The sequence below is a fragment of the Streptomyces sp. T39 genome (assembly GCF_008042045.1).
Lineage (GTDB): Bacteria > Actinomycetota > Actinomycetes > Streptomycetales > Streptomycetaceae > Streptomyces.
Map to the genome: position 1 here is coordinate 895907 of NZ_RDBP01000012.1, position 82420 is coordinate 978326.

Annotated in this window: 66 protein-coding genes, 3 tRNA genes and 4 pseudogenes; 37 read left to right on the forward strand and 36 right to left on the reverse strand. The window is 72.7% G+C overall.

The annotated features are described in order from the left end of the window. A partial coding sequence (locus tag EAO77_RS04845) for an alpha/beta fold hydrolase (protein ID WP_147988949.1) occupies positions 1-478 on the reverse strand: 478 nt, incomplete at its 3' end. Further along, positions 475-2037, reverse strand: a complete 1563-nt coding sequence (locus EAO77_RS04850; protein ID WP_147986867.1) for a flavin-containing monooxygenase — start codon at positions 2035-2037, stop codon at positions 475-477. The genes EAO77_RS04850 and EAO77_RS04845, both read right to left, overlap by 4 nt. A 184-nt stretch (positions 2038-2221) precedes the next feature. Between EAO77_RS04850 and EAO77_RS04855 the strand changes: the two genes are divergently transcribed. Then, complete coding sequence (locus tag EAO77_RS04855; RefSeq protein ID WP_147988950.1) at positions 2222-2851, forward strand: MerR family transcriptional regulator; 630 nt, start codon at positions 2222-2224, stop codon at positions 2849-2851. A 27-nt stretch (positions 2852-2878) separates the two neighbouring features. Here the strand turns inward: EAO77_RS04855 and EAO77_RS04860 are convergent, their stop codons facing one another. Beyond that, a complete protein-coding gene (locus EAO77_RS04860; protein ID WP_147986868.1) occupies positions 2879-3676 on the reverse strand; it encodes an exodeoxyribonuclease III in 798 nt (265 codons plus the stop codon). 88 nt (positions 3677-3764) lie between these two features. Here EAO77_RS04860 and EAO77_RS04865 point away from each other — a divergent pair, with 88 nt between their 5' ends. Continuing rightward, positions 3765-4250, forward strand: a complete 486-nt coding sequence (locus EAO77_RS04865; protein ID WP_147986869.1) for a GNAT family N-acetyltransferase — start codon at positions 3765-3767, stop codon at positions 4248-4250. Between the two features lie 196 nt (positions 4251-4446). Here EAO77_RS04865 and EAO77_RS04870 read toward each other — a convergent pair. From EAO77_RS04870 to galU, 7 genes are all read right to left on the reverse strand, one after another. Then, positions 4447-4520: transfer RNA gene (locus tag EAO77_RS04870), tRNA-Ala, on the reverse strand. Positions 4521-4626: 106 nt separating this feature from the next. Beyond that, positions 4627-5742, reverse strand: coding sequence for a gephyrin-like molybdotransferase receptor GlpR (glpR, locus tag EAO77_RS04875; RefSeq protein WP_147986870.1), 1116 nt, complete (start codon positions 5740-5742; stop codon positions 4627-4629). A 136-nt stretch (positions 5743-5878) separates the two neighbouring features. Continuing rightward, complete coding sequence (locus EAO77_RS04880; RefSeq protein WP_147986871.1) at positions 5879-6532, reverse strand: GNAT family N-acetyltransferase; 654 nt, start codon at positions 6530-6532, stop codon at positions 5879-5881. Further along, positions 6529-7092 (reverse strand): molybdenum cofactor biosynthesis protein B, encoded by a 564-nt coding sequence (locus EAO77_RS04885; RefSeq protein ID WP_147986872.1) that lies wholly within the window; start codon positions 7090-7092, stop codon positions 6529-6531. The genes EAO77_RS04880 and EAO77_RS04885 overlap by 4 nt, the downstream gene beginning before the upstream one ends. Then, entirely contained in the window at positions 7089-7580 is a 492-nt protein-coding gene (gene moaC, locus EAO77_RS04890; RefSeq protein WP_147986873.1) for a cyclic pyranopterin monophosphate synthase MoaC, read from the reverse strand. The genes EAO77_RS04885 and moaC overlap by 4 nt, the downstream gene beginning before the upstream one ends. 73 nt (positions 7581-7653) lie before the next feature. Next, the gene (gene glp / locus EAO77_RS04895) at positions 7654-8955 is read right to left on the reverse strand and encodes a gephyrin-like molybdotransferase Glp (protein WP_147986874.1); all 1302 of its coding nucleotides are present in this window, start codon (positions 8953-8955) and stop codon (positions 7654-7656) included. Positions 8956-8959: 4 nt separating this feature from the next. After that, complete coding sequence (gene galU / locus EAO77_RS04900; RefSeq protein ID WP_147986875.1) at positions 8960-9892, reverse strand: UTP--glucose-1-phosphate uridylyltransferase GalU; 933 nt, start codon at positions 9890-9892, stop codon at positions 8960-8962. A 94-nt stretch (positions 9893-9986) separates the two neighbouring features. On the opposite strand from galU, the gene EAO77_RS04905 reads away from it, so the two are divergent. Beyond that, the gene (locus EAO77_RS04905; protein ID WP_147988951.1) at positions 9987-10604 is read left to right on the forward strand and encodes a 5-formyltetrahydrofolate cyclo-ligase; all 618 of its coding nucleotides are present in this window, start codon (positions 9987-9989) and stop codon (positions 10602-10604) included. Here the strand turns inward: EAO77_RS04905 and EAO77_RS04910 are convergent. Then, the gene (locus tag EAO77_RS04910; RefSeq protein WP_147986876.1) at positions 10570-13404 is read right to left on the reverse strand and encodes a penicillin acylase family protein; all 2835 of its coding nucleotides are present in this window, start codon (positions 13402-13404) and stop codon (positions 10570-10572) included. The two genes, EAO77_RS04905 and EAO77_RS04910, sit on opposite strands and share 35 nt — an antisense overlap. A gap of 220 nt (positions 13405-13624) precedes the next feature. On the opposite strand from EAO77_RS04910, the gene EAO77_RS04915 reads away from it, so the two are divergent. The 6 genes from EAO77_RS04915 to EAO77_RS04945 all read left to right on the forward strand — a co-directional run bounded on the left by EAO77_RS04915 (position 13625) and on the right by EAO77_RS04945 (position 19699). After that, positions 13625-15136 (forward strand): potassium/proton antiporter, encoded by a 1512-nt coding sequence (locus EAO77_RS04915; protein ID WP_187283242.1) that lies wholly within the window; start codon positions 13625-13627, stop codon positions 15134-15136. Positions 15137-15432: 296 nt separating this feature from the next. Beyond that, positions 15433-16704, forward strand: coding sequence for an MFS transporter (locus EAO77_RS04925; RefSeq protein WP_147986878.1), 1272 nt, complete (start codon positions 15433-15435; stop codon positions 16702-16704). A gap of 68 nt (positions 16705-16772) precedes the next feature. Further along, positions 16773-17090, forward strand: coding sequence for an FmdB family zinc ribbon protein (locus tag EAO77_RS04930; RefSeq protein WP_147986879.1), 318 nt, complete (start codon positions 16773-16775; stop codon positions 17088-17090). 178 nt (positions 17091-17268) lie between these two features. Beyond that, positions 17269-18144, forward strand: a complete 876-nt coding sequence (locus EAO77_RS04935; RefSeq protein WP_147986880.1) for an S-methyl-5'-thioadenosine phosphorylase — start codon at positions 17269-17271, stop codon at positions 18142-18144. A 634-nt stretch (positions 18145-18778) separates the two neighbouring features. Further along, positions 18779-19054, forward strand: coding sequence for an RcpC/CpaB family pilus assembly protein (locus EAO77_RS39750; protein ID WP_261993801.1), 276 nt, complete (start codon positions 18779-18781; stop codon positions 19052-19054). 138 nt (positions 19055-19192) lie between these two features. Next, positions 19193-19699 (forward strand): MscL family protein, encoded by a 507-nt coding sequence (locus EAO77_RS04945; protein ID WP_147986881.1) that lies wholly within the window; start codon positions 19193-19195, stop codon positions 19697-19699. A 65-nt stretch (positions 19700-19764) separates the two neighbouring features. Here the strand turns inward: EAO77_RS04945 and EAO77_RS04950 are convergent, their stop codons facing one another. From EAO77_RS04950 to EAO77_RS04975, 6 genes are read right to left on the reverse strand one after another with little or no spacing between them, the layout of a single operon-like run. Further along, complete coding sequence (locus EAO77_RS04950; RefSeq protein WP_147986882.1) at positions 19765-19968, reverse strand: hypothetical protein; 204 nt, start codon at positions 19966-19968, stop codon at positions 19765-19767. A gap of 33 nt (positions 19969-20001) precedes the next feature. After that, on the reverse strand, positions 20002-20436 hold the full coding sequence (locus EAO77_RS04955; protein WP_261993802.1) for a hypothetical protein: 435 nt from the start codon (positions 20434-20436) through the stop codon (positions 20002-20004). Then, a complete protein-coding gene (locus tag EAO77_RS04960; protein WP_147986883.1) occupies positions 20433-21200 on the reverse strand; it encodes a ubiquinol-cytochrome c reductase iron-sulfur subunit in 768 nt (255 codons plus the stop codon). Before EAO77_RS04960 ends, EAO77_RS04955 begins: the two co-directional genes overlap by 4 nt. Continuing rightward, on the reverse strand, positions 21197-21796 hold the full coding sequence (locus EAO77_RS04965) for a 4Fe-4S dicluster domain-containing protein (protein ID WP_147986884.1): 600 nt from the start codon (positions 21794-21796) through the stop codon (positions 21197-21199). The genes EAO77_RS04960 and EAO77_RS04965 overlap by 4 nt, the downstream gene beginning before the upstream one ends. An 8-nt stretch (positions 21797-21804) precedes the next feature. After that, positions 21805-24117, reverse strand: coding sequence for a molybdopterin oxidoreductase family protein (locus tag EAO77_RS04970; RefSeq protein WP_147986885.1), 2313 nt, complete (start codon positions 24115-24117; stop codon positions 21805-21807). Further along, complete coding sequence (locus tag EAO77_RS04975; RefSeq protein ID WP_147986886.1) at positions 24114-25235, reverse strand: MFS transporter; 1122 nt, start codon at positions 25233-25235, stop codon at positions 24114-24116. Before EAO77_RS04975 ends, EAO77_RS04970 begins: the two co-directional genes overlap by 4 nt. Positions 25236-25444: 209 nt before the next feature. Between EAO77_RS04975 and EAO77_RS04980 the strand changes: the two genes are divergently transcribed. After that, on the forward strand, positions 25445-26515 hold the full coding sequence (locus EAO77_RS04980; RefSeq protein ID WP_147986887.1) for a P1 family peptidase: 1071 nt from the start codon (positions 25445-25447) through the stop codon (positions 26513-26515). Between the two features lie 144 nt (positions 26516-26659). Next, positions 26660-27418 carry a DUF6227 family protein gene (locus tag EAO77_RS04985; protein WP_147986888.1) on the forward strand — a complete coding sequence of 253 codons (759 nt, stop codon included), beginning with the start codon at positions 26660-26662 and terminating at the stop codon, positions 27416-27418. A 118-nt stretch (positions 27419-27536) separates the two neighbouring features. Here the strand turns inward: EAO77_RS04985 and EAO77_RS04990 are convergent, their stop codons facing one another. Beyond that, entirely contained in the window at positions 27537-29084 is a 1548-nt protein-coding gene (locus EAO77_RS04990) for an MFS transporter (RefSeq protein ID WP_147986889.1), read from the reverse strand. Between the two features lie 62 nt (positions 29085-29146). Here EAO77_RS04990 and EAO77_RS04995 point away from each other — a divergent pair, with 62 nt between their 5' ends. After that, complete coding sequence (locus tag EAO77_RS04995; protein ID WP_147986890.1) at positions 29147-30106, forward strand: helix-turn-helix transcriptional regulator; 960 nt, start codon at positions 29147-29149, stop codon at positions 30104-30106. A 158-nt stretch (positions 30107-30264) separates the two neighbouring features. Here EAO77_RS04995 and EAO77_RS05000 read toward each other — a convergent pair whose 3' ends face one another. Further along, positions 30265-31263, reverse strand: coding sequence for an RNA polymerase sigma factor RpoD/SigA (locus tag EAO77_RS05000; protein WP_147986891.1), 999 nt, complete (start codon positions 31261-31263; stop codon positions 30265-30267). 148 nt (positions 31264-31411) lie between these two features. On the opposite strand from EAO77_RS05000, the gene EAO77_RS05005 reads away from it, so the two are divergent. Continuing rightward, complete coding sequence (locus EAO77_RS05005) at positions 31412-31981, forward strand: GNAT family N-acetyltransferase (RefSeq protein WP_147986892.1); 570 nt, start codon at positions 31412-31414, stop codon at positions 31979-31981. Between the two features lie 36 nt (positions 31982-32017). Here EAO77_RS05005 and EAO77_RS05010 read toward each other — a convergent pair whose 3' ends face one another. Next, a complete protein-coding gene (locus tag EAO77_RS05010; RefSeq protein WP_147986893.1) occupies positions 32018-32800 on the reverse strand; it encodes a dioxygenase in 783 nt (260 codons plus the stop codon). Positions 32801-32898: 98 nt separating this feature from the next. Between EAO77_RS05010 and EAO77_RS05015 the strand changes: the two genes are divergently transcribed. Next, positions 32899-33414, forward strand: a complete 516-nt coding sequence (locus EAO77_RS05015) for a MarR family winged helix-turn-helix transcriptional regulator (RefSeq protein ID WP_147986894.1) — start codon at positions 32899-32901, stop codon at positions 33412-33414. A gap of 132 nt (positions 33415-33546) precedes the next feature. On the opposite strand, the gene EAO77_RS05020 is transcribed toward EAO77_RS05015, so the two are convergent. Then, positions 33547-35073, reverse strand: a complete 1527-nt coding sequence (locus tag EAO77_RS05020; RefSeq protein ID WP_147986895.1) for an MFS transporter — start codon at positions 35071-35073, stop codon at positions 33547-33549. 181 nt (positions 35074-35254) lie between these two features. Continuing rightward, positions 35255-35923 (reverse strand): TetR/AcrR family transcriptional regulator, encoded by a 669-nt coding sequence (locus EAO77_RS05025; protein WP_147986896.1) that lies wholly within the window; start codon positions 35921-35923, stop codon positions 35255-35257. Positions 35924-36220: 297 nt separating this feature from the next. Here EAO77_RS05025 and EAO77_RS05030 point away from each other — a divergent pair, with 297 nt between their 5' ends. Then, the gene (locus EAO77_RS05030; RefSeq protein WP_147986897.1) at positions 36221-37510 is read left to right on the forward strand and encodes a M6 family metalloprotease domain-containing protein; all 1290 of its coding nucleotides are present in this window, start codon (positions 36221-36223) and stop codon (positions 37508-37510) included. Between the two features lie 184 nt (positions 37511-37694). On the opposite strand, the gene EAO77_RS05035 is transcribed toward EAO77_RS05030, so the two are convergent. Further along, positions 37695-39434, reverse strand: coding sequence for a class I adenylate-forming enzyme family protein (locus tag EAO77_RS05035; protein ID WP_187283117.1), 1740 nt, complete (start codon positions 39432-39434; stop codon positions 37695-37697). Positions 39435-40035: 601 nt separating this feature from the next. Between EAO77_RS05035 and EAO77_RS05040 the strand changes: the two genes are divergently transcribed. The 7 genes and pseudogenes from EAO77_RS05040 (at position 40036) to EAO77_RS05070 (ending at position 44007) form a co-directional block, all read left to right on the forward strand. Further along, positions 40036-40419 (forward strand): hypothetical protein, encoded by a 384-nt coding sequence (locus EAO77_RS05040; protein ID WP_147986898.1) that lies wholly within the window; start codon positions 40036-40038, stop codon positions 40417-40419. A gap of 179 nt (positions 40420-40598) precedes the next feature. Then, positions 40599-41195 (forward strand): carbonic anhydrase, encoded by a 597-nt coding sequence (locus tag EAO77_RS05045; protein WP_147986899.1) that lies wholly within the window; start codon positions 40599-40601, stop codon positions 41193-41195. Between the two features lie 8 nt (positions 41196-41203). Then, positions 41204-42670, forward strand: a pseudogene (locus EAO77_RS05050) (SulP family inorganic anion transporter); the annotation flags it as partial. 254 nt (positions 42671-42924) lie between these two features. Next, a tRNA-Arg gene (locus EAO77_RS05055) sits at positions 42925-42997 on the forward strand. Between the two features lie 58 nt (positions 42998-43055). After that, positions 43056-43298: pseudogene (locus EAO77_RS05060) on the forward strand (UTRA domain-containing protein); the annotation flags it as partial. A 50-nt stretch (positions 43299-43348) separates the two neighbouring features. Next, a complete protein-coding gene (locus EAO77_RS05065; protein WP_136242212.1) occupies positions 43349-43861 on the forward strand; it encodes a hypothetical protein in 513 nt (170 codons plus the stop codon). Positions 43862-43907: 46 nt separating this feature from the next. Beyond that, a tRNA-OTHER gene (locus tag EAO77_RS05070) sits at positions 43908-44007 on the forward strand. Between the two features lie 391 nt (positions 44008-44398). Here EAO77_RS05070 and EAO77_RS05080 read toward each other — a convergent pair. The 5 genes from EAO77_RS05080 to EAO77_RS05100 all read right to left on the reverse strand — a co-directional run bounded on the left by EAO77_RS05080 (position 44399) and on the right by EAO77_RS05100 (position 53420). Then, the gene (locus EAO77_RS05080) at positions 44399-44635 is read right to left on the reverse strand and encodes a hypothetical protein (protein WP_147986900.1); all 237 of its coding nucleotides are present in this window, start codon (positions 44633-44635) and stop codon (positions 44399-44401) included. Between the two features lie 331 nt (positions 44636-44966). Further along, entirely contained in the window at positions 44967-47093 is a 2127-nt protein-coding gene (locus EAO77_RS05085) for a hypothetical protein (protein WP_147986901.1), read from the reverse strand. A gap of 520 nt (positions 47094-47613) precedes the next feature. Next, on the reverse strand, positions 47614-48462 hold the full coding sequence (locus tag EAO77_RS05090; protein WP_187283118.1) for an adhesin: 849 nt from the start codon (positions 48460-48462) through the stop codon (positions 47614-47616). Between the two features lie 129 nt (positions 48463-48591). Then, positions 48592-50448, reverse strand: a complete 1857-nt coding sequence (locus EAO77_RS05095) for an MFS transporter (RefSeq protein ID WP_147986902.1) — start codon at positions 50446-50448, stop codon at positions 48592-48594. 311 nt (positions 50449-50759) lie between these two features. Continuing rightward, positions 50760-53420 (reverse strand): serine hydrolase, encoded by a 2661-nt coding sequence (locus tag EAO77_RS05100; RefSeq protein WP_261993803.1) that lies wholly within the window; start codon positions 53418-53420, stop codon positions 50760-50762. A 246-nt stretch (positions 53421-53666) separates the two neighbouring features. Here EAO77_RS05100 and EAO77_RS05105 point away from each other — a divergent pair, with 246 nt between their 5' ends. The 4 genes from EAO77_RS05105 to EAO77_RS05120 all read left to right on the forward strand — a co-directional run bounded on the left by EAO77_RS05105 (position 53667) and on the right by EAO77_RS05120 (position 57799). Beyond that, positions 53667-54395 carry a GOLPH3/VPS74 family protein gene (locus tag EAO77_RS05105; protein WP_147986903.1) on the forward strand — a complete coding sequence of 243 codons (729 nt, stop codon included), beginning with the start codon at positions 53667-53669 and terminating at the stop codon, positions 54393-54395. 224 nt (positions 54396-54619) lie between these two features. Continuing rightward, positions 54620-55510, forward strand: a complete 891-nt coding sequence (locus EAO77_RS05110; protein WP_147986904.1) for a helix-turn-helix domain-containing protein — start codon at positions 54620-54622, stop codon at positions 55508-55510. A 165-nt stretch (positions 55511-55675) separates the two neighbouring features. Continuing rightward, a complete protein-coding gene (locus EAO77_RS05115) occupies positions 55676-55885 on the forward strand; it encodes a DUF397 domain-containing protein (protein WP_147986905.1) in 210 nt (69 codons plus the stop codon). Positions 55886-56236: 351 nt separating this feature from the next. Next, positions 56237-57799, forward strand: coding sequence for a sodium:solute symporter family protein (locus EAO77_RS05120; RefSeq protein WP_147986906.1), 1563 nt, complete (start codon positions 56237-56239; stop codon positions 57797-57799). Between the two features lie 223 nt (positions 57800-58022). Here EAO77_RS05120 and EAO77_RS05125 read toward each other — a convergent pair whose 3' ends face one another. The 4 genes from EAO77_RS05125 to EAO77_RS05140 form a co-directional block, all read right to left on the reverse strand. Beyond that, a complete protein-coding gene (locus tag EAO77_RS05125; RefSeq protein WP_147986907.1) occupies positions 58023-59153 on the reverse strand; it encodes an ADP-ribosylglycohydrolase family protein in 1131 nt (376 codons plus the stop codon). Positions 59154-59317: 164 nt separating this feature from the next. Next, on the reverse strand, positions 59318-62041 hold the full coding sequence (locus tag EAO77_RS05130) for a tetratricopeptide repeat protein (protein WP_147986908.1): 2724 nt from the start codon (positions 62039-62041) through the stop codon (positions 59318-59320). Between the two features lie 28 nt (positions 62042-62069). Further along, entirely contained in the window at positions 62070-64673 is a 2604-nt protein-coding gene (locus EAO77_RS05135; protein WP_147986909.1) for a bifunctional FO biosynthesis protein CofGH, read from the reverse strand. 174 nt (positions 64674-64847) lie between these two features. Beyond that, positions 64848-65675, reverse strand: coding sequence for an LLM class F420-dependent oxidoreductase (locus EAO77_RS05140; protein ID WP_147986910.1), 828 nt, complete (start codon positions 65673-65675; stop codon positions 64848-64850). A gap of 148 nt (positions 65676-65823) precedes the next feature. Here EAO77_RS05140 and EAO77_RS05145 point away from each other — a divergent pair, with 148 nt between their 5' ends. After that, positions 65824-67332, forward strand: coding sequence for a CehA/McbA family metallohydrolase (locus EAO77_RS05145; protein WP_147986911.1), 1509 nt, complete (start codon positions 65824-65826; stop codon positions 67330-67332). A 57-nt stretch (positions 67333-67389) separates the two neighbouring features. Here EAO77_RS05145 and EAO77_RS05150 read toward each other — a convergent pair whose 3' ends face one another. Then, positions 67390-68958 carry an APC family permease gene (locus EAO77_RS05150; RefSeq protein WP_147986912.1) on the reverse strand — a complete coding sequence of 523 codons (1569 nt, stop codon included), beginning with the start codon at positions 68956-68958 and terminating at the stop codon, positions 67390-67392. A 456-nt stretch (positions 68959-69414) separates the two neighbouring features. On the opposite strand from EAO77_RS05150, the gene EAO77_RS05155 reads away from it, so the two are divergent. The 9 genes from EAO77_RS05155 to EAO77_RS05195 all read left to right on the forward strand — a co-directional run bounded on the left by EAO77_RS05155 (position 69415) and on the right by EAO77_RS05195 (position 79408). Then, entirely contained in the window at positions 69415-70257 is an 843-nt protein-coding gene (locus tag EAO77_RS05155) for a polysaccharide deacetylase family protein (protein WP_147986913.1), read from the forward strand. A 122-nt stretch (positions 70258-70379) separates the two neighbouring features. Next, positions 70380-73346, forward strand: coding sequence for an AfsR/SARP family transcriptional regulator (locus tag EAO77_RS05160; RefSeq protein ID WP_147986914.1), 2967 nt, complete (start codon positions 70380-70382; stop codon positions 73344-73346). A 273-nt stretch (positions 73347-73619) separates the two neighbouring features. Further along, positions 73620-73856: a hypothetical protein gene (locus tag EAO77_RS05165; RefSeq protein WP_147986915.1), complete on the forward strand. Its 237-nt coding sequence runs from the start codon at positions 73620-73622 to the stop codon at positions 73854-73856. Positions 73857-74128: 272 nt separating this feature from the next. Continuing rightward, entirely contained in the window at positions 74129-75538 is a 1410-nt protein-coding gene (locus EAO77_RS05170) for an ATP-binding protein (RefSeq protein WP_147986916.1), read from the forward strand. Continuing rightward, positions 75535-75957 carry a roadblock/LC7 domain-containing protein gene (locus tag EAO77_RS05175; protein WP_147986917.1) on the forward strand — a complete coding sequence of 141 codons (423 nt, stop codon included), beginning with the start codon at positions 75535-75537 and terminating at the stop codon, positions 75955-75957. Before EAO77_RS05170 ends, EAO77_RS05175 begins: the two co-directional genes overlap by 4 nt. Then, the gene (locus EAO77_RS05180) at positions 75954-76313 is read left to right on the forward strand and encodes a DUF742 domain-containing protein (RefSeq protein WP_147986918.1); all 360 of its coding nucleotides are present in this window, start codon (positions 75954-75956) and stop codon (positions 76311-76313) included. The genes EAO77_RS05175 and EAO77_RS05180 overlap by 4 nt, the downstream gene beginning before the upstream one ends. After that, the gene (locus tag EAO77_RS05185) at positions 76288-76920 is read left to right on the forward strand and encodes a GTP-binding protein (RefSeq protein WP_147986919.1); all 633 of its coding nucleotides are present in this window, start codon (positions 76288-76290) and stop codon (positions 76918-76920) included. Before EAO77_RS05180 ends, EAO77_RS05185 begins: the two co-directional genes overlap by 26 nt. Then, positions 76917-78179: a cytochrome P450 gene (locus EAO77_RS05190; protein ID WP_147986920.1), complete on the forward strand. Its 1263-nt coding sequence runs from the start codon at positions 76917-76919 to the stop codon at positions 78177-78179. The genes EAO77_RS05185 and EAO77_RS05190 overlap by 4 nt, the downstream gene beginning before the upstream one ends. Beyond that, complete coding sequence (locus tag EAO77_RS05195) at positions 78176-79408, forward strand: cytochrome P450 family protein (protein WP_147986921.1); 1233 nt, start codon at positions 78176-78178, stop codon at positions 79406-79408. The genes EAO77_RS05190 and EAO77_RS05195 overlap by 4 nt, the downstream gene beginning before the upstream one ends. 77 nt (positions 79409-79485) lie before the next feature. Here the strand turns inward: EAO77_RS05195 and EAO77_RS05200 are convergent, their stop codons facing one another. The 3 genes and pseudogenes from EAO77_RS05200 to EAO77_RS05210 all read right to left on the reverse strand — a co-directional run. Next, a complete protein-coding gene (locus EAO77_RS05200; RefSeq protein ID WP_147986922.1) occupies positions 79486-79983 on the reverse strand; it encodes a hypothetical protein in 498 nt (165 codons plus the stop codon). Between the two features lie 73 nt (positions 79984-80056). Next, positions 80057-80710: a DUF4199 domain-containing protein gene (locus tag EAO77_RS05205; RefSeq protein ID WP_147986923.1), complete on the reverse strand. Its 654-nt coding sequence runs from the start codon at positions 80708-80710 to the stop codon at positions 80057-80059. A gap of 131 nt (positions 80711-80841) precedes the next feature. Next, a pseudogene (locus tag EAO77_RS05210) lies at positions 80842-82194 on the reverse strand (PQQ-binding-like beta-propeller repeat protein); the annotation flags it as partial. A 40-nt stretch (positions 82195-82234) separates the two neighbouring features. Here EAO77_RS05210 and EAO77_RS05215 point away from each other — a divergent pair. After that, positions 82235-82420: pseudogene (locus EAO77_RS05215) on the forward strand (protein kinase domain-containing protein); the annotation flags it as partial.

Consider the following 82420-nt stretch of genomic DNA (forward strand, 5'->3'; position numbering starts at 1 on the left):
TCCGCGCCCGGCCCGCCCGCATCGGCAGCACCAGCGACTCGTCGACGAGCCGGGCGCTGCCCGTGCTGCACAGCAGTGCGGCGGCCGTGTGCTCGCGGAAGGCCGGCCGGGAGGCGGCGGCCATCATGGTCATGCCGCCCATGGAGTGGCCCGCGACGACGGCCTTCTCACCGGGGGCGAGGACGGCCGTGAGCACGGCCTCCAGGTCGTCGGCGAGCCGCTCGGTGCCGACGTCCGCGAGCGGGGTGCGGCCGTGGCCGCGCTGGTCGTAGGCGATGACGCGGTGGTCCCTCGCCAGGTCGCGTATCTGCGCCGCCCAGAAGTGGGTCGAGCAGGTCCAGCCGTGGGCCAGCACCACCGTGGGCGCGCCCTCGGGGCCGTGGACCTCGACGTGGATGCGGGAACCGTCGGCCGAGACGGCGGCCAGTTCCCGGGCCGCGACCGGGGGCGCGCCGGCGCGCCGGAGGAGACGGCTCATGCGACGGCCTCCGTGTCCTTCGCGCCGCCCTCGGCGCCGGGTTCGGCGGCCGTCGCGCCCACGGGGGCGAGCTGCCGGTGGCGTGCCGCCCTGGCCACCTCGTACTCGGCCAGGTCCACCGAGCGGGTGGCGCTGCGGAACTCGGTGGTGGTGCCCGGCCAGATGGTGGTGTTGCGGCCGCTCGCGTCGAGGTACCAGCTGTTGCACCCGCCGGTGTTCCAGACGGTGCGCTCCATGCGCTGCTGCACACGGCGGTTCCACGCGTGGACGGCGGACGGGCGGGGGGAGAGCACGCTGCCCTCGCCGAGCACGTCCAGCTGGCGCATGTAGTCGGCCAGGTAGTTCAGCTGGGACTCGATCATGAGGATCATGGACGAGTTCCCGAGGCCGGTGTTGGGCCCGATGATCGTCATCCAGTTGGGGAAGCCCGCCGCGGTGGCGCCGCGCAGCGACTCCATGCCGTCCTTCCACGCCTCGGCGAGCGTGATCCCGTCGGCGCCGACGACCCGCTCGGCGATCGGCATGTCGGTGACATGGAAGCCGGTGCCGAAGATGATCACGTCGGCCTCGGTCTCCGTGCCGTCCGCGGCGACCACCGTCGAGCCGCGCACCTCGGTCAGCCCGGACGCGACGACGTCCACGTTGGGCTGCGCGAGCGCCGGGTAGTACGTGCTGGACAGCAGGATGCGCTTGCAGCCGATGCGGTACGAGGGCGTCAGCTTGGCCCGCAGCTCCGGGTCCTTGATCGACTTGTTCATGTTCGCCTTGGCGAGCCGCTCGACCAGCCCGAGCTCGCCGGGCCGCTTGGTGAACGCCTGCACCTGGAGCTCCCGGATGCCCCACAGCAGGCCGCGCCGGGCGGTGCCGGTGAACGGCAGCTGCCGGTGCAGCCAGCGCTCGGCGCCCGAGATCCTGCGGTCCACCCGCGGCATCACCCACGGGGGTGTGCGCTGGAAGAGCGTCAGGGCGGCGACCTTCGGCTGGATCGCGGGCACGATCTGGATGGCCGACGCGCCGGTGCCGATCATGGCGACGCGCTTGCCGGTCAGGTCGTAGTCGTGGTCCCAGCGGGCGGAGTGGAACACCTTCCCGGGGAAGTCGGCCAGGCCCGGGATGTCCGGTGTCTTCGGGTCGGACAGGGGGCCGGTGGCGGAGACGACGACGTCCGCGGTCAGCGTGCCCCGGGAGGTCTCGATCTCCCAGTGGGCCGCGTCGTCGTCCCAGCGCATCATCAGGACCTCGTGGTTCAGGCGCACATGGGGGCGCAGCCCGAAGGTGTCCGTGACGTGCTCCAGGTAGGCGCGGATGTGCTCCTGGCCGGAGAACGTGCGCGGCCAGTCGGGGTTCGGCGCGAAGGAGAAGGAGTACAGGTGCGACGGGACGTCGCAGGCGCAGCCCGGATAGCTGTTGTCCCGCCAGGTACCGCCCACCGAGTCCGCGCGCTCCAGCACGACGAAGTCCGTGATCCCTTCGCGGCGCAGCCGGACCGCGGCCCCGAGGCCGCCGAATCCGGATCCGATCACCGCCACTCGTACATGCTCGTGCTGCTGCTCGGTCATACCGCCGCCTCCTGCTGAAACCGCCGAACGTCCCGTGTAGCCGTTCCTTCATGAACGCTGCCAGCAATCACTGGCATGGTTGGGAGGGTAGAGCAGGGACCTACCGAGCGGTAGGGGTACGACCCCACAAGTTACCGGCGGTACAACATAGGCTTCGGGTGTGACTGGACCGCGTGAGTACCGCATGGAGGAGCTGGCCGAGGAAGCCGGCATCACGGTGCGCACCCTGCGCTTCTACCGGGAACGAGGGCTGATCCAGCCACCGCGCCGCGAGGGCCGCATCGCCTGGTACGACGAACACCACCTGGCCAGGCTGCGGACGATCGGCGCCCTGCTGGAGCGCGGCCACACGCTCAACGGCATCGCCGACCTGGCCACGACGCTGGAGAGCGGCCGCGACATGGGCGAGGCCCTCGGGCTCGTGGAGCCCACCGAGGAGACGCCCGTCCGGCTCACCCCCGAGGCGCTCGCCGACTACTTCGAGGGCGAGGTCACACCCGAGAACCTGTCCAGGGCGCTGGAGCTCGGCTACCTGGCCATCGACGGCGACGAGATCGTCCACATCAGCCGCCGTCTGCTGGAGGTGTCCGCCGCGCTGGTCCGCGAGGGCATACCCCTGGCCGTCGTCCTGGAGTCGGGACGGCGCATCCGCGAGCACGCCGAGGCCCTCGCGGACCTGTTCTTCGACGCCCTGGCCGCCCACGCGAAGGAGCCGGACGCGGAGCGCCTGCGGCCCCTCGCCAAGAGCGTGGTGGACGCGGAGCTGTCGATGGCGATGGACCGCCGCCTGGCGGGCTCCCCCGACGACCGCTGACCGCATCCGGCGCCCGGGTGCGGCCCTCTACAGCCCGTAGACCGCGCTCACGGGCGCGTGGTCGCTCCACCGCTCCCCGTGCGTCGCGGCGCGCTCGACCCATGCCTTCACGGCGCGGCCCGCGAGCCCGGGGGTCGCCACCTGGAGGTCGATGCGCCAGCCGGTGTCGTTGTCGAACGCCCGCCCGCGGTACGACCACCACGAGTAGGGGCCCTCCTGGCCGGGGTGCAGGGCCCGCACGACGTCGACGTAGCCGGCCTCCTCGTACACGCGGGTGAGCCACTCCCGCTCCTCGGGCAGGAAGCCGGAGTTCTTCCGGTTGCCCTTGTGGTTCTTCAGGTCGGCCTCCTGGTGGGCGATGTTCCAGTCGCCGCAGACCACGACCTCCCGGCCGTCCGCCGCCGAGCGTTCCCTCAGCTCCCCGAGGTAGACCAGGAACTCGTCCATGAAGCGCGTCTTCTCGTCCTGGCGCTCCGTGCCGACCTCGCCGGACGGCAGATACAGGCTCGCGACCGTCACGCCGGGCAGATCGGCCTCCACATAGCGGCCGCTGCCGTCGAACTCGGCCGACCCGAAGCCGACGCGCACCCGGTCCGGCTCGCGCCGGGTGTAGAGGGCGACGCCCGCGCGGCCCTTGGCCGCCGCGGGGGCGTGCACGGTGAACCAGCCCTCGGGGCTGCGCACCTCCTGCGGCAGCTGAGCCGCCTCGGCGCGCACCTCCTGGAGGCAGACCACGTCTGCGGAGGTCCCGGCCAGCCACTCCACGAAGCCCTTCTTCGCGGCGGCGCGCAGCCCGTTCACATTCACGGAGGTCACGGTGAGCATTGCTGCACCCTACCCATCCGCGGAGCCCGTCCCGGAACGGGAGACCACCCGCCCGGGTGCCCCTTCGCATGGCCGTACGCTTTTCAACATGCAGCTCAGAGTCACGGCTTTCGACCACCCCGACGCCGTCACCCTCAACGACCAGGTGCAGCTGGAGTACATCCGGCGCTACGGCGACGGCGAGGGCGACGCGACACCGCTGGACGCCACGATGTTCCTGCCGCCGCGTGGCCTGTATCTCATCGCCTACGACGGCGACCGCCCCTGCGCGACCGGCGGCTGGCGCACCCAGGACGAGAACCCCATGGGCTACGCGAACGGCGACGCCGAGCTCAAGCGGATGTACGTGGTCCCCGAGGCGCGCGGCCTGGGTCTCGCCCGCCGCATCCTCGCGGCCCTGGAGGAGGACGCCCGCACGGCGGGCCGCACCCGGATGGTCCTGGAGACGGGCGACATGCAGCCGGAGGCGATCGCCCTCTACCGCTCCAGCGGCTACGAGCCCTGCGCGAAGTTCGGCCACTACCGGTTCGAGGACAGCAGCCGCTGCATGGCCAAACCGCTGTCCCGGCCCTGACCCGGCCACCGCTTCGCGGGCCCCGGCGGATTCCGCCCGGGGCCCGTCTCACGCCCGCCCGAGGCGGCGGGCGCGGGTGTGAGTTACGCCACCGCGCGGCCCGGGCCCAGGGGCACGACGGACGCAGACACCCTGCCCTTGCACGGAAACGACGAAGTCCCCGCCGGATCTCTCCGACGGGGACTTCCATCTGTTGTGGACCTGTGGGGATTTGAACCCCAGACCCCCTCGATGCGAACGAGGTGCGCTACCAGACTGCGCCACAGGCCCTTGCAACGAGTGAAACTCTAGCACCCCGATCGCGGTGCTCAAAAACCCGTATCCCGGCGGCGGCCTCGCAGGTCACGAACGCCGCCGGGATCGGCTTCACCCGGTCTCACTCATTGGCCGCACGCGGCCGGTCGTCATCCGCGTACTGATCGAACAGCGGCGTGCGGCCCCGGTCGCGGGACCGGCGCTGCTGCGGTGGCCGGCGGCCGGCCGGCGGCTCGACGTGCGGCTGGTCCTGCTGCCGGTCCGCGGGCCCGGCCGCCGACGAGCGGGCCGCGCTCCAGGTCTCCGGATCGGTGACGTCCACACCGCTCGACGCCCGCGGGGCGACGGGGGCGGTGACATAGGTGGGCAGCGGGACGGGCACGGGCTCCCAGCTGTCGCCCGCGGCCGGACCGCGCTGGCGCTGCTGGTCCACCCATTCCGCGTGGTCCGTCTGCTCCACCAGGGCGCGGCGGCCCGCCTCCTGGGGCGACACCACCGGTTCCGGTTCCGGGTCGGCCTGCGCGACGGGCTCCTCGTCGGGCTCCGCCGGCTCGGCGTCGGACTGATGCCGGCGCGGGCGGTTCTCCCGCAGGCGCTGCGCCGCCGCCTCGGCCTGCCGCCGGTCCATGACGAACGCGAACCGGCGCCGCTCCTGGGCCCGCAGATGCACGATGTAGACGCTCAGGAGCACGGCGGGCAGCGCGGGCGCCCACAGGAGGCCGAGACCGCCCACCGCGGCGACGACCGCGCCGGCGGTGAAGGCGACGAAGAGGAGCGTGGTCGTCCGTCTGCGGCGGGCCAGGACCTGGCTGCGCCGCGCGCGTTCCGCCGCCGCGCGGTCCGGCCGGGCGTCCTTGCGGGGCCGGCCGCCCTGCCGGGGGCGGGGGGCGGCGTCCGCGGACTCCGGCCGGGGTGCGCCCGGGGCGGCCCCGGCAGGGGCCTGAGGGCGCAATTCGGTTCGGGGCGCGGCGAAGGCCCGGACGTCCACGGAACTCAAACGGTCCGTGGGCGCATCCGGGTCGACGTCGTACTCGGGCTGCTCGGCGGTGCGTCCCCGCAGTTCCCTGGCGTACCGCCGCTCCATTCCCGCCCGGCCCGACAACAGCCGGATGGCGGTGGAGAAGCGTTCCGTCGGACGGGCTTCGTTCAGCTCGTCCTGCCTGCGGAGCCACATCGGCACCAAGTAGGCGGCCCAGGCCCCGACGATGACTGCGTAGATGAGGCCGCTGCTGCTCACGCAACACACCGTAGAGGGATTTGCGCAACGGCATCCGCCAATTGGCCCGGTGTGTCGCACGATCTGGCTCATATCACGGACTTTTTTTGTGATTTCCGGGATCGAACCGCGCGCCTCGCCGACCCATTTCGAACATTTATTTTATTTCTTGGGCCGCTCCGGGTGACGATCCCGGCCGGCTCCCACGTCGCGCCTGGTGCCAGCGTCTGACCAGCCCTTCGGGGACCTCGTCGGCGGTCAGCGCGAAGACGAGATGGTCGCGCCAGGCGCCGTCGATGTGGAGATAGCGGGGCCGCAGCCCTTCCTCGCGGAATCCGAGTTTCTCCACCACCCGCCGGCTGGGGCCGTTCTCCGGGCGAATGCAGACCTCGATGCGGTGCAGCCCGACGCCCCGGAAGCAGTGGTCCACGGCGAGGGCCACCGCCGTCGGCATGACGCCCCGGCCCGCCACCTCACGGTCGACCCAGTAGCCCACATGACCCGAGCACATCGAGCCCCAGGTGATCCCGGCGACGGTCAACTGGCCCACCAGACGCCCCTGGTACTCGATGACGAAGGGCATCATGCGCCCCGCGTTCGCCTCGGACCGCAGGTGGCGCACCATCTGACGGTACGTCGGACGCTGGGCCACCGGACCGCCCGGGGCCGGCGGCGGGATGGTGGCCTCCCACGGGCGAAGCCACTCGCGGTTGCGGCGGTTGACCTCGCGCCAGATCCGCTGGTCGCGCATTCTTATGGGGCGGAGGACGACGTCGCCGTCCGCCAGGATCACGGGCCAGGTGACGTTCATGACGGCTGCGGCGCCTCGTCCTGTCCGGGCGGCTCCAGCGGTCCGGCGGAGCCGGGCGCACCGCCGGGCGCGGGATGGTCGCCGCCGCGGAGCTGGTCGACCGCGTGGGCCAGCAGCGGCTCCAGGACGGCGAGGCCGTCGCGCACGCCGCCGCTGGAACCGGGGAGATTGACGATCAGCGTACGGCCGGCGACACCGGCGACACCGCGCGAGAGCGCTGCCGTCGGCACCTTCTGACGCCCGAACGCCCGGATCGCCTCCGGGATGCCGGGGACCTCGTGGTCGAGCAGGGCCCGGGTGACGTCGGGCGTGCGGTCGGTGGGCGAGATGCCGGTGCCACCGGTGGTCAGGACCACGTCGTACCCGCCGGCGACGCCCTCGCGGATCGCCTCCCCGACGGGATCGCCGTCCGGGACCACGCGAGGGCCCTCGACGGTGAAGCCCATCCGCCGCAGCCCCTCGGCGATCAGCGGGCCGCCCCTGTCCTCGTACACGCCGGCCGCGGCCCGGTTGGACGCGGTGACGACCAGGGCGCGGTACGGAGCGCCGTCGGTGCTCACGACTCCGTCCTCTCGCGGGACCAGTCACCGGACTTGCCGCCGGTCTTCTCCTCGACCCGGATGCCGGTGATGACGGCGGCCTTGTCCACGGCCTTCACCATGTCGACGACGGTGAGTGCCGCTACGGAGACCGCCGTCAGCGCCTCCATCTCGACGCCGGTGCGGTCCGTCGTCCTCACCGTCGCCGCGATCTCCACCGCGTCGTCGGCGACCGACAGGTCCAGCTTCACCCCGGAGACCGCGAGCGGGTGGCACAGCGGAATCAGGTCGGGGGTCCGCTTGGCGCCCATGATCCCGGCGATCCTGGCCGTGGCGAGGGCGTCGCCCTTGGGCACGCCCTCGCCGCGCAGCAGTTCCACGACCTGGGGCGACACCAGGACGCGACCGGTAGCCCGCGCGGTGCGGGCGGTCACGTCCTTCTGGGAGACGTCGACCATGCGGGCCGCCCCCGCCTCGTCGATGTGCGTCAGCCTGCCTTGCGTACTCATGTGCGCCTGTGCTCCCGATCCGGCCCCGAGAGGGCCTTGTGTGGGCAGACACGGTACCGCCACAGCGGGGCCGTCACCCCAGGAGGACCACGTCGACACCGGCGCCGGGCTCCACGGACGTGGTGGCCTCCGGGACGACGATCAGGCAGTCGGCGTGCGCGAGGGCGGCCACGAGATGCGAACCGGCCCCGCCGACAGGGGTGACGCGGCCCGCCTCCTGGTCGTACGTGCCCCGCAGGAACTGGCGCTTGCCCTCCGGCGACGTCAGCGCCTTGTCGGCGGCGAGCACCGCGCGGGCGGTCGGCCGGTGGACGTCGGGGAGGCCCATCAGGGCGCGGATCGCGGGGCGCACGAACAACTCGAAGGAGACATAGCTGGAGACCGGATTGCCCGGCAGGGCGAGCAGCGGGGTGTGCTCGGGGCCGATGGAGCCGAAGCCCTGGGGCTTGCCCGGCTGCATGGCGAGCCTGCGGAAGTCGATGCCGCTGCCGGGCACGTCCTCGTCGCCGACCGAGGCGAGCGCCTCCTTGACGACGTCGTACGCGCCCACGCTCACGCCGCCGGTGGTGACCAGCAGATCGGCGCGGATCAGCTGGTCCTCGATGGTGGACCGCAGCGTCTCGGCGTCGTCGGTGACCGCGCCGACCCGGTAGGAGATCGCTCCGGCGTCACGGGCGGCGGCCGCGAGGGCGAAGCTGTTGGAGTCGTAGATCTGGCCCTCTGCCAGCTTCTCGCCCGGCTGGACCAGTTCGCTGCCGGTGGACAGGACGACCACACGGGGGCGGGGCCGGACCCGGACGGTGCCCCGGCCGATGGCGGCGAGCAGACCGATCTGCGGCGGGCCGAGCACGGTGCCCGCGGCGAGGGCGAGGTCGCCGGCCTGGACGTCGCTGCCCCGGGCGCGCACATGGGCGCGCTCCTGCGCCGGGCGGTGCACCCGCACCTCACCGCTCGCGCCCTCAGGCGCCTGGCCGGCCGGGCGCATGGTGCTGGCGGCGCCCCCGCCAGCGCCGCCGTCCGTCCACTCCACGGGGACGACCGCCTGGGCTCCCGGGGGCAGCGGAGCGCCGGTCATGATGCGCGCCGCCTGCCCCGGGCCCACCGTGGGCAGACCGTCGCTGCCGGCCGCGACGTCGCCGATGACCGTGAGCACGGCGGGGAACTCCTCGCTCGCGCCCGCGACATCGGCGACCCGGACGGCATACCCGTCCATGGAGCTGTTGTCGAAGGGGGGCAGCGCGACCGGGACGGTGACGTCCTCGACCAGGACACAGCCCTGCGCGTCCGGCAGTTGCAGCTCGATCGGGTCGAGCGGCCGGATCGCGGAGAGGATGTCCTCCAGATGGTCGTCCACCGACCAGATCGTGCTGCTCACGGTGTTACATCTCCTCGGTCACGAAACTGCGAAGCCAGGACCGGAACTCCGGCCCCAGGTCCTCACGTTCGCACGCGAGCCTGACAATGGCACGCAGATAGTCGCCCCGGTCCCCGGTGTCATAGCGGCGGCCCTTGAAGACGACGCCGTGCACGGGGCCGCCGCCCGGTGTGCCGCCGGGGGCCGCGGAGCCGTGCTCGTGGGCGTCGGCGAGCTTCTGGATGGCGTCGGTCAGCTGGATCTCGCCCCCGCGGCCGGGGGCGGTCTCCCGCAGTATGGCGAAGATCGCGGGGTCGAGCACATAGCGGCCGATGATCGCCAGATTGCTGGGCGCCTCCGCCGGGTCGGGCTTCTCGACCACGTCGGTGACCTGGACGACATCGCTCTCGCCGGTCGGCTTCACGGCGGCGCAGCCGTACATGTGGATCTGGGCGGGGTCGACCTCCATGAGGGCGATCACGCTGCCGCCCTCCCGTTCCTGCACCTCGACCATGCGGGAGAGCAGCGGGTCGCGGGGGTCGATCAGGTCGTCGCCGAGCAGGACGGCGAAGGGCTGGTCGCCGACGTGCGGCTCCGCGCAGAGCACCGCGTGGCCGAGCCCGCGCGGGTCGCCCTGGCGCACGTAGTGCATGGTGGCGAGGTCGCTGGACTCCTGCACCCGGGCGAGCCGGCCGGCGTCGCCCTTGCGGGAGAGCGCCTCCTCCAGCTCGTAGTTGCGGTCGAAATGGTCCTCGAGTGGGCGCTTGTTGCGGCCCGTGATCATCAGGACGTCGGAGAGACCGGCCGCGACGGCCTCCTCCACGACGTACTGGATCGCGGGCTTGTCGACCACGGGCAGCATCTCTTTGGGCGTGGCCTTCGTGGCCGGCAGGAACCGGGTGCCGAGGCCGGCGGCGGGGATGACAGCCTTGGTGATCCCGGGGTGCGACTGAGTCATGCGGAGCACCTTAGCGACTGAGTATGGGGGGAAGATGATGCTCCGGTTAACTTCATCCCCATAGAGACGTATACGCGAGGTTTACGTGCAGGCAATCAGTGACGAGAAGTCCGAAAAGAACGGTCTGCGCGGTGAACTGCTCGCCACGCGCAGGCTGCTGTCCCCCACGGACGTCCTCGGGGCGGCGGCTTCCCTGGCCCATCAGGCGATGCTGCTGCCGGAGCTGGCGGGAGCGTCCACGGTCGCCGCCTACGTGTCGGTGGGCCGCGAGCCGGGCACCCGGGCCCTGCTGGACGCCCTGCGCGCCCAGGACACCCGGGTGCTGCTGCCCGTGCTGCTCCCGGACAACGACCTGGACTGGGCCGTCTACAACGGGCCCGGGCGGCTGCTGCCGGCGGGCCGCGGCCTGCTGGAGCCGGACGGCGAGCGGCTGGGACCCGAAGCCGTCCTCTCGGCGGAGGCCGTCCTGCTGCCCGGGCTCGCCGTGGACGGCCGGGGCATGCGGCTGGGCCGCGGCGGCGGCTCGTACGACCGGGTCCTGGCCCGGATCGCCGCCGCCGGCACGGACCCCGCGCTGATCGTCCTCCTCTACGCGGACGAGGTGGTCGAGCGGGTCCCGGCGGAACCGCACGACCACCCCGTCCACGCGGTGGTCACCCCTCAGGGGGTGCGCCGCTTCACGGAGCGGACTGGCCCCGGGGGACCAGGGTGAGCGTGTCGACCGTCGCGGACTCGACCGCCTCGGGGCCGTAGGCCCAGTCCAGCAGCTCGCCGTCGGCCCACTTGTCGGTCTGGTCGGTGTAGTGGGCGCTGTACGCGTGGCCGGAGGCCCCGGTCAGGTTGATCCAGCGCGACTTGTCCCACTCGCCGACGTTGAGGACCATCCGCATGGACGGCACCCAGACGACGTCGTACCCGCTCGCCGCGTTCCAGCCGGTGGCGTTGACCGCCGCCTCTCCGCCGCCCAGGTTCCACGGGCCGCGGTTGAGTATGTACTGGAGGAAGCCCGGGCCCTCGGTACCCAGCGTCTGGTTCTTCAGCGTCAGCTGGTGCAGCCTGCCCCAGCTCCAGCTGGAGGCGTCCTTGCCCATCTCGGCCGTCAGCTCCCAGCGGGCGTCCTCCATCGCGCGGCCGAGCAGCTCGTCACGGGTGTCGGTCGCCTCGTCCGTCCGGGTGGCCGGGCTGCGCCACCACTCGTTGTCCGCGTCCTTCAGCAGTCCGCGCACCACCTCGTACCAGCGGTCCCCGCCGTCGGGCTGCGCGGAGTCCGCGTCCCGCTGGCCGCATTCGCGCACCCGCTCGGTGAGGTCGTCGTCGGGTGCCGTGCTGTCCGCGGGCAGCACGTTCAGGCACTCGCCCTCGACCCTGAGCTCCTTGGGGAGCTTGTTGCCGATGGCCAGCTTGAGGACGTTGCGCCAGACCGCATTGAAGTAGGCGGCGGCGCCGGAGTCCGGCTCCTGGGTGTAGTCCCAGCCCTCGAGCAGTTTCTGCGCCTCGCGCACATAGGAGTCGGAGATGTCGATCTTCAGCAGGTAGGGCGTGAGCAGCTTGGCGATCTCGCTGCTGTTGTCCATCTGCATGGTGCGCATGTCCTCGGTGGAGATCTTGCCGCCACCCCGGATCTTGGACTCGATGAGGTCGTTGATCCGCTGGCTGCGCGCGCCGTACCCGTAGTCCTCGGTGATCAGGTACGGGTAGCGGTCGGCGTCGACGACCGCCTGGTTGGCGGTGACGATGTAGCCGCGCCCGGGGTCGAACTCGTAGGGGAGTTCCTCGTAGTCGATGTAGCCGTCCCACTTGTACGTCGGGTCCCAGCCCGGCGCGGGCACGCTGCCGTCGCCCTCGGCGCGCAGCGGGATCCTGCCGGGGGCCTGGTAGCCGATGTGGCCCTTGGTGTCGGCGTAGATCAGGTTCTGCGAGGGGACCTCGAAGTCCTTGGCGGCGGCGCGGAAGGAGGTGAAGTCCTTGGCGCGGTTCAGCCGGAAGACCGCGTCCATGGTCTTCCCGGGCTGCAGCGCGGTCCACTGGAGGGCGACTCCGTAGCCGGAGCCGCGGTCGGGCGCCGCGTTGGAGACGGGTGCCCGGTCGCCGACCTTGGCCAGCTCGTCGCTGCGGTCCGAGACGAGGGGGCCGTGCCCGGTGGAGCGGACGGTGATCGTCTTGTCGGTGCCGCCGGCGACCTTGATGACCTCCTTGCGGGTGGTCAGCTTCTTCTCCTGGCCGCCGACGAGGTAGCTGTCGCCGTTGAGCTTCTCCAGGTAGAGGTCGGTCACGTCGGCGCCGAGGTTGGTGAAGCCCCAGGCGATGTCCTGGTTGTGGCCGATTATCACGCCGGGCATGCCGGAGAAGGTGTAGCCGGCGACGTCGAAGGAGCAGGCGTCCGAGACCTCACGGCAGTGCAGACCCATCTGGTACCAGAGGGACGGCAGCTGCGGGGAGAGGTGCGGGTCGTTGGCCAGCAGGGGCTTGCCGGTCGTCGTGTACTTGCCGGAGACGACCCAGGAGTTGGAGCCGATGCCGCTGCCGCTGGGGCCCAGGAGGGCCGGGATGGCGTCGAGGGTGTCGGACAGGGCACCGAGCTGGGAGTTCAGCCCGGCGGCGGCGCCGGCGGGGCTGCCGGACGTGCCGTCACCGGACCCGGTGGATCCCCCGGTGCCGTCGCCGGTCCCCTGGGTGCCGTCGCCCGTGCCCGAGGTGCCGTCACCGGTTCCCTCGGCGTCGCCCGGGCCGGACGGTTCCGCCTTGGGGTCGAACTCGCCCGTCACCGGGTCGATCCCGCCGTCCTCGACGATCGGCTTGTTCCGGTCGTACGGGTAGGACGGGTACAGATCGCGGATCTGCTGCTCGCTGAGCCTGCTGGTGAGCAGGGACCGGTCGATCTCGTCCTGCATGTTGCCGCGCAGGTCCCATGCCATGGCCTTGAGCCAGGCGACGGAGTCCACCGGCGTCCACGGCTCGGGCTTGTAGTCGTTGGTGAAGGCCAGCGCCGCGTACTCGACCGAGAGCTCCTCGGCCGAGCGGCCGTCGAGGTAGGCGTTGACGCCGTCCGCGTAGGCCTGGAGGTACTTCTTGGTCTCCGGCGACAGCTTGGTGTCGTACTCCTGCTGCGCGACCCGGCGCCAGCCGAGCGTGCGCAGGAAGGCGTCGGTCTCCACCTGTCCCGCGCCGAACATCTCGGACAGCCGGCCGGACGTCATGTGGCGGCGGACGTCCATCTCCCAGAACCGGTCCTGCGCCTGGACGAAGCCCTGGGCACGGAAGAGGTCCTCGTCGCTGTCGGCGTAGATCTGGGGAATGCCGTGGTCGTCGCGCTTGACCTCGACCCGGCCGCCGAGGCCTTCGAGTTCGATCGATCCGGTGGTCTGGGGGAACGAGGCGCGAACCGTGCTGATGCTCCAGTAGGCGCCGTATCCGACACCCGCGACAAGCGCCAGCACCAGGACGAGCACGAGCAGTCGGGCACGTCGCCCCTTCTTCTTCTTGGGGGAAGAGGCTGTTGTGTTGGCGGGCATCGCTGTCCTTCGAGGGGCAGGGTGGTCCTGGGAATGCTGAGGCAACTCTAGGCGCAGCGCCCGACCGGCCAGGACGCGGTATCCACAAGGGGCCTCGACCGGCAGATGATCCGATGAAAAGACCGTCAAGGAAGCGTTAAAGATTAGGTAAGGTAACGAAGTGTCGCCGCCGGTGCGAAGATCTCTCCGGCACTCACGGCGCGAGGGGAAGGATCGGCCACTGACTGTCCACCAGCTCAATGAACTCCTGCTCGTCTGCTCACTCGTCCTGCTCATCGCCGTGGCGGCGGTGCGCATCTCGTCCCGCAGCGGGCTGCCCAGCCTGCTGCTGTATCTCGGTATCGGGATCGCCATGGGCCAGGACGGACTGCTCGACGTCAAGTTCGACGACGCCGAGCTCACGCAGGTGATCGGCTATGCCGCACTGGTGGTGATCCTGGCCGAGGGCGGCCTGGGCACCAAGTGGAAGGAGATCAAACCCGCGTTGCCCGCGGCGGCCGTGCTGTCGACCGTCGGCGTCGCGGTGAGCGTGGGCGTCACGGCCTCGGCAGCGCACTATCTCGTCGGCCTCGAATGGCAGCAGGCACTGATCATCGGCGCCGTCGTGTCCTCCACCGACGCCGCGGCCGTCTTCTCCGTGCTGCGCAAGGTGCCGCTGCCCTCCCGGGTGACCGGTGTGCTGGAGGCCGAGTCGGGCTTCAACGACGCCCCGGTCGTCATCCTGGTCGTGGCCTTCTCCGCCTCGGGCCCGGTCGACGACTGGTACGTACTCGTCGGCAAGATCGCCCTGGAACTCGCGATCGGCGCCGCCATCGGCCTGGCCACCGGCTTCCTGGGCGCGTACGGGCTGCGGCACGTCGCCCTGCCCGCCTCCGGCCTCTATCCGATCGCCGTCATGGCCATCGCGGTCGTCGCCTACGCCGCCGGCGCCATGGCCCACGGCAGCGGGTTCCTCGCCGTCTACCTGGCCTCGATGGTCCTCGGCAACAGCAGGCTGCCCCACGCCCCGGCCAACCGCGGCTTCGCGGAGGGACTCGGCTGGATCGCCCAGATCGGCATGTTCGTCCTGCTCGGCCTGCTGGTCACGCCGCACGAGCTGGTCGACGACTTCTGGCCGGCCGTGATCGTGGGTCTGGTGCTGACGGCGGTCGCGAGGCCGCTGGAGGTCTTCGTCAGCCTGCTGCCGTTCCGGATCCCCTGGCAGGAGCAGGCCCTGATGTCCTGGGCCGGTCTGCGCGGAGCCGTGCCCATCATCCTGGCGACCATTCCGATGGTGTCCGGTGTGCCGGGCAGCGACCGGATCTTCAACATCGTCTTCGTGCTGGTCGTCGTCTACACCCTGGTCCAGGGGCCGACGCTGCCGTGGCTCGCCAGGGCGCTGCGCCTCGGCGCCTCCTCGGACGCCGCCGACCTCGGGGTCGAGTCCGCGCCGCTGGAGCGGCTGCGGGGCCACCTGCTCTCGGTGGCCGTCCCCGAGACCTCCCGGATGCACGGCGTGGAGGTGGGCGAGCTCCGGCTGCCCGCGGGGTCCGCGGTCACCCTCGTCGTGCGCGAGGAGAAGAGCTTCGTCCCCCTGCCCACCACCGTCCTGCGCCACGGCGACGAACTGCTGGTGGTCGCCACCGATCCGGTTCGGGACGCGGCGGAGCGCCGTCTGCGGGCGGTGGCCCAGGGCGGCAAGCTGGCCGACTGGCTCGGGACCGGCGGCACGGCGGCACGCCGTCACCGCTGATCGCGCGGGTCACGGCACGGCCCCGTGCCGTGACCCGAGGGAGGCTCCGGTGCCCGATCACAGGGGCCTCCCCGTGATGTCCGTCATTTCCCAGGTCACGGCGCGAGAAGTCCCTGTACCATGAAGGCACACTGATCGACCAACTCTGCCTGACGCAGAGCTGGCGCGACCGTATGGCGGCCGCGGAGTCCCCCGTTGTGGACCCCGGTATCTACCGCAGTTCCGCGCAAGAGGACAGCTCTCGGCTGCTCCCGGCATCCCGGCGAGCGCTACCAGGTGGCAGAAAGGCAAGGGCCGTGGCGTCCACGGTCGCTTCTGACACGCGTCCCGGCTACGGACAGCTCCTGCGGACCCCGGGGGCATGGACGTTCCTCCTGCCCGGATTCGCGGCCAGGCAGCCGTTCGCGATGCTGACGATCGGCATCGTGCTCCTGGTCCAGCACACCACCGGCTCCTACGGCAGCGCAGGCGCCGTGGCAGCGGTCACCGGCGTCTCGATGGCGCTCTTCGCGCCGCAGAGCGGCAAGCTCGCCGACCGCTTCGGTCAGCGCGCGGTGCTGATTCCCGGGGTCGTGCTCCACACCGTCTCCGTCTCCGTCCTGACCGCGCTCGCGCTGACGGGCGCCCCGCTGTGGGCCCTGTTCGCCGCCGCGGTGCCGACGGGCGCGTCGGTGCCCCAGATCGGGCCGATGGTGCGCGCCCGCTGGGCCGGGCGCCTCCAGGGGTCCCCGCTGCTCCCGACGGCCGCGGCGTTCGAGTCGGTGACGGACGAGTTCACCTTCGTCGTCGGGCCGGTCCTGGCCACCGCCCTGTGCACCGGCGTGCACCCCGCCGCGGGCCTGATCGCCGAAGCCGCGCTGACCCTGATCGGCGGCCTGCTGTTCGCCGCCCAGCGCCGTACCCAGCCCGCCCACGGCCAGGCCCTCGCGGCGGACCGCACGGAGCGCAGGTCCGCCCTGTCGATTCCGGGTGTCCGCGTGCTCGCGGTGGCTTTCCTGGGCATCGGCGCAGTCTTCGGCGGCATGCAGGTGTCGCTGACGGCCTTCAGCGAGGAGATCGGCAACCCCGGCATGAACGGCCTGCTCTACGGCCTGTTCGCCGCGGGCAACATGCTCGCCGGCGTGGCCGTCGGCGCCATCGCCTGGAAGAACGGCCCCCGGCGGCGCCTCGTCATCGGGTACACGGCACTCACCCTCACCGCGTCGCTGCTGTGGACGGCGCATTCGGTCGCCCTGCTGGGCGCGCTGGGCCTCGTGGTGGGCCTGTGCATCGCCCCGGCCCTGATCAGCGGCTACACGCTGGTCGAGGCGCTGGTCCCCGCGTCCGCCCGCACCGAGGCCTTCACCTGGCTGACCGGCGCGGTGGCCCTCGGACAGGCCGCGGCCGTGACGGTGGCCGGACGTCTGGCCGACGGGCACGGCGCGAGCGCCGGATTCCTCGTGCCGCTCGTGGGCACCGCCCTGGCCCTCGTGACCCTGCTGCTGCTGCGTTCCCGGCTCTCGCCCCTGCCCGTCGGACGGGTCGCGGCGCGTGGTATCGGTCACCGAGTGCCTGTGACGGTGGACTGATCCAGCGGAATACGTCACTATGGACCGTCGTTAGCACTCATCGAGTGAGAGTGCCAGGAGGAAGACAAGTGCCGACCTACCAGTACCAGTGCACCGAATGCGGCGAGGGCCTCGAGGCGGTGCAGAAGTTCACGGACGACGCCCTGACCGAGTGCCCGAACTGCACCGGACGCCTCAAGAAGGTGTTCTCCGCGGTCGGCATCGTCTTCAAGGGCTCCGGCTTCTACCGCAATGACAGCCGTGGCGCCTCGTCGAGCAGCTCGCCCGCTTCGTCGGCGAAGTCCGCGGACTCCAAGTCGTCCGACGCGAAGCCCGCCTCGGCGCCGGCCGCCTCGTCGAGCACGTCCTCCTCGAGCACGCCCAGCTCCTCGGGTTCCGCCGCCTGACCCGGAGCGGCTCCCCCGGACACCTGGTCCGCAGACCCCGTTGTGCTCATGCCACAGCGGGGTTCTCGGCGTCCGCGGCGCTCCCGCGCACGGCGGCGCCTCTCCCGGGCCGGCACTGCCCCGCGCGCAGGCTTCCAGCACCGTCCGCCGCATGACCGCCCCGGCTACTGTGACCGCCATGGCGACCAACGCGAACGCAGACTCCGGCGCAGACCCCCGTCCCGGCTCCGCGGAGATCGGGGTGATCGGAGGCTCGGGCCTCTACTCCTTCCTGGAGAACGTCACCGAGATCCAGGTCGAGACGCCCTACGGCCCTCCCAGCGACTCCCTCTTCCTCGGCGAGGTCGCCGGCCGCACGGTGGCCTTCCTGCCCCGCCACGGGCGCGGCCACCACGTGCCTCCGCACCGGATCAACTACCGCGCCAATCTCTGGGCACTGCGCTCGGTCGGCGTCCGCCAGGTCCTCGGGCCCTGCGCGGTCGGCGGCCTGCGGCCCGAGTACGGGCCCGGCACCCTGCTCGTGCCCGACCAGTTCGTCGACCGGACCAAAGCGCGCGCACAGACCTACTTCGACGGTCTGCCGCTGCCCTCCGGCGCCGTCCCCAACGTCGTCCACGTCTCCCCCGCGGACCCGTACTGCCCTCGCGGACGCAAGGTCGCGCTCGACGCGGCGCGCGGCCGCGGCTGGGAGCCCGTCGACGGCGGCACCCTGGTGGTCGTCGAGGGCCCGAGGTTCTCCACGCGCGCCGAGTCCCGCTGGCACGCGGCCATGGGCTGGTCGGTGGTCGGCATGACAGGGCACCCCGAGGCCGTGCTCGCCCGTGAACTGGAGCTCTGCTACACGTCGATCACCCTGGTGACGGACCTGGACGCGGGTGCCGAGGCCGGTGAAGGCGTCTCCCACGAGGAGGTGCTCGCGGTGTTCGCGTCCAACGTCGACAGGCTGCGTAGCGTGCTCTTCGACGCGGTCGCCGCCCTGCCTGCCGACGACGGGCGCGACTGCCCGTGCGGGAGCGCTCTGGCAGGGGCCGACCTGGGCATCGAACTGCCCTGATCACCCTTCGGGGTGGCGGAGTTCTCCACAAGCCGGGGCCTGTGCACAGGCCCCGGCGGCCACTCCGGCAGAACGGGATCGTGAGCGGTGGCGGACACGGGCAGAAGGCCCGGTCCCTCCCTCATGACAGGCGGTACCCCGACATGACGTTCCCGACCCGGTCCCCGTTCCCGACCTCCGCGGATCCCTCCTCGGTCTCCCCGCCCGCGTCCTCCCCCGGCGGAGCCCCGCCTGCTGCGGGCGCCGCGGACGAAGGCGGCCTCCCGGCCCCCGACCGTGCCGGCCGTCCGCGCCCGACCGGGTACTCGCCCGCCTGCGTACCGCCGGACCCTGAAGCCCCGGGGCTTCTGGGTGTTCCGCCCTTCGAACCTCTCAAGGTCCGCAGCAGCGCCCTGCGCCTTCAGCGCGCGCTGCGCCGGCAGCGCCGGGCCATGGCCGCGGGCCTCGCCGTCACCGCCGCGGCTCTGGCCGCCTCCACCGCCCACGGCGCCGACGACACCGGTGTGACGTGGCCCCGGCTCCGGCGAGCGCCGCGGCGGTCGTGCGCGGAACGGACAGCACCACGAGCGCCCCGGCCTCCGCGGCGCCCTCGCCCGCCTCCGCCTCCGCCCGGGAACGACGGCCTGGCGATCAGATGGTGTCCGCGCCGGTACGGATCGCCGACGCGGCGACGGTACGCCTGCTCCGCCCCGGCGACCGGGTCGACGTCATCGCCGCGGCGCAGTCCGTCACGGGTGACGAGCCGTCGGCCGAGATCGTCGCGTCCTGTGTCCGGGTCGCGGAGGTCCCGGACGCGGGCGAGGGCGCCGCGGAGGCCGGGGCGCTCGTGGTGCTGTCCGTTCCGCGCACGACCGCCGCGGCGCTCGCCGGAGCCGGGGCCACGTCACGACTGGTGGTGACGGTGTGCTGACGGAACAGCGCGGGGCTCGTACTGACGTATTGCCAGGTCCCCTCTTCACGGCTGCGGATTGGACAGGGCGACCGGGGGCTGTCGTAGGTTGCACGCCTGTCCCCCTCCCCAACAGCGCATGCGAAAAGAGGCTCATTCGTGAGCGACAGCAAGCCGAGTCTGCTCGACGGCTTCAAGGCCTTCCTGATGCGTGGCAACGTGATCGACCTCGCGGTCGCCGTCGTGATCGGCGCTGCCTTCACCAACATCGTGAACGCGGTGGTGAAGGGCGTGATCAACCCGCTCGTCGGAGCATTCGGCACGAAGAACCTGGACTCCTACACGTCGTGCCTCAAGGCTCCCTGCCGGATCGGTGCGGACGGCGAGATGGACGGCATCCAGATCGCGTGGGGCTCGGTCCTCGGCGCGACCCTTCAGTTCGTGATCACTGCGGCCGTCGTGTACTTCCTGATGGTGCTCCCGATGGCCAAGTACCTGGCCCGCCGCGAGGCGCAGCGGAAGGCGAAGGAAGGCGTGCAGGAGGCCCTGGAGGTGACCGAGCTGGAGGTGCTGAAGGAGATCCGCGACGCGGTCGTCGCCCAGCGGTCCGCCAGTGGATCCGGCCCTGTGAGCGGCCCGGCAGTCCCGCCGCAGAACCTGGGCTGACCGCACGCGCCGGGCGGCCGTCCCCGGAGCCTCATGGCCCACGGACGGCCGCCCGGTGGCGGATGTCAGACGTGGTGGGGCGGCTTCTCGTCGAGGAAGCGCGCGAGATCGGCGGCGCTGTCGGAGCCCTGAGGCCGCTCACCCCACCCGCGGTCCGTATCGTCCGCGGACTGCTGGTCCAGCGGATCGTCGAAGATCAGCGCAGGCTTCGGGTGCTGCCTGTCGGACTGCTTCGCGTCTCGCGGACCGGGGGCGGGGGCGGTGCTCATGCCTCCAGGGTACGGCCGGACCGGGCGCCCGGGTCAACGGTCCTTGGGGTCGACCCACCACAGCGCCAGGACCACCAGGAACGACAGACACAGGAAACCCGCACCCCACCAGGCGGTGCCGGTGTCCCCCTGCATCCATTCGTTGACGATGACCGTCAGACCCCAGAGCTGGCCGATGACCACCGTGCAGGCCAGCGCGATCCGCGCGTTGAGGCGTGCCGCCCGCTCGGGTTCCTGCTCGCTGCCGGCGCCCGGCCCCGGGCCGGTGCGCGTGACCCTGGGGTCCCCGTATCCGCTCGTCGGGCGGATCTGCGGATACCGCTCGTGCACGGGGCGGTTCAGCCGGGGGTCGGCGCTGCCCGGCCGGTAGGCAGGGGCGTCGCCCGCGGCGGGCAGCAGCGGTCCGTCGCCGTGACGGGTCGGCCCGTCGGGGGCAAAGGGCCCACCCGGTTCCGCGGCGTGGCTCATGTCCCCTCCCCGGTTCCCGAGTCCTGGCCGCCCGACGACGACGTGCCCGGCGCCGAGCGCCGTGTGCCCGACGCCGAGGTACCCGAGTCGCGCGTGCTCCACGGGGGCTTGCCGGCATCACGTGTGCCGGCACGGGTCCGCGAGGCGCTGACGCCGGGGCACTCCAGCAGTTCCGCCCGCTCCGGCTCCTGCTCGGCGAACTGCCGGCACCAGGCGTCGCGGTCGGTCTCACCCGACCGCACGGTGGCCAGCGCCCAGACGGCGCCGTCGGCGTCCTCGTCGACGATCACTCTCGGCAGCGGCCGGGGCGGCGGTCCCGCCGTCACCTCCCCCGTGCGGACATCGAAGACGCCCTCATGGCACGGGCAGAGGAGTTCGCCCTCCGGGCCCCGGTCCGCGCGCCAGAGCACGGCGCAGGCCAGGTGGGTGCAGATGGCGGAGTATCCGACGAGCGTGCCGTCCACGAGACGTACGGCCACGGCCCGGTCGTCCTCACCCGGGTACCGGAAGGCGAGTGACTCACCGGGGGCGAGACTCTCGGCGATCTTCTTCGGCCGCGGCAGTTCGTCGTTGTCTCCGTGACGGTGCAGCACGCCGCCTGCCACGCCGATGCCGCCGACGGCGAGACCGCCCGAGACGGTGGCGACGATGCGGAGGTAGTCCCGGCGGGTGGTGAGAGCGTCGGCGGCGATCCTGTCGTGGAGCGCCTCCTGGGCGGTGTCCGGCGCGGAGTCGCCCGCTGCGGGCTGCTGGGTGACGCTCATGTGACATCGGCTCCGTTGATCTGGACGATGGGCAGCCCTCCGGGCACGGGCCACTGGACCTTGTCAGCGGGCACCACCATGGCGACCCCCGTCTTCACCACGACATCGCCGAAGGTGAAGGAGTCGGCGACCTGGACACCCGGGCGCTCCGCCTGGAGTTCCTCGACCGTGCCGTAGAAGAGCGCGCCGGTGGGGCAGACGGTGGCGCACATGGGGGCGAGACCGTAGGCCGTGCGGTCGTAGCAGAGGTTGCACTTCATCTGGAGCTTCGCCTGGAGGTCGATCTTCGGTACGCCGAAGGGACAGGCGTTGACGCAGTTCGCGCAGCCGATGCAGCGGGTGGTGTCGGCCTGCTGCACCACCCCGTCGGCGGTGACCAGGATCGCGTCGGCCGGACACACCTCGGCGCAGGGGGCCACCGGGTCCTCGCAGTGCATGCAGACCGTGGGAAGAGAGGCGACCGTGTGCCCCTCGTCGGGATAATCCAGGTGGATCATGGACTTGCCGCGGTGCGAGTCGCACTCGCGGCAGGCGGACACGCAGGCCTGGCAGCCGATGCACCGCCCGGGGTCGATGAAGATCGTTCTTCCCATCATGGCCGGCCTCAGCTCCTCTCGGCGGTGCCCCGGCCCTGGGGGGCCGTGGGCGGCAGGGGGTCGGTGCGGGACACCTGCGTCTCGGGATACGCCGTGTGCCCGGGCGCCACAGGGGGCGCGGGGACGAGGTCGACCGCGTCGCCGGCCTCGACGCGGCAGGCGCACACCTTGTACTCGGGAATCTTGGAGCGGGGGTCCAGGGCGTCGATGGTGAGGGCGTTCGCGGCGGTCGGGACGGGCCAGTGGTACGGCACGAAGACCGTGTCCGGCCTGATGGCCTCGGTGACGAGGGCGGGGAAGACCTCGCTGCCGCGCCGGGTGACGACACGGACCGGATCCCCGGAGCGGAAGCCGAGCGAGGGGTGCACCTCCACCCAGGGGCGCGGGGTCTGTTCGACGAGGGCGCCCAGACGGCGGGTCTGGTTGCCGGAGAGGAAGTGGGCGACGGTGCGGCCGGTGGTCAGGGACATGGGGTACTCGTCGCTGTACGGGTCCATCGGCGGGTGCCATTCGACGACCTGGAGATGGATCCTGCCGTCGGGGTGGTACGTCCTGCCGTCCTCGAAGAGCCGGGGCGTGCCGGGGTGGTCGGTGGACGGACAGGGCCAGGCGATGCCTCCGGTCTCCTCCAGGCGCTCGTAGGTGATGCCGTAGTAGTCGTTGACCGTTCCGGCGGAGGCGATCCGCAGTTCCTCGAAGACCTCGCGGGAACCGGCGAAGGCGAACTTGTCCCCTGCTCCGAGCCGCTGGGCGAGCTGGCACATGACCCAGGTGTCGGTGCGCACGCCCGGAAGAGGTTCCTGTGCCTTGTTGTGCTTGACCACCCGGGCCTCGGCGTTCGCCATCACGCCTTCGTCCTCGGCCCAGGTGGTGACGGGGAAGACCACGTGTGCGTTGGCGGCTGTCTCGGAGAGGAAGAAGTCGAATTGGGCGTGGAACTCGATGGCGTCGTACCCCTCCTTCACCACCCGGTAGTTGGGCAGGGACACGAAGGGGTTGTTGCAGATGCCGATCAGTCCGCGGATCTCCCCGCGCTGCATCTGCCAGACCATCTCCATCATGGAGGTGCCGGCGGGCGGGAGCTCCGACTCCTCGATGCCCCAGATCTCGCAGATCTGCCGGCGGTGCTCCTCGTTCGTGATCGACCGGCCGCCGGGCAGCAGGTCGGACTTCTGGCCGTGCTCCCGGCCGCCCTGCCCGTTGCCCTGGCCGGTGATGGTGCCGTATCCGGCGCCGGGCCTGCCGATGTTGCCGGTGGCGACACAGAGATTGATGACGGTGAGGCAGTTCTCCACTCCCTGGGAGTGGTGCTCGATGCCCCGGGCGTGCCAGGCCATGGCCTTGCCGGCGCCCGCGAAGGTCCGGGCGACCAGCACGATCTGCTCGGCGGGGACGCCGCAGATCTCCGCGGCGCGGGACGGCGGGTACTCGGCCGCCTTGGCACGGACCTCGGCCCAGCCCGTGGTGTGCTCGGCGAGGTACGCCTCGTCGGTCAGGCCCTCCTCGACGACGACGTTGAGCACGGAGTTGAAGAAGGCCGCGTCCGTGCCCGGCTTCAGCGCGACGTGGATGTCGGCGGTGCGGGCGATGGCCGTCTCGCGCGGGTCCACGACGATCAGCGAGGCACCGCGGTCCCTGGCGCCCCATACGTACTGAGTCATCACGGGGAAGCACTCGCCGACGTTGGAGCCGGCGATCAGCAGGCAGTCGGTGAGCAGGATGTCGGAGAAGGGGTTGCCCGCCCGGTCGATGCCGAAGGCGAGCTTGTTCGCCCCGGCGGCCGAGACCATGCACAGCCGGCCGTTGTAGTCGACATGGCGGGTCCTGAGGGCGACCCGAGCGAACTTCCCGACCAGATACGTCTTCTCGGAGAACAGGCTGGCCCCGCCGAGCAGGCCGAACGCGTCGTTGCCGTACGTGCTCTGGATCCGCCGAATCTCCGACACCGTGAAGTCGAGCGCCTCCTCCCAGGACACCTCCCGGAAGGGCTCGTCCCGGCTGCGGCGCATCAGCGGGGCGGTCAGCCGGTCGGGGTGGTTGACCTGCTGGTAGGCGTTGATGCCTTTGGGACAGAGCCGCATGCGATTGATGTCGTGGTTGCGGGGCTCGACGCCGAAGACCTTCCCTCCGCGATCGACACGGAGATACATGCCGCACTGGACGCCGCAGAAGCAGCAGTGCGTGGGCACGAGGGTCTCGCCGGTCTGGTCCGCGTGCCACTGGTCGGCGGGGAACCCTCCGGCGTCGCGGAAGTTGCGCGTGCCCGGCGGGGCGATGGAGGGGTCGAGGGGGACGGGCGTCCGGTGCTGCTCGGCGGTCACTTGAAGCCCTTCTTGACATGCGTCAGGTACGCGCCACCGCGGAGCACGCGCTTGCAGCGGGGGCAGTACTCGGCCCACTCGGCGAAGTCGAGCCGCAGGTCGCGCATCGTGCCCTGAAGGTTCTCGACGTAGGCGGTGGTGTCGACGGGCTGTCCGCAGCGCCGGCAGGGGAAGACCTCGTCGTCCTGCCGGGAGGTGTACTTGAACAGCTGCATGCCCACCGCGGCCGGCCGCTGGACGATGTGGAAGAACTTGCCGAACGGGATGTAGATCAGCGTGAAGACCACCGACACCATGTGCAGGATCGCGAGGAACTCGTAACCGCCGCCGTGCAGGAAGAGCGAGGAGAACGTGAGCAGCAGGCCGGTCACGGAGATGACGATCAGCGCGATCAGCGGGACGAGGTCGTAGGCGAAGCGCTGACCGGTGATGGCGCCCCGGTCCTTCATCCGGCGCCACAGGAAGTAGGAGGCGCCGGGGATGACGAGGACCGCGGCGAGGTCCAGGCCGTGGAACATGATCCAGCCGAAGAAGTTCAGCGCGTCGAAGCCCAGCACCTTCAGGCCCCAGATGCGCATCTCGTACCCGGGGCCCGAGCCGGTGCCGGAGGTGAAGGTGAACCAGCCCCAGGTCAGCGGGAAGGTGATCAGCGCGGCCAGTACGCAGCCCCAGAAGATGAGCTGGTGGGCGGCCCAGCGGGCGTGGGAGCGGGCTCCGAGGAACTTCTGGAAACCGAGGTAGGTGGCGATCATCTTCGGCAGGGCGGTCGGTGCCCGGCGGAAGTTGGACGCCGAGAAGAAGCTGCGCCAGCCCTCCTTGAAGAGCCGGCGCGCGCCGGGAGAGGAGACCCAGACCGTGTAGCGGTAGGCGACGCCGAAGGCGAGGAAGACCGTGGCGACGGCGTACGGCAGCAGGGCGGAGTCGAAGTCCTTCAGCATCCGGCTGCCGAGCACGATCGCGAGGATCAGCAGCACGGACACGGCGATGCCGGCGAGCGTCGCCCGCTGCGCGACGGGCAGCGGACCGCGTCTGCCCGGGCCGGCGGGGGCGTCGGACGCAGCGGCCGGGGGCACCGACGGCTTCGCCGGTACGGCGGGGGCTTCTGGTGGCTCGGTCACGGAGCCACGGTAGGGCGCTTTGACCTCAATAGCCCGTTATGTACGACAGCGGGGTGAGCCGTGGCGCCGGATCCGCAGGCCGCGCGCCCAGCGCCACCAACCCCGTGCGCACCGCCCGGCGAGCCGCCCCCGGGGCGCCGCTCGCGGGCCCACGGGAGGGTCATCCGTCCGGACGCTCCACCTCCGCGCGCTCAACTACCGTGAAGGGCATGGACGTCGACGAGAGCAGTGGGACGGGCGCCGCGCAGGGGCGGACCTCCGGCGGGCTGACCGATGTGCGGGGTCTGCGGGTCGGTCACGCACGGGTCGCCGGGGCGCGTGCGCTCAGCGGCACCACGGTCGTGCTCGCCCCCGCCGGCGGCGCCGTCGCGGCGGTCGACGTGCGCGGCGGAGGCCCCGGCACCCGGGAGACCGACGCGCTCGATCCCCGCAACCTGGTCCAGCGCGTCGAGGCGATCGTCCTGACCGGCGGCAGCGCCTACGGCCTCGAGTCCGCGGCCGGGGTGATGGCGTGGCTGGAGGAGCGGCAGCGCGGGGTGCGGGTGGGGCCCGATCCGTCGCAGGTCGTCCCGGTGGTGCCGGCGGCCTGCGTCTTCGACCTCGGCCGCGGGGGCGACTGGCGGGCCCGGCCCGACGCCTCGACGGGCCGGGCGGCGGTGGAGGCCGCTGCCGCGACCCCGGAGGGCGCGCCCGTTCCCGAGGGCGCGGTCGGCGCCGGCACGGGGGCGGTGATCGGTTCCTTCAAGGGCGGTGTCGGCACCGCGGCCCAGGTGCTGGACTCCGGCGTCACCGTGGCGGCCCTCGTCGTCGCGAACGCGGTGGGCTCGGCGGTCGACCCGCGCACGGGCGCGCTGTACGGCGCGTACGTCACGGAACGCGCCACCTGTCCATCGCCTGCGGTACATGCCGCTGCGCAACTGCGGCTGGCCGAGGCACGCGAACGGAACGGCCCCGCGCCGCTGAACACGACCCTCGCGGTGGTCGCCACGGACGCGGATCTGACCCGCGCCCAGGCCCAGAAACTCGCCGGCACCGCACACGACGGCATCGCGCGCGCCGTGCGTCCGGTGCATCTCCTCAACGACGGGGACACGGTGTTCGCCCTGGCCACAGGCGCGAGGGCACTGGACGCGAAGGACCCGCTCGCCCTGAACGAGATCCTGGCGGCGGGCGCCGACGCGGTCACGGAGGCGATCGTCCGGGCGGTCCGGGCGGCGGACGGGATCGACGGTCCGGGCGGCTGGTACCCCTCGTACCGCGACCTCTACGGAACCGGCTGACGCATCCCGGCCAAGGCCCTTGCACAACCCGGAACTTGCGCCGCCTCCCCCTTCGTTTTACCTGAACCTTGACCGCGTTGTCCGACCCAAGCGCTACGTTTAGCAATCAGCAAGTGACGTGTGGCGACGGCCTGGAGACACCTCTTGAACGATCTCATCGATCCGTACGAGACGACCGGGGCTCATCTCGCGCGACTCCTCGGTCGGGCGCTCAACTCCTTCGATCTGCCCGACACGACGGTCGAAAGCCTCGATTCGGCGCTGGCTCACGTCAGTTCACTGCACTTCTCGCACCACACGGCAGGGCTGCACCGGTCCATGTACCGCCATGCCTACCTGCTGCGGGACGGCGGTTCACTGACGCTGTGGGAGCTGGTGCACAGCACCGGGCGCGACGGCGCCGACCAGCACGAGCTCTACGTGGAGGAGTCCGAGGCCAGGCTGGCGGCGTCCAGACTGCCCGAGGGTTTCCCGGGCTTCGCCGACGGCATCGGCACCCCCGGCCTCGACCTGGACGCCGACCTCGAACTGCTCACCTCGCTCATGGGGCCGCCCCCGCCGCCCCTCCCCCCGGTCTACGTCCTCGACGACTCGGCGGACCATGCCCGCCGGGTGCTGCGCCGGGCGGAGAACGGGGACCGTCCCGGGGAGGAGACCGCACGGCGGCTGCGATCGGCGTTCGCCCACCACATCACGCAGGTCTTCGGCCGCCAGTACCGGGTCTCCGGCAAGGACGCGGGCTTCACCCTCTACGAGCACGCCTTCCTGCTGATCGACGGCACGGAGACCAGCCTGTGGGAGGTCGAGCACACGGCGACGCCCGACGGACGCCACATGTGCGAGGTGTACGAGGACGAGCGGGCCGCCCGCGAGGCGATGGAGCTGCGCACCCGGGTGCGCTGATCCTGCGCGCCCGCCCCGCCCAGGGGCACGGTCACCTTCCGGGACCGCCCGCCCCGGAGCACCCGTGCCCGCCCGGGCCGCCGGAAGGCGGCCCGGGCGGGCGGCGGCACCGCCGGGGTCAGCGCGCGAGCGCGGGCTCCGGCTCGGCAGGACGCCGACCGGCATCGGCGCCGGTCTCCGGCTCCTCCAGGGCGCCGGCCTCCAGGTGCTGCTTCGGCTTCGCCGGCAGGGCGAACATCACCGCGAAGATGACGCCCAGCACCGCCACGACCCACCACAGCGAGTTCTGGAAGGCGTCCGTGAACGCCTGCCCCATGGTGCTCGGTGCGAGCCGCTCCTCGTCGATCACGCCGAAGAAGACCACGGACACCAGCCCGAGTCCCAGCGCATTGCCCATCTGCGTGGTCGTGTTGATGAGCCCGGACGCCGAACCGGCGTGTTCCCGGGGCACTTCCGAGAGCACCGCGTCGGTCAGCGGCGCGACGATCAGGCCCATGCCCACGCCCATCACGACCAGCGGCAGGATCATCTGCCACGAGTGGATCGCGGTGCCGTAGCGGTCCGCCTCCCAGATGTAGAGCAGCATGCCGGCGGCCATCGTCACCGCGCCCGCCTGGAGCACCTTCCGCCCGAAGCGGGGCACGAGCAGCTGGACCGACATCCCGGCCGCGGCCGACACCGCGACGGAGAACGGCACACCCGTCAGTCCGGCCCGGAGCGGGCTCCAGCCGAGGCCGACCTGCATGTAGAGCGTCCAGACCAGGAAGAAGATGCCCATCACCATGCCGAAGGTCAGCTGGACGGCGATGCCCGCGGCGAAGCTCTTCACCCGGAACAGCGACAGTTCCACCAGCGGGGAGCCGTCCTTGCGGGTCTTGTACCGCTCGTAGGCGACGAAGGCGGCGAACACCGGCACGCTGCCCGCCATGCACAGGTGTCCCCACAGCGGCCAGTCCAGCTCGCGGCCGCGGGTCAGCGGGTAGACCAGCATGAGCAGCGCGAGGGTCACCAGGGCGACGCCGACCAGGTCGAGCCGGAGCGCCCGGGGCGCCTTGGACTCGGTGATGTACTTCCGGCCCAGGATCAGCCCGGCGATGCCCACCGGCAGGTTGATCAGGAAGATCGGGCGCCATTCGAGGCCGAAGAGGTTCCACTGGGTGAGCAGGGCACCGAGGAGCGGGCCCGAGACGGCGCCGAGGCCGACGATCGCGCCGAAGAGTCCGAACACCTTGCCGCGCTCGTGCGCGGGGAAGGTCACGTGCACGATCGCCAGCACCTGCGGCACCATCAGCGCGGCCGACGCGCCCTGGAGGAGCCGGGCGGCCACGAGCGTCTCCGCGTTGGGCGCGAATCCGCAGAGCGCCGAGGCCACGGTGAACGCGGTGATGCCGATCAGGAACAGGCGCCTGCGTCCGTGGATGTCGCCGAGCCGCCCGCCGGTGATCAGGCCGGCGGCGAAGGCGAGCGCGTACCCGGCGGTGATCCACTGGATGGCGCCGAAGGAGGCGCCGAGGTCGCGCTCGATGCTGGGGATGGCGATGTTGACGATCGTGACGTCGACCAGATCCATGAACGCCGCGGTCATGACGATGGCGAGGGCGATCCATCGCCTGCGGTCCGATGCCGCGCCCGTCGCGGCGGGCTGTGGTGCCTGCTGTGAACTCATACGAACATTCTGGAAGCCATGTAGGTCAGTTCATGGCCTAGATGACCGGCATCCTGAGGGACATGACGGACACTCCGGCACGACTTCTGCACCTGCTCTCGCTCCTCCAGACCCCGCGCGAGTGGCCGGGGAGCGAACTCGCCGAACGGCTGACGGTCAGCCCGCGCACCATTCGGCGCGACATCGACCGGCTGCGCGATCTCGGCTATCCGGTCGAGGCGACCAAGGGGGCCGTGGGCGGCTACCGCCTGGTGGCCGGCACCGCTATGCCGCCGCTGCTGCTGGACGACGAGGAGGCGGTCGCCATCGCCGTCGGCCTGCGGGCGGGGGCCGGCCACGCGATCGAGGGCATCGAGGAGGCGGCGGTGCGCGCCCTGGCGAAACTGGAACAGGTGCTGCCGTCCCGGCTGCGGCACCGGGTGGCCATCCTTCAGGCGGCGACCCTGCCGCTGACCCGCGGCGACGGGGCGACGATCGACCCGCAGATCCTGACGGCCATCGCGGGCACGGTCACCGGCCAGGAGCGGCTGCGCTTCGCGTACCGCGCGGGCGACGGGGCCGAGACCAAGCGGCTGGTCGAGCCGTACCGGCTGGTCTCTACGGGGTGGCGCTGGTACCTGGTGGCGTACGACCTCCAGCGCGAGGACTGGCGCACGTTCCGCGTGGACCGGGTGACGGAGCCGTTCGCGACGGGGGCGCGTTTCACTCCGCGGCAGGCGCCGGTCGGCGACGCGGCCGAACTGCTGGGTCACACGATGTCGCGGAAGCAGACGGAACACGAGATCGATGTGACGTTCAGGGCGTCGGCGGCGCAGGTGACGGCGCGGCTCCCCGAGCATCTCGGGGCTCCCGAGCCGACGGGCGAGCACACCTGCCGTCTGCGGACACGGTCGGCGGACTCGGTGGAGTGGCTCGCGCTGCGGCTGGCGCTGGTGGACTGCGAGTTCACCGTGCACGGGCCGCCCGTGCTGCGGGAGCACATGGCGGACCTGGCGACGCGACTCGGCCGCGCGACCACCTGACCCGCCCGGCACCGCGCCGGCGGCACGGGCGAGGCGCGCCCCGCCCTGGTGCACTGGTCTCCTCCTGCGGAGGCGGGCGGGCGCGCCGCCCTCCGCGATCGCGGCGCCGCCCGGCCCGGCGCACCGCGGTGCGGCCGTGGCGGGCGGGCGCCCGGACGTCAGGCCGCCGCGTCGAAGCCCGTGTCGCGGGCCATCTTCTTCAGCTCCAGCAGGGCGTGCTTCTCGATCTGCCGGATCCGCTCCCGGGTCAGTCCGTGCTCCTTGCCGACCTCGGTGAGCGTGCGCTCCCGGCCGTCCTCGATGCCGTAGCGCATGCGGATGATCGAGGCCGTGCGGTTGTCCAGCTTCCCGATGAGGCCGTCGAGTTCCTCGCTGCGCAGCAGCGTGAGCACCGACTGCTCGGGCGAGACCGCCGAGGTGTCCTCCAGCAGGTCGCCGAACTGGGTCTCGCCCGCGTCGTCCACGGGCATGTTCAGGCTGACCGGGTCACGGGCCCAGTCGAGGACGTCGGCGACGCGCTCGGGGCTGGAGCCCAGCTCCTCCGCGACCTCGGCGGCCTCCGGGTCCCTGCCGTGCTCGCGGTTGAACTCGCGCTGGACACGGCGGATACGGCCGAGCTCCTCCACCAGGTGGACGGGGAGCCGGATGGTGCGGGACTGGTCGGCTATCGAGCGGGTGATCGCCTGGCGGATCCACCACGTCGCGTAGGTCGAGAACTTGAAGCCCTTCGCGTAGTCGAACTTCTCCACGGCGCGCACCAGGCCGGCGTTCCCTTCCTGGATCAGGTCGAGAAGCGGCAGACCGCTGCGGGGGTAGCGGCGGGCCACGGCGACGACGAGGCGCAGATTGGAGCGGATGAAGACGTCCTTGGCGCGTTCGCCGGCCTCGGCGAGTGCCTCCAGCTCCTCACGGGTGGCCCCCTGGGCCTCGCTCTCCACGTCCCCGTCCAGGATCTGACGGGCGTAGACGCCCGCCTCGATGGTCTGGGACAGCTCGACCTCCTTGGCGGCGTCGAGCAGTGGCGTCCGCGCGATCTCGTCGAGATACATGCCGACCAGGTCGCGGTCGGCGATCTCTCCGCCCACGGCGCGAACGCTGCCCGCCCTGTCGGTCCCTCCGGACTCGGCCTGACGACGGGCGACGGCACGGGTTGCCATGCGAGCTCCCTTGCAAAGTAGGTCGCGACACCCTCCCGGGTGCCCTGCATCCGATGGAAACAACGACTGGAATCCGGACAGAATTCCCATGCGGTGCATCGATTTCCGTGATCATGCAGTACCCTGTCCGGCCACCAGGGGAGGCAGGATGACCGGACCACGCACCGAGGTGCAGGTCAGAGCGGCCACGGAGGGGGATCTCGACGCCCTCACGGCCATCTACAACCACTACGTCCGAGAGACGGCGATCACCTTCGACACCGCGGAATTCACCCCCGGACAGCGCCGTCCGTGGCTGAGCTCCCACCCGGAAGACGGCCCTCACCGTCTCCTGGTTGCTCAGGAGGGTTCCCGTTCGTCCGCGGACGATGCCCGCCCGTTCACCGACGGCACCCCGGGCGCGGTGCTCGGATACGCCACGAGCAGCCCCTTCCGCCCGAAGGCGGCCTACGCGACCTCCGTCGAGGTGAGCGTCTACTGCGCTCCGCAGGCGGTGGGCCGGGGGGTCGGCACCCTTCTGTACGGGGCGCTCTTCGCGGCCCTGGAGGGCGAGGACCTGCACCGCGCCTACGCCGGGGTCGCCCTGCCGAACGACGCTTCGGTCCGGCTGCACACCCGGTTCGGCTTCCACCACGTCGGCACGTACGCGGAGGTGGGGCGCAAGTTCGGCCGGTACTGGGACGTGGCCTGGTACGAGAAGCCGCTGTCGCCCTCCTGACGGCCCGGGGCCGGGTGGCCGGCCCCCGAAGGCGGCTCAGCCGAACTGCACGGACCGCTTGGCCAGCCCCATCCAGAAGCCGTCGATCACGCTGCGCCCGGTCCCCAGCTCCCCCTCCGCCGCGCCGAGGGTGACGAAGAGGGGGGCGAAGTGCTCGGTACGGGGGTGGGCGAGGCGGCCGGCCGGGGCCTTGTTCTCGAAGTCGAGCAACGCGTCCACGTCGGCGCGGACGAGGGCTTCGCGGCCCCAGTCGTCGAACTCCGCGGACCAGCCGGGGGTCCCGCCGTGCCGCAGGGCGGCCAGGTTGTGGGTGAAGAAGCCGCTGCCGACGATCAGCACGCCCTCGTCGCGCAGCGGCGCGAGCCTGCGGCCGATGCCGAGGAGCTCGACGGGGTCGAGGGTCGGCATGGAGATCTGGAGCACCGGGATGTCCGCGCCGGGGAACATCTCGACGAGGGGCACGTAGGCGCCGTGGTCGAGACCACGGTCCGGCACGTCCTGCACGGGCGTGCCCGCCCGGCGGAGCATCGCGCGGACGGATGCGGCGAGGGCCGGCGCGCCGGGGGCGTCGTAGCGGACGCGGTAGTAGTGCTCGGGGAAGCCCCAGAAGTCGTGGACCAGGGGGACGGACTCGGTCGCGCCGAGGGCGAGCGGTGCCTCCTCCCAGTGGGCGGAGACCACGAGGATCGCGGTGGGGCGGGGCAGGCCGGCGGACCAGGCGGCGAGCTGGCCCGGCCAGACGGGGTCGTCCGCGAGGGGCGGGGCGCCGTGGGAGAGGTAGAGGGCGGGCATGCGCTCCGTGGCGGGGGTGGCATTCATGACGGCTCCTGCTCCCGATCTACTTGAACTTTCAAGCTGACCCCTACCCTAAGCCCATTTAGTTCAACTTTCAAGAATGGGGTCGTAGAGTGGGACGCATGAACACGGCATCCATCGGTGGCGGCGGCGGCGAGCCGCGCTGGCTGACCGCGGAAGAGCAGCGCGTATGGCGCTCCTACCTGCACGCCACCACTCTCCTGGAGGACCATCTCGACCGCCAGCTGCAGCGGGACGCGGGCATGCCGCACGTCTACTACGGCCTGCTGGTGCAGCTCTCGCAGGCACCGCACCGCCGGCGCCGGATGACCGAGCTCGCCATCGACGCGAAGATCACCCGCTCCCGGCTCTCGCACGCGATCGCGCGCCTGGAGAAGAACGGCTGGGTGCGCCGCGAGGACTGCCCCTCCGACCGGCGGGGGCAGAACGCGGTCCTCACCGACGAGGGCTTCGAGGTCCTCAGGCGGACGGCGCCCGGGCATGTGGAGGCCGTGCGCCAGGCGATGTTCGACCGGCTGTCGCCCGAACAGGTCCGTCAGCTGGGCGAGATCATGCAGGTGATGGCGGAGGCACTCCAGCCCCAGGACACGGGCGCGGACCTGCCCTGGCTGCGCTGACGGCCCGGACCCGCCGGAACGCGTCGACGGCAGCAGGCCCGCCGCGGAGCGGGGGCGGGCCGGAACGCCGCAGGCCCCGCCCGGTGGGAACCGGGCGGGGCCTGCCGGCGTCAGCCGCGGCATCGGCGCGCCTCAGTGGACGACGACCGGGATCCGCACCTCGTCCTCGGCGCCCTCACCCGCGCCACCGGAGCCCGCGACGGGCGCCCCGCCGCCCGGACGGCCGGTGTTGACGAGGGTCGCGGCGATCAGGGCGGACACGGCCAGGATGCCGACCGCCCACCAGATCGCGGACGAGAAGCCGTGCACCATGCCCTGGAGCTCCAGGAGCCTCGGGTCGCTCGCCCCAGCGGCGTGCGAGGCGATGTACGAGGTGGTGGCGGACGCGGCGATCGTGTTCAGCAGCGCGGTGCCGATGGCGCCGCCCACCTGCTGCGAGGTGTTGACCATGGCGGACGCGACACCCGCGTCGGCCGGGTCGACCCCGTGCGTGGCCAGGGACATCGCCGGCATGAACGCCGTACCCATGCCGAGGCCCAGCAGCAGCTGCGCGGGAAGGATCAGGCCCGTGTACGAGCTGTCGACGTCCAGCTGGGTCAGGATCAGCATGCCGAACGAGGCGACCAGGAAGCCGGGGGCCATCAGCAGCCGCGGCGGGACCCGGGTCATCAGACGGGCGCCGATCTGGGTGGAACCGGTGATCATGCCCACGATCATCGGGAGGAAGGCGAAGCCGGTCTTCACCGGCGAGTACCCCTTCACGACCTGCAGGTAGAAGGTCAGGAACAGGAACAGCCCGAACATCGCGATGACGGCGAGCCCCAGCGAGAGGTAGACACCGCCACGGTTGCGCTCGGTCAGGACGCGCAGCGGCAGCAGCGGGGAGGCCACCTTGGCCTCGGTGACGACGAAGGCGAGCAGCAGCACGGCGGAGGCCACGAACATGCCGATCGTCAGACCGTCGGACCAGCCGGCCGACTCGGCCCGGGTGAAGCCGTAGACGAGCGCGACCAGGCCCAGCGTGGACAGCACGACGCCGGGGATGTCGAGCGACGACCGGTTGCGCGCGCCCTTGGGCTCACGGATGACGAAGTACGCGCCGACGGCGGCGACGATCGCGAACGGGATGTTCACGAAGAAGGTCCAGCGCCAGTTCAGGTACTCGGTGAGGAAGCCGCCGAGGATCAGGCCGACGGCGCCCCCGCCACCGGCGATCGCTCCGTAGATGCCGAACGCCTTGGCGCGCTCCTTGGCGTCGGTGAACATCACGGCGAGCAGGGAGAGCGCGGCGGGCGCGAGCAGTGCGCCGAAGGCACCCTGGAGGGCGCGGGCGCCGAGCATCGTCGCCTCGCCGGTGGCCGCTCCGCCGAGCGCGGACGCGGCGGCGAAGCCGATCAGGCCCACCACGAAGGTCCGCTTGCGGCCCCACAGGTCGGCGATCCGGCCGCCGAAGAGCAGCAGACCACCGAAGGCCAGGGCATAGGCGGTGATGACCCACTGCCGGTTGCCGTCCGAGATCCCCAGATCCTGCTGGGCGGTCGGCAGCGCGATGTTCACGATCGTCGCGTCGAGCACGACCATCAGCTGGGCGAGGGCGATGAAGACCAGGGCCTTCCAGCGGCTCGGGTCAGGCAATGACATGTCAGGAGTTTTCGGCATGGGTCTGGCCACCTCTGTACGGAAAAAGGTCGCGCGAGGGCGCGTCGGAAGGTCGGGGAAGAAAGTCCGCGGGGCGGGACGTCACGGCGTCGGGACGCCCCGGGCGGGGTGAAGTGCGGGGCCGGCGCGGGCGCCCGGGCGAGGGCGCGGGCCGGCGGGAGCGGTCAGTGCCGCCTCGGCGTCAGCTGCGCTCCGTTTCCGTCATGGCGATGCTCCGCAGGTCTTCGAGGGTCGCGGCCGAACCCGGCAGTTCGGAGCGCGCGGGCGCCTCGAGTCCGTCCAGGAACAGCTGGAGATGGCGGTGGACGAAACGGTCCATGTTCAGGCAGCCCGTACCCGGCAGGGGCCGGGTGAGCTGGGAGAGGGCGACCATCAGGTCTCCGACGGCGACGTCCGCCCGCATCCGGCCCGCCGACTGCGCCCGCCCGACCAGGCTCAGCACCGCCTGGTCGAGACGCTCGCGGCCGGTGTGCAGGTCCGGGTGGTCGGCGTCGAAGTCGCCCGAGAGCATGGGGCACAGTGCGCCGATGCGTTCGTCCGCCGCGGCGTGCACGAACCGCCGCAGCGCGGTGAAGGGGTCGGCCTCCTCGGCCGACGCCCGCTCCGCCTGGTCGGTGGTGCGGGACATCACGTAGACGACGACCTCGCGCACGAGGCCCTGCCGGTCGGGGAAGTGGCGGTAGAGCGTGGCGTTGCCGACTCCGGCGCGGCGGGCGATCTCGTCCAGCGGGACCTCGGGTCCGAACTCGACGAACATCTCGCGCGCGGCCGAAACGATCCGCTCGCGGTTCCGCAGGGCGTCGGCCCTCGGTCGCGGCACGCGGGGCGTCTCGGTGGCGGCGGTTCCCACGGCTCCACGTCCTTCCGTTCGATGTCCGGCGGGTGCGCCGGAGGCTCTGAAGGGGCGGCCCCGTAAGCGGGGAGCCCATCCCCGTTTCGTGGGGACACGGGTGCAAACGGGGAAAGGCTCCCCGGTTATTTCCCGAGCCCGATGTGACCTGCGTCACTCATGACGATCTCAATCCCCCGCGCCGCAAAGACGCCCCGATCGGCCCACCCGGCGCGCGCCGCGCACCCCTCCGGCCCAGGCTGATCGACAGAGCGCAGCCAGGGTCCGGCCTGCTGCCGCGGCCCCGAAGGCGAACGCATGCAGCAGCCCCGCCACCGGATACGCAGCCGGAACGGCCGCCGGTCCCACCGCCTCGGCCCTCTCGCCGCCCTCGCCGCGCTCGCGCTCGCGGGGCTCACCACGGCGAGTGCGACGCTCCCCGTCTCCACACGGGCGTCGGCGGGACCGGTCGCCGCTCCGGACTCCACCGGGCTCGGCCCGTGCCGCATCCCCTCGGTCCTGGGTGTGCAGATGTCGGAGGGCCTCCCCACCCCCGCCGGATACACCCGCTCCACCGGCGAGGTCAGCGCCCTCAACCTGATGATCGACTTCCCCGACGCGGAGGGCGAGGGGGCGGCGCTGGACCGGCTCGCCGAGTTCTTCCCGCAGACCTCCGAGTGGTTCAGGACCAGTTCGTACGGCCGGCTCGCCTACCGCCCCCACGCCCCGGTCGAGGACTGGCTGCGGATGCCGAAGCCGTTCGCGGAGTACGGGCTGGACCGGGGCTCCCCTTACGAACCCGGCTACCGGGCCCTCGTCGAGGACCTCGTCGAGGTCGCGGACCCGGAGGTCGACTTCAGCGCCTACGACCTGGTCAATGTGCTCGTCACCCCGAACGCCGGCCCCTCCGCGCTGGACACCGTGCTGTCCGTGACCTTCTCCGGCAACGACGAGGCACCGCACGCGGACGGGGTGCCGCTCGCCAACACGTCCTTCGTGTACAGCCGCCAGGACGACGGCTCCGGATCGTACGAGGAGACCGGCTACCGCGTCCTGCCGCACGAGAACGGCCATGTCTTCGGGCTTCCCGACCTCTACACGGCGCAGGGCGGCGGCGCCGTCGGCCACTGGGACATCATGTCCGAGGACTGGGGGGCCAACAACGATCTGCTCGGCTGGCACAAGTGGAAGCTGGGCTGGCTGGACAACGACCAGATCCGGTGCGCCGCCGCGCCCGGCACCACCGAGTACGCGCTCACCCCGCTCGCCGTCACCGGCGGCTCCAAGATGGCGATCGTGCCGCTCGGCGAGGACTCCGGCTACGCGATCGAGGTGCGCACCCGGGAGGGCAACGACGACGCCGTCTGCGAACCGGGCGTGCTCGTCTACCACGTGCGCAGCAACGTGGACACGGGCCAGGGCCCGGTGACCGTCGAGGACAGCGAGCCCGACAGCGGCGGCTGCACCCGCAGCCCCAACGTCCACGCCGAACTGTCGGACGCGCCCTACCAGGTCGGGGAGACGTTCACCGACAGCAGGAACGGGGTGCGCATCGTCGTCGTCGGCGAGGACGACGGCACCTACCGCGTACGGGTCACCCGCTCCTGAACCAGCCCTCCGCCGACGGGGTGGCGGCGGGCGGGCACCCGTCCGCCGGCGGCGTCGGCGGACCGGAGGCCGTGGGCCGGTCTCCTCGCCCGCCGGGTACCAGCGGCCCGGAATCCGTGGGCCGGTCTCCTCGCCCGCGGCGTCAGCGGGGGCGGCTCGCCCACCGGTCTCGTCGCCCGCGGGGTCAGCTGGCCGGGGAGCGTGCGCCGGTCTCGTCGCCGGCACCGCGTACGGCGCCCGCCAGCGCCCGCAGCTCCCGCAGCTCCCGCTTGAGGATCTTGCCGGTGACGTTGCGCGGCAGCGGATCGTCGCGCAGCACCACGTGCGCGGGCACCTTGAACGCGGCGAGCAGGCCGCCGACGTGCTCGCGCAGCTCACGGGGACCGGCCGTGGCACCCGGCCGCAGGCGGACCACGGCCGCCACCTCCTCGCCCAGTTCCGGGTGCGGCACGCCCAGCACGGCGCAGTCGGCGACATCGGGGTGGCCGTGCAGGGCGGCCTCGACCTCGACGCAGTACACGTTCTCGCCGCCGCGGACGATCATGTCCGTGAGCCGGTCCACGATGCTGATCAGCCCGTCGCGGCGCGTGGCCAGGTCCCCGGTCCTGAACCAGCCCTCGTGGAAGGCGGCGGCGCTCGCGACCGGGTCGCGCCAGTAGCCGCGGACGACCCCCTGCCCCCGGATCCACAGTTCCCCGACCTCGCCGTCGGGCAGGGCCTCGCCCGACGGGCCGGCGATGCGCGTCTCCACGGCCGGCGCCGGACGGCCGACGCTGCCGGGGTGGGCGCGGTAGCCGTCGCCGAACACGGCGAGCATCCCGCCGCTGGTCTCGGTGAGCCCGTACCCGTTGCGCGGTTCGATCCGCCGTCCGTACGCCGCCGTCAGCCGTCCCACGAGGTCCGGCGGGGGCGCGGCGCCGCCGGTGTTGAGATGGGTGAGCGTCTCCAGGCCCGCCCCCGCCTTCCGGGCGGCGTCGAGCAGTTGGAGAGCGGTGGTCGGCACGCCGGAGTAGTGGGTGACCCGGTGTTCGCCGACGAGGGCGAGGGCCCTGTCCGCGTCCCAGCGCCGCATCAGGACGAGGGTGCCGCCGACCCCCATCATCGCGTAGAGCGTGGTGAACGCGGCGACGTGGAAGAACGGGAACGTCATCAGGGTGACCGGGGACGGGCCCTGCCCCGGGACCGCGCCGCGCGCGAGGGCGGCGGCGGTCGCGTGGAACCTCGGATGGACGGTGGCCCCGGCCTGCGCGAGCTGGGTCGCGACGGCGCCCTTGGGGCGGCCCGTGGTGCCGGACGTGTAGATGATCGTGGCGTCCGCCTCGGGGGCGACGTCCACGGCGGGGGGCGCCGCGAGCGGGTCGGGCGCCGGGAAGTCCTCGTAGTGCTCGACCTCTTCGGGACGTTCGCCCTCCCCGGCCTGCGGCCGGTCCCCGTGGAAGACCACGCACCGCGCACCCGTGCGGCGCCGCCAGGCGTCCACCCGCGGCAGGCGCTCCCCGTTCACGAGCAGCAGCCGGGGAGTGCAGTCGTCCAGCGCGTACGCCAGTTCCGGCTCGGTCCACCAGGCGTTGAGGGGGACGGCGACGAGCCCCGCCAACTGCGTGGCCCAGAAGGCGATCTGCCACTCGGGGTGGTTGCGCATGGCGATGGCGACCCGGTCGCCGGGCACGAGCCCGTAATCCCCGGCGAACCGGCACGCGAGCGCGCTCGCCGCGGCGAAGAAGTCGCCGTAGGTCAGGACCCGACTCTCCGCGACGAGGAAAGGCCGATCGCCGTACGCCCACGTGGTCTCGGCGAACTCGCGCAGTGTCCGCGGCCCGCTCGCGTACTCCAGGGCGCCGCCCTCGCCGCGCACCACGGCGAACGGCGCTCCGGGCGCGGTGAGGCGGGCGACCACCGGGTCGGACGTCTCGGAGTGCGGCAACGCCGGCCCCTCTCTCGGCGCCGTCTGGGCACCGGTTCTCCCGGCGCCGTCCCGGCACCGGTCTCTCAGCCGGTTCGGCCCCGGCCCGAGGCGCCGGCTCGCGGGTCCGGCTCACCACGCGGGCGACGCTATGCGCACGCGGACGGCAGGGGCAAGACCAGCCCGTCCCTGCGGGCGGGCGCGGACACGCGCCCTGCGGGCAGGGCAGTCGCCCGTGCCACGGAGACGGGGCGCCTTCCGCACGCCGACCGCCTTTACCCCTCATCCGATCGTGCGCATGTGCGAATCCGCATTCCCCTGCCCCTCTCCCCGACGCCGCGCACATCGCATTCCCCGGCGCTTCACAGGACGGCCGCACCCCGCCGACCGAAAGAAATGCCCGGCGGCATATTCCCTCGTGAACGGCGTGATCCAGCCATCCACCCGCCCGGGCGGAGTGCGCCCGGGTGCCCCCCCGATTGACCCGTGGAGATGAATTCAGGCCATTCGTTCGCGCGCCTTTCAGCGCCTTCACTCAAAGTTAACGCTTCATGCAATTTACGCGTGTTAGCTTCCTGGAAAAGCAAGGAGGAGACACCCACTCCGGCGGAGGGAGCGCACCATGCACCGTGCGACGCCTCGCTCGGCGTGCGTCCTCCTGGCGTTCGTGCTCGCCGCCCTGCTGTTCCCGGCCCCCACGACGCCGGCCCTGTCCGCGCACGCCGCCACCGCGCCCGGACTTCCGGAGCGCCACCACCACCCCGAGCGGGTCGCTGAGGAAACGGTCCACTGCCGCGGCAAGGACCAGCCCACCGACCCGGTCGACTGGTCCCGGCGCGACCGCGCACGCGGCCCGGGCGACCTGACGCCGAGGACGGTCCACCACCTGGTGCGCGCGTCCGCGGCCTCTCCGGTGCCGCAGCCGCCGGGCCGTCTGCCGTCGGCGGACGAGCCGAGACCCCCGACCGGCCGTTCGCTGCCCGCACTCCAGGTGTTCCGCTGCTGAGCTGACCTGCGGCACGAGCCCGCGAAGCGACTCATCCGTCACCAGCCCCACGCCACGCGCCCGACGCGCCACCGCGTCCGCCCGGCGCCCGCACGGGGTCGCTCCGCCGTGCCCGCCTGCGGCCCTGACTCGTACACACCGACGCGCCCCCCACCGGCGCGCCAGGAGGAACAACTGCCATGCAACCGCTGATCGACCACGCCCGCTCATTCGGCCGCCGGTCCGCAGAACGCCCCGCGGAACTCGCCCGGCTCGCCGACGGCCAGACGCCCCAGGTCCTCTTCATCACCTGCTCGGACTCCCGGGTCGTGCCCGCCCTGATCACCGGCGCCCGGCCCGGCGAGCTCTTCGAGCTGCGCTCCGCCGGCAACATCGTCCCCCCGCACGGCTCCGGCCGGCCGACCGGCGAGGCGGCGACCGTCGAGTACGCCGTGGAGGTCCTCGGCGTCACCGACATCGTCGTCTGCGGCCACTCGCACTGCGGCGCCGTCGGCGCCCTGGTCCGCGGCGACGACCTCTCCGCCGTCCCCGCGGTGCGCGACTGGCTCGCCCAGGAGTCCGCATCCGTGCTGCCGCCGGGGTCCGCGGAGGACCCCGCCGTCACCTCGGCCGTGCAGACGCACGTCCTGACGCAGCTGCTGCGGCTGCGCACGTACCCGTCCGTCGAACAGCGCCTCGCCGCGGGCCGGTTGCGCCTGCACGGCTGGTTCTACGAGGTGCACACGGGCCGCGTCCTCGCGCACGACGCCCACACCGACGCCTTCCTCGCGCTGTGAGCGCCACCGTGGACCGCACGGGCCGGTTCCCCCACCTGCGGCAGGACTTCGCCGCCTCGCTCGTCGTCTTCCTCGTGGCCCTCCCCCTCTGTGTGGGGGTGGCCGTGGCATCCGGCGTCCCCGCGGAGCTCGGGCTGATCACCGGCATCGTCGGCGGACTCGTCACCGGCATGATGCGCGGCAGCAGCCTCCAGGTCTCGGGCCCCGCCGCCGGACTGACCGTGCTGGTCTTCGAGGCGGTCCAGCAGTTCGGGCTGCCCGCCCTCGGGGTGATCGTGCTCTCGGCCGGAGTGCTCCAGCTCGCCATGGGCGGCCTGAAGTGGGGGCGCTGGTTCCGGGCCATCTCCGTGTCGGTCGTCGAGGGCATGCTCGCCGGCATCGGCCTGGTGCTCATCGCCGGTCAGCTGTACGCGGCGGCGGGGCTGCCGGCCCCGGCGTCCGGCCTGGACAAGCTGACCGCGCTGCCCGGCACGCTCGCCGGGGCGACCGGCGACAGCCGTGCCCTCACCTCGCTGGCGCTCGGCGCGGCGACCGTCGCCGTGCTGGTGCTGTGGGGCCGCCTGCCCCGGCCGCTTCGCGCCGTCCCCGCGGCACTGGCGGCGGTCGTGCTCGCCACCCTCGTGTCCCTCGCGTTCGGCCTGCCGGTGGCGACCGTCGAGGTGGAGGGCCTGTTCGACGCCGTCCAGCCGCCCTCGCCCGACGCGTTCGCCGGGCTGCTGGGCTTCGGCCTGCTGGGAACCGTCGTCGCGTTCACCCTGATCGCCTCGGCGGAGAGCCTGTTCAGCGCGGCGGCCGTGGACCGGCTGCACGACGGTCCCCGGACCGACTACGACAGGGAACTCGTCGCCCAGGGCGCCGGCAACACCGTGTGCGGCCTGTTGGGCGCCCTGCCCATGACCGCGGTGATCGTGCGCAGCTCGGCCAACGTCCGGGCAGGCGCACGGACGAAGGCGTCCCGGGTGATGCACGGGGTGTGGCTGCTGCTGTTCGCGGCACTGCTGCCGTCCGCCCTGGCGCTGATCCCGCTGCCGGCCCTCGCCGGTGTCCTGATCCACGCGGGCTTCAAGCTCATCCCGCTGCGGTCGATCGCCGGTCTGTGGCGCGATCACCGGGGCGAGGCGCTGATCCTGGTGGTCACGGCCGCGTCCATCGTCGCGGTCAACATGTTCGAGGGCGTCCTGATCGGACTGGCCCTCTCGGTGGTCAAGGCCGCCTGGGAGGCCTCCCACATCCGGCTGGAGGTCATAGACAAGGGCGCCGGCCCCGTACAGGCCCACCTGTCGGGGAACGCCACCTTCCTGCGCCTGCCGAAGATACTCGACAGTCTGGAGGCCCTCCCCCAGGACCGCCCCGTCGAACTCGACCTCTCCGGCCTCCACCACCTCGACCACGCCTGCCGCACCGCCCTGGAGGCCTGGGCGGCCCGCCACAGCACCACGGGCACGGAACCGGTCCGCCTGACCGGCCCCTCCCCCATCGGCAATCCGATACCTTGCCCACCCAGAGCCGGTCAGCTCCCAGCTGAATCGAAGATCACCCGTCATCCCATGCCCTCCCGTGCCGGTCACGAGACCGTACCGCCAGTGGCGGGGCGTCATCACAGGCACCGGGACCGGACGGGAACCGTTGGCCAAGGACTCGGCGCCGGCCATACCGACCAGTGACGCGGCCACGGCGGGCCGTACCGGTACCGGCGGCGGCCCGGCCCTCCCGGGCTTCAGGCCGCTCCGCCTTCGTAGCTCAGGGGATAGAGCACCGCTCTCCTAAAGCGGGTGTCGCAGGTTCGAATCCTGCCGGGGGCACAAGCGCAAAGGCCCCGGACCGATCATGGTCCGGGGCCTTTGACATCCACGGCTGACAGGCGCGGGCGTCGTGAACCGCATGGCCGCGATCGGCATCACGGTCAGCCACGCCGTGGAGCAGCCGGAGCCCAGGCAGGCGACCGCCGAGGAGGCGTCGCTACTCGGCATCCAGAAGGCCGCACTGGTCACACACATCCGACGGACGTACTACAGCGACGACGGTAGGCCCGTCGAAACGGCGGACATCGTGGTGCCCGCGGCTCACTGCGAGATCGTCTATGAGATCCCCATCCGCCCTTGAGTCCTCGCCACTGGCGGTACGGTCTCGTGACCGGCACGGGAGGGCATGGGATGACGGGTGATCTTCGATTCAGCTGGGAGCTGACCGGCTCTGGGTGGGCAAGGTATCGGATTGCCGACGCCACGTCGGAGAGGGCGGACATCGTCAGCTATTGCACCGATGCTCTGTCCGACTTCTTGTGCGCGGTGGTGAGTCTCTACGGAGCAGCCGATGCCGCGCGCGTCTCCTTCGACCTCGAACCCGCCGAGGTGAGGTGGCGACTCCAACGCCAGGGGGCAAATGTGGAGATCACCATCTACCGATTCCGGGACATGTCCCAGAGCTGGAATGCCCCCGATAACGAGGGCACCCTCTGCTGGAGTTCCAGTCAGCCCCGTGCTGCCGTAGGCCATGTGGTGCTTGAGGCCGCCGAGACGGTGTTGCGGCTGCACGGGGAGGCCGGCTACCGGAAGAAGTGGGTACAGCACGACTTCCCCGGCGGAGTTCTGGACGATCTCCGACGGCTCCACCGGCGGGACGACGGGTGCCGCCACGAGACCTGCCAGGTCAACGTTCATTCCTGACATCCACGGCTGACATCAACGGGTCTGCACGCACGCATACGCCAGCGCCCCCGGACGGCCACCGGACCAGCCGACCACGGCACCAGGAGCGACCGTAGATCGAACTCCTAAAGCGGGTGTCGCAGGTTCGAATCCTGCCGGGGGCACAAGCGAAAAGGCCCCGGACCGATCATGGTCCGGGCCTTCGGCATCCACAGCAGACAACGGCGCGGACCGACGGCCGTCTGATGGGTTTGCGCGGTGGGAAACCGGCTGGAACGCAGGGGAGTTCGGAAGACCCGTGGTACGCGGAGCCGAGGGCACCGTACGGGTACCGCGCGCCTTCCGGGCCACGATGGAGTGCGGAGGGCCGCCGCCGGTACCGGTACGGCCCGCCGTGGCCGCGTCACTGGTCGGTATGGCCGGCGCCGAGTCCTTGGCCAACGGTTCCCGTCCGGTCCCGGTGCCTGTGATGACGCCCGATGCAGAGGGCCGCTCGGACGGTTCCTGACCTCTGGGTGGTTGCGACCGTGCCGCCTCCGTGCGGGAAGTCGGTGGTCAGAGACCCCTGTCCCGGTTCCAGCGACTCACGTGCATCCCGTAGAGGACGTTCCCGATGCCCGCGGTGAGCAGGAGCAGCCAGAAGTGGACCCACAGCGACTGACGGCGGCGTCTGGGGCCCGCCCCGCCGATGACCGACGAGGCGGATGCCACGGCGGAGCTGCTGTTGTTGATGATGATGGTCGGGGGCTGCCCGTACGGCTGGGCAGGCTGCTGACCCGGCGGTGTCGCCATGCTGTGTCGTCTCCTTGGTGAGCCGAGTGTGCGAGAGCGAGACGCACCATAGAGGCGCCTGGTGGGCCGCCGGGGTCGAATCGATTTCATGTCACCCGGACGGGAATGCCCAGCTGTCGCACTCGTGGCAGGGTGCCCTGCGGCGGGGTCGCAGGTTCGCACTCCGAGGGGGCCACAGAGGAGGGGAGCACCCTCCGACGTGACGCCGAGGTGTGCACTCCGGGATCCGAGTCCGGCGGGTTCGCTCCGGTCCGGGGCGCAGGCGCGCAGGCCCCGGACCGATCTTGGTCCGGGGCCTGCGGCAGCCGTGGCGGGTGGGTGCCCGCTGGGGTCAGAAGAGGGTCTTGAAGGTGGAGTCGGTGCGCAGGAGCAGCTGCACGGGGGTGCCGAAGGGGCGGTCCACGGAGCCCGTGGCCTGGTAGTACCGCGATCCGTTGGGGCCGATCGCGTACAGGTCGGGGCGGCCGTCCTTGTTCTCGTCGCCGACGGGGGTGAGGTGGCTGAACTGCTGCCAGCCGCCGCCGACCTCGCGGCGGGCGGTGAAGGTGCCGTCGCCCTTGCCCAGGTAGAGCCACAGGGTGCCGGAGGTGTCACGGGCGAGGAGATCGCCGCCGGAGGCGCCCGCGATGTCGCCCGGGGCGGTGATGAGGTTGTAGATGCCCCAGCCGCCGCCGACCCTCGCGCGGGTCTTGAAGGGGGTCTCGGTGTCTCCGGTGGAGGCGTAGAACCACAGGACGCCGGAGGTGTCGGTGGCGAGGAGGTCGCCACGCCCGTCGCCGTTGAGGTCGGAGCCGCCGGTGATCTTGTTGTAGATCTGCCAGCCGCCGCCGACCCTGGTCCGCGGGAGCAGCTTCTGCTGGTCACCCTGGTGGAGCCAGAGGACGCCGTCGCGGTCGCGGGCGACGATGTCGTCCGCGGCGGAGCCGCCGAGGTCGCCGGGTGCCGCCATGAGCGTGTACGTGTTCCAGCCGGTGCCGAGGACGGTCGGGGTCAGGGCCGCGGGATCCTGCTTGTGGCGCAGCTGCTTGCTGTCGTACGCCCAGAGCCCGCCGTCGCCGTCGCGGACGAGGACGTCCGGGGATCCGTTGGCGTCGTGGTCGCGCCCCACCGGGGGACGGTTCACGGTGAGGGTGCCGGTCCGCTCGATGCCCGGTCCGACGTTCCGCGTCTCCTCGGCCGTCATCTTCCAGGTGTACGTACCGCTGTAGTCGGCTGCGCCCCAGTAGCCGCCGTCGCCGCTCCAGTGGAAGCGGTATCCGGGCTGGGAACCGGTGTGGTAGGCGAGGGTCCGCTGCCGTCCGGTGGCCGTGTGGGTCAGCGTGAACGAGATCGCCACGGGGTGGTTGAAATCCCAGGCGATCTCGGCCCGGTCGTCCTCGCCGTCGAAGTCGACGGTCGTCGGCACCGAGGCGTGGGTCACGGCCAGGTCCGCGAGGCGTCCGCCGCTCGCCACGAGCTCCGCGGTGGGCGCGCCGTCCTCGCCGACGGAGACCCGGTAGATCCCGTCCTCGCGCGCGAGGTTGCCCCGCACGAGGAACGTGCCGTCGGCTCCGGCCCTCACCTCGTCCGCGCGGTCGAGGACGCGCAGACTCCGGCCGTCCGTCAGCGAGTGGAGGAGGAGCGGCCGTCCGGCGGGGCTGCTGGTGTTCAGCAGGGCCAGCCAGCCGTCCGAAAGGGCCGGCGCGGAGGACCCGTTGCCCTCGGCCACGATCCGCTCCTGGCCCGTCCTGCGGTCGAGGAGGTGGAAGTGCCCGCCGTCGTCCGCGGGTGTGTAGTCGTACCAGGCGAGGTGGGTCGGCGACCCGGCGACGGCCTCGAATCCCAGAACGCTGTTGTCGGCCTCGACGGTGGCGACCGCCGAGGCCGTGGTGACGTCCACCAGGGAGAGGAGCACGCCGTTGGTCACCACCGTGAACGTGCCCGCTCCGACGTTGTGGACGCTCGACGAGCCCGAGGGCAGGCCGGTGACCTGGCGGCTGACGACCTCGTCCCCCTCCTTGCTCACCAGGTGGAACCCGCTCGCCTGCGACGTCACCAGGGTCGAGCCCGTGACGCCGTGGACCGTGCCGGGGGTGGTGATGACGACCGGTTCGGCGTCCGTGCCCATGTCGCGCAGGGTGTGCGTGCCGTTCTCGCCGACGAGCACGATCGTGTCGGTGCCGGCCGCTCCGACGTAGTGCGAGCCGGGCAGCGCGGTGACGGTGCCGTCGTACCCGGTCCAGAAGTACGGTGCCTCGCCGGTACCCGCCTTCGCGAGAAAGCCGGTCCGACCGGCGCTGACGAGCGTGCCGCCCGCCGGGAACGGCGTGACGTCCTGCGCGACCGCCGGCGCCACGGCGGGGGCGGGCGCGGCGGAGGCTGCCGGGGCGGCGACGGTTCCGGCGGCCGTCGCGGCCAGAGCGACGGCGACGGCGGCGGTCAGCCGGAGCCGGGGGGTGCGGACGCGTGCGCGCGGCATGGGAGTGGGGCCTCCTCGGTGAAGGACGGACGAGTGCGCCGGAGAACGGCACACCCACAAGACCGGAGAAACGACCGAACGGTTGTACGCCCGATGCGAGGAATATTCTGGAACGAGGTTTTTGTGACGCGTGTTTGACGACGCCCGGCCGCACGCGGTGCGCGGCGCGGCGGGCACCGGTCTCTTCGACTCGCGGCCTGCACCCAGGGTTGTACGGACCTGTGCCTGCCGTTCTCCTTCACGGTCGCCCGGTCCCGGTGCGGCCCGCCGCCGATCGGTGAACCGGCCGGTGGAGGAGCGCAGTTCGCGCGGGTACGGCAGCGGGGCCGGCGCGGCGAAGGGTCGCTGGGGCGGTCCGGGCCGGGTCAGCCGTGGGCGCCGCGGAGGCGGGTGGTGAACCAGGCGGTGGCGCCGAGGGCGATCAGGGCCGGGGCGATGCCGGTGTGGAGGAAGGTTGTCATAGAGCCCGGGTACGGACGGCCGTTCCGGGTCGGGAGGGCAGGGGCGCTGGGCCGCGGTCTCAGGGACCGCACTCGGCGCGCATCTGGGCGGCCGCGTGATGGGCGCCCTTGCGGCCGCGGCCCCAGTCCTGGCCGCGGTCGACGAGCTGGACGGTCAGCCGCTGGTCGTGGACGGGGACGCGTTCGATGACCACGCCCTCGCCCCGCAGCCGTGTCTGGTCGATCCCGAAGGTGCGCACGGCGCTGTCCGGGTCCCCCGGGTCGGACAGGACGCGGTAGGTGGACGGTTGGCCCGCCACGTCCTCGGCGCGGTCGCTCTCGGGCACCACGACGGCGACGGTGCAGGTGCGGTAGCCGCTGCCCACGTACCAGGTCCAGGTCGCGCGGCCCCCGCTGTCCTCGTCGCGGGCGCCCGACATGGGGATCGCGGTGAAGCGGCCGTCGCAGCCGTCGCCGCGGTGGCCGCCGGAGCGCACGGTGTACCAGCCGTCCTCGCCGTCGCTGTAGCGGCCCTCCTCGTCGTAGTGGCCGCCTCCGTCGCAGCCGGGGCCCGCCCATGCCTCGTACGTGGGGCCCGGGCGGCGTGTCGGCGGCGCGGCGGGAGCCGGGGCGGAGRCGGACGGGGGTTTCGGCCGCGGGCTCGGCAGGGGCGGGGAGGGCGCGGTGGACGGGACGGCGGAGGGCGCGATCCGCTGCGGGGCGCCACCGAGTTCGTCGAGGCCGGGGTCGATGCCCGCCTGCGGCGCACCGCCGGCCGCCGGCCCGTCGTCGAGCGGGCCGCAGGCGCCGAGGGTGACGCCGAGCGCGAGCGCCGTCAGCGCCGTCGCGGCGCGCGGGAGGGGGCGCGGACCCGCGCCGTCCCGGGCAGGGCGAGGCCCCGCGCCGTGGCCGTTCTGTTCGTACGCCATGATGCACCGCACCTCGTTGACCGACTGATCGGTTTGCCGAAAGCGGCTCCACTATGCACGAGCGTGCCGGGGCGCATAAGTGTTAACGCGGGTAAGAATCCGGGGCCCGCCCCGGGGGCGGGAACCGCGTCAGCGGAGCTCGTCGGGGCACGGTGTCCCGCGCGGGAACTGGTAGGGCGCGGCGAGCCGGTAGACGCCGGCACGGGGGGCGAGCAGTTCCGTCCACTCGTCGCCCTCGTCGTCCTCCTCCGCCTTCAGCAGGCAGCCGTTGGGGTTGTCGTAGGACTTGGGCCCGTCCTCCCGCAGCTTCGACTCCTCGGTCTCCTGCGGGCCCTGAAGGCTCTCGCCGTCCTCGTCGACCAGGCTCAGCCACGGGGAGTACGGGACGCGGATCAGCACCCGGCCCGCGGCCCGGACCTGGATCGTCATCTCGCCCGCGCCGGCGTGGCGGACGGTCGCGGGCGGGTCGGCGAGGGGGGCCGGGTCCTTCACGGCGAACAGCTGCCAGTTGGCGTCGCCCCACACCCGGGTCAGGTACGGCAGGCCCTCGGCGACGAGTTCGGCCTCGCGCACCGCGCCGCTGGAGTCCGGCCGGCCGTTGGGCAGCACGACGTGGTGCACGGCCCAGCGGTCCAGCCAGGCGCGGTAGGTGGCGGCGTCGAGGAGCTTCTCGTCGTCGTAGAAGAGGGGGTTGCGCTCCATGTCGGCCTGCCGGTTCCAGCCGCGGGCGAGGTTGACGTAGGGGGCCAGGGCCGACGCCTCGCGGTGGCTGCTCTCGGGGACGACCTCCACGCGTCCGCGTTCGGCGCCCACGCTCTGGAGCTGGTTCACCAGGGGGGCGAGCTCCCGGTTCCAGGATGCCGCGGGGGCCGTGCGGACGATGTCGTCGACGCCCTTGAAGCCGATCCAGAAGTTCAGGCCCGCGAAGGCGATCACCAGGGCGTACCACTTGCGCGAGCGCGGTGCGGTGTACGGGAGGGCCGCGAGGAGCACCACCCCGGCGAACAGCATCGGGAGCCGCGAGACGTTGGAGCCGATCTGCGAGTCGATCAGCCAGGTCAGCAGGGTGCCGAGTGCGTACACCCCGGCCGCGATGCGGACCGTGCGCCACTCGGCCGGGACGAGGACCAGCACGAGGACGCCGAAGACGAACGGCAGCGAGGTGGAGGCCAGCGACATCGGCTGCGTACCGGAGAACGGGAACAGCCAGGCCGACAGGCCGACGACGGCGACCGGCGCGAGACCCAGCGCGTACGCCCCCGGCCGTCGGCCGGTCAGGAACAGGGCGGCGGCCACGACACCGAGGAAGAGCCCGGCGACCGGGCTGGCCGCCGTCGCGAGACCGGCGAGCGGCGCGGCGGCGGCCGCCTTCGCCCAGCGGTTGTGCCGCCAGCGGTGCGGCCAGCAGAAGACGGCGCCCACCGCGGCGAGCGCGAACATCATCCCGAGGCCGAAGGTGACCCGCCCGGAGAGCGCGTTGCACAGGAACGCGAACACCCCGGCGAGAGCGCAGGCGACCGGATTGCGCACGGCCTTCAGCCGGGTCAGGATCAGCGCGGTCAGAGCGGCCGACACCGTGCCCGCCACGATCATCGTCGTCCGGACCCCGAGGACGGACATCAGGTACGGGGACACCACGCTGTACGAGACGGGATGCATCCCGCCGTACCAGGCGAGGTTGTACGCGGAGTCGGGGTGGCGGCCGACGAACTCCGCCCAGGCGTCCTGCGCGGCGATGTCGCCGCCGCTGTTCGCGAAGAAGAAGAACCACGCCAGGTGGACGGCCGCGGCGGCGGCGGTCGCCAGTGTGACGGGGTGCAGGAGGAGGTCGACGGCACGGGAGCCGTCCGCGGGGCCGGAGCTCCCGGAGGGGCTGCCGGGAGCGGATCGCGGTATTCGCGGACCGCGCGGCGCGCCGCCGTCCTGTGCGGTGCCGCCGGCGCCGGTGCTGCTGCTGTCCGCGTGTGTCGGCTCGGCGGTGGTCACTGCGGCTCTCCCCGTCCTGTCCCTGTCCGGCCGTCCCCCGGGCACGCCGTGTCCGTACGTCACTTCTCTTACCGCTCGTGGTGCTGGTGCTGCTCGTGCGGGGTGCCGTCGTCGCGGCCCGCCGTGATGCGTGGCGCGGTGACGCCGCCGTTCACGGCGGGGCCTTCGCTCCTTCGCTCCTTCGCTCCTTCGCTCCCGCGAGGAAGGACGCCGTCCGGTGGCCCCGAAGTTGCCCGGGGACGCTAACACGTGGGCGTCCCCGGGATCCCGGGGACGCCCACGCGTACCGGTCAGGCCGTGTCGGACACGGCCTAGCCGATCCGGGTCAGCTTGTCGCCGAAGCCGGGCTCCAGGAGGTCCTGCTGGAGCGCGACGGGGACGCTTATGGTGCCGGGGCCCGTGCCCGCCGTGAGACTGCCGACGACCGTGCCGGCCTTCGCGGTCTGCGGCAGCTTCTTGCCGCCGTCGGTGATGCTCGCCTCCAGCTTGAGACCGGTCCAGCCGACGATCGTCAGGTCCTTGGTCACCACGACGGGCGTCTGCCCGCCGAGGCCGTCGTCGACGTAGCCGACCACATCGCCCTTCTTGACGACCTTCTGCTCCAGGAGCGCCTCCCGGGTGGCCACGAGGACCTCCTCGCTGACCCGGTTGACCGTCTCCAGGATGGGCGCCTCGTGCTGGCTGAGGACGGCGCCGACGATCGTCTGGGTCGTCCCGCCGATGTCCTTGTAGGCGGCGAAGAGCAGGTTGCCGCCGGCCTTGGTGGTCGAGCCGGTCTTGATGCCGATCGCGCCGTTCCTCGGCATCAGGGTGTTGTAGTTGCTGTGGCGCTTGCCCGACGGGTCGTACCACTCCTGCACGCGGGTGATGTCGACCATGGCCTTGTTCTTCACCAGGGCCTGGCCCAGCTTCACCTGGTCGGCCGCGGTGGAGACGGTCGTCGCGTCGAGGCCGGAGGGGTCGGTGTACGTCGTGTTCGTCATGCCGAGCTCCTTGGCGGTGTCGTTCATCTTCTTGACGAACGCCTCCTCGGAGCCGGCGTCCCAGCGGGCGACGAGCCGCGCGACGTTGTTCGCGGACGGAATCATGATCGCGCTGAGGGCGTCGCGCACGGAGATCGTCTCGCCCTCCTTGATGGTGTTGAGGGTCGACTCGTCGTTGGTCTCGTCGTAGCCGCCCTCCTTCTCCGCGAGGGCGTCGACCGGGATGGACTCGCCGTCCTCGCCCCGCTTGAGCGGGTGGTCGCGCATGATGATGTACGCCGTCATCGTCTTGGTCACGCTGGCGATCGGGACGGGCTTCTCGTCGCCGAACTGGCCGACGACGCCGACCCCGGACACGACGATCTGGCCCTGGCCCTCGCCCGGCCACGGGAGGGACGGCTTCCCTCCGTCGAACGTGTACTCCGCGTCGGCGGTCAGCGTCAGCTCGGGCTGCGGGAGCGGACGCAGCGCCTGCGCGATCGCGAAGACGATCAGCAGCAGGGCGACGAGCGGCGTCCAGATCTTGATCCGGCGCACGACCGTGCGGGTCGGCGTCTCCGGCGGCGGCGGGGTGTTCGTCAGCTCGGCGAGCAGGTCGAGCGGCGGGAGCGGCGGCATGGGCTGCTGCTTGGTGCGCTCGGCCTCGGTCAGCGAGGCGGCGGGCGCGTCGGCGGACGGACCGGCAGACGGGCCCGCGTCCGCCGTGCCCGTCTTCGCCGTACCGGCCTTCGCCGTGGCCGCGGAGGCGGCCGGCGCGGCGGGCCCCGGGCGGCTGCCCGCGGCCTTGGCCGCGGCGGGCCGGGCGTCGTCGCGGCGCAGGGGCACGAAGGTGCTGGTGCGCTCGGCGTCGGCCTCGGCTGCTGCTGCGGCGGCGGGCTCGGGGTCGGGGTCGGTGGCGGGCTTGGGCAGCTTGAGCGCGGTGGTGGGCTGGTCCACCACGGGGCGCTTCAGCGCCTTGAACGCCGTCGTGGGCTGGTCGACCGCGGGGCGCACGGCGGGGGCGTCGCCCGCGGAGCCGGAGTCGTCGCCGCTCCCGTCGGGGGCGTCGCCGGTGCCGGGGGCGGAGTCGTCGGCCGGGGACGCGTCGGCTTCGGCGGTCCCGGCGGCTCCGGCCGGGGCGTTCCCGTCGGCCGGGGCGGTGCCGGCGCCGGAGTCCTCGGCGGAGGCTCGGCCGGCTTCGGCTTCGGCTTCGGCTTCGGCTTCGGCTTCGGCTTCGGCTTCGGACGAGGTGACGTCGTCGTCCTCCTCGCTGTCCGCGGAGGCGGCGGTCTCGGGGGCGTCGGAGGCCTCGGGAGACGCCTTCCGCGTCGTGTCGGTGGCCTCGGGGCCGCCGTCCTCCGCGTCGTCCTCCGTGGCCACCCACGCCGCCACGGCCGCGCGCAGGCGCTCGTCGCCCACGGGGGCGCCGGCCGGGGACGGGGACGTCGCACCGGAGTCGCCGTCACCCGCGTCGTCCGCCGTCGCGTCCGTGTCGGCCTTCGCATCCGTGCCCGAGGTCGCCTCGGAGCCGGCCTCGGCCTCGTCCGGACCCGCCTCGCCGTCGGTCTCCGCGTCCGCGTCGCTCTCCGCGCCGTCAGCGGCCGCGCCTTCGCCGGTCCCGGCCTCGGGCTCGTCCGCCGCCGCGTCGGCGTCCCCGTCGCCCGCGGTCGCGGCCGTGCCCTCGCCCTCGCCCTCGCCGTCGGCACCGCCGTCGGCCGCCACGGCGGAGGACCGCCCGGCGGGCTCGGCGGACGCCGCCGCGCCGGCGCCGGGCTCCGCGCCCGGCTCCTCCGCGCGGTCGCGCGGAGGCAGGCGGAAGACCGCCGTGCGCTCGTCCGTCGCCGCCGCGGACGGCGGCGACGGTTCCGAGGAGGCCGGAGACGCCGGGGAATCCTCGCGGAACATCGCGAGACGCGGGTCGCGCTCGCTCCCAGTCGTCTCCCCCGACGACTTCCGCTGCTCCGACTTGTCGGGGGACTCGCCCGCCACCGTGCCTCCTCCATGAGTCATGTGCCACGCGTCGTACGCCGTACGTCTGTCCGCCGTACGACGCGTGTCGTTACGCTTGCCGCGCCGAGCCTCGCCACCGAGGACTCGCCGTGTCCGAACCATGTACCAGTGTCCTGTGTGAGCGCATGGCTCCGGTGCTAGACGAGAACGACATACCTATCGGTTCCCTAACAAAGCACCCAGGCCCTCTCGACAGACCAATGTGAGAGGGGTCACCCTGTCAGACATCCACGCGGGGAGGCATGGATGGGCAGGAGCCGCAGAACACTTCCGGAAGAGCTTCTGCTGCTCGCTCTGGACCCGGCCACGGGTACCACAGCGCAGCCGCAGTCGCTCGACCTCGGTCTGGCAGGAGCTCAGCTAGTGGAGCTGGCCCTGGCAGGACGGATAGCCCCTGACGGGGATCGTATCGCCGTGGTGATGCCACGGCCGACCGGAGATCCGACTCTGGACTCCGCACTGGAACTGCTGCGCAGACGCGGCAGTCCGGTCCGGGCCGTCCACTGGATCGGCGGGCCCCGACTGGGGCTGCGCCAGATCTATCTCTCGCATCTGGAACGGTGCGGCATGGTGCATGCCGTCGAGGGCCAGATGTGCGGAGTGCTGCCGACGACTCGCTACCAGGCGACGGACACGGCCATCAGCCGGGACATCAGGGCCCGGCTCGACAGTGCGATCCGCACCGGCGTACCGCCGGACCCGCGGACCGCGGCGCTCGCCGCACTGGCCCACGCGGTCGGTCTCGGCAAGCACCTGTACCCGGGGAACGAAGGGCGTTCCTCGAGGTCCCGTCTGCGGGACCTCATCCGGCACGACCCGATGGGCGGTCTCGTGGCGCACGCCGTGATGGACGTCCAGAACGGCGTGGGCGCACAGCCGCGCCGCAACCAGCCGACGGGCGGCCCCGGCCGCCAGCCGGGACCTGTGCCCATGCAGCCGCACGGCGGCTCCATGGCACGCGTCGCCGCCCACTGACCAGAGGGCGGCCCGTCCGGGACCACTCGCACCACCCACCGCCGCACCGACGTCCCCAAGACCCGGTCCGGGAGCCGCACGGAACGCGCGGGACAGCCTCACGGCTGTCCCGCGCGTTCGCGCGTGTGGCCATTTCGCAGCGCAGGAACGACCATTGGTGGCAATCTGCTGAGCAGTAGATACGCAGAGCAACGCGAGGCAATGCAGCCGGAGGTGCAGTTTCCGTGGCGTCCAACGTCAATCCCACTGTCAGGAGGCGCCGGTTGGGCCAGGAGCTGCGCCGGCTGAGGGAACTGAAGGGCATGACGGCGGAAGAGGTCGCCGAGCGCCTGCTCGTGTCCCAGTCGAAGATCAGCCGCCTGGAGAACGGCCGCCGCTCGATCAGCCAGCGCGACGTCCGTGATCTGTGCGGGGTGTACGAGGTCGAGGACCACCGCATCGTCGACTCGCTGATGCAGATGGCCAAGGACTCCCGGCAGCAGGGCTGGTGGCACGCGTTCGGCGACATCCCCTACAGCGTGTACATCGGCCTGGAGACCGACGCGGCGAGCCTGCGGGTCTACGAGCCGCAGGTGGTGCCGGGGCTGCTCCAGACGCGGCAGTACGCGGAGGCGCTGATCACCGGCGCGCTGCCGGAGAGCGCGCACGCGGACGTCGACAAGCGGGTCAGCGTGCGGCTGCGCCGCCAGGAACGGATCAGGGACGCCGAGAACCCGCTGCGCCTGTGGGCCGTGATCGACGAGTCGGCGCTGCGCCGCCGGGTGGGCAGCCGGCAGTTGATGCGCGAGCAGCTGGAGCACCTCGTGGAGCTGTCGCACGAGCCCCATGTGACGGTGCAGGTGCTGCCGTTCGACATGGGCGCCCATCCGGGCATCAACGGCCAGTACGCGATCCTGGAGTTCCCGGACACGTCGGACTCCAGCGTGGTCTACATCGAGGGCGTCACCAGCGACCTGTACCTGGAGAAGGCGAACGACGTCCAGAAGTACAGCGTCATGTACGAGCACCTGCGCGCCCAGGCCCTGAACGTGGAGCAGACGCGTCAGTTCATCGGCACGATCGCCAAGAAGTACGCGGAGGAGCCCTCGGCGGCATTCCCGGAGTTCACGGACTGAAGTGCGGCAAGGTACACCACCGGATGCGCGTGACGGAAGGGTCGCCTGGTATATGCCATCCGGTCGAGTGAATGCCTGTCTCGGAGATCGCAGTCGGCGAGTAGCGTCGATCACGCCAGCAAGAACGTTGGCTCACATCACACCACTCGCCGAAGCGGAGCGAACATGGCAATCATTCAGGGCGCCACGGAGACCTGGACGAAGTCCTCGTACTCCACGGGCAACGGCGCTTGCGTCGAGGTCAAGTCCCCCGTCACGCGGTCCATTTGCGTGCGCGACTCGAAGGTGACCGCGGGCCCCACGATCAACTTCCGCCCCGACGCGTGGAACGCGTTCGTGGACGACGTGTCCCAGAAGCCGCTCGGTCTCGACTGAGCATCGCACACGTCCGGCACGACGCCGCCCTGACCGGCGCGTCGCCGCGGGAGGCCGCGAAGCCCCCGAAGGCATCCTCCGGACCCGACAGCACACGGCAGTACCGAGAGCCCTCTCGACTGGATCGCCGTCCCGGCCGAGGGGGCTCGGCGCTGCCCTCATGATCCACGGGCCGTACGGGCACCACCCGTACGGCCCCTTTTTCGCCCATTCGCCGGTCACGTACGTGAACCGAAGTCAATAACCCGAACGATTTTACCTGCTCTTGACCCTCCGATCCGTTGTCGAGCCCCTGTCGATCGCCACACCATGAACGGCGTTCACAAGGAGGACCAGACCCCTGGAGGGGGCATGAACAGTCTCGACTGGGCCGTGCTGATCGGCTACTTCGGCGTGATGGTCGCGATCGGCGTCTGGTCCCACAAGCGGGTGGACGACGTCAGCGACTTCTTCACCGCCGGCGGGAAGATGCCGTGGTGGCTGTCCGGCATCTCGCACCACATGTCGGGCTACAGCGCCGTCATGTTCACCGGTTACGCGGCCATCGCGTACACCTACGGCATCACCTCGTACGTGACGTGGTCCTTCCCGATCGCCATCGGCATCGCCATCGGCGCACGGCTCTTCGCCCCCCGGCTGAACCGGGTCCGCTCGCGGCTCCACGTGGCCTCCCCGCTGGAGTACCTGAAGAACCGCTACAACCTGCCGACGCAGCAGGCCCTCGCCTGGTCCGGCGTGCTGCTGAAGATCGTCGACGTCGGTGCGAAGTGGGCCGCCATCGCCACCCTGCTCTCGGTCTTCACCGGTGTCTCCCTCAACACGGGCATCCTGATCACCGGCGCCGTCACGGCCGTCTACTGCACCGTCGGCGGGCTGTGGGCCGACGCCCTCACCGAACTGGGCCAGTTCATCATCCAGTTCATCGCCGGCATCGCGATGCTCGTGGCCGTGATGGCCGAGCTCGGCGGCTTCAGCAGCCTGTGGACGGTCTGGGACGAGCCGAAGCTGGAGGGCCACGCCGAACCGCTCGCCGGGCCCTACATGATGGTCTTCCTCATCGCGTACCTCTTCATCAAGACGTTCGAGTACAACGGCGGCATGTGGAACCAGGCGCAGCGCTACATGGCCACCCCCACCGCCAAGGAGGCGCAGCGGTCGGCCGTGCTGTCCGCGGTGCTGTGGCTGGTGTGGCCGGCGGTCCTCTTCTTCCCGATGTGGGTGGCGCCGCTCGTCATCGAGACCGACGTGCCCGCCGACAGCTACGCGCTGATGGCGGAGCAGCTGCTGCCGCACGGTCTGCTGGGCCTGGTGATCGTCGGCTTCTTCTCCCACACCATGGCCATGTGCTCCTCGGACGCCAACGCGATCGCGGCCGTCGTGACCCGCGACATCATGCCCGCGCTCTCGCGCCGGGTCCGGCAGTGGGACACCCGGGCCGGGCTGCTGGCCGCCCGCTGGTCGACGCTGCTCTTCCTCGGTCTGTCCATGGCGATCGCAACCCAGGTCAACTCGGACTTCTTCGGCGACATCATCACCGTGGTCATCAAGTGGGTCGCCGGTCTCATGGGGCCGATCGCCATCCCGCTGATGCTCGGCCTGCTGCCCTGGTTCCGCAGGAGCGGACCGACGGCGGCCCTGGTCAGCTGGGGTGTCGGCCTGCTCGCCTTCTGGCTCGTCAACTACCCGATCAGCTGGAGCGTGGAGGGCGGGGTGCCGCTCCAGTACCAGGTCTCGATTCCGCTCGCGGTCTCCCTGGTCCTCTTCGTGGTGATCGGCTGGATCAAGCCGGAGGACACCCCGGAGCGGGACGAGGTCCTGGCGAAGATCAACAACGACGACGACGGACTCGGGGGCGGGATCGGCCTGATCCCGGCGCCCGCGGCTCCCGCCGCCCGCGAGGGCGCCGACGGCTGACGCCCCGACTCCCCGCGCCGAGCGGCCGCCCCCGGAAGCCGGGGGCGGCCGCTCGGTCGTGCGGGGGCACCTCGCCCCGGCACGGCGGTCGGCTCCCCGCCGTACCGGGGCGGGGTGTGCCGGCAGGCGCGCGGGCCACCCGGCCCGAGGGCGTCACCCGGGCCGGCCTCGCAGCGCGGGCGGGAAGAGCACGGGCGGGTGCGAGGGACGAGGGGCGGGAACGTCAGGTGAGTTCGGCCGCGCCGCGCGGGTAGCGGGCCAGCCAGCCCGGGGCCGAGAGGGTGGGGCTGTGGAGCGCCGGCCCCTGGGTCATCTCCATCGCGAAGTCGTCCGCGATCTGGAGCAGGGTCCCCCGGCCCTCCAGTTCGCAGAGCCAGGCGGGCGGCAGTGCCGTCTCGCCGTGCAGGGCGCCCAGCAGCGCCCCGCAGACCGCCCCCGTGGCCTCCGACGGGCCGTCGTGGTTGACGGCAAGCCGCAGGCCCTGGCGGATGTCCTCGCCGACGAGGGTGCAGTAGACGGCGACGGCGAGCACCTCCTCCGCGAAGCCGTTCTCCCCGAGCGCCGCGACCCGGCCCGGTCCGGGGATGCCCTGGCGGACGGCGCCGAGGGCCTCCTTGAGCGCGTCGGTCACCGGCTGGTGGCCGGGCCGGGCCGCGAGCAGCGCGAGGGCGCGCTGCACCGAGGCGTCCAGGGTCTCCCCGCGGGCGAGGCCGTGGACGATCACCGCGTAGGCGCCGGCCGAGAGGTACGCGGTCGGGTGGCCGTGGGTCTGGGCCGCGCACTCGACGGCGAGCTGGCACACCAGTTCCGGCTCCCAGCCCACCAGCAGTCCGAAGGGCGCCGAGCGCACCAGGGCGCCCGCGTCCCGGGCGGTCGGGTTCTTGGGGGCCTGGACGGTGCCCATCGTGGCGTCGCCGAGGCCGGTCAGGCAGGCACGGGAGGGGCCGCGCCTGCTGTAGAGCCATTCCTCGCACGCGAGCCAGCCGTTGTCCTTGCGGCGCTCGTCGGGGCCCCAGTCCCGCTGGGTGGCGGCCCAGCGCAGATAGGCGTGGTGGAGGTCGGTCGGGGGGTGCCAGGCACCGGTGTCGCGGCGGACCTGGGCGCGGATCAGCCCGTCGACGGAGAAGAGGGTCATCTGGGTGGCGGCGGTGACCGCACCGCGCCGGCCGCCCGTGGGAGGGAAGTCGGTGAGCCCCTCGGGCCCGTACGCCGCGCGCAGTTCGTCGAGGCCCCTCCCGTCGGCCCCCGCGCCGAGCGCGTCCCCGATCGCGCCGCCGAGGAGTGCTCCCCGCACCCGGGCACGGAAGTCCTGCTGCTCGGCCCGGCCCCACACGGCCGCGGCTCCTGCGCCCACCGTGCCCCTCCCCGACGTCGAACGAACACTGCCCGGCCCAGCACTGTAATCGAACGGGAACGCCGGGTCGGGGGCCCCCAGGAGGAACGCGGGGGTATGTCGATCAACTCCCCGGGACCCCGAATGCCCCGTTCCGTGAGCCCCGCCCCGCACCCCCCGGCGGGTCAGCTCTGGTGCCGGGAGGTGTACATGCCGTCCGCGTACTGCCGGTACGTCTCACCCGGGGGGAGGGCGCGGGAGCGGTTCAGTTCGGCGAGGTCGGCGAGTGCCTGCTGGGTCCGGCCCAGGGCCAGGTTGGTGCCGACGCGGGTCCACAGGGCCGGGCGGTGGCCGGGGGCGAGGGCCAGGGCGCGGTCGAGGTCCGCCAGGGCCTCCTCGTGGCGGCCCGCCAGGGCGTGCGCCGCTCCCCGCGCGGCGAGGTCGCGCGCCTCCCGGCCGCCGGAGGTCGCCTCGGCGCGGGCCCGGTCGTCCCGGGCGCCCGCGGTGTCGCCGAGGCGTTCGCGTATCTCCGCGCGGCGGAGCATGGCCCAGGCGTAGTCCGGTTCGATGGTGATGGCGCGGTCGAGGTCGGCGACGGCCTGGCGGGTGCGGCCGGCGGCGTCCAGGGCCATGGCCCGGCTGCCGAGCGCCCAGGCGTAGGAGGGGTCGAGCTCCAGGGCGCGGTCGTACTGCTCCACGGCCTCCTCGTAGCGGCCGGCGAACCGGTAGGCGTCGCCGCGCTCGCCCGCGATCCACGGGTTGTCGGGGGCCAGGGCCCCCGCGCGGTTCAGGTCGCCGAGCGCGCCGGTGACGTCGCCGCGCAGGGTGCGGGCCCGGGCGCGGCGCAGCAGGGCCCACACGTAGCCCGGTTTGAGCTCCACGGCGCGGTCCAGGTCGGCGAGAGCCTCCCCGGTCCTGCCGAGGCGGAGCAGGGCGTGGCCGCGTCCGGCGTACGGCCAGTGGTGGTCGAGCCCGGCCCCGATGGCCCGGTCCAGGTCCGCGACGGCCTCCTCGTAGCGGCCCGCGAGCCGGTGGACCTCGCCCCGTTCGGCGAGGGTCCAGGGGACGTCCGGCTCGATCTCCAGGGCGCGGTCGAGGTCGGCGAGCGCGGCGTCCAGGTCGCCGAGGCGGCGCAGGGTGCGGGCGCGTCCGTGGAGGGCGGGCGCGGATGCCGGGTCGAGGTCGAGGGCGCGCCGGGAGTCGGCGAGGGCGGCCTCGTACTCGCCCGCGTTGTGCAGGTCCCGGGCGCGGACGACGAGGGCGTCGACGCGGGCCGCGGTGTCCAGGGCACCGCGCTGGAGCAGCATGCCCAGCAGGTCGATGCCGAGCCGGGACTCGTCGGCGAGGGCGGCCAGTCCGTCGTGGCCCCAGCCCCGCAGCAGGGCGCTGTCCGCGTCGTCGCCGGCCTGGGCGAGCATCCGCGCCCAGGCACGGGCGGCCGCGGTGCCCTCCCGGCAGGCGGCGATGCCGTCCCGCAGGGCACCGGGCAGGGCGACGCGCGGCTGGGCGCACAGCCGGTGGTACGTCTCCTCCAGGCGCAGTTCGCGCCAGTTCTCGGCCGCCCACAGCCGGCGCTCGTCGATCCCGGCCGCGGCGGCCGCCGCCCAGCGGGCGAACGCGTCGGCGAGACGCTCGTGGCCGGCGATCCAGCGCTGCGGGGAGCCGGCCCTGCGCAGCCGCAGCATGGGGGTGCGGACCACGTCGTGGTAGACGGTGAGCCCGGCGCGCTCCTCGGCGAACGGCATCGTGCGCAGCCAGCGGAACAGGTCGGTCGCGTCCTGTTCGACGACCGCCGCGAAGACGTCCTCGTTGAGCCGGCGGGGCAGTGCGCCGTCGAGGGCCGCGTCCCTGCGGGCGTGGTCCCGTTCGCCGTCGAGGAAGCGTTCGACGGCGGTGGCGCTGGGGTCGTCGACGGCCCCGGCGGCGGTGGCCGGGTTGGCGGCGAGGGTGGTGAGCAGGACCGGCAGCCGGCCCGACAGGCGCAGGACGTCCCGGACGACGGCCTCGTCGACGATGCCGCGGGCGGTGAGCAGTTCGCGGGCCTCCGCCTCGGTGAAGGGGGTGAGGTGCAGTTCGGCGACGAGGTCGATGCTGTCGGCCCACAGCACCCGGTCCAGGCGCCGCCGGCCGGCGGTGGTGACGACGAGCCCCGCGGGCGGCTCCCCGTAGCGGCCGACGGCGAAGAGGGCGGCCAGCCAGGGGTCGAGGAAGGCTCCGGTGCGCTCGTAGGTGTCGAAGAAGAGGGCGACGTGGGCGTCGCGGTGGAGAGCGGCCGCGGCCTGTTCGAGTTCGGCGAGGAAGACCGGGGACATCAGCGGCAGCGGGTCCATGACCAGCTGGACGTCGTCCTGGCGGAAGCGGGAGCTGAGCTGGGCGCGCAGCCGCTCGGTGCCCTCGGCGAGCTGGGCGGGGTCGATGGCGCCGGCGAGCGCGCCGGCACCGGGGATCAGGGAGACGGCCATCAGGCCGGCGCGGGCCACCGTCAGATGCCCGGCCGACGGGCCCGCGCCGGCCGTGAGCGACTGGTCCGGGTCCTCGACGAGCGAGGCGGCCTCGTGCCGGCGCTGGCGGTACGTCGCCATCAGCCGGTCGAACTCCTTGAGCCGGTGTCCCTGGCGGGCGACGTCGGCGCTGACGGCGGCCATCGCGTCGGGCACGCTGTTGACGGAGTCGTCGACGTACGCGGCCAGGGCGCCCTGTTCGGCGGCCGCCGCCCTCATCCGGTGCACGAGGGACGTCTTGCCGACGCCCGCGCTGCCGTGGACGTGGAAGACGAATCTGCGGTCCGGGTCCTCGACGGGGAGGCGTACGTTGCGCCGGTACAGGCCGATCTCCTCGGCGCGGCCGACGAACCGTGCCCCGCGCCGGTCCTCGAGCACCTGGCGCAGCGATTTGCGGTGACCGCTCATGTCCGCTCCCCCGTCGGCTTCATGACGGTCAGTCTGGCAGGACGGGCAGCAGCTCCGGGAGGTGTCCGTCGGACGCGGCCGCGGCCTGCTGCCGCTCCTCGGGCACCTCGCCGTACAGGGTGGTGCGCGCCCGGGCGGGGCGTCCGGCGGCCTCGGCGATGGCGCGCAGGTCGCGGACCGAGCGGTAGGAGCCGTAACCGGAGCCGGCCATCCGGGAGATGGTCTCCTCCATGAGGGTGCCGCCGAGGTCGTTGGCGCCCGATCGCAGCATCTCGGCCGCTCCGTCGGCGCCGAGCTTGACCCAGCTGGTCTGGATGTTGGTGATGTGGGGGTGCAGCAGCAGGCGGGCCATCGCGGTCACGGCCCGGTTGTCGCGTGCCGTGGGCCCGGGCCGGGCGATGCCGGCGAGGTAGACGGGCGCGTTGGTGTGGATGAAGGGGAGGGTGACGAACTCCGTGAAGCCGCCGGTCTCCTGCTGGAGCGCGGCCAGCGTGCGCAGATGGCCGAGCCAGTGCCGGGGCTGGTCGACGTGCCCGTACATCATGGTGGAGCTGGAGCGGATGCCCAGTTCGTGGGCGGTGCGCACGACGTCGAGCCAGGTGGCGGCGGGCAGTTTGCCCTTGGTGAGGATCCAGCGGACCTCGTCGTCGAGGATCTCGGCCGCGGTGCCGGGGATGGAGTCGAGGCCGGCCTCCTTCGCGGCCGTCAGCCAGTCGCGGACGGACATCCCGGTGCGGGAGGCGCCGTTGACGATCTCCATCGGGGAGAAGGCGTGCACATGGATGCCGGGGACGCGCTCCTTCACGGCGCGGGCGATGTCGAAGTAGGCGGTGCCGGGCAGGTCGGGGTGGATGCCGCCCTGCATGCACACCTCGACGGCGCCGACGTCCCACGCCTGGGCGGCGCGGTCGGCGACCTGGTCCAGGGAGAGGCTGTAGGCGTCGGCGTCGGTGCGCCGCTGGGCGAAGGCGCAGAAGCGGCAGCCGGTGTAGCAGACGTTGGTGAAGTTGATGTTGCGCGTGACGATGTAGGTGACCTCGTCGCCCACCACGGACCGGCGCAGGTCGTCGGCGACGCGGGCGAGCGCGTCGAGGGCCGGGCCGTCGGCGTGCAGCAGGGCGAGCGCCTCGGCGTCGGTGAGCCGGGTCGGGTCGTCGGCCGCGGTGGAGAGGGCCTGGCGGACGTCGGTGTCGATGCGCTGCGGGACCATGCCGGGCGCGGCCGCCTCCCGCAGGGCGTCCCAGTCGCCGTAGACGTGGTCGAAGTCGTCCCGCCGGTCGTGGGTGCGCCCGTCGGTGTCGATGGTGCGGTGCAGGTCGGTGCGGCCGGTCCCGGTGAAGCCCTCGTCGGGCTCCTGCCAGGGCAGTCCGGCCGGTACGGCGTCCTCGCGTGCCAGTCCGGTCGCGGGGTCGGCGAGCGCGGTGACGTGCGGGAGCAGCCGCGGGTCGAGCCAGGGTTCGCCGCGCCGTACGAACTCGGGGTAGACGCACAGCCGTTCCCGGAGGGTGAAGCCCTCGTCCGCGGACCGGGCGGCCAGTTCGTCGATCTGCGGCCAGGGGCGTTCGGGGTTGACGTGGTCGGGGGTCAGCGGCGAGACGCCGCCCCAGTCGTCGATGCCGGCCCGCAGCAGGCGGGCGTACTCGCCGTCGACGAGGTTGGGCGGGGCCTGGAGGCAGGCGGCCGGTCCCATGATGTGACGGGCGACGGCGACCGTGGCGACGAGTTCGTCCAGTTCGGCGTCGGGCATGCCGCGCATGGCCGTGTCCGGCTTGGCGCGGAAGTTCTGCAGGATGAGTTCCTGGATGCCGTGGTAGGCGCGGGAGACGCGGCGCAGGGCGAACAGCGACTCGGCGCGCTCCTCGTACGTCTCCCCGATGCCGATCAGCAGCCCGCTGGTGAAGGGGACGTTGGAGCGTCCGGCGTCCTCGAGGACGCGCAGGCGCACGGCGGGCTCCTTGTCGGGCGAGCCGTGATGGGGACCGCCCGGCTCGGACCACAGGCGGGTCGCGGTCGTCTCCAGCATCATGCCCATGGACGGGGCGACGGGCTTCAGCCGCTGGAAGTCGGTCCACGACATGACGCCCGGGTTGAGGTGGGGCAGCAGCCCGGTCTCCTCCAGGATGCGGACCGACATGGCGCGCACGTAGGCGAGGGTGTCGTCGTAGCCGTGGGCGTCGAGCCATTCCCGGGCCTCGGGCCAGCGGTCCTCGGGCTTGTCGCCGAGGGTGATGAGCGCTTCCTTGCAGCCGAGCGCGGCGCCGCGCCGGGCGATGTCCAGTACGTCGTCGGGGGACATGAAGGCCCCGTGGCCGGCCCTGCGGAGCTTGCCCGGCACGGTGACGAAGGTGCAGTAGTGGCACTTGTCGCGGCAGAGCCGGGTCAGCGGGATGAAGACGCTCTTCGAGTACGTGATGACCCCGGCGCGCCCGGCGGCCTCCAGGCCCGCGTCCCGTACCCGCCCGGCGGAGGCCGTGAGGTCCTCCAGGTCGGCGCCCCGCGCCTGCAACAGCACGGCGGCCTCGGCGACATCGAGGGCGACGCCGTCCCGCGCCCGCTTGAGCGCCCTTCGCATGGCGTTCGGGGTGGGCCGGTCCGTCGCTGCCGGGGCGGGTCCGCGCTGGTGATCGGTCATGCGTCGAGCATACGAGCGCCGTCCGGCGGCCCACGAGGGTGTGGGCGGGAGAGCCGCTTCCCGGGCCGAGGGTCCCGGCCCGGGACATCCTCCGCCCGGGGACCGTGCCCCCGGACCGGCGCCCCCGGCTCCGGGGTCACCCCGGCGCGGGCGGCTTCCGCTCCCCGCCCCGGTTCACAGGTACTGCGCGTAGTCGTCCAGGACGCGCAGGACCTCCAGTTCCGTGCCCGGCGGCAGTTGGAGGACGGCTTCCGTGACGCCCAGCTCCGCGTAGTGGGCGAGCTTGCCCGGCGAGGGGCGGACGCCGTACGGGACGACCTGGAGGGACGCCGGGTCGCGCCCCGCCTCCGCCCAGGCCCGCCGGAGTGCGGGGAGCGAGGCGCCGAGGCCGCGTCCGCCGATCGGCAGCCAGCCGTCGGCGTACTCGGTGATGTGGGCGAAGAGCCCCGGCCCGGCGCCGCCGCCGACGAGGACGCGCGGGGTGCCGCCGGCCGGCTTCGGGTGGGCGAAGGAGGCGCTGACGCGGGCGTGTTCGCCCTCGTAACCGGTGGGCTGCGGCGCCCAGAGCGCGCGCATCAGGCGCATCCTGTCGAGCACCAGGTCCCGGCGGGTGGACCACTCGACGCCGTGGTCGGCGGCCTCCTCCACGTTCCAGCCGAAGCCGACGCCGAGCGTGAAGCGGCCGCCGGACACATGGTCGAGCGTCGCGATCTGCTTGGCCAGGACGATCGGGTCGTGCTGGGCGACGAGCGTGATGCCGGTGCCGAGCGCGAGGGTGGTGGTGACCGCCGCGGCCTGCGCGAGGGCGACGAAGGGGTCCAGGGTGCGGGTGTACTCGGCGGGGAGTTCACCGCCGGCGGCGTAGGGGGTCGTGCGGTCGGCCGGGATGTGGGTGTGCTCGGGGAGGTAGAGGCCGGCGAAGCCGCGCTGTTCGAGGGCGCGGGCGAGGCGCACGGGGGTGATGGTCTCGTCGGTGAGGAAGATCGTGGTCGCGATCCGCATGGGGCCACGGTAGGCCAGGACGCCCGGCGCGTCGCCGGTCACGACCGTGTCATCCGGCGACTTCCCGCTCTTGTCACGCCGTTCACCGACCGGTACGAGGGTGCGACTGCATCCTCCTGTCCGTCTCGACACCTCGGGAGCCGACGGCATGTGCACCGACGCAGAACACGCACCCGGCAGACGCGCGCTCATCGTGACGGGTGCCACGGCCGCCCTCACCCTGGCCACCGTGCGCTTCGCGAACGCGGCACCGCGCGACGGCGCCCGCAGCACCGAGACCGTGCGCGGGGTGCTGGATCCCGGCGCGGCCGACTTCGTGTACCTCCCGGTGGAGATCCCCCGCGGGGTGAAGGAGATCCACGTCGCCTACTCCTACGAACGGCCCCCGCAGCCGGCGGGGACCGCGGGCAACGCGCTCGACATCGGCATCTTCGACCAGCGCGGCACGGCCCTCGGCGGGGAGGGCTTCCGCGGCTGGTCGGGCGGTGCGCGCAGCGAGTTCTTCCTGCGGTCCGACGACGCGACCCCGGGGTATCTGCCCGGCGTCATCGAGCCGGGTGTCTGGTACATCGCGCTGGCGCCCTACACGGTGGCGCCGGGCGGACTGCCGTACGAGGTCCGCGTCACGCTCACCCACGGCTCCCAGGCCGCGCCCCGCACTCCCGTGTACCCGCCGGAACGGGCCAGGGGACGCGGGCGGGCCTGGTACCGGGGCGACTGCCATCTGCACTCCTGGTACTCCGACGGGCGGCGGACCCCCGAGGAGATCGGCGCTCTGGCCAGGGCCGCCGGGCTGGACTTCCTCAACTCCAGCGAGCACAACACCCATGCGGCGCACGCGCACTGGGCGGAGGCGGCGGGGGACGACCTGCTCGTGCTGCTCGGCGAGGAGGTCACGACGCGCAACGGCCACGTGCTCGCGGTGGGCACCGACCCGGGGACCTTCGTGGACTGGCGCTACCGGGCCCGGGACAACCGCTTCGGGCACTTCGCGCGGCGGATCCGGCGGGCGGGCGGGCTCGTCGTGCCGGCGCACCCCCACGCCACCTGCATCGGCTGCAACTGGAAGTTCGGCTTCGGCGAGGCCGACGCGGTCGAGGTGTGGAACGGCCCGTTCACCCCGGACGACGAGGTCTCCCTGGCCGACTGGGACGGCTCGCTCGCCGTGGCCGCACGCGGGGGCGGCCGCTGGACCCCGGCGATCGGCGGCAGCGACGCCCATCGCGATCCGGACCCCGTCGGCACGCCGCAGACCGTGGTGCTCGCCGACGACCTGACGCGTACGGCGATTCTGGACGGGATCCGGGCGGGCCGGTGCTGGATCGCCGAGAACAAGGACGTCGCCGTCGCGCTGTCGGCCGCGGGCGGGCGCGGGCGGCACGCGGGGATCGGCGGCCGGCTGCGGGTGGCCGACGACACGGCGGTGACGGTCCGGGTGGAGGTGGCGGGCGTCCCCGGCTGCACCGTCCGCATCGTGACCGACCAGGGCGTGGTGCACTCGGCGGCGGTGCCCTCGTCGGGGTCGGGGACCGTGGAGTGGCGCACGACGCCGCGCAACGCGACCTATGTCCGGGCGGAGGTGCGGCACGCCACGTCGGTCCCCGGACTGCCCGGGGCGCCGGCGGCCCTGACGAATCCCGTCTTCCTGGGCGGCTGACGGCCCGGCCGTGTCCGGTGGCGGCGGGCGGGCCGCCGCCACCGGACACCGGCGGGATCAGTCGGCGACGACGAGCGAGGGCGTCTCCTTGGTCAGGACCTCGCCTCGGAAGAAGGCCGGGCTGCGGCGCTGCATGGCCACCATCAGGACCACACCGAGCAGCAGCAGTCCGACGCCGATCACGAAGACCGAGCCGACGCCGAGGACGGAGGATCCGGAGCCGTAGGCGGGGTCCCACATGTCGTAGAGGGTCTTGCCGAACACGGCGGCCAGCAGCACACCGCCGAGCACCGGGAAGACGCCCTTGAAGACCATGTCGCGGGCGGAGCGCCGGAGCTCGCCGCGGAAGAACCAGGCGCAGGCGAAGGCCGTGAGCGCGTAGTAGAAGCAGATCATCAGCCCGAGCGCGTAGATCGTGTCGACGAGGACGTGCTCGCTGACCAGCGTCATGACGGTGTAGAAGGCGCCGGTGGCGATGCCGGCGACGACGGTCGCGCGGCCGGGGGTCCGGAAGCGCTCGTGGACCCGGGCGTAGGACGGCGGCAGGGCCTCGTAGGCGGACATGGCGAGGACGGTGCGGGCCACGGGGATGAAGGTGGTCTGGAGGCTGGCGGCCGCGGAGGCGAGGACCGCGACGAAGAGCAGGATGCCGAGCCCGGGGCCCATCACGGGCCCGGCGAGGGCGGCGAAGACGTTGTCGGAGGTCTCGGGGTTGGCGAGGCCGAGTCCCGCGTCGCCGGAGCCGACGGCCATCTGGGCCGCGATGCCGGTGGCGAGGTAGGAGCCGACCAGCACCACCATGGAGATCATCGCCGCGCGTCCGGGGGTCCTGGCACTGCCGACCGTCTCCTCGTTGGCGGTCAGGCAGGCGTCCCAGCCCCAGTACATGAAGATCGACAGGGAGAGGCCGGCGGTGAAGGCGGCGAAGGACTGGACGGCGAAGGGGTTCAGCCAGGACCAGGAGAAGGACAGGGACGTCTCGAAGGTGTCCGCCTTGGCGAAGGCCATGGTCACGAAGACGGCCAGCACGGCCAGCTGGAGGCCGACGAGGGCGTACTGCACGCCCTTGGTCGCGGTCATGCCCCGGTAGCTGATGGCGGTGGCGACGGCGATCAGGACGAGGCAGGTGACGATGTGGACGGCCTTGTTCCCGTCGAGCGCGGCGACCGCCTCGTTGCCGGTGATCTCTCCGGCCAGCAGCCAGAAGTAGGAGGTGGCGACGCCGGCGAGGTTGGAGAGCACGATGATCGTCGCGATGACCAGGCCCCAGCCGCACATCCATCCGACGCGGGGGCCGAAGGCCTTCACCGTCCAGGTGAAGGAGGTGCCGCAGTCGGGCATCGCGCGGTTGAGCTCACGGTAGGCGAAGGCGACCAGCAGCATCGGCAGGAAGCCGGCGAGGAAGACGGCGGGCATCTGCACCCCGACCTCGCCGGCCGTGGAGCCGAGGGTGGAGGTCAGGCAGTAGACGGGCGCGACGGTGGAGATGCCGATGACGGCACTGCCCATCAGTCCGACGGAGTTCCCGCCGAGGCCCTTCGTGCGTGCGCCGGCGTCGGTGGCGCCCCCGCCGGGGACGCCCCTTACCGGGTCTCCGGCCTGGGGCCGTGCATCCAGCTGAGTCATGGGACAGGACGGTAAGTCCTGCGGTTTCCATATCCGGACGATCGCCATCCGGTTTCAACTCCTGCGATTCCATGGCCGCAACACCGATTTGAGCAAACAAATCAAGGTCGAATCACAGTTGACACGCTGCATCGCGAGGCGGGACCGGCGACATCCCCCACTGCGGGAATCGCAGCCGTGACCGATATGCCCGTTTCCAAAATTTCCCGCGGCGTTTTTCCGGCCCCCTCCGCACCGGCCACCGAACGGCCGAGAGGCAGCACGGCGAACGGAACCGGCTCACCGCGACAAGCCCGCCGGCCCGCCGTCACGGCGCCCGGCAGCGTCCGGAACCCCACTATGCACCCCGTCTATACACCGTATGTATAGTCCTGATCCGACGCGCACGGCCGACCGGGCCGGCAGCACGCCGCGCCCCGTGCGCGTCCGCACCGCCACGCAGAGGGGAACCCCGCCATGCCCGCACGTCCCGGGACCACCACGACCGCCACACCCCACAGGACGGGCAGAACCCGCCACCGGGTTGCCTCGGCCCTCACGGCGGCCGCGCTCGCGCTCGTCCTCGGCGGCTGCTCGTCGGACACCACGTCGCCCTCCGAGGCCCGCGCCGACGCGCCGAAGGGCGAGGCGCTCGCCGCCGACCGGACCGGCTCCGCAGGGAAGAACGCGGGATCCGCCCGGCCCCCGGTGGACTGCCGGAAGGCCAAGTGCATCGCGCTCACCTTCGACGCGGGCCCGGGCAGGGACACCCCCGAACTCCTCGACATCCTCGAGGAGAAGGACGTCCACGCCACCTTCTTCCTGCTGGGCAGGAACCACGTCCTGAAGTACCCGGACGTGGTCCGGCGGATCGCCGCCGAGGGGCACGAGGTCGCCAACCACACCTGGACCCACCGCAGGCTCGACCAGCTGGACGAGGACGGGATACGCGACGAACTCGCCCGCACCCAGGACGCGATAGCGGAGATCACCGGCGAGAAGCCGACCCTGATGCGCCCGCCGCAGGGCCGCCGCACCGACGAGGTGATGGCCGTCAGCAGGGAGCTCGGTCTCGCCGCCGTGCTGTGGAGCGCCACCGCCAAGGACTACTCGACCACCGACTCGGCCCTGATCGAGAAGCGCATCCTGGACCAGGCGGACCGCGACGGCATCATCCTGCTCCACGACATCTACGACGGAACGGTGCCCGCCGTCCCCGGCATCGTCGACGAGCTGAAGAAGCGCGGTTACACCTTCGTCACGGTCCCCGAACTCCTCGCCCCGGGCCGGGCGGAGCCGGGAAAGATCTATCGCCCCTGATCACCCCGGCGGTCCGCGCCGCCCGCGTGGTACCAGACCGTGACGCCCCCATGCTGACGGGGCCGCCCCGCACAGGGCAGACTGTCGAGGGCGATTCCGGCAGTACGGGCAGGGGGCAGCCAATGGGCCGTGACAGCGGGCCACGCGTACCGAACCAGCGCGTTCCGCATCAGCGCGAGGGCGGCGCGGACAGCATCGACGCCGCGCTGTACTTCACCGTGCTCGGCCCCGTGCGGGTACGCCGCGGATCCGAGACCCTGCCGTCCGGCTCGCCCCAGCAACAGGCCCTGCTCGCGGCGCTGTTGATGCGCGAGGGACGCACCGCGACGGCGTCGGAGCTGATCGACGCCATCTGGGGCGAGGACCCGCCGTCCCAGGCCCTCGCCGCCGTCCGCACCTACGCCTCCCGGCTGCGCAAGTCGCTCGCGGGGGACGCCCTCGTCAGCGAGTCGGGCGGATACGCCCTGCGCGTCGGACGGGACGCGCTCGACCTGGCCGTCGCCCAGGAGCTGGCCGACGAGGCGAGCAAGGCCCACGCGGCCGGCGACCGCAACCAGGCCCGCACCCTGATCAACAAGGTGCTGGGCCTGTGGGACGGCGAGCCGCTGGCCAACGTGCCGGGCCCCTACGCGGAGAACCAGCGCGCCCGGCTCGCCGAATGGGGCCTGACGCTCCTGGAGACCCGCCTCGATCTCGACCTGGAGGTCGGCCGCCACGCGGAGGCCGTCTCCGAGCTGACCGCCCTCACCGCCACCCATCCGCTGCGCGAGCGCCTGCGCGAGCTCTTGATGCTGGCGCTGTACCGGTGCGGGCGCCAGGCCGAGGCGCTCGCCGTCTACGCGGACACCCGGCGACTGCTCGCCGACGAACTCGGCGTGGACCCCCGGCCCGAACTGGCCGGTCTCCAGCAGCGCATCCTCCAGGCCGACGCCGAACTGGCCCGCCCCAGCGAGGAGCACACGCCCGGCGTCCAGCTCACCCGGCCCGCCCAGCTCCCGGCCACCGTGCCCGACTTCACGGGCCGGGTCCCCTTCGTGCGGGAGCTCGGCGACCGTCTCGCATCGGCCGAGGGCTCGGTGATGGCGGTGTCCGCGCTGGCCGGCATCGGCGGCGTCGGCAAGACGACCCTGGCCGTCCATGTCGCCCATCAGGCGCGCACCCACTTCCCCGACGGACAGCTGTACATCGACCTCCAGGGGACGAGCAGCCGTTCCGCGGAGCCCGAGACGGTGCTGGGCGCCTTCCTGCGCGCCCTCGGCACGGCCGACTCGGCGATCCCCGACACCCTCGACGAACGCGCGGCGCTGTACCGGTCCGCGCTCGACGGCCGCCGCATCCTCGTCCTCCTGGACAACGCCCGGGACGCGGCCCAGATCCGTCCGCTGCTGCCGGGCACCGCGGGCTGCGCGGCCCTCGTCACCAGCCGGGTCCGCATGGTCGACCTGGCGGGGGCGCACCTGGTGGACCTGGACGTGATGTCGCCCGACGAGGCCCTGCGGCTGTTCACCCGGATCGTGGGCGCCGAGCGGGTCCGCGCGGAGCGCGAGGCTGCGCTGGACGTGGTCGCCGCGTGCGGCTTCCTTCCGCTGGCCATCCGTATCGCGGCCTCCCGGCTGGCGGCCCGCCGCACCTGGACGGTCTCGGTCCTGGCGGCCAAGCTCGCCGACGAGCGGCGCCGGCTGGACGAGCTCCAGGCGGGCGACCTCGCGGTGAAGGCCACTTTCGAACTCGGCTACGGGCAGCTGGAGCCGGCCCAGGCGCGGGCGTTCAGGCTGCTGGGCCTCGCCGACGGCCCGGACATCTCGCTGGCCGCCTCCGCGGCCCTGCTCGACCTTCCGCAGCACGAGGCCGAGGACCTGCTGGAGGCGCTGGTCGACACCTCGCTGCTGGAGTCCGCCGCCCCGGGCAGGTACCGCTTCCACGACCTCGTACGGCTCTACGCGCGTGCATGCGCGGACCGCGACGAGCAGCCGCCTTCGGAGCGCGAGGCGGCGCTCTCGCGCCTGCTCGACTTCTATCTGGCGTCCGCGTCCCGGGTCTACGCGATCGAGCGTCCCGGCGACCGCCTCGTGGACCACCTGGAGCCGGCCGGCGACGCGGGACTGACCTTCGCGGACCGCCACGAGGCGCAGGACTGGCTGTACGCGGAGGCCGACCCACTGCTGGCCTGTGTGCGCCAGTCCTCCGGGCCGGCCATGCTGCGCCGCGCCGTGGACCTGCTGTGGGCGGCCCTGGACCTCGGCGAGTCCGGCGCCAACCCGAAGCAGTACGAGGCGGTCGCGGCCGCCGTGCTCGACGCGGCACGCGCCGCGCGGGACACCTGGGCCGAGGGCCGCGCGCTGGTGACCCTGAGCAACGCCCATCTGGTCGCGGGACGGTTCGACGAGGCGGACGCCGAGGCGGCACAGGCGCTGCGCCTGTCCGGCCTCAACGACGACCCCCTGACGGGCTGCTGGGCTTCCAACCACCGGGGCGTCATCGCCGTCTACCAGAACCGCCAGGAGGACGGCGAGCGCCATCTGGAGCGCGCGATCGCGGACTTCCGGGCGGGCGACAACCAGCCCGGCGAGGCCTCGGCCCTGTGCAACCTCTCGCGGATCCACCTGGCGATGGGCCGCACCGCCAGCGCGGTGGCGCTCGCCCGCAAGGGGCTCGACATCTACGACGCCATGGGCCACGCGCTGCGCGGCGCCAACGCCCGGTACGCGCTGGGCATGGCGCTCACCCGGAGCGGGAAGATCGCGGAGGCGACGGCGCGTCTCCAGGAGGCCCTGGACGTCTTCCACGACAGCAGGCAGCGCCTGTGGGAGGGCATGACGCTCTACCGGATGGCCGAGGCCGACCTCGCGGGCCGCCGCACCGCGCAGGCGGCGTCCAACGCGGAGATGGCGCTGACCGTGCTGCGCGGCATAGGGGGCGAGTGGCGCCGGGGGAACGTCCTGACGGTCCTCGGCAAGGCACTCGGCGCGCTCGGCCAGACCGGCCGCGCGGAGGTGTGCTGGCGCGAAGCGCTGGGGATCTACGAGGAACTGGGCTCCCCGGAGTCGGCGGACGTCCGCGCGCTCCTCGCGCCGGCGGCCGCCGCGTAGGGCACGCCGCCCGCGGCGCAGGGCCGGCCGCCCCGGGCGCCGCGCCCCGTCCGTCGCACGGATCCCGTGTGCGGCCCGGGCGTTCATCGTTCGTTTATCCCCGGCAGGCACTCTCGGGGTGTCGATCCGTCGCGTCGGGGGGCAGACGGGCGACACCGCGGCAGCACCGATTAGGGTGAGCCGCCCTGAGGGGGCCCGTCCGGAAGCCATCGGGGGAGCGGCCGGACGGGCCTTTCGACAGCACGACGGAACCACCAACGGGAGGGCAGCTCAATGGCTGACGCGAAGAAGCAGGACCCGATCCTCAAGCCGCAGGACACCCACGCCACGGGCGCGGAGGACGCGGTGACGACCCAGGACACCCACGCCACGGGCGGTGACATCCGCACCCTGGACACCCACGCGACCGGCGAGGACATCCGCACGCTCGACACCCACGCGACCGGCGGCGGGATCGGCACGCTGGACACCCACGCCACGTCCGAGCCCCTGAAGCCGAAGAGGCCCTGACCCGAGCCACTCACGACGGGGAACGGCCGCGGCGGCGCGGAGGGGGAGCCGCCGCGGCCGCGTCGTGTCCGGACACGGTCCGAAGCCGCGTCCGGGACGGGAGCCGGCGGGCGGCGGCCGTCGTTCATTTCATCGACAATTGGTCACCGATCAGACACATACACGAGGATCTCGCGCAGTTTCGAACGCAACTGCGTCTCTACGGTGTCTACTTGGCGGGTCCGAGCCCAACAGGGCGTACCTGAACCCGCCTTCTCCCGAGGTCCTCACCCATGATCGAGATACCCGAGCTGGCCGTCGGCGGTCTGGCCGCCGGGACACTGTCGGCCTTCGTCCTCGGCGGCGGCCTGCTGCGCTCCCGGCGTGAGCGCGCCCGGCACCAGGACGAGATACGGTCGCTGCGCTCCGAACTCGACGCCACCCGGGGCGAACTCGACCGCGCGGCGGCGGCGTTCGCGGCCGAGGTCGAGCACCTGGCCCTGAAGCGGATGCCCGCCGAGGCGACCCGCAGCACCCATCCGCACGTCCGGGTGCCCGGTCCGCTCGGCCCCGCGGGCGCCGGGACGGACGCCGTGCTCGACGCCCTGCGCCAGGCCGTCGCCCAGGAACGCAAGCGGGTCGACGCGGCCGCGAGAGCCGGCATGCGCGGCACGACCCGGGAGATCCAGGCGGCCCTGTACCGGCTCCAGGACGTGCTGCGCGGTCTCCAGCAGCGCTACGACGACCCCGAGCTGGCGCAGACCCTCTACGCCCTCGACCACGAGAACGAGCAGTCCCTGCGCCGGGCGCAGGTGGCGGCCGTCGTCTGCGGCGCCTGGGTCGGGCTGGCCCGCGAGGAGTCGCATCTCGTCGACGCCGTCACCGGCGGCCAGGCGCGTCTGGTGGGCTACCACCGGGTGCAGGTCCTGCACCATCTGGAACCGGGGACCGCGCTCGTCTCGCACGCCGTCGAGCCCGTCGCGATCATCGTCGCCGAGCTCCTCGACAACGCGCTGCGCCACTCCTCGCCGGACACGTCGGTCGTCGTCGGCCTCGAACGCGCCCACCACGGGGTCACCGTGACCGTCGACGACGCGGGCGTCGGCATGGCCCCGGACGAGCGGGAGTCCGCCCAGCGCATGGTGGCGGGCAGCGAGCCGATCCTGCTGTCCGACCTCGGCGACCCGCCGCGCATGGGGCTGGCCGCGATCGGGCAGCTCACCCGGCAGTTCGACCTGTCCGTGGACCTCTCCAGCCCTTCGCCCTACGGCGGCGTGCGCGCGGTGCTGCTGATCAAGAACCACCTCCTGTGCACCATCGACCCGACCGTCCTGCCGCCGTCCGCCGGCGCCGCCCCCTCGACCCGGCAGACCGCCGGGCACGAGCCGCGGCCCGACCGGGCGCAGCCCGACGAGCCGGTGCGGCAGCACCCGGCGGCGGCCCACGAGCCCGCGGCCGCACCGGCCCCCGCCGCGGCGCCGGGCGTCCCGCCCGCGCCGGGCGTCCCGCCCGCCGACGGCGACCTGCTTCCGCAGCGGCGCCGCCACGCGCCCCTCCAGGGTGCGCAGACAGCCCGCCGGGCGCCGGCTCCGCGCATCCCCGCCCGCTCGCCCGAGGAGTCCGCCGCGGCCCTCGGAGCCCTGCAGTCCGCCACCAACGCGGCCCGCCAGGCCGCCGCCACCGAAGGGAACGACCCCCGATGAACAGCCGCGACACCGGTGACTCGGCCTGGGTGCTCGATCCGATCCTGGAGATCCCGCACGTGCGGGCCGCCGTACTCCTCACCAGGGACGGGCTCGTGTCCGGATTCACCGCGGCGCTCGCCCAGGACTCCGCCGAGCGCGTCGCCGCGATCACGTCCACGGTCCAGGGCGCCTGCCGCACCGCCGCCGCCGCCTTCGCGGACGCCCCCGTCGCCCAGCTGCGCCAGGTCGTGATCGAGTCCGACCTCGGCTACATCCTGGTCGCCCCCACGGAGCACGGCACCTGTGTCGCCGCCTTCGGCGACCCGGAGGTGCGTCTGGACCTCCTCGGGCACCGCGTCCACTCGCAGGTCGCGCGACTGGGCGAGAAGGCGATGGCCGCCGCGCCCCGGGCGGCCGACGGCGGCTCCCTCGCATGACCGGCCGCCGGAACGGCCGGCCGCTGGTCCCGGCCTACCTCTCCACCGGAGGGGTGGCCCGGCCCAGCCGCAACAGTCTGGAGCGCCTGTCCGTGCTGACCGGCACGGGCGGGCCCGCGCCCGCGGGACTGCCCGCGGCCCAGCACGCCCTGCTGAACCTGCTGGACGGCGGTTCCCTGACGCTGATGGAGTGCGCCGCCCTGCTCCGGCTTCCGGTCTCGGCCGTACGCGTGCTCGCCGCCGCCCTGACCGACCAGGGACTGGTGAGCGCCCGCCCGCCCGTTCCGGTCGCCGCCCTGCCCGACCGTGACCTGTTGGAGAGAGTGGCCGATGGCCTCCGCGCCCTCAAGCTATGACCGGACGGCCGGCGCGCCGGCCGACGCCGCGTCGCTGCACCTGCCCGACACCGCCCGTGAACTGGTGAAGATCCTCGTGACCGGCCCGTTCGGGGTCGGCAAGACGACCCTGATCGACGCGGTGTCGGAGATCCGCCCGCTGCACACCGAGGAACACCTCACCGAGGCGTCCGCCTCCGTCGACGACCTCGCGGGCGTCCGCGACAAGACGACCACCACCGTGGCCATCGACTTCGGCCGGGTCTCGCTCGGCGACTCCGTGGTGCTGTACCTGTTCGGCACGCCGGGGCAGGAACGGTTCCGCCCGCTGTGGGACGACATCGCGTACGGGGCGCTCGGCGCGCTCGTCCTCGTCGACACCCGCCGCATCGCCGAGTCCTTCGACGTCCTCGGGCTCGTCGAGGAGTCGGGGGTGCCGTTCGCCGTCGCCCTCAACATGTTCCCCGACTCGCCCCGTTACACCGACGAGCAGGTGCGCCGGTCCCTCGACCTGGCGCCGGACACCCCGCTCGTCACCGTCGACGCGCGGAGCACCAACGCGTCCGTCGACGCGCTTCTCGCTCTCGTCCAGCACGTCATCGACCGCATGGCCACGGAGGAACGGTGAACGCCTACCCCGCCCACTCCGACGCCTTCACGCTGGCCGCACCGGTCCGGCTGTGGGAGGAGGGGTTCGCCGCCGACCCGTACGCGTACTACGCGACCCTGCGCGCCCAGGGTCCCGTCGGGTGGGCCGAACTCGCCCCCGGCGTCTCGGCGTACATCGTCACGGACCGCCGTGCCGCGCTCGACCTGCTGCACGACACCGAGTCGTTCTCGGTGGACCCGCGGCCCTGGGAGAAGACCGTCGCCGCGGACGCGCCGATCCTCGGCATGATGCGCTGGCGCGCCAACGCGCTGTTCGCGGACGGCGACGCGCACATCCGCTACCGGCGCACGCTGCTGGACGCCTTCGACCTCGTCGAGCCGCACGACCTGCGCGAGCGGGTGCACCGGGCGGTCGACACCCTGGTGTCCCGGTTCGGGCCCGACGGCGAGGCCGACCTCGTCACCCAGTTCGCCCGCCCGATGATGGCGATGGTGTTCAACAGCCTCTTCGGGCTGCCGGACAGCGAATCGGGCAGGCTGGACGCGGCACTCGGCCAGATGATGGAGGGCGGTGCCCGGGCCGCCGACGGCGAGGTCGAGTACGGCAAGTACGTGATGGAGCTCATCGGCGCCAAGATGGCCGAGCGCGGGGACGACCTGACGAGCCGGCTGCTGGACCATCCGCTGGAGCTGACGCCCGAGGAGGTCACCTGGCAGGTGTTCCTCACGCTCGGCGCCGGCCACGAGCCCTCCGCCAACCTGATCTCCAACGCGCTCTCGCGCATCCTCGGCAACGCCGCGTACTACTCCACCCTCACCTCGGGCGCGCGTCCCGTGATGGACGCGGTCCTGGAGGTGCTGCGCTACGAGACCCCGCTCGCCAACTACGGCGCGCACTTCGCGCGCCGGTCGATGAGCTTCCACGGGATGTGGCTCCAGGCCGCCGTCCCGATCGTGATCTCGTTCGGCGCGATGGGGTACTTCGCGGAGAAGGACTTCGCCGACGCGCACCACCCGCACGACGCCTCGCACATGTCGTGGGGCGCCGGCCCGCACGCCTGCCCGGTGAAGCAGCCCGCCGTGCTGATCGCCACCGAGGCCGTCGAGCGCCTCACCCAGTGGCTGCCCGACCTCGACCCGGTGCTCCCCCGCGAACGCCTCTCCTGGCGGCCGGGTCCGTTCCACCGGTCGCTGAACGCCTTGCCCGTCCGTTTCACGCCGCGTACGCCCGACCGCACGCCGGCGCCTTCGCCCGATCAGGCAGGAGACCGCGCATGACCGTGTCCACCCGTGTGGCCATCGACCCGTTCGGGGCCGACATCATCGCCGAGAGCGCCCGCCTGCGCTCCCTGGGCCCGGTCGTCCCGGTCGAGCTGCCGGGCGGCATACCCGCCTGGGCCCCGACCGGTTACGACACGCTCCGGAAGCTGATCCTGGACCCGCAGATCTCCAAGGACCCGCGCAAGCACTGGTCCTTGTTCGACGCCGTCGCGGACCATCCCGACTGGGCGTGGATCCTCGGCTGGGTCGGTGTGCGGAACATGCTGTCCAGCTACGGCGAGGACCACACCCGGCTGCGCCGGCTGGTCGCCCCCAGCTTCACCGCCCGGCGCACCGAGGCGATGCGCGCACGGGTGGAGGCGATCACCGCGGAGCTGCTGGAGGACGTGGACGCGGCCGGCGCCGGCGGCGGCGCCGTGGACGTGAAGGCGCTGCTGGCCTACGCGCTGCCGATGCGGATGATCTGCGAGCTGTTCGGCGTGCCCGACCATCTGACCGACGCGACGGGCCGGCTCATCGCCGCCGTCATGGACACCACGGACCCGAGCCCCGAGCACGGCGCCTTCGTGCAGGAGCAGATCGTCACGGTCCTCGGCGGGCTGATCGCCTACAAGGTCGAGCACCCCGGCGACGACATGACCAGTGAGCTGGTCAGGGTCCGCGACGGGGGCGGGGACCGGCTGAGCGACGAGGAGCTGCTGTACACGCTGCTGCTCGTCATCGGCGCCGGCTTCGAGACGACGGTCAACCTCATCGGCAACGCCGTCGTCGCGCTGCTCCAGCACCCCGGGCAGCTCGCCGCGGTGCGCGCGGGCACGCTCTCCTGGGACCAGGTCGTGGACGAGGTGCTGCGTCTGCAGCCGTCGATCGCCTCGCTGCCGCTGCGGTTCGCCGTCACGGACGTCACGGTGGACGGCGTCACGATCCCGGCGGGCGACGCGGTCCTCACCACCTACGCGGCGGCGGGCACCGACCCCACGCACTACGGGGAGACGGCCGCGGCGTTCGACGCGACCCGGGCCGCGGACGACCACATGGCGTTCGGTGTCGGTGTGCACCGCTGCATCGGCGCGCCCCTGGCGCGGGCGGAGGCCGTCACGGCACTCTCGGCCCTCTTCGGCCGCTACCCGGACCTGGCTCTCGCGGCGAAGCCCGACGAGCTGAAGCAGGTGCCGTCGTTCATCGCGTACGGCTGGCAGGAGATCCCGGTGCTGCTGCGCGGCTGACCGCCCGCCCCGGGACTCCGGGGCGGGCGGCGCGGGCCCGGCCGCAGGGCCGGGCTCCGCGTCCGCCCGACGCCGTGTCAGAAGCGGCTGGCGCGGGTGACCTCGCACTTGGTGTACTCGGAGCCGTCGCCGGAACCGATGTACGGGGTGGTGAGTTCGGCGCTCGCGCTGGCGCCGCCCGCGACGGCGATCCCGCTCTTCATCGCGGTCGCCGGGGTGGCCGTGCCGCCCGCGCCGCCGGTGAACTTCATCGTGACGCTGTAGTCGTAGTCCATCGCGTCGCTGTTGTTCACGGTGATCCGGGCGACGAGGTTCTTGGTCGCCGGGTCGTACTTGCACTCGTCGATGGTCACGTCGCGGGCGGCCTTGTCGGCGCCCGAGCCACCGGGCAGGGAGCCGCCGGACGAACCGCCGGAGGTGCTGTCGCTGTCGTTGTGGCTGCCGCCGGAACTGCTGGAACTGCTGGAGCTGCTGCTGTTGTTGTCGCAGCCGCCGCCGCCCGAGCCACGGGCACCGGTCAGGGCGACGAGCGCCACACCGAAGACAGCGATCGCGCGGACATGACGAATCTTCACGTTTCAACCCCCGTTGAAAGTGGTAGGTACAAGGGCTCGCTTGACGAGCGCACGTCACCCTAGCAGCGCTCGGTCACCACTCGTCCCGCTTGCCCGGCGCGGGCAGCGTCGGCGGCCCATCGGGCCCGTGGCCGTCGCCGTAGGCGCCCTCGTCACCACGACGCCCCCGACCGCCGTGCGGTTGCACCCCGTCGTCGGGCCGCAGGCCGTAGGGGTTCTGCCGGTACGGCACCGGGCCGGTGGCGTCGGGGCCGTAGGGCCCCCAGTCGTCCGGCTCCGCGGTGTGCGTCTCCCGCGGCTCGTACCCCCGCGAACGTGGCCGGCCGCTCATCACCACGGCGGCGATCAGCAGCAGCACCCCGCCGCCCGCGGCCATGGCCACGCCGTCACCGAGCCCCCGGCCGTCGCCGCTGACGGTGAGACTTCCCGCAGCCTGGCCCTGGCGGACCATCCACAGCACCGTGAAGCCCAGCACGATCAGCCCCGCGAGGGCGACCAGCAGCCGGGAGCGCAGCACGACACCGAGCAGCGCGATCAGCGCGCCGAAGGCGAGCGGGAGCAGCACCGAGGCCACGATGGCGGCGTCGGCGCCGGTGATGCCGCCGAAGAGGTCCTGGACGCGGTAGTAGCGCCCGGGACGGCCGTCGTACCAGGCGCGGAAGGGGCTCCATACGGCGGCCGTCGCTCCTGCGAGGGCGAGGACGGAACCGATGACGTTGCGGACCATCGCCCGCCTCCTCGGTCGAGTCAGCCGGTGCCGGGCGGGACCCGCTCGCGGTTCTCCGGGCTCTCGTTCCCGACGCTACGCCCGCCCCGGCTGCTCCGCCATGCGGGTGACGGGCCCGCCCCGGCCGCGGGTCAGCGGGACCCGCGGCCCGTCGCGGTGCCCTTGACCGCGTCGAGGGCGTAGACGCAGCGGTCCTTGCTGCACGCGTACACGACGCCGTTGCGCACGACCGGCGACCCCGTGATCTCGCCGCCGGTGGCGAGCTTCCAGCGGAGCTGGCCGCCGCTCGCGTCGAGGGTGTACAGCACATGGTCGGCGGACCCGAAGTGGACACGGCCGTCGGCGACGACGGGCGCTCCCACGACCTCCCCGCCGGCCGCGAAGCGCCACATGGGCGTACCGGTGACGGCGTCGAGGGTGTACAGCGCGCTGCCGCTGCCGACGTGGACGTTGCCGCCGGCGACCAGCACGGGCTCGATCGACTGGCGGGACTCGGTGGCGATCCGCCAGCGGTCCTTGCCGGTGGTGGCGTCGACGGCGTACACCGTGCCGAGGTAGTCGGCGAGGTACACGCCGCCGCCGGTGACCGCCGGGCCCGGTGCGAAGGCCGGCGGGGACAGGAACACCGCGGGCGCCTCGAAGTGCCAGCGCACCCGGCCGGAGGCGATGTCGAAGGCGACGACCCGGGTGCCCGCCGACACGTACACGTAGCCGTCGGGCGCCGGGGTGACGCGTACGGGCACGTTGCCGCAGGAGGCCGAGTCGCCGATCGGGTACGACCAGCGCTCGATCCCGGTCCTGGCCTCCAGGGCGCGCAGCCGGGCGTCCTTCCACACGTAGACGGTGTCGCCGAAGATCGCCGGACCGGCCTCCGCGGTCTCGAAGTCGGTCTGCGCCCCGGTCACCTCCCACAGCTTCTCGCCGTTGGACGCCTCCCACGCCTGGACCCCGCCGCCGCGGGTGCCGGTGAGCACCGTGCCGCGGTCGGCCTTCAGCGAGTACACCCAGGCGTCGGTCCCCAGCCGCCAGCGCTCGGCCCCGGTCAGGGCGTCCAGCGCGTAGAGCGTCGGCCCGTCGGAGCCGTGGATGCGGCCGTCGGCGACGGCCATGGACCAAGCGACGTCACGGGTCTTGAACTGGCGCCGGCCGGTGCCGACGTCGAGCGCGTGGACCTCGAAGGAGGTGACGTAGAGCAGATCGCCCTCGACCGCCGGGGTGCCCCAGACGTCGTTGGACATACGGAACCGCCAGGGCCGCCAGTGGGCGGGAGCGGGCTCCTGCTGCGGCACGGGCGTGGGTGCGGGGGCCGTGCCGGTTCCCGCGTCGGGGGCGCTCACCCCGGCGGGCGGACGGATCCAGCCGGTCGCCGGCCCGGCGTCGGGGACGCGCCCGGTGCCGGCCACCCGGGGGCCGGGGCCGATCGAGACGCCGGCTCCGGCGAGGCGGACCGGGCCGCCGTCGGCCACGGACGGCGGGGCGTGACCGCCCCGGGGGTCGCCGGTGGCCCACGAGGGACGGCCGTCCGGGGCGGGCCTGGTGCACCGGGACCTCAAGCCGTCCAACGTGCTGGTGGTCGAGGACGGCCCCCGGGTGATCGACTTCGGCATCGCGTCGGGTGTCTCCAACACCCGGCTGACGATGACCAACGTCGCCGTCGGCACCCCCGCCTACATGTCCCCCGAGCAGGCGCGCGACTCGCGCAGCGTCACC

Excerpts from the sequence above, each read along its gene's own strand:
- EAO77_RS04850 (WP_147986867.1), bottom strand. The coding sequence starts at position 2,037 with ATGACCGAGCAGCAGCACGAGCATGTACGAGTGGCGGTGATCGGATCC.
- EAO77_RS04855 (WP_147988950.1), top strand. The coding sequence starts at position 2,222 with ATGGAGGAGCTGGCCGAGGAAGCCGGCATCACGGTGCGCACCCTGCGC.
- EAO77_RS04860 (WP_147986868.1), bottom strand. The coding sequence starts at position 3,676 with ATGCTCACCGTGACCTCCGTGAATGTGAACGGGCTGCGCGCCGCCGCG.
- EAO77_RS04865 (WP_147986869.1), top strand. The coding sequence starts at position 3,765 with ATGCAGCTCAGAGTCACGGCTTTCGACCACCCCGACGCCGTCACCCTC.
- EAO77_RS04880 (WP_147986871.1), bottom strand. The coding sequence starts at position 6,532 with ATGAACGTCACCTGGCCCGTGATCCTGGCGGACGGCGACGTCGTCCTC.
- moaC (WP_147986873.1), bottom strand. The coding sequence starts at position 7,580 with ATGAGTACGCAAGGCAGGCTGACGCACATCGACGAGGCGGGGGCGGCC.
- galU (WP_147986875.1), bottom strand. The coding sequence starts at position 9,892 with ATGACTCAGTCGCACCCCGGGATCACCAAGGCTGTCATCCCCGCCGCC.
- EAO77_RS04910 (WP_147986876.1), bottom strand. The coding sequence starts at position 13,404 with ATGCCCGCCAACACAACAGCCTCTTCCCCCAAGAAGAAGAAGGGGCGA.
- EAO77_RS04935 (WP_147986880.1), top strand. The coding sequence starts at position 17,269 with ATGGCGACCAACGCGAACGCAGACTCCGGCGCAGACCCCCGTCCCGGC.
- EAO77_RS39750 (WP_261993801.1), top strand. The coding sequence starts at position 18,779 with ATGGTGTCCGCGCCGGTACGGATCGCCGACGCGGCGACGGTACGCCTG.
- EAO77_RS04950 (WP_147986882.1), bottom strand. The coding sequence starts at position 19,968 with ATGAGCACCGCCCCCGCCCCCGGTCCGCGAGACGCGAAGCAGTCCGAC.
- EAO77_RS04955 (WP_261993802.1), bottom strand. The coding sequence starts at position 20,436 with ATGAGCCACGCCGCGGAACCGGGTGGGCCCTTTGCCCCCGACGGGCCG.
- EAO77_RS04960 (WP_147986883.1), bottom strand. The coding sequence starts at position 21,200 with ATGAGCGTCACCCAGCAGCCCGCAGCGGGCGACTCCGCGCCGGACACC.
- EAO77_RS04965 (WP_147986884.1), bottom strand. The coding sequence starts at position 21,796 with ATGATGGGAAGAACGATCTTCATCGACCCCGGGCGGTGCATCGGCTGC.
- EAO77_RS04980 (WP_147986887.1), top strand. The coding sequence starts at position 25,445 with ATGGACGTCGACGAGAGCAGTGGGACGGGCGCCGCGCAGGGGCGGACC.
- EAO77_RS04990 (WP_147986889.1), bottom strand. The coding sequence starts at position 29,084 with ATGAGTTCACAGCAGGCACCACAGCCCGCCGCGACGGGCGCGGCATCG.
- EAO77_RS04995 (WP_147986890.1), top strand. The coding sequence starts at position 29,147 with ATGACGGACACTCCGGCACGACTTCTGCACCTGCTCTCGCTCCTCCAG.
- EAO77_RS05000 (WP_147986891.1), bottom strand. The coding sequence starts at position 31,263 with ATGGCAACCCGTGCCGTCGCCCGTCGTCAGGCCGAGTCCGGAGGGACC.
- EAO77_RS05005 (WP_147986892.1), top strand. The coding sequence starts at position 31,412 with ATGACCGGACCACGCACCGAGGTGCAGGTCAGAGCGGCCACGGAGGGG.
- EAO77_RS05010 (WP_147986893.1), bottom strand. The coding sequence starts at position 32,800 with ATGAATGCCACCCCCGCCACGGAGCGCATGCCCGCCCTCTACCTCTCC.
- EAO77_RS05015 (WP_147986894.1), top strand. The coding sequence starts at position 32,899 with ATGAACACGGCATCCATCGGTGGCGGCGGCGGCGAGCCGCGCTGGCTG.
- EAO77_RS05020 (WP_147986895.1), bottom strand. The coding sequence starts at position 35,073 with ATGCCGAAAACTCCTGACATGTCATTGCCTGACCCGAGCCGCTGGAAG.
- EAO77_RS05030 (WP_147986897.1), top strand. The coding sequence starts at position 36,221 with ATGCAGCAGCCCCGCCACCGGATACGCAGCCGGAACGGCCGCCGGTCC.
- EAO77_RS05040 (WP_147986898.1), top strand. The coding sequence starts at position 40,036 with ATGCACCGTGCGACGCCTCGCTCGGCGTGCGTCCTCCTGGCGTTCGTG.
- EAO77_RS05045 (WP_147986899.1), top strand. The coding sequence starts at position 40,599 with ATGCAACCGCTGATCGACCACGCCCGCTCATTCGGCCGCCGGTCCGCA.
- EAO77_RS05065 (WP_136242212.1), top strand. The coding sequence starts at position 43,349 with ATGACGGGTGATCTTCGATTCAGCTGGGAGCTGACCGGCTCTGGGTGG.
- EAO77_RS05080 (WP_147986900.1), bottom strand. The coding sequence starts at position 44,635 with ATGGCGACACCGCCGGGTCAGCAGCCTGCCCAGCCGTACGGGCAGCCC.
- EAO77_RS05085 (WP_147986901.1), bottom strand. The coding sequence starts at position 47,093 with ATGCCGCGCGCACGCGTCCGCACCCCCCGGCTCCGGCTGACCGCCGCC.
- EAO77_RS05100 (WP_261993803.1), bottom strand. The coding sequence starts at position 53,420 with ATGACTCATGGAGGAGGCACGGTGGCGGGCGAGTCCCCCGACAAGTCG.
- EAO77_RS05105 (WP_147986903.1), top strand. The coding sequence starts at position 53,667 with ATGGGCAGGAGCCGCAGAACACTTCCGGAAGAGCTTCTGCTGCTCGCT.
- EAO77_RS05115 (WP_147986905.1), top strand. The coding sequence starts at position 55,676 with ATGGCAATCATTCAGGGCGCCACGGAGACCTGGACGAAGTCCTCGTAC.
- EAO77_RS05120 (WP_147986906.1), top strand. The coding sequence starts at position 56,237 with ATGAACAGTCTCGACTGGGCCGTGCTGATCGGCTACTTCGGCGTGATG.
- EAO77_RS05130 (WP_147986908.1), bottom strand. The coding sequence starts at position 62,041 with ATGAGCGGTCACCGCAAATCGCTGCGCCAGGTGCTCGAGGACCGGCGC.
- EAO77_RS05135 (WP_147986909.1), bottom strand. The coding sequence starts at position 64,673 with ATGACCGATCACCAGCGCGGACCCGCCCCGGCAGCGACGGACCGGCCC.
- EAO77_RS05140 (WP_147986910.1), bottom strand. The coding sequence starts at position 65,675 with ATGCGGATCGCGACCACGATCTTCCTCACCGACGAGACCATCACCCCC.
- EAO77_RS05145 (WP_147986911.1), top strand. The coding sequence starts at position 65,824 with ATGTGCACCGACGCAGAACACGCACCCGGCAGACGCGCGCTCATCGTG.
- EAO77_RS05150 (WP_147986912.1), bottom strand. The coding sequence starts at position 68,958 with ATGACTCAGCTGGATGCACGGCCCCAGGCCGGAGACCCGGTAAGGGGC.
- EAO77_RS05155 (WP_147986913.1), top strand. The coding sequence starts at position 69,415 with ATGCCCGCACGTCCCGGGACCACCACGACCGCCACACCCCACAGGACG.
- EAO77_RS05160 (WP_147986914.1), top strand. The coding sequence starts at position 70,380 with ATGGGCCGTGACAGCGGGCCACGCGTACCGAACCAGCGCGTTCCGCAT.
- EAO77_RS05165 (WP_147986915.1), top strand. The coding sequence starts at position 73,620 with ATGGCTGACGCGAAGAAGCAGGACCCGATCCTCAAGCCGCAGGACACC.
- EAO77_RS05170 (WP_147986916.1), top strand. The coding sequence starts at position 74,129 with ATGATCGAGATACCCGAGCTGGCCGTCGGCGGTCTGGCCGCCGGGACA.
- EAO77_RS05175 (WP_147986917.1), top strand. The coding sequence starts at position 75,535 with ATGAACAGCCGCGACACCGGTGACTCGGCCTGGGTGCTCGATCCGATC.
- EAO77_RS05180 (WP_147986918.1), top strand. The coding sequence starts at position 75,954 with ATGACCGGCCGCCGGAACGGCCGGCCGCTGGTCCCGGCCTACCTCTCC.
- EAO77_RS05185 (WP_147986919.1), top strand. The coding sequence starts at position 76,288 with ATGGCCTCCGCGCCCTCAAGCTATGACCGGACGGCCGGCGCGCCGGCC.
- EAO77_RS05195 (WP_147986921.1), top strand. The coding sequence starts at position 78,176 with ATGACCGTGTCCACCCGTGTGGCCATCGACCCGTTCGGGGCCGACATC.
- EAO77_RS05205 (WP_147986923.1), bottom strand. The coding sequence starts at position 80,710 with ATGGTCCGCAACGTCATCGGTTCCGTCCTCGCCCTCGCAGGAGCGACG.